This is a genomic window from Allokutzneria sp. NRRL B-24872 (genome assembly GCF_002155965.1).
GTDB lineage: Bacteria > Actinomycetota > Actinomycetes > Mycobacteriales > Pseudonocardiaceae > Allokutzneria.
This window is the reverse complement of the sequence record NZ_MUMH01000045.1, coordinates 1-88,184: the sequence shown is the minus strand read 5'-3', so window position 1 is coordinate 88,184 and position 88,184 is coordinate 1. Positions and strand designations below refer to the sequence as shown.

At 70.6% G+C, this 88,184-nt stretch carries 35 protein-coding genes and 1 pseudogene; 15 read left to right on the top strand and 21 right to left on the bottom strand.

Annotated features, from left to right (window positions below):
* Nucleotides 1–2,342, bottom strand: a 2,342-nt coding sequence (locus tag CCN37_RS13415; RefSeq protein WP_086821082.1) for a DUF5107 domain-containing protein, incomplete at its 3' end; no start/stop codon positions are given.
* 92 nt (nucleotides 2,343–2,434) lie between these two features.
* Here CCN37_RS13415 and CCN37_RS13410 point away from each other — a divergent pair.
* Complete coding sequence (locus CCN37_RS13410; RefSeq protein ID WP_246843011.1) at nucleotides 2,435–3,313, top strand: AraC family transcriptional regulator; 879 nt, start codon at nucleotides 2,435–2,437, stop codon at nucleotides 3,311–3,313.
* Here CCN37_RS13410 and CCN37_RS13405 read toward each other — a convergent pair.
* The 8 genes from CCN37_RS13405 to CCN37_RS13375 all read right to left on the bottom strand — a co-directional run bounded on the left by CCN37_RS13405 (nucleotide 3,295) and on the right by CCN37_RS13375 (nucleotide 54,557).
* Nucleotides 3,295–4,530 (bottom strand): glycosyltransferase 87 family protein, encoded by a 1,236-nt coding sequence (locus CCN37_RS13405; RefSeq protein WP_086821076.1) that lies wholly within the window; start codon nucleotides 4,528–4,530, stop codon nucleotides 3,295–3,297. The genes CCN37_RS13410 and CCN37_RS13405 overlap by 19 nt on opposite strands.
* Nucleotides 4,531–4,656: 126 nt before the next feature.
* Nucleotides 4,657–4,917: a fibronectin type III domain-containing protein gene (locus CCN37_RS42330; RefSeq protein ID WP_371504117.1), complete on the bottom strand. Its 261-nt coding sequence runs from the start codon at nucleotides 4,915–4,917 to the stop codon at nucleotides 4,657–4,659.
* A gap of 497 nt (nucleotides 4,918–5,414) precedes the next feature.
* Nucleotides 5,415–6,581: an FAD-dependent monooxygenase gene (locus CCN37_RS13400; protein ID WP_086821075.1), complete on the bottom strand. Its 1,167-nt coding sequence runs from the start codon at nucleotides 6,579–6,581 to the stop codon at nucleotides 5,415–5,417.
* Nucleotides 6,578–12,256: an SDR family NAD(P)-dependent oxidoreductase gene (locus tag CCN37_RS13395; RefSeq protein WP_371504114.1), complete on the bottom strand. Its 5,679-nt coding sequence runs from the start codon at nucleotides 12,254–12,256 to the stop codon at nucleotides 6,578–6,580. The genes CCN37_RS13400 and CCN37_RS13395 overlap by 4 nt, the downstream gene beginning before the upstream one ends.
* On the bottom strand, nucleotides 12,253–22,923 hold the full coding sequence (locus CCN37_RS13390; RefSeq protein WP_086821074.1) for a type I polyketide synthase: 10,671 nt from the start codon (nucleotides 22,921–22,923) through the stop codon (nucleotides 12,253–12,255). The genes CCN37_RS13395 and CCN37_RS13390 overlap by 4 nt, the downstream gene beginning before the upstream one ends.
* Before the next feature lie 7 nt (nucleotides 22,924–22,930).
* Entirely contained in the window at nucleotides 22,931–31,771 is an 8,841-nt protein-coding gene (locus CCN37_RS41490) for a type I polyketide synthase (protein WP_086821073.1), read from the bottom strand.
* A complete protein-coding gene (locus tag CCN37_RS13380; protein WP_371504113.1) occupies nucleotides 31,768–41,835 on the bottom strand; it encodes an SDR family NAD(P)-dependent oxidoreductase in 10,068 nt (3,355 codons plus the stop codon). The genes CCN37_RS41490 and CCN37_RS13380 overlap by 4 nt, the downstream gene beginning before the upstream one ends.
* Complete coding sequence (locus tag CCN37_RS13375) at nucleotides 41,832–54,557, bottom strand: type I polyketide synthase (RefSeq protein WP_168200655.1); 12,726 nt, start codon at nucleotides 54,555–54,557, stop codon at nucleotides 41,832–41,834. Before CCN37_RS13375 ends, CCN37_RS13380 begins: the two co-directional genes overlap by 4 nt.
* Before the next feature lie 250 nt (nucleotides 54,558–54,807).
* On the opposite strand from CCN37_RS13375, the gene CCN37_RS40825 reads away from it, so the two are divergent.
* The gene (locus CCN37_RS40825; RefSeq protein WP_256388041.1) at nucleotides 54,808–57,510 is read left to right on the top strand and encodes a macrolide family glycosyltransferase; all 2,703 of its coding nucleotides are present in this window, start codon (nucleotides 54,808–54,810) and stop codon (nucleotides 57,508–57,510) included.
* A gap of 61 nt (nucleotides 57,511–57,571) precedes the next feature.
* On the opposite strand, the gene CCN37_RS13365 is transcribed toward CCN37_RS40825, so the two are convergent.
* Entirely contained in the window at nucleotides 57,572–57,952 is a 381-nt protein-coding gene (locus tag CCN37_RS13365; protein ID WP_086821071.1) for a hypothetical protein, read from the bottom strand.
* A 33-nt stretch (nucleotides 57,953–57,985) separates the two neighbouring features.
* Nucleotides 57,986–58,312, bottom strand: a complete 327-nt coding sequence (locus tag CCN37_RS13360; protein ID WP_143261593.1) for a hypothetical protein — start codon at nucleotides 58,310–58,312, stop codon at nucleotides 57,986–57,988.
* 310 nt (nucleotides 58,313–58,622) lie between these two features.
* Between CCN37_RS13360 and CCN37_RS13355 the strand changes: the two genes are divergently transcribed.
* Nucleotides 58,623–59,234, top strand: coding sequence for an isoprenylcysteine carboxylmethyltransferase family protein (locus tag CCN37_RS13355; RefSeq protein ID WP_210407999.1), 612 nt, complete (start codon nucleotides 58,623–58,625; stop codon nucleotides 59,232–59,234).
* A 179-nt stretch (nucleotides 59,235–59,413) separates the two neighbouring features.
* Here the strand turns inward: CCN37_RS13355 and CCN37_RS13350 are convergent, their stop codons facing one another.
* Nucleotides 59,414–60,286 carry an MBL fold metallo-hydrolase gene (locus CCN37_RS13350; RefSeq protein ID WP_086821078.1) on the bottom strand — a complete coding sequence of 291 codons (873 nt, stop codon included), beginning with the start codon at nucleotides 60,284–60,286 and terminating at the stop codon, nucleotides 59,414–59,416.
* Between the two features lie 90 nt (nucleotides 60,287–60,376).
* Between CCN37_RS13350 and CCN37_RS13345 the strand changes: the two genes are divergently transcribed.
* Nucleotides 60,377–60,952 carry an ABATE domain-containing protein gene (locus tag CCN37_RS13345; RefSeq protein WP_246843010.1) on the top strand — a complete coding sequence of 192 codons (576 nt, stop codon included), beginning with the start codon at nucleotides 60,377–60,379 and terminating at the stop codon, nucleotides 60,950–60,952.
* A gap of 134 nt (nucleotides 60,953–61,086) precedes the next feature.
* Here CCN37_RS13345 and CCN37_RS13340 read toward each other — a convergent pair whose 3' ends face one another.
* Both CCN37_RS13340 and CCN37_RS39825 read right to left on the bottom strand, forming a co-directional pair.
* On the bottom strand, nucleotides 61,087–61,947 hold the full coding sequence (locus CCN37_RS13340) for a formyltetrahydrofolate deformylase (RefSeq protein WP_086821067.1): 861 nt from the start codon (nucleotides 61,945–61,947) through the stop codon (nucleotides 61,087–61,089).
* A complete protein-coding gene (locus tag CCN37_RS39825) occupies nucleotides 61,947–62,093 on the bottom strand; it encodes a hypothetical protein (RefSeq protein ID WP_168200654.1) in 147 nt (48 codons plus the stop codon). The genes CCN37_RS13340 and CCN37_RS39825 overlap by 1 nt, the downstream gene beginning before the upstream one ends.
* A gap of 847 nt (nucleotides 62,094–62,940) precedes the next feature.
* On the opposite strand from CCN37_RS39825, the gene CCN37_RS13335 reads away from it, so the two are divergent.
* Together CCN37_RS13335 and CCN37_RS13330 are read left to right on the top strand one after the other, a co-directional pair.
* Nucleotides 62,941–64,113, top strand: a complete 1,173-nt coding sequence (locus CCN37_RS13335) for a DICT sensory domain-containing protein (protein WP_086821066.1) — start codon at nucleotides 62,941–62,943, stop codon at nucleotides 64,111–64,113.
* Nucleotides 64,114–64,219: 106 nt separating this feature from the next.
* A complete protein-coding gene (locus tag CCN37_RS13330) occupies nucleotides 64,220–64,561 on the top strand; it encodes an STAS domain-containing protein (RefSeq protein ID WP_086821065.1) in 342 nt (113 codons plus the stop codon).
* 13 nt (nucleotides 64,562–64,574) lie between these two features.
* Here CCN37_RS13330 and CCN37_RS13325 read toward each other — a convergent pair whose 3' ends face one another.
* Nucleotides 64,575–66,863, bottom strand: coding sequence for an ATP-binding protein (locus tag CCN37_RS13325; RefSeq protein WP_086821064.1), 2,289 nt, complete (start codon nucleotides 66,861–66,863; stop codon nucleotides 64,575–64,577).
* A 113-nt stretch (nucleotides 66,864–66,976) separates the two neighbouring features.
* Between CCN37_RS13325 and CCN37_RS13320 the strand changes: the two genes are divergently transcribed.
* From CCN37_RS13320 to CCN37_RS13310, 3 genes are read left to right on the top strand one after another with little or no spacing between them, the layout of a single operon-like run.
* On the top strand, nucleotides 66,977–68,929 hold the full coding sequence (locus CCN37_RS13320) for a PP2C family protein-serine/threonine phosphatase (protein ID WP_086821063.1): 1,953 nt from the start codon (nucleotides 66,977–66,979) through the stop codon (nucleotides 68,927–68,929).
* Nucleotides 68,926–69,369, top strand: coding sequence for a response regulator (locus CCN37_RS13315; RefSeq protein ID WP_246843009.1), 444 nt, complete (start codon nucleotides 68,926–68,928; stop codon nucleotides 69,367–69,369). The genes CCN37_RS13320 and CCN37_RS13315 overlap by 4 nt, the downstream gene beginning before the upstream one ends.
* 34 nt (nucleotides 69,370–69,403) lie before the next feature.
* Nucleotides 69,404–70,633, top strand: coding sequence for an NAD(P)/FAD-dependent oxidoreductase (locus CCN37_RS13310; protein WP_086821061.1), 1,230 nt, complete (start codon nucleotides 69,404–69,406; stop codon nucleotides 70,631–70,633).
* Between the two features lie 615 nt (nucleotides 70,634–71,248).
* Here the strand turns inward: CCN37_RS13310 and CCN37_RS41485 are convergent.
* Nucleotides 71,249–71,842: a CGNR zinc finger domain-containing protein gene (locus tag CCN37_RS41485; protein ID WP_246843006.1), complete on the bottom strand. Its 594-nt coding sequence runs from the start codon at nucleotides 71,840–71,842 to the stop codon at nucleotides 71,249–71,251.
* A gap of 80 nt (nucleotides 71,843–71,922) precedes the next feature.
* On the opposite strand from CCN37_RS41485, the gene CCN37_RS13295 reads away from it, so the two are divergent.
* Entirely contained in the window at nucleotides 71,923–72,444 is a 522-nt protein-coding gene (locus CCN37_RS13295) for an N-acetyltransferase (protein WP_086821058.1), read from the top strand.
* A gap of 34 nt (nucleotides 72,445–72,478) precedes the next feature.
* Here the strand turns inward: CCN37_RS13295 and CCN37_RS13290 are convergent, their stop codons facing one another.
* On the bottom strand, nucleotides 72,479–72,928 hold the full coding sequence (locus CCN37_RS13290; RefSeq protein WP_086821057.1) for an SRPBCC family protein: 450 nt from the start codon (nucleotides 72,926–72,928) through the stop codon (nucleotides 72,479–72,481).
* Between the two features lie 190 nt (nucleotides 72,929–73,118).
* On the opposite strand from CCN37_RS13290, the gene CCN37_RS13285 reads away from it, so the two are divergent.
* Nucleotides 73,119–73,787: a hypothetical protein gene (locus CCN37_RS13285; protein ID WP_086821056.1), complete on the top strand. Its 669-nt coding sequence runs from the start codon at nucleotides 73,119–73,121 to the stop codon at nucleotides 73,785–73,787.
* A gap of 3 nt (nucleotides 73,788–73,790) precedes the next feature.
* On the opposite strand, the gene CCN37_RS13280 is transcribed toward CCN37_RS13285, so the two are convergent.
* Both CCN37_RS13280 and CCN37_RS13275 read right to left on the bottom strand, forming a co-directional pair.
* Nucleotides 73,791–75,389, bottom strand: a complete 1,599-nt coding sequence (locus CCN37_RS13280) for an aldehyde dehydrogenase (protein ID WP_086821055.1) — start codon at nucleotides 75,387–75,389, stop codon at nucleotides 73,791–73,793.
* On the bottom strand, nucleotides 75,386–82,543 hold the full coding sequence (locus CCN37_RS13275; RefSeq protein ID WP_168200653.1) for a type I polyketide synthase: 7,158 nt from the start codon (nucleotides 82,541–82,543) through the stop codon (nucleotides 75,386–75,388). The genes CCN37_RS13280 and CCN37_RS13275 overlap by 4 nt, the downstream gene beginning before the upstream one ends.
* 260 nt (nucleotides 82,544–82,803) lie before the next feature.
* Here CCN37_RS13275 and CCN37_RS13270 point away from each other — a divergent pair, with 260 nt between their 5' ends.
* On the top strand, nucleotides 82,804–83,424 hold the full coding sequence (locus CCN37_RS13270) for a PadR family transcriptional regulator (protein WP_086821053.1): 621 nt from the start codon (nucleotides 82,804–82,806) through the stop codon (nucleotides 83,422–83,424).
* Nucleotides 83,421–84,896, top strand: a complete 1,476-nt coding sequence (locus tag CCN37_RS13265; protein WP_086821052.1) for an FAD-dependent monooxygenase — start codon at nucleotides 83,421–83,423, stop codon at nucleotides 84,894–84,896. Before CCN37_RS13270 ends, CCN37_RS13265 begins: the two co-directional genes overlap by 4 nt.
* On the opposite strand, the gene CCN37_RS39820 is transcribed toward CCN37_RS13265, so the two are convergent.
* On the bottom strand, nucleotides 84,877–85,047 hold the full coding sequence (locus CCN37_RS39820) for a hypothetical protein (protein ID WP_168200652.1): 171 nt from the start codon (nucleotides 85,045–85,047) through the stop codon (nucleotides 84,877–84,879). The genes CCN37_RS13265 and CCN37_RS39820 overlap by 20 nt on opposite strands.
* Before the next feature lie 325 nt (nucleotides 85,048–85,372).
* Between CCN37_RS39820 and CCN37_RS13260 the strand changes: the two genes are divergently transcribed.
* Nucleotides 85,373–86,932, top strand: a complete 1,560-nt coding sequence (locus CCN37_RS13260; protein WP_246843005.1) for a carboxylesterase/lipase family protein — start codon at nucleotides 85,373–85,375, stop codon at nucleotides 86,930–86,932.
* A 294-nt stretch (nucleotides 86,933–87,226) separates the two neighbouring features.
* Here the strand turns inward: CCN37_RS13260 and CCN37_RS13255 are convergent, their stop codons facing one another.
* On the bottom strand, nucleotides 87,227–87,658 hold the full coding sequence (locus CCN37_RS13255) for a hypothetical protein (RefSeq protein ID WP_086821051.1): 432 nt from the start codon (nucleotides 87,656–87,658) through the stop codon (nucleotides 87,227–87,229).
* A gap of 104 nt (nucleotides 87,659–87,762) precedes the next feature.
* Here CCN37_RS13255 and CCN37_RS13250 point away from each other — a divergent pair.
* Nucleotides 87,763–88,184 (top strand): annotated as a pseudogene (locus CCN37_RS13250) (IS5 family transposase); the annotation flags it as partial.

Below are 88,184 nucleotides of genomic sequence, written 5' to 3'. Positions count from 1 at the left end.
AGCAGCGCGCGAGCTCGCGCGTCCGTCTCGTCGGCGTTCACCGCACGCTGCAACGTCACCGCGTCGTCCAACCGCGAAGGAAAGCACCACGTCGCGTCCAGAACTTGGGCTTTCCCAACGGCTTCGCTCGCCTCACGGTCCCTGCCCAGCTCGCGCAGCACCTCAGCTCGGTAGTACTCCAGCAACGGCCCCGCCGCCGTCTGCCCGATCGCGCGCGCACCCTCTCGCTCGCAGGCGATGTCGAGCACTCGCAGAGCCGCATCGTGCTCGCCGACGCCGATGTACTCCAACGCGATGTCGAGGCAGGTCTGCGCGTCCGTGGTGAGCGGCAGGCCGAGCAGATCGCGTGTCCACCAGTCGAGAGGATCGAGCGCATGGGTGGCTTCGGCGACCGCCTTCGCCGCGCCGGGCTTTCCGTTCCGGCGCAACACGATCACCCGCAACGCCCGGGCCTGCAAGTGCTCCGGCTCGGTGCGGAGCACGTCCTGGAGCCTGCTCAGCGCTTCGGTGTCGCGGCCGTGGGCGGCGTCGATCCGGGCCATGCGGTACCCGGCCGGTGCTCGCCACGCGCGCGCCCACGAGCTGGAACCGTAGGCGTCGTAAGCCTCTTCGGCCCGCCCCTGGCGTTCGAGCACGAGTCCGAGGAGGTACAGCGCGGTCGTGTCGACCGGGTTGGGGTTCAACGTCGTCAGCCGGGAAATCGCTGCCCGCACCAACTTCTCCGCCTCAGCGAAGTCGCCGCGCTGATAGGCCCGCCCAGCCAGCCCGGTGTTCGCCGCGACGTGCGCTGGGTCGCGGCGCAACGCCTCGCGCCAGTACGGCTCGGGCGAACGCGTCGCGTGCCGGTACTGATCGAGGTGCGCGCCGATCACGGCCAGCTCCTCCACCGACGGCACGTCCTCGGGCGCGGCGGGCTCGCGAGCCGGGGCCAACTGATCGTCCTCGGCGGCGTCGGGAGCGGTGGAATCGCATGCCACCAACAGGTCTTCACCGTGGAGGACGCGCAGCACGAGCCGCTCAACGGCTCGCTCCAACGGAATGCTCTCGTGGAAGGGCTTGCCCGGCGCGATGTCCGCGAGCGTTTCGGCGACCACGGCCCCGGTGCCGTCTTCGAGCCGCAGGCGACATCCGGGACGATCCGCCGTCACGACGACTCCGACCCGCGCGCTCGTCCCCCGGAGCTCCACCCGCGCAGCGGCGTCCACCGTCGCCGCGTGCACCGGGCCGATCTCCTGGATCGGATACCAGAACTGGGAGAACACCTTCGTCTCGCCGGGCGCGATGAAGGAGAAGTCCGGTTGGTTGTCGGTGAAGACCCCGGCCATCAGTTCGACGTAGGCCGAACCGTCGTCGGTCAGGTTGCGGCCCCACGCGTCACCGAACTCCGAGGCGCCCCACGTCCACTGCTTCTTCCCGACAGCGATCTGCCGATCGGCGACGTGCACGAACCCGGCCCGCGCGGCGTGGTCGTAGCCGCCGAAGAAGTTCTCCTTGCTGCCGACGCACATGTACGAGGTCGGCACCGGGATGTTGCGGTACCAGTCGAGGCGGTCGCCACGAACACGCTCGCCACCGGCCACTGTGCCGACCTCGTCGTGCCGCGCCGGGTAGTCGACCCCGTAGTAGGCCCGGTCCGCAGCCGGGAAGGCGGTCATCGCGCGCTTGGCGTGATCGGCGACGACCCGCACGTCACGGGGGAAGAAGGACTGGTAGTTCTCATCCGCTCGCGCGGCGATGTTGGTCCACCACAAGAACGTCCGCGTCCGCTCACCACGGTTGTAAAGCCGCACCCGCAGCTCCAGAACCGCGCTGTCGGGCCGCATCCGGACGCCGTGCATCCCCTTCATCCGGTCGAACGGGTCGTGATCGGAGCACCACACGGTGACCGCGCCGTCGGACTCGTGCTCGATCTCGACATCGGTCGGCAGGAAGGTGGCGGGCCGGTGGTGCTGCGGCCAGTTGAACTCGACCCCGCCGGAGACCCACGGGCCGGTCAGACCGACCAGCGCGGGCTTGATGACCGGGTTGCGGTAGAAGAAGTCGTAGTCGCGAGTTCGGTCGTGGGCGAAATGAATCCGGCCCCCGAGCTCGGGCAGGATCAGCAACCGCAGCCACCGGTTCTCCAGGTGCACCGCGTCCCACTCCGCCGGTGCCCGCACCGGGCTGATCCTGTCGTGGAACGGCAACGGGTACACCCGCCCGGAGGAGCCCTGGTAGACGCGTCGGTCCAGGTAGGCGGGGTAGCGGTCGGGGGCTTCCGGGAGCTGGCTGTCGATCGTCACCGGCGCCCGCCACGCCGCGACACCAGCTGCTGCGTACTCCGTCGGTTCACCCTGTGGCATGCGGCAACGCTAGGACCGCGCACCCGGTCGACGGGATGGCCGAATCGACCGAGTCACCTGGACGATTCGACTGCCGCGGGTACGGTGTTCTGATGCTGCTGCCCGATGGCTTCCCAGGTCAGCGGTTGCGCGTGCTCCCACGTCCACTGGTGGCATCGGCACTCGGCCGGGCGCCGACCTCGGGTCTGCTCGTCACCGACGCCGGGTACTACCCCAGCGCCGCCAACCACGGCATGCACCGCCCGCGCAGCACGCCCGAGGCCGTCGTGATCGTCTGCACCGACGGGGTCGGGCACTGCGAGGTCGACGGCAGGGTCAGCGTGATCAGGCCGGGCAACGCGCTCGTGCTCCCCCCGTCCCGCCCGCACTTCTACTGGGCGGACTCGCGCGCTCCCTGGACGATCTGGTGGCTGCACGCTGCGGGCTCCCAGGTCGCGAACATGCTCTCCGTCCTCGCGCCGGACGGCGGCGAAGCCGTGATCGAGGTGCGCGACGCCTACCGCGCCGTCTCCGCGATCGACGACGCGATCGGCTTCCTGGAACGAGAACCGAGCTTCGCGCACCTGATCTCGGCCTCCGGCGCGGGCTGGACGCTGCTGGCCCAGCTCGCCGCCGACGCGCTGAGCGAAGGGCGCCGCCCCACCGAACCGGTGCGCCAGGCGCAGGAGTACCTGCGGCACAACTTCGCCAAGCCGGTGATCGTCAAGGAGCTGGCGCGCACCGCGGGCCTGTCCCCCTCGCACTTCGCGGCCCTGTTCCGGGCGGCGGCCGGTTGCGGAGTGGTCGAGTACGCCAAGCGCCTGCGGCTGGCCCGCGCGCGGGAGCTGCTGGCCACCACCTCCCGCGACGTCTCCGACATCGCCAGGACCGTTGGCTACAACGACGCTTTCTACTTCTCCCGGACCTTTCGCCGCGAGCACGGGTGCAGCCCCAGCGAGTACCGACGCGGCCGCTACCGGGGTCCGTCCTGAAGCACCGCGACTCGGCCAGCCGCCGCACGTGCGCGGCGAGCCAGCACCACCACCACGGCGACGAGCGAGGTGGCGGCGGTCAGGACGAAGGCGTTGCCCAGGAACCACTCCCCGAGCGTCCAGTGCTCCTCGCGCCCCTCGTTGCTCGGGACGTGGATGTGCGGCCCCAGGAAGAACACCGTCAGCACCAGGGCCGGAACCGCCAGGCACCACCTCGGAGTGCGCAGGAGCGACGCCGCGAGCCCGGCAGCGGGGACCGCCACCCACACCCAGTGGTTGCTCCACGAGATCGGTGAGCACAGCAGTGTGGCCGTCGCAATCATCAGCATCGCCTGGACTTCGGCGATCCCGGCGCGCTCAGGGTTCTCGGCACCCTCGGCGAGCAGCCGCCGCACCACGAACCACGTCGCCGAGAGCACCAGCGCGACCCCGGCGAGCCAGAACGGGAAGCTCTCCGCCTTGTCCATGCCGAACCGCGCCAGTACAGCGCGCAGCGACTGGTTGGTCGCGAACCCGGCGCCGACCATCGTGTCGAGCTTGAACACCGTGGAAGTCCAGTACTGCCAGGAGTTCCCGGCGGCGAGCAGGAACCCGAGCAGCACGGTGGCCGTGAACGTCGAGGCGGCGGTGAGCACGACGCGCCAGCGCCCGGAGAAGGCGAAGAACAGCAGGAAGGCCAGCGGCGTGAGCTTGATCCCGGCCGCGATGCCGATCAGCAGCCCGCGCGGCCACGGTGTCCGCGTCAGCAGGCAGTCCAGGACGACCAGCGCCATCAGCAGGACGTTGACCTGCCCGAGGTCGATCGTGCTCCGCACCGGCTCGGCGTCGACCATCACAAGGCCCACCACAGCGCCGACGCCCCACGCCGCCGCCCTGTCCAACCCGCAGCGGCGCGCCGTGACCACGCACGCCGCCACGAGCGCGAGCACCGTCGCGACGGTCATCACCTGGCCCAGCGTCACCAGGGGCAGCATGGTGAAACCGCTGAAGAGCACCGCCGCGATCGGCGGGTAGATGAACGGCAACGGGAAGAGCAACGGTCGCGGCGGGAACTCCGCGTCGAACAGGCCGCGCCCGGCCAGCCACGCCTCACCACCCGCGCGGAAAACGTCCAGGTCGACGATCGGGGCGGTGGAAACCTGCCGCAACGCGAGGAAGAGCGCGCCTGCGATGCCCACCACCGCGACGACCGGGTGCCGGACCAGTCCGAGAAGCATTGTCACGAGTGCTGTGACGCCTTTGGCTGCCTTCTAGTTGCACGAGCGCATGCCAAAATCACTGAAGTCCCCCGGACAAGCCCAATGCGATCATTCCTCGGCTTCATGAGTCATCGTCGCACCGCATCACGTGGAGAACGTCACGCTTTGCGTCGGTTCACAGGCAGTCGCCGAATTTCGGCAGTACTGAATTTGATAGGTGTAGGAGACACCCGGGCTGAGCTTGCTCAACACGACCGACGTCGTCGTCTGGCTCCGCCACTCACTCGGCATCGGCCGAAGCGCGCGGTACCAATAGCGGGCAGTCGACGGCGCATTCGGAACAGCCGTCCACCAGATCGCGGCCGTGGTCGGGCCGGTAGGTCGAGCCTGCACGTTGGGCGGCATCGGCGACGGCGCCGCGAAGCTCGGCGTTGCTGGCAGAAGCGCTGCACAGAAAGCCATGGCGACGACGCGTCTCACGGAGGACTTGGGCATGCTTTACCTCTACCAAGCGCGGAAACGAACGCGGAAGAAAGTTCAGCCATCCGAGGCGATGCACCCGAAGTCGTTTCTGAGCAAGCTTCGCTTACCACGCCGCCCCGGGGGTTTGCCGCGGTTGAAGACCTCCGAGACAGGGGTTGGGGGTACTTGAAGACCAGCAAACCTCTGCGACCTGCAGGACCAACTCGCCGACCGCGGTGTTCGAACCGGTGCGAATCGCGGCACCTGAGGACTCGTGCAACGAGCGGTCACCGCGCGCATGCGCCCGGAAGCGTGCCCCGCGCCGCCCCAAGGGGTTGGGGTGTCTTCAAGACCCCCAAACCCCCCTGTCGATCATCGTTAACCACCCCAAACCCCCGGGGCAGAGACGAGAAGGCGACAGCGGACGGCGCAGGGCCGGGTCACGGCAGGACGGGGGCGGGCCAGTCGACGCGGTGCTGGTAGAGCCAGTCGAGCGAACTCATGCTGGGCACGGCGCGCAGCATGGTGGGCCAGGTGCGGTCGCGCAGCCACATCCCCCAGGGCGTGCGGATCTTCGGCGGGCGGGCGTAGAGGCGGCCCCACTTGATCACGCGGTTGACGCGGGCGCCGCGCAGGCGCTGGTAGACGGGGAAGGCGGCGTGCGGGGACGGGAGGTCGCGCAGGCACTTGGCGATGATCACCGCGTCCTCGAAGGCGAGGCCGGTCCCCGCGCCGATGCGAGGCGTCGCGGTGCGGGCGGCGTCGCCGATCAGGGCGATGCGGCCGCGCTGCCAGGGCGTGGTGTTGGCGACGTTGTGGACCGGGCGGATGTCGATGGGACCGGTGGTCTGCTCCAGGGCTTCGCGCACGGGCGCCATGTCGCGGCCGTAGACGTCGAGCAGCCACGGCTTCCAGTCCTTTGTGGACGCCTTGTCGAGCCCGCCGGGCGCGTAGCCCAGCCAGTGCACGGTGCCGTCGGGCTCCGCGTGGTAGCTGAAGAACGCGTTGTGCCCGAAGACGTTGACGACGACGTCCGGGGTCGGGCTGAGGCGGTCGGACTGGGCGCGGCCAGCGACGCCGAGGATGGAGGTGAAGCGCTCGGCGGGAGCATCGGGGAACAGCGCCTTCCTCGTCGGCGAGTGCACGCCGTCCGCGCCGATGAGCGCGTCAGCGTGGACCTCGGTCCCGTCCCCGAACACGGCCGTCGCGCGATCGGCGGTCGCGGAGCAGGAAACCAGCTCCTTGCCGTACTCGACGGAGATCCCACGCTCGGCGAGCATGTCCTGCAACGTGCGGCGGAGGGTGTCCCGGTCGATCAGCAGGCTGGTCGGAGCGGAACCGTTGACGACGCCGTTGGCCAGCTCCCCCAACAGTTTCCCGCTGCCGCTGTATGCGGGGAGCCTGGGGATGGGGATGCCGTCGAGCTCGATGCCGATGGCCGCCAACGCCTCCAGCCCGTTCGCGCCGACGCTGAGCAGGTGGCCACCGTCCTCGGCGGGCTTGTCGTCGCGTTCGTGGACGGTGCAGTCGATGCCCGCGTGGTGCAGCGCGAGCGCGAGCGCGGCTCCGGCGGGGCCTGCCCCGATGACGATCACCTTGTCAGTCATGCTGTTCCCTCCTGGAGCCACGCGAGCACCGACTCGGCGGTCGCCTCGGCGTGCTGTTCCATCATCGTGAAGTGGTCACCGGGGACCTCGGCGGCGGTGTGCTCCAGCGCCCACACCGGACGCCAGTCCTCGCCGGTGACGCCGGGCATGCTGTCGGTCGCGTGCACGAACAGGGTCGGCGTCGCGATGGCGGCGGGCTGCCAGCCGGAGAACATCCGCAGGTAACCGCCCATTGCGGTGAGCTGGTCACCGGTGAGCAGATCGCGGGTGCCGTCGTTGTCCCGCGCCGAGTACGCCTCGGTCATCAGCGCGGGGATCAGCGTTGCGGCGTTGGGACTGTCGGGCACGTAGGTGTCGAGGAGCACGACGGAGGCAGCCGAGTTCCCGGTGCGCTCCAACTCCCCCGCCACGGCGTGCGCCATCCAGCCGCCGGAGGAGTAGCCGATGAGCGTGAACGGCTCATCACCGGCCACGCGCCGGACCGCCTCGGCCTGCGCGCGGATCGCCGCCTCAGCGTCGGCGGGCAGCAGTTCCTCCGCCCCGAAACCCGAGTGCGGCAGGACGGTGATGTCCAACCGATCACGCAGCGCCGCGGCGAAGCGCGCGTACTGGTGCGCCCCGGAAGGTGCGACCACAGAAGGGAAACAGAAGACCCTCCGCTCCCCCGCCGCGATGCGGACCGGTGCCGGCAACGTCGGGACGTCGGTGAACGAAGGCCGCAGCAGGGACGCGGCGCGCAGCAGGTCGACGGCGTCGTGGGAGTCACCCGAGGCGCTGGCGTGCTTGAAGAGGCTGACGAACGTGTCCGTGCTCTGTCCCTTGTGGACGGTCGAGCCGAGGTCGGTGAGGACCGCCGAGGCCAGGGCTCGCGGGGTGTTGTGCTGGAAGACCGCGCTCGCGGCCAGGCGCAGCCCGGTCGCCGCGTTGAGGCGGTTGCGGAACTCGACCGCGGTGAGCGAGTCGAAGCCGGTCTCCAGGAAGCTCCGGTCCGCCACGACGCTCTCGGCTCCGGTGTAGCCGAGCACGGTGGCGGCGATGCCCTGGATCAGCTCCACGGCGACGCGTTCGGGGTCCTGCGCGGTCGCGATCCGCTCGCGGAACTGGCCGGAATCGGACCGGGTGGCGGTCGTGGTCTTCGGGACGAGCGCGCTGAGCAGCGGCGGCACCGCCTGGGCGCGCAGAGCCGCCATGTCGAACCGGATCGGCATCACGGCCGCGTGCGGTGTGGCGAGCGCGGCGTCGAAGAGGTCGAGTCCGTGCTCCACGGACAGCGGCACGATTCCGGCGCGGGCCATGCGGGTGAGGTCGGCGTCGGTGAGGTCACCGGTCATGTCGCTGGGCGAGGCCCACAGACCCCAAGCAAGCGACTGGGCGGGCAGCCCCAGCGCTCGCCGGTGCTCGGCCAGCTCGTCCAGGACGGCGTTGGCGGCGGCGTAGTTGCCCTGCCCCGGTCCGCCGAGGACCCCGGCGGCTGAGGAGAACATCACGAACGCGGCCAGGTCACGGTCCTTGGTGAGTTCGTGCAAGTGCCACGCCGCGTCGGCCTTCGGCGCCATGACCGCGTCAACCCGTTGCGCTGTCAGCGATTCCACGACCCCGTCGTCCAGCACGCCCGCAGCGTGGATGACGGCGGTCAGCGAGGGGATGTCCGCGAGCACGTCAGCCAGCGCGGCCCGGTCAGCCACGTCGCACGCGACAACGCGGACGTCGGCGTCGATGTCGGCGACGTCCGCGACACCGCGACGGCCGAGCAGCACCACGTGCTGGATTCCATACGTGCTGACGAGATGCCGCGCGATCAGTCCACCTAGGACACCAGTCCCGCCGGTGATCACCACCGTCCCGCCGAAGGTCGGTCGGACCCCGTCGGGCTTCGCGCGCACGAGCCGAGGCACCACGATCCGGCCATCGCGGATCGCGACCTCAGGTTCCCCGGTCGCCACCGCAGCAGCAACGAGCGAGTCGTCCGAGCCGCACTCCACCATCACGAACCGACCCGGGTTCTCCGACTGGGCCGAGCGCAGCAGGCCGCGCGCCGCAGCGCCAGCCAGGCCGGGCTCGGTGATCACGACGGTGTTCCGCGAGTGCTGGACGAACTCCAGAGCTTCCCGGACCGACCCCACCCGCACGGGGTCGACCTCCGGCGCGGAGGACGCCGCGACCGGGGTCCACTCCACGCGGTACAGCCAATCCGGCGTGCGCATGCGCAGCTGCTCGGCAGACACCGGACGCGTCTCCAGAGCTTCCACGGTCGCGATCGGGCTCCCGGACTCGTCACTGACCAAGACGCTGACCGAACCGGAGCCTGCCGGGCTGATCCGCACGCGGGCCGAGGTGCACCCGTCCGCGCTGATCTGAACGCCGCTCCACGCGAACGGCAAGCGGATCTCGTCGGCGGTGAGGGCCAGCACGTGCAGCGCCGCGTCCAGCAACGCAGGCAGATTGTCGGCGGGCAGCCGCACGTCAGCGAACAGGTCTTCGCCGCGCCGCCAGGCCGATCGCAGTCCTTGGAACACGGGCCCGTACACGACTCCGGCGTCGGCCATCCGCTCATAGGCACCGTCGAGGTCCAGCGTCTCGGCGTTCGTCGGCGGCCATTCGTCCTGCCGCGCAACGGGAAGGGCCTCGGTGAGCGTCCCTTCCGCGTGCCGGACCCAGCTCTCCTCGGCGCGCGAGGAGATCGACACCGCTCCGTCGGGCTTGACCCGAACCTGCACGGCGACAGCCCCCGTGGGCGGCAGCACGAGCGGCGCGTGCAACGTCAGCTCGTCGAGCCGGGTGCGCCCCACGTGCTGACCAGCGGTGATCGCCATGTCCACGAGCGCGGTCCCCGGCAGCAGCACGGTGTCCAGGACCATGTGGTCGGCGAGCCAGCCGTGGGCCTGAAGCGAAAGCCGTCCGGTCAGCACGTGCCCGTCGTCGCCGAGGTCCACGGCCGCGCTCAGCAGCGGGTGGTCGCAAGCGAGCAGGCCCGCGCCGGTCACGTCGGTGGTGCGGGTGGCGTTGTCCAGCCAGTAGCGCTGCCGTTGGAAGGGGTAGGTGGGCAGCTCGACGCGCTGCGCGCCGGGGTGGACCTGGGACCAGTCGACCGCGACGCCGTGGGAGTTCGCCTCGGCCAACGCGGTCAGGAACTGGTGGTGGTCGCCGCTGTCCCTGCGGAGCGTGCCGAGGGCCGCACCGTCCACTTCGTACGCATCCAGCGCGTCCTGGATGGCGGTGGTGAGCGTCGGATGCGGGCTCACTTCGATGAACACCCGATGCCCATCTCCGAGCACCGCCGCAACGGTGTCGTACAAGGCGACGGGCTGGCGCACGTTGTCATACCAGTACCGGTTGTTCAGGTCAGCGCCGTCCATGGCCTTCGCGGTGACCGAGGAGTAGAACGGCTCAGTCCCCGTGGTCGGCCGCAGCGATGCCAGCGCGTCCACGATCCGCTCGCGCAGGGGCTCGACCTGGGGGCTGTGGGAGGCGACGGTGGCGGGGACGATCCGCGCCCGCACTCCGTCCGCCACGCAATCGTCCACAAAGGACTCCAGCAGCGCTGTCTCCCCCGCGACAGCGACCGCGTGCGGCCCGTTGTGACCGGAGATCGTCAAGCCCTCGACCAGCCTCCGCTCGACCTGCTCGACGGGCAGCGCAACCGAAGCGACGGCGCCCTTGCCAACCAGTTCCTCGGCGAAAAGCTTGCTGCGCAGCACAATCACTCGCGCACCGTCCTCAAGGGACAGAGCGCCCGCGACACAGGCGGCCGCGATCTCCCCCTGGCTCGCGCCGATCACCGCGGCGGGCCGCACGCCGTGGGAGCGCCACAGCTCGGCCAGGGAGACCACGATCGCCCACAGCACGGGCTGGAGCACGTCGACGCGGTCCCAGTCGCCGGAACGCACGACTTCGAGCAGGTCCCAGTCCACCAGCGACTCGATCGCCTTGGCGCACTCCGCCATGCGCTCGGCGAACACCGGAGAGGTGTCGAGCAGGTCGACCGCCATCCCCGCCCACTGGGAACCCTGCCCGGGAAAGACGAACACCGGCGACACATCACCGAGCGCAGTGGCGGTCGGCACCTCCCCCGCCGCAACCGCCGACAGTTGTGACCGCAGTGCTTCCAGGTCACGGCCGCTGACCGACACGCGCTGCTCGAAAGCTGTCCGACCGGTCGCGAGCGAGAAACCGATGTCACGCGCGTTGTGCTCGTCCACCACGGCGTGGAGGTTGCGGGCCTGTTCCCGCAGCGCGTCTTCGTTGCGCGCGGAGAGCACCCATGGCGCGAAGCCGTCCGGGCCGCGCTCCGGAGTCGCAGGACCGGCTTCGAGAACGACGTGCGCGTTGGTCCCGCTGACACCGAAGGAGGACACACCGGCCCTGCGCGGCCCGTCCCACGGCTGCGCCTCCGTGAGCAGCCGCACCGATCCGGCCGACCAGTCCACATGGGACGATGGCTTGTCGACGTGCAGCGTCGGCGGCAGGAGCCCGTTGCGCATCGCCATGACCATCTTGATCACACCGGCAACCCCAGCCGCGGCCTGGGTGTGCCCGACGTTGGACTTCAAGGAGCCCAACCACAGCGGCTCCGGCCGGTTCTGACCGTAGGTCGCCAGCACGGCCTGCGCCTCGATCGGATCACCGAGCCGTGTACCCGTGCCATGCGCTTCGACAACGTCCACATCGGACGGTTCAAGTCGTGCGACGGCAAGGGCCTCCCGGATCACCCGCTCCTGCGAGGGACCGTTCGGGGCGGTGAGGCCGTTGGACGCGCCATCGGAGTTCACCGAGGAACCCCGGATCACCGCGAGCACCTGGTGGCCGTTGCGCTCGGCGTCGGAAAGGCGCTCCACCAACACCATCGTGGCGCCTTCGGCGAGGCTCGTGCCGTCGGCGGCGTCGGCGAAGGTCTTGCAGCGGCCGTCGACGGCCAGCGCGCGCTGACGGCTGTACTCCACCAACGGACCGGGGCTGGCCATCACCGCGACACCACCCGCGAGAGCGAGATCGCACTCGCCCTGCCGCAGGGCCTGGCACGCTAGGTGCAGCGCGACCAACGAGGACGAGCACGCGGTGTCCACGCTGACCGCGGGTCCTTCGAAGCCGAAGGTGTAGGCGACGCGGCCCGAAGCGACGCTGCCCGCGCTACCGGTGCCGAGGTAGGCCTCGAAACCATCCGGCACTGCGTTCATCCGCGAGGCGTAGTCGTTGTACATCACGCCGGTGAACACACCGGTCCTGCTGCCGCGCAAGGACGACGTCACGATTCCCGCGCGTTCGACGGCCTCCCAGGAGACTTCGAGCAGCAGCCGCTGCTGCGGGTCGACGGCCAGCGCCTCTCGCGGGGAGATCCCGAAGAACACGGGGTCGAACAGGTCGGCGTCGTGCAGGAACCCGCCTTCGCGCATGTAGCAGGTGCCGGGGCGGTCGGGATCGGGGTCGTAGAGCGCTTCCAGGTCCCAGCCGCGGTCGACCGGCAGCCCGGAGATCGCGTCGCCGCCCGTCGCGACGAGCCGCCACAGCTGCTCGGGCGTGCTGACCCCGCCGGGAAGGCGGCAGGCCATGCCGACGATCGCGATGGGCTCGGCGGACTCCAGTTCGGTGATCCGCTCCCGCGCCTCGTGCAGGTCGACGGTGACGCGCTTGAGGTAGTCGAGCAACTTCTGCTGTGTGTCGTCCATCTGCTTGCTCACCCCAGTTCCCGGTCGATGAAGGCGAAGATCTCCTCGGCCGAGGCTCCGCGCACGCGTTCCTCGACCGCGGCCCGTCCTGTCGGTGCCGGTGTGTCGTCGCAGAGCGCCAGCAAGCTCCGCAGGCGCGTCCTGAGCTGGTCGCGGACGGGGTCGGCCGCGTCCAGCCCGGCGAGCGTGGTCGCCACCCGGTCCAGCTCGTCCAGCGCGCCCGGTCGCGGGGCGAGCCGGGTGAGCAGGTGCGCGGCGAGCGTCACGGGCGTGGGGTGGTCGAACAGCAGCGTGGCGGGCAGGGTCAGCCCGGTCGCCGCGTGCAGGGCGTTGCGCAGGTCCACCGCCGCGAGGGAGTCGAACCCCGCGTCGGTGAACGGTCGCTCCGGCTCGACGAGCTCGGGTCCGGGGTGACCGAGTACCGCCGCGGCCTCAGTCCGCACGAGCCGCACGAGCGCGCCTTCCCGCTCCTGTTCCGGCAGCGCGGCGAACCGGTCGGCCCATCCGGATGCAGGCGGCGTCGCTGAGCGGATGACCTCGCGCAGCAGATGCGGCACGCCCTGCGCCCTGATGGCGGCGTTGTCGAAACGCACCGGCGCGAGCACCGGCTCGGCACTGCGCAGTGCGGCGTCGAACAGCTCAAGACCGTCCTTTTCGGACAGTGCGACGATCCCGCCGCGCGCCATGCGGTTGCGGCCGATGTCGCTCAGCTGGGCGGTCATGCCGCTCGGGGGCTCCCACAGGCCCCAGGTCAGCGACTGCGCGGGCAGGCCGCGCGCGCGGCGGTGGAGTGCGAGCGAGTCGAGGTAGGCGTTGGCCGCGCCGTAGTTCGCCTGCCCGGGGCCGCCGAGGCTGCCGGCGACGGAGGAGAACATCACGAACATCTCCAGGTCCATGTCCTCGGTGAGCTCGTGCAGGTACTGTGCCCCGTCCACCTTGGGACTGAGTACCTCGTGAACCTGTTCGGGGGTCAGGGATTCGAGTACCGCCGCGTTCACGACCCCGGCCGCGTGGACCACACCGACCAGTGGCACGGACACCGCCTTGGCGAGCGCGGCGCGGTCGGTGACGTCGCAGGCGAGCACGGTGGCCTTGGCCCCGAGCGCGGCCAGCTCGGCTTCGAGCTCGGCGGTCGCGGCGGGGCCTCGCCTGCCGAGCAGGAGCAGGTCCCGGACGCCGTACCGGACCACGAGGTGCTTGGCCAGCAGCCCACCGAGAACACCGGTGGCGCCCGTGATCAGCACGGTCCCGTTGAGCTGCGGCGCGGCGCCTTCGGCCGGTGCCCGCCGCCACCGCGGAACGCGCAGAGTTCCTTCGTGTACTTCGACCTCTGGTTCGTCGAGTCCTGCCGCGAGCCGGATGAGCGGTTCGTCGGCCGGGTCGTTGAGATGCACGAGCGTGAACCGGCCGGGATGCTCGACCTGGGCCGATCGGACCAGCCCGGACACGGCTCCCATCACGGGGTCCGCGAGGCCGTTGGTCACCACCACGAGGTCGGGGTGCGCGCGCAAGGCGGCCAGGACATCCAACGTGGCGCTGTGGGCGTCGGTCCTCGGAACCGTAAAGATCTCGCGGTCAACAGGACCGGTCGCGCTGACCGGCAGCCACTCCGTGCGCAGCAACTGGCCGGTGCGGGCCTTGAGCCCATCAGTGGCGAGCGGACGCGTGGACAGCGACTCGACGGCCGCCACCGGTCGGCCCTGGTCGTCGGCGATGGTCAGGCTGACCGACTCGGGACCAGCAGGCGCTAGGCGCACGCGCAGCGCGGTGGCTCCGTCACGCCACACTGAAACGCCGGTCCACAGGAACGGAACGCGGAGTTCAGCTGCGTCCAGGGCAAGCACGTGCAGTGCCGAGTCGAGAAGCGCTGGAGACAGCGTGAAACCCTCACCCGGCACGGCGACCTCGGCGTAGACGGTGTCGCCATCCCGCCAAGCCGCTCGCAATCCACGGAAAGCAGGCCCGTACTCCAGTCCCGCGTCGGCGAGTCGTTCGTACGCGTCCTCGACATCGACCGCGTCACCGACGGGCCACTCCTCCAGCGCCTCGGGCACGGCGGTCTCCGCGCCGAGAATCCCCGTGGCGTTCTGGACCCAGGTGTCCTCGGCCCGCGAGGAGATCGTGAGGCTCCGCTTGCCGGACTCGTCGGGCGCCCCGACATGGACCTGGATCGCGGTGTCCCCGTCCAGCACGAGGGGCGCGTGCAGCGTCAGCTCGTCCACGCGGCGCCCGGCGCGCAACGCCATCTCCAGGAGGGCGGTGCCCGGCACGAGCACGGTTCCCGCGACCGCGTGGTCGGCCAGCCACGGGTGGCTCTCCAACGACAACCGTCCACTGAGGACAAAGCTCTCGTCCGGCAGCTCGACGACGGCGCTCAGCAGCGGGTGTTCGGCGTCGACGAGCCCAGCCCCGCGAACGTCGCCGGGCGCGGACGTCGCGTCCAGCCAGTAGCGCTCGTGCTGGAAAGCCGTCGTGGGCAGGTCAACGCGGACCGCCTCCGGGAAAACCGCCTGCCAGTCAAGGGAAACACCCTGCACGTAGAGCTGTCCGAGCGCGTCGACGAGTGCGCGCTGCTCCGCACGATCGCGGCGCTGCGCGGGCACGAAGGCCGCGTCCTCAACGCACTCCGCCCCCATGGTGGTCAGCACCGCGTCCGGGCCGATCTCCAGAAACACATCGGCTTGCGCGGCGCGCACGCTGTCGAGGAACCGCACGGGTTCGCGAACTTGGCGCACCCAGTACTCGGGGTCGGTGACGTCGCCGATCATGTCGATGTCGGGCTTGGCGAAGGTCAAGCCGCGCACGACCGCGCCGAACTCGTCGAGCATCCCGTCCATGTGGTGCGAGTGGAACGCATGACTCACCCGAAGCTTCTTGTGCTTCCACCGCTGCGCGAACTCCTCCACAACGGCATCACCAGACAACACCGTCGACACAGGCGAATTCACCGCCGCAACGCACACCCCCGGCGGCAACTCCCCCAGTTCCTCAACGCTGGCCTGCACCGCAACCATCACGCCGGGCGGCATGCTCTGCATCAACCGCGACCGCGCCTCCACCAGAACACACGCATCGTCCAGCGACAACACACCAGCCACATGCGCAGCCGCGACCTCGCCAATCGAATGCCCAGCAACAAAATCAGGCCGAATACCCCACGACTCGAACAACCGGAACAACGCCACCTCAAACGCAAACAGCGCCCGCTGAGCGTTCACCGTCTGATCGAGATCATCACCAATCTCCAAACGCACCGCGTCGTACGCGGCAGCGAAGACCGGGTAGGCGCGCAGCTCGTTCCCCATCCCAGCCCGCTGCGAACCCTGACCGGTGAACAGGAATCCGAGGCGGCAGCTGGACCGCGAGCGCGCCACGGGAGCACCGTTGGCCAGGGCAGCCAACCGCTCCCGGAACTCCGCCAGGTGCTCCGCGACGACAACGGCACGGTGATCGGTGGCAGCTCGCGTCGTCGCGAGGGAGAAACCGACGTCACGCGGGTCCGCATCGACCGACAGCAGCCGCCGAGCCTGTTCCCGCAACGCTTCCTCGGTTCGCCCAGCCAGCACCCACGGCACGATCCCGGCAGGAGCACGGTCGGCCCGAGCCGACGCGCGCGGCCCCTCCTCCAAGATGACGTGGGCATTGGTTCCGCTCACCCCGAACGACGACACACCAGCGCGGCGCGGACCTTCCCACGCATGCGACTCGGTCAGCAGCCGGACTTCGCCAGCCGACCAGTCCACATGGGACGTCGGCGCGTCGACGTGCAGGGTGCGCGGAAGAACTCCGTGCCGCATCGCCTGCACCACCTTGATCACCCCGGCGACCCCGGCCGCGGCCTGGGTGTGCCCGATGTTGGACTTCAAGGAGCCCAACCACACCGGCTCTTGGCGGCCCTGGCCGTAGGTGGCCAGCACCGCCTGCGCCTCAATGGGGTCGCCGAGACGCGTTCCCGTGCCGTGCGCCTCGACAACGTCCACATCGGACGGTTGCAGCCCTGCGGCGGCCAACGCCTGCCGGATCACTCGCTCCTGGGCGGGACCACTGGGCGCGGTGAGGCCGTTGGACGCGCCATCGGAGTTCATCGCGGAGCCTCGGACGACCGCGAGGACCTGGTGACCGTTGCGCTCGGCATCGGACAGCTTCTCCACCACAAGGACACCGACCCCCTCGGCGAACCCGGTCCCATCTGCGGCGTCGGAGAACGCCTTGCAACGCCCGTCGAAGGCCAAGCCGCCCTGTCGGCCGAACTCGCCGAAGACCGCAGGGGTGGCCATGAGCGTGACACCACCGGCGAGGGCCATCGTGCACTCGCCGTAGCGCAGCGACTGCGCCGCGAGATGCAGTGCCACCAGGGACGACGAACACGCGGTGTCGACGGTGAGCGTGGGACCTTCCAGACCGAGCGCGTAGGCGATGCGCCCGGAGGCGACGCTGACCGCGTGGCCGTTGCCGAGGTAGCCGCGCATCTCCTCCGGCACGGTCCGCAACCGCCCGACGTACTCGTTGGCGAACGCGCCGATGAACACACCGACTGGCTCGCCCCGCAACGAGGACGGGTCGACGCCCGTGCGCTCCACCGCCTCCCACGAGACTTCGAGGAGCAGTCGCTGCTGCGGGTCCATGGCCAGGGCCTCGCGCGGGGAGATCCCGAAGAACGCGGCGTCGAAACCGGCGATGTCGTCGAGGAAACCGCCGACGCGGTCGTCCTGCGGCCAGCCGCGATCGGCCGGGAACCCGGTCAACGCGTCGCGCCCCTCGGCGACCAGCTCCCACAGCTGCTCGGGGCTGCTGACCCCGCCGGGGTAGCGGCAGGCCATGCCGACGATCGCGATCGGCTCATCGCTGGCGGCCACCGCGAGCGCGGCGGGGCGGGTGGCCGAGGCGCCGCTCAGGTGCGCGGCCAGCTCCATCGGGGTCGGGTGGTCGAACACGAGCGTCGCCGGGAGCTTCAGCCCGGTGGCGGCGTTGAGCCGGTTGCGGAGTTCGACCGAGGTCAGCGAGTCGAAGCCCAGGTCGCGGAACGCCCGGCCCGGCGCGATGGCATCGGCGGTGGAGTGCCCCAGCACCGCAGCCGCCTCGTCCCGGACGAGGTCGAGCAGGTTGTCCCCGGTGAACACGCGCGAGCGGCGGCGAACGAGGCCGCTGAGCACCGGCGGTGCCCCGTGCTGGGCGGCGAGGTCGAGGTGCACTGGCACCGCGAGCGCGTCCCCGGTGGCGAGCGCGGCGTCGAACAGCCGCAGACCGTCCTGCGTGGACAGTGGGATGACGCCGCCCCTGGCGATCCGGCCGAGGTCAGCGGAGTCCAGGTGCCCGGTCATCGCGCTGGCCGAATCCCACAGCCCCCAGGCGAGCGACTGCGCGGGCAGACCGGTGGCGCGACGGTGCTGTGCGAGGGCGTCCAGGTAGGCGTTGGCCGCCGCGTAGTTGCCCTGCCCCGGAGCGCCGAGCACGCCCGCCGCCGAAGAGAACAGCACGAAGGCCGCCAGGTCCAGCTCTCGCGTGAGTTCGTGCAGATTGCGGGCGGCGTCGACCTTGGGGGCGAACACCGTGTCCAGCCGCTGTGGCGTGAGCGAGGTGATCACGCCATCGTCGAGGACGCCGGCCGCGTGCACGACGGCGGTCAGCGGGTGCTCCGCCGGAATTCCCGCGATGACCTCGGCCAACGCGTCCCGGTCAGCAGCGTCGCAGGCCACGACCGTCACGCTCGCGCCAAGGTCCTCGCACGGTGCGCCGCTGCGGCTCAGCAACAGGAGGCGTCGCACCCCGTGCTCGGAGACCAAGTGCCGCGCGATCCGGCGGCCCAGGACACCGGTACCGCCGGTGATCAGCACCGTGCCGTTGGCGTCGAGCGCGCGGGGCACGGTCAGCACGAACTTGCCGATGTGCCGGGCCTGCGCGAGGTGCCGGAACGCGGTACGCGCTGAGCGCACGTCCCACGCCTTGCGCGGGAGCAGGGTGAGCGCGCCGTTCGCGAACAGCTCCAGGAGTTCGCCGAGCATGTCCTGGACGCGCTGCGGCCCGGCGTCCATCAGCTCGAACGCCTTGTAGTCCACAGTGGACACGTTGGTGCGGATGTCGGTCTTGCCCATCTCCAGGAAGCGCCCGCCGGAGGCCATGCGCAGCGAGGCGTCCACGAACTCACCGGCGAGGGAGTTGAGCACGACGTCGACCCGGCCGAACTGCTGCTCGAAGTCCAGTGTGCGCGAGGATGCGATGTGCTGAATACCTTGCGCGCGAAGGACTTCCCACTTCGCAGGGCTCGCGGTCGCGAACACCTCGGCGCCGATGTGCTGCGCGATCTGGACCGCCGCCATGCCGACACCGCCCGCTGCCGCGTGCACGAGGACGGACTCCCCGCGCCGCAGCCCTGCCAGGTCGACCAAGCCGTAGTAGGCGGTGAGGAACACGATCGGCACGGACGCCGCGTCCACGAAGGACCACTCGTCCGGCATTCGCCGCACCAGCAGGTGATCGGTGACGACGGTGGGCCCGAAAGCGCCGGAGAACAGCCCGAACACGCGATCGCCCGGGGCGAGCCCGTGCACTCCTGGGCCCGTCTCGACCACGACACCAGCGGCTTCGCTGCCGAGTTCGGCGGCTCCGGGGTAACTGCCGAGCGCGATCAGGACATCGCGGAAGTTCAGCCCGGCTGCGCGCACTGCGACCCGGATCTGTCCTTCTGCCAACGGTTCTTCGGTGATCGGCGAGAGGGTGAGGTTGTCGAGAGTGCCCTTCTCGGTCACGTCCAGCCGCCAAGGCCCCTCTGGCGCGAGCAGGTCATTGGCCGACGTCCTGGCCAGTCTCGGCGCGAGCAGCTCGCCGAAGCGGAACGCGAGCTGTGGTTCTCCCGTGGCGAGTGCTGGCGCGACGAGGTCGGCGATCTCCTCCGCGTCAGCGAGGTCCAGGAGCGTGACGCGGTCGGGGTGCTCGGACTGGGCCGATCGAAGCAGTCCCCAGATCGGGGACGCATCCAGATCGGGGTCGTCCTGGCCGCCGGTCGACACCGCGTTGCGGGTGACGACGAGCAGCCGAGCGTCAGCGAAACGCTCGTCCGCGAGCCACGCCTGCACCAGCTCCAGAACGCGGGCGATGTCTGTGCCTTCGACGACCACGGCGTCTGGCACGTCACCGACCTCAGCCAGATCCGTGACAATGTCCCACTTCAGCGCGGCCGTGGAGGGCCGGTCGATCGGCGTCCAGTTCAGTCGGAACAAGTGCTCCGGGGCGGTCTTCGCGACCGGGCGCGCGACCAACGCGCCGATCGAGGCGATCTGAGTACCGTCGGGGTCGAAGACCTCGACGCTGACGGTGTCCTGCGCGATCGGAGTCAGGTGAACGCGCAGCCGCGAAGCCGATGTCGTGCCGAGCGACACGTCCGTCCACGAGAACGGCAGGCGCAGTTGACCGGAGCCGACCGCAAGGGCGTGCAGCGCGGAGTCCAGCAACGCCGGATGCACGCGGAAGCCCTCGGCCTGGAGGTCCTGCTCCACCTCGGCGAACAGCTCGTCACCGCGCCGCCACACCGCGCGCAACCCTTGGAACGCCGGACCGTACTCGTACCCCGCGTCGGCCAAGCGCTCATAGAACCCGGTCACGTCAACAGGTTCTGCGTCAGCGGCAGGCCATTCCCGCAGCGGCGCCGCGACATCCTGGGGCCCGCACACAACGCCGCTGGCGATCACCGCGTCCTCGGCGAGGATCGTGACCGGCCTGGTACCCGAGCCTTGCGCGGCGCCCACGCGGACCTGAACAGCCACGCTCTCCAGCAGCTCCAAAGGCTTCTGGAGCACGAGTTCGTCCACTGTGGAGCATCCAACGCGCGCTCCGGCGTGCGCGGCCAGCTCGACGAGCGCGGTGCCCGGGACGACGACGGCTCCGGCCACACCGTGATCAGCCAACCAAGGATGCGTGTCCACGCCGATCCGGCCGGTGAGCACGCAGCCGTCCGCGCCGAGGTCGAGCACGGCGCCCAGCAGCGGATGCCCAGTCGCGCCCAAGCCGAACGCCGCGACATCACCCCCGTGACCAGGAGGGAGTTCGATCCAGTAGCGCTCGTGCTGGAACGCGTAGGTGGGCAGGTCGACGCGCCGCGCGTCCGGAAAGTCCCATCGCACCGGCACACCGCGCACGTGCGCCTCAGCGGCCGACAGGAGGAAACGCCGCAAACCGCCGTCGTCACGCCGCAGCGACCCGAGGACTGCGGCCGGGACGCCGTGCGACTCAACGGTTTCCTGGATCGCCGTGGTGAGCACAGGATGCGGGCTGACCTCGATGAACACCCGCTGCTCCGCGTCGAGCAGCGCCCGCGTCGCGCCTTCGAAGTCCACGGTGTGCCTGAGGTTGTCGTACCAGTACTGGGCATCGCAGACCGCAGTGTCGATCCGCCGACCCGTCAGGCTGGAGAAGAACGGGATCTCGCTGGTGCGCGGACTGATCCCGTCGAGCACGGTCAGCAGGTGCTCGCGGATCTCCTCCACGTGCGCGGAGTGCGACGCGTAGTCGACGGGGACGCGGCGTGCCCGCACTCCCTCCGCCTCGTAGGCGGCCAGCAGCGCGTCCAAGGCGTCGACATCGCCGGACACCACGGTCGTCGAAGGACCGTTCACGGCGGCGATGGACAGGCCCTTGGACCGAACCCGGTCAACCGACTCCGAAACGCTGACCATGCCACCACGACCGGACAACGCGGCAAGTGCCTTGCTGCGCAACACCACCACCCGCGCACCATCCTCAATGGACAGTGCGCCCGCGACGCAGGCCGCGGCGATCTCGCCCTGGCTGTGGCCGACGACGGCGGTCGGCTCGACGCCGTGGGAACGCCACAACGCGGCCAACGACACCATCGTCGCCCAGAGTGCGGGCTGGACGACGTCAACCCGCTCCAGGTCACCGGAGAGCAGATCGAGGCCGGGGTCGACGGCACGCACGGCGGCGGAGCACTCGGCCATCTTCTCGGCGAAGACCGGTGACCGCTCCACCAGCTCGGCGGCCATCCCGTTCCACTGCGCACCCTGCCCCGGGAAGACGAACACGACCTGGTCGGCGTCGTCGTGCACGGACCCGAGGACGAGGTTCGGCGCCGAACGACCACTTGCCAACGCGTCAAGCGCTGCCGAGGAGTCGCCGACGACAACAGCGCGGTGCTCCAACGCCGCTCTGGTGGTGGCCAGCGAGAACCCGATGTCCACCGCGTCGCCCTGGACATCGCGCAGGCGCGCGGCTTGGTCCCGCAACGCGGACGGCGTGCTGCCGGAGAGCACCCACGCGGTCTCGCGCTGATCCCGAGGTGTCGAGGGGATCTCCTCGGCAGCGGCGGCTTCGAGGATCACGTGGGCATTGGTACCGCTGACGCCGAAGGAGGACACTGCCGCGCGACGATCACCTTGCCACGGAAGGGTTTCGGTGAGCAGCCTGACGTTCCCGGCGGACCAGTCCACGTGCGGCGTGGGCTCGTTGACGTGCAGCGTGCGGGGAAGCTCGCCGTTCCGCATCGCCATGACCATCTTGATGACACCGGCGACGCCCGCCGCGGCCTGGGTGTGGCCGATGTTGGACTTCACCGAGCCCAGCCACAGCGGGTTCTCCCGGCCCTGACTGTAGGTGGCCAGCAGCGCCTTGGCTTCGATCGGATCGCCGAGCGTGGTCCCGGTCCCGTGCGCCTCGACAACGTCCACATCGGACTGCGCGAGCCCGGCGTTGTCCAGCGCGGCGCGGATGACCCGCTCCTGGGACGGGCCGTTGGGCGCGGTGAGGCCGTTGGAGGCGCCGTCCTGGTTGACCGCGCTCCCCCGGATGACCGCGAGCACCGGGTGGCCGTTGCGGCGCGCGTCGGCGAGGCGTTCGACGACCAGGACGCCGACGCCCTCTCCCCAGCTCGTGCCGTCCGCCGCTGCGGCGAACGCCTTGCAGCGGCCGTCGGGGGCGAGCCCGCGCTGGCGGCTGAACTCCACGAAGCCGCCGGGCGTGGACATCACCGTCACACCGGAGGCCAGCGCGAGCGAACATTCCCCGTGCCGCAGCGACTGAACCGCGAGATGCAGTGCCACCAAGGACGACGAGCACGCGGTGTCAACGGTGACGGCAGGCCCTTCAAGGCCGAGCGTGTAGGAGATCCGTCCAGAAAGGACACTCGCGGACGCGCCCGTCCCCACGTACCCGTCGAGGCCGCCGAGCGAGCTGACCAGCCAGCCGTAGTCCTGTCCGTTGGTGCCCGCGAAGACGCCGACCCGCTCGCCGCGCAACGACAGCGGGTTGATCCCGGCGCGCTCGAAGGCCTCCCACGAGGTCTCCAGCAGCAGGCGCTGCTGCGGGTCCATGGCCAGGGCCTCGCGCGGGGAGATCCCGAACAGCTCCGCGTCGAAGTCGGCCACGCCGTCGAGGAAGCCGCCTTCGCGGACGTAGCTCGTGCCGTGGGTGTCCGGGTCCTCGTCGTAGAGGCCCGCGAGGTCCCAGCCCCGGTCTGCGGGGAAGCCGGTGATCGCGTCGCGGCCGTCGCGCACGAGCTCCCACAGCTGCTCCGGCGAGCCGACCCCGCCGGGGAACCGGCAGCCCATGCCGACGATCGCGACGGGTTCCCGCCACGCGGCGGCGAGCCGGCGGTTCTGCTCCCGCAGCCGCTCGTTGTCCTTCACCGACAGGCGGAGGGCTTCGACGAACTTCTCGGTCGAGGAATCCATGCTCGGCTCAGTCCTCCGTGCCGTCGAAGACCCTGCGCAGCAGGTCCTCCGGGGTCAGCGAGTCGATCTCCGTGGTGGCGGGCTCCGGTTCCGCCTCAGTGGTCTCGGCCAGCGCCCTGAGCGTGTCCAGCAGGCCCGTCGCGCGCAGCCGGGCGATCGGGACGCTCGCCAGCACGCGGCGGATCTCGGCGTCCTCGTCGGGCTCGGCTGTCCCGTCGAACAGCAGCTCGTGCAGGTGCTCCGCCAGCGCGGCCGGGGTCGGGTGGTCGAACACCAGCGTCGGCGGCAGCTCCAGCTCGGTGGCCGCGCCCAGTCCGGTGCGCAGCTGGAGGGCGGCGAGCGAGTCGAAGCCCAGCTCGCGGAACGCCGTTCCACTCGGTACCGCGTCCGCTCCTCGGTGCCCGAGCACGGTCGCGGCCTGGGTCCGCACGAGCCGCAGCACCGCGCGCCGCTGCTCCGCCGCAGGCAGATCCGCTGTCCGCCGCAACCACTCCGAGGGCTCCGCGCGGACGTGCACCAAGTCGGTGAGCAGAGGACTCGGCCGGGCCGATGTGAACCCCGTGCCAAAGCGGTCCCAGTCGACGTCGGCGACCACGAGGCACGGGCTGCCGTCACCGACCGCCTCGGCCAGCGCCTCGACCGCCGCAGCGGGGTCCATCGGCGCGAGACCGCCCCGGGCCAGCCGGTCGCCGATCTCCCCCTCCGCCATGCCGGCCTCCGCCCAGGGACCCCAGGCGATGGAGGTCGCGGGCATCCCGGCGGCACGCCGCTGGACGGCGATCGCGTCGAGGTGGGCGTTGGCCGCCGCGTAGTTCCCCTGCCCCGCGCTGCCGAGCGTTCCCGCGAGCGAGGAGAACAGGACGAACGCGGAGACGTCCGGACACAGCTCGTGCAGGTTCTGTACAGCGTTCACTTTGGGACGCAGTACCTCGTCGAGCCGCTGCGGGGTCAGCTCGGTGAGCAGGCCGTCGTCGACGACACCCGCCGCGTGCACGACGGCGTCGACCGGGTGCTCGTCGAGCAGTTGCTTCAAGGCGTCCCGGTCGGCGGCGTCGCAGGCCACGATGGTCACCTCGCAGTCGAGCGCCTTCAGTTCGGCGGCGCCGGGAGCGTCCGGGCCACGGCGGCTGATCAGGATCAGGTGATCGGCGCCGTTGCGGGCGAGCCAGCGCGCGGTGTGCGCACCAACAGCCCCAGTACCACCGGTGACCAGCACCGTTCCGCTCGGCTTCCACCGCCCTCCGCCCGGCGTGCTTCGGCGGAGCCTGCGCGCGGAGATCCCTTCCGGCCGCACCGCGACCTGGTCCTCGTTGCCAGCCAGCGCAGCCGCGAACCTGCGTGCTGCGGTGTCGTCGAGGACGTCGGGCAGGTCGATCAGCCCGCCCCACGTACGCGGGTGCTCCAGCGCGGCGACTCGGCCGAGCCCCCACAGCTGCGCCTGCTTCGCGTCCGCGATGGACTCGGTTTCCCGCGCCGCGACCGCACCCCGCGTCACGCACCACACAGGCACACCCGCGCGGAGCAGGTCGACAGTGGCGGTGACGTCGTCGCTCAGGGAGACGATTCCGGCCGCGCCGCTCAGTTCGTCGGATCGCCGAACCGTCGCGCCGTGTGCTTCCAAGGCGCGCTCGATCGCGGTGTCTTCGCCAAGGACCACCCACTCCCCGCTCAGCACGGGTGCTTCCGGCTCCGGCAGGACCTGCCATTCGGCGCGGTACCACCAACCATCCACAGTGGACAATGAGTTGTCGAGCCAGTAGCGCTGGCGTTGGAACGGATAGGTGGGCAGCTCGATCCGCCGCGCACCGGGGAAAACGGCCTCCCAGTCCACTTCGGACAGATGGCCGAGCGCGGTGATCACCGACTCAAGCTCGGGATGTCCGGCGCGCAGCGTCGGCAGGAAGACCGCGTCCGGCACGCACTCGGCGCCCATCGGCGTGAGCACCGCGTCCGGGCCGATCTCCACGAACACCTCAGCCCGGGCCGCGCGCACCATGTCCAGGAACCGCACTGGTTCGCGAACCTGGCGCACCCAGTACTCCGGATCGGTGACATCCCCGGGCATCGCGATCTCGGGCTTGGCGAACGTCAGCCCCCGCACGACCTCGCGGAAGTCGTCGAGCATCCCGTCCATGTGATGCGAGTGGAACGCGTGGCTCACGCGGAGCTTCTTGTGCTTCCAGCGTTGCGCGAACTCCTCCACCACCGCATCTCCGGACAGAACGATTGCGTTGGGCCCATTGACAGCAGCGAGGCAGACGCCCTCCGGCAGCTCTCCGATCTCCTCGACGCTGGCCTGCACCGCGACCATCACGCCGGGCGGCATCGCCTGCATCAGCCGCGACCGCGCCTCCACCAGGACACACGCGTCATCCAGCGACAACACACCAGCCACATGCGCAGCGGCGACCTCACCAATCGAGTGCCCAGCAACAAAATCCGGCCGGACACCCCACGACTCGAACAACCGGAACAACGCCACCTCAAACGCGAACAAAGCACGCTGAGCATTCACGGTTTGATCGAGGTCGTCACCGATATCCAGGCCCACCGCGTCGTACGCAGCAGCGAAAACCGGATAGACACGCAGGTCGCGGCCCATCCCCGCCCGCTGCGAACCCTGACCGGTGAACAAGAAACCCAGACGCCCGGCGGGAATCTCCACGACCGGCGCTTCACCACGCGCGAGCGCTCGCAAGCCGTCACGTCCGCTGGCGACCGCACGGTGGCTCAGCCTGGCACGCGTGGTGGCGAGGGAGAAGCCGACATCGCGCGGGTCGGCGTCGACGGTCAGCAAGCGTCGGGCCTGCTCGCGCACAGCCGCTTCGCTGCGCCCCGACAGAACCCAGGGCACGACGCCGGTCGCCGGAGCGCGCTCGGTTTCGACATCGCGCGGCCCCTCTTCAAGGATCACGTGCGCGTTGGTCCCGCTGATGCCGAAGGAGGACACAGCAGCCCGACGTGGACGCCCCACCTCCGGCCACTCAGCGGTCTCGGTCGCCAGCCGTACCGTTCCGGCCGACCAGTCCACATGGGACGTCGGCACATCGACGTGCAGGGTCTTCGGCACCGTGCCGTGCCGCATGGCCTGGACGAGCTTGATGACACCGGCGACCCCGGCCGCCGCCTGAGTGTGGCCGAGGTTGGACTTCACCGATCCCAGCAGCAGCGGCAGTTCCCGCTCCGCACCGTAGGTCGCCAGCACCGCCTGCGCCTCAATGGGATCGCCCAACGTCGTGCCGGTTCCGTGCGCTTCCACAACGTCCACTTCAGACGGTTGGACGCCCGCGGCGGCGAGCGCGCGGCGGATGACTCGTTGCTGCGCGGGACCGTTCGGTGCGGTGAGGCCGTTGGAGGCGCCGTCCTGGTTCACCGCGCTCCCCCTGATCACCGCCATGACGGGGTGCCCGTTGCGGCGCGCGTCGGACAGGCGCTCCAGCAGCAGCATCCCGGCACCTTCTGACCAGCCGGTTCCGTCCGCCGCGTCCGCGAAGGGCTTGCAGCGGCCGTCCGGGGCCAGTCCTCGTTGGCGGCTGAACTCGACGAACGCGCCGGGCGTGGCCATGACGGTGACGCCTCCGGCCAGGGCCATCGAGCATTCGCCCTGGCGCAGCGACTGCGCTGCCCAGTGCAACGACACCAGCGACGACGAACACGCGGTGTCCACCGTGACCGCCGGTCCTTCGAGGCCGAAGGTGTAGGACACGCGGCCCGAAGCGACACTGCCCGCGCTGCCGCTGCCGAGGTAGCCCTCGAACCCTTCCGGCGCGACGGGGAACCGAGCCGCGTAGTCGTGGTACATCGCGCCGACGAACACGCCGGTCTGGCTGCCCCGCACGGAGATCGGGTCAATGCCCGCGTTCTCGAAGGCCTCCCACGTGGTTTCCAGGAGCAGTCGGTGCTGCGGGTCCATCGCGGTGGCTTCGTGCGGTGAGATCCCGAAGAACGCGGCGTCGAAGTCGGCGGCGTCGTGCAGGAACCCGCCCTCACGGACGTAGCTCGACCCGGGACGGTCACCGTCGGGGTCGTAGGGGACGTTCCACCCGCGCCCGGAAGGAAATCCGGTCACCGCGTCGCGCTCCGCCAAGAGCAGGTCCCACAGCTCTTCCGGCGTCGTGACACCACCGGGGAAGCGGCAAGCCATCCCCACGATCGCAATCGGCTCGTCGACCGCGCGAACAACTTCGTCGGACGTTTTCTGTTGTGTGCCAGCCAGTTCAGCACGCAGATGATCGGCGAGCGCGATCGGCGTCGGGTGGTCGAAGAGCACCGTGGCGGGCAGGCGCAGCCCGAGTTCCGCGTGCAGCCGGTTGCGCAGCTCGACGGCCGCGAGGGAGTCGAAACCGCTGTCCAGGAACGCGCGGTCGGCGTGGACACGCTCCGGTCCCGGATGCCCGAGCACCGCGGCGGCCAGGCCGCGCACCAGCTCCAGCAGGTCGTTCTCCTCGCGCACTTCTTCCCGCGCGGTCGCGATTTCTGTCCACAATGGAGGGACGTAGTCCTTGGGCTCCACGCGCATGGGCACCAGCACCGGATCGCCGAGGGCCATCGCCGCGTCCAGCAGCGCCATGCCCTGCTCGGCCGTCATCGCCGCGACACCGGCGCTCTCCAGCCAGCCGCGGATCGTGTCGTCAAGCTCGGCGGTCATCTTGCTCTCGGGCCCCCACAGGCCCCAGGCGAGCGACTGCGCGGGCAGGCCCTGATCCCGACGGTGCTCGGCGAGCGCGTCCAAGTAGGCGTTGGCCGCCGCGTAGTTGGCTTGTCCCCCACCGCCCAGGTGGCCTGATGCCGAAGAGAACATCACGAAGGCCGACAGCTCGCGGTCGCGCGTCAGCTCGTGCAGGTGCCACGCCGCGTCGGCCTTCGGCGCCATGACCGCGTCGATCCGGTCCGCGTTGAGATCTTCGACCAGCGCGTCGTCGAGCAGGCCGGCCGCGTGCATGACGGCCGTGATGTCGTGCTCGGCGAACACCGCCGCCAGCGCGTCACGGTCGGAGACGTCACACGCGAGCACGGTGACGTTCGCATCGATGTCGTCGACATCGGCCTTTCCGCTGCGCCCCAGAATGACCAGGTTCCGCACCCCGTGCTCGGCGACGAGGTGCCGCGCGACGATGCCGCCGATGACACCCGTGCCACCGGTGATCAGCACGGTGTCGTCGGGCGTGATCACCGAGACGGGCTCGGGTTTCGGCGCGTGCACCCAACGCGGCACGTACAGCTCACCGTCCCGGACAGCCACCTCGGGCTCCCCGGTCCCCGCAGCGGCTGAGACCAGGTCGTCGTCCTCGCACTCCACCAGGACGAACTGGCCAGGGCGCTCGGTTTGGGCCGACCGGACCAGCCCACGGATCGCGGCCCCATTGAGACCGGGTTCCACCAGGATCGCAGTGCGCTCCTCGGCGGACTGCACGGCGCTGAGGGCGTCGTAGACCGAGGCGGGGCGGACGCTGCGGACCTCGACGTCCTCGCCGCGTTCGATCCGCAGCCACGCGACGCGGAACAACCAGTTCCCCAGGCGCGGTCGAAGCTTCCCGATCGGCCTGGTGGCCAACGAGTCCACCGAGATGACCGGTGTGCCGTCCACGTCGGTAGCGACGAGAGACACCGCACCGCCACCGAGCGGTGAGAGCCGGACGCGGAGCTTCCGCACGGACGTAGTCCCAATTGAGACTCCGTTCCAGGAGAACGGGACGCGAACCTGGCTGTCCTGCTCAGCGAGGGCGAAGCCGTGCAGGGCCGCGTCGAACAGCGCCGGGTGCACGCCGAAGCCCGCGATGTCGACGGCTTCGGGGAGTTCGACCTCGCACAGGACGTCGTCCCCGTCGCGCCACGCGGTCTTCACGCCTTGGAAGGTCGGTCCGTAGGCGACACCGATGCGCTCGTAGAAGCTCGTGATGTCCAGGGGTTCCTGCGGCGTCCACGGCTTCGCACTCAGCGGCGCGGCGGCCACGAGGATTCCCTCGGCGTGCCGCACCCCCTGCGAGGACACGGTCACTTCTCCGCCGGGGGCCACCTGAACCTGGACCGTGACGTCGGTTTCGGTCAGCACCAGAGGTTCGAGAATGGTCAGCTCGGCGAGCCGCCCGAACCCGGCACGGCGTCCGGCCGCGATGGCCAGTTCGACGAGCGCGGTCCCCGGCACCGTGGCCGCCCCGGCCAGGACGTGTTCGCTGAGCCAGCCCTGCGCGCGCAGCCCGCCGACCAGCACGTGGCCGCCGTCGTCGAGGTCGAGCACGCCCGTCATCAGCGGGTGTTCAGCAGACGGCAGGCCGACGCCGACCGTGGTCTGGTCCAGCCAGAGGCGCTCGTGGTGGAACACCGTCGTCGGCAGGTCCACGCGCCGCGCTCCTGGGAACAACACGGGCCAGTCGACGTGGATGCCGCGCACGTGCAGGTGCGCCAAGGCGGTGATCACGGCATCGGGTTCCGGCCGCTCGGGACGGAGTGTCGGCACGAACGCGGCGTCCTCCACGCATTCCGCGCCCATCGCGGTCAACACGGCATCGGGTCCCAGTTCGAGCAGCGTCCGGACCCCTTCGGTACGCAGTCCCTTTACCGCGTCGAGGAACAGCACGGGTTCGCGGACCTGGCGCACCCAGTGCTCCGGGTCAGTGACGTCACCGAGCATGCCGAGCTGCGGCCGGTTGAACGTCAGCCCGCGCACCACCTCGCGGAACTCAGCCAGCATCCCGTCCATGTGATGCGAGTGGAACGCGTGACTCACGCGGAGCTTCTTGTGCTTCCACCGAGCCGCGAACTCCTCCACGACGGGGTCACCAGACAGCACCACCGACGACGGCGAGTTCACCGCCGCGATGCACACCCCCGAAGGCAGCTCGCCCAGTTCCTCCACGCTGGCCTGCACCGCAACCATCACGCCGGGCGGCATGCTCTGCATCAGGCGCGACCGGGCCTCCACCAGGACACACGCGTCATCCAGCGACAACACACCAGCGACGTGCGCAGCCGCGACCTCACCGATCGAGTGCCCGGCGACGAAGTCCGGGCGCACGCCCCACGACTCGAACAACCGGAACAACGCCACCTCGAACGCGAACAACGCCCGCTGAGCATTCACGGTCTGGTCGAGGTCGTCGCCGATCTCCAGGCCCACCGCGTCGTACGCAGCAGCGAAAACCGGATAAACACGCAGGTCGCGGCCCATCCCAGCCCGCTGCGAACCCTGACCGGTGAACAGGAAACCCAGTCCGCCCTGGGTCACGGTCCCAAAAACGACCTGCGGAACGGAGGCACCCTCAGCGACCGCCCGGAGCCCGGCGAGGTGGTCGGACAGGACGACCGCGCGGTGCTCCCAGGCGGACCGGTTCGTGGCCAGCGAGAAGCCGACGTCACCGACTGCCTGTCCGTCCACAGAGGACACAAGTGCCGAGGCCTGAGCGCGCAGGCGCTGCGGACTCCGGCCCGACAGCAACCACGGCCCAGCCTCGCACCCGACTGCAGGCGCCAACGACGGCGTCGCCTCCAGGACGACGTGGGCGTTGGTCCCGCTTACGCCAAAGGACGACACACCGGCGCGGCGCGGACCGGTCCACGGCTGCTCCTCGGTGAGCAGCCGGACCGAACCGACCGACCAGTCCACCTGCGACGAAGGCTGGTCGACGTGCAGGGTGCGCGGCAGCACTCCCCGCCCCATCGACACGACCATCTTGATCACACCGGCGACACCGGCCGCGGCCTGCGTGTGGCCGAGGTTCGACTTCAACGACCCCAACCACAACGGAACCTCGCGATCCTGACCATAGGTCGCCAGAATCACCTGCGCCTCAATGGGATCACCCAACATCGTGCCGGTACCGTGCGCCTCCACAACGTCCACATCGGACGGTGCGAGCCCGGCGTTGTCCAGCGCGGCGCGGATCACGCGCTCCTGGGAAGGGCCGTTGGGCGCGGTCAGCCCGCTGCTCGCGCCATCGGAGTTGATCGCCGAGCCGCGCACGACGGCCAGCACCGGATGCCCGTTGCGCTGCGCGTCGGACAGGCGCTCCACGACCACGATCGCCGCGCCCTCCGCGAGCCCGGTGCCGTCAGCGGAGTCGGCGAAGGCCTTGCAGCGCCCATCCGGCGACAAGCCGCGTTGGCGGCTGAACTCCACCAGTCCGCCGGGTGTGGCCATGACCGACACGCCCCCTGCGACGGCGAGCGTGCAGTCCCCGGCCCGCAACGCCTGGCACGCCAGGTGAAGCGCCACCAACGACGACGAGCACGCGGTGTCCACAGTGATCGCTGGGCCCTCCAAGCCGAGGGTGTAGGCGACCCGGCCGGAAGCGATGCTGCCCGCGCTGCCGTTGCCGAGGTAGCCCTCCAGCTCACGCGGAACCCGGTGCAGGCGCGCGGCGTACTCGTGGTGCATGAGCCCGGTGAACACGCCGGTTCTGCTTCCCCGCAACGACAACGGGTCGATCCCGGCGCGTTCGAAAGCCTCCCACGAGGTCTCCAGCAGCAGGCGTTGCTGCGGGTCCATCGCGAGGGCTTCGCGGGGTGAGATCCCGAAGAACTCCGGGTCGAAGTCCGCCGCGCCGGCCAGGAACCCGCCGCCGCTGGCGTAACAGGTCCCCGGCAGTTCCGGGTCCGCGGCCAGGGCCGCGAGGTCCCAGCCGCGGTCGGTGGGCAGCGGCGAGATCGCGTCGGCGCCGCGGGCGAGCAGCTCGCCCAGCTGCTCGGGCGTGCTCACTCCGCCGGGCAGGCGGCAGGCCATGCCGATGATCGCGATCGGCTCGCTGCGCCGGGACTCGGCGGCGCGCAGCCGCTCGCGGGTCTGCCGCAGATCGGTGGTCAGCCGCTTGAGGTAGGCGAGAACCTTCTCGTCCGAGGCACCCGCGGTCATGGCTGCTCCAGCTCGTCGTCGATGATCGCGAACATGTCGTCGAGGCCCGCCGTCGCCAGCTCGGGCGAGGGCTCCCGCGTGGGGAGGCACGCCGCCGCCAGCGCCAGCAGCCGGGCCCGCGCCCGTTCCCGGCCGGGGTCCTCCGGTGGCAGCGCCATGACCAGCTTCTCCATCCGGTCCAGCTCGCCGAGCACGTCCACGCCCCGCCGCCCAGCGAGCAGGCCGCCGAGGTGTTGTGCCAGGGCGGCCGGGCTCGGGTGGTCGAACACGGTGGTCGCGGGCAGCCGCAGCCCGGTCGCTTCGCCGAGGCGGTTGCGCAGCTCGACCGCGGTGAGCGAATCGAGGCCCAGCTCCAAGAAGCCCCGCTCGGCGCCGACCGCGTCCACGTCGGTGTGCCCGAGCACGGCAGCGGCCTGCTTGCGCACCAGATCGACCAGCAGGCGCGGACGCAGGTTCTCCGGCGCGTCGGCGAACCGCTCCGCGAAGCCACCTTCGACCTGAGCCCGCACCGGCGCCCGCAGAATTCCGCGCAGCAACGGCACATCCCTGCCGCGCAGAGCGCCGAGGTCGAGCCGGATCGGCGCGAGCACGGGCTCCTCCGAGGCGAGCGCCGCGTCGAACAACGCCAGCCCCTCTTCCACCGACAGCGGCAGAACTCCCGCTCTGCCAAGACGATCCTCGTCGACACCGGTGGTCATCCCGCTCGGCGGCGCCCACCACCCCCAAGCCAGCGACTGCGCGGGCAGGCCCTCGGCGCGGCGGTGTTCGGCCAGCGCGTCAAGGAATGAGTTGGCCGCCGCGTAGTTGCCCTGCCCCGCGCCACCCATCAGACCCGCCGACGAGGAGAACAGCACGAACGCGGACAGCTCGCGCTCGCGGGTCAGCTCGTGCAGGTTCCACGCACCGTCGACCTTGGGCGCCAGGACCGAGGAAACCCGTTGCGGCGTAAGCGATCCGATCGCGCCATCGTCGAGCACTCCGGCGGCGTGGACCACCGCCGTGATCTCGTGCGCGTCGAACACTGCGGCCAACGCGTCGCGATCGGTCACGTCACAGGCGACGACGGTGACCTCCGCGTCCAGATCTCCTTCGACCACTCCGCTGCGCCCCAACAGAACCAGACGCCGCACGCCATGTTCGGCGACGAGGTGCCGCGCGATCAAGCCACCGAGCAGGCCCGTCGCTCCGGTGATCAACACGGTTCCCTCGAAGGTGGGCGGCGTCCCCCGTTCCGAGGACCGGGCGAGGCGCGGCGCGAACACCGCTCCCGACCGGATCACCACGTGCGGCTCGTCCGTGGCGACCGCCGCAGGCAGGAGGCTGAGGTCGTCGAAGTCGCACTCCACCAACGTGATCCGCCCTGGCGCCTCGGCCTGAGCCGACTTCACCAGCCCAGCGGCAGCGGCTGCGGCGAGGTCTCCGGTCCTGCTCACGACCACCAAGCGACAGTCGTCAGGGCGCGCCTGCACAAGCTCCAGCACGCGAGCGACCGCGTCGTGCGTGGCGCGCACGGGATCGTCGTCGTTGCTCTCCAGCAGGAAAGCCACGGCGTCGGGCAGCGCGGAGCTCTCCTCGACCAGCGAGTCCAGGTCGGGGAAGGTGCGCGCCGACTCCAGGGCCTTGGCCAGCCCGGCGTGCTCGCCGCCGAGGATCGCCCAGCTCCACGCGTGCGGTCGTCGCGGCGGCAGTTCGGTCCACACGACCCGGAACAGCGAGTCGGGGCCGACCTGGGTCACCGGCCGCGTCACCAGCGAGCCGATCGAGGCGACGGGCGCCCCGGTCGCGTCGGTGATCAGCGCGGACAGCCCTTCGCCGGCCGGGCGCAGTCGCACTCGCGCCGGTGTCCCGCGCCCGATCGACACCTCCGACCACGTGAACGGCAGCCTGACCTCGTCGTCCCCGCGCACCGCCATGGCTTGCAGGGCAGCGTCGAGCAGCGCCGGGTGCACGGCGAAGTCGCCGGTGACCTCAGCGGCGACCTCCGCGAAGACCTCTTCGCCGCGCCGCCACGCCGCCCGCAGCCCCTGGAAGGCCGGGCCGTAGTCCAATCCTGCCAGGGAGAACCGTTCGTACAGATCAGCGATGTCCACCGGCTCCGCGCCAACGGGCGGCCATTCCGCAAGGTGCTCCGTGAGCACCGCGTCGGCGGCGAGCACACCCGAGGCGTGCTGCACCCAGTCCTGCCGCCCGTTCTGCCGCGAAGAGATCGTCACCGAGCCGGTCGCATCGACCCTGACACGCAGCAGCACCGCGCCGTTCTCCGGCAGTACCAACGGAACCTGAAGCGCCAGCTCCGCCAGATGCGAGAGACCGCGCTCCCGTCCGGCCGTGATCGCGAGGTCCACCAACGCGGTCCCGGGCACCAGCACCGAGCCCAGCACAGCGTGATCGGCCAGCCAGCCGTGCGACTCCAGCGAGATCCGGCCGGTGAGCACGCACCCGTCCTCGCCGAGGTCGACCACCGCGCCCAGCAACGGGTGATCGGGCGAGGAGAGCCCGGCCCCTTCGACGTCGGCGACCGCCTGGTCGTCCAGCCAATAGCGCTTGCGGTCGAAGGCATAGGTCGGCAGGTCGACCCGACGGCCCGACCACTCCGGCCACCGCACGGCAACACCTCGCACGTGCGCTTCGGCCAGCGACATCGTCAGCCGCCTGAGGCCGCCGTCCCCCCGCCGCAGCGTTCCGAGCACGGACGCGTCGCCGACCGTGTCCTGAATGGCCATCGACAGCACAGCATGCGGGCTGACCTCGATGAACACCGTGCCAGGCCGGAGCAGCGAGCGCGTGGCCGCTTCGAACTCCACGGTCTGGCGCAGGCTGCGGTACCAGTACTCCGCGTCCAGCTCGACGGTGTCGAGCAGATCACCGGTGACCGACGAGCAGAACGGCACGGTGCAAGCGCGGGGCACGATCGGCGCGAGCGCGGTGAGAACGTCGTCGCGGATCGCCTCGACCTGCACGGAGTGCGAGGCGTAGTCCACCGGGATGCGCTTGGCCCGAGCGTCCTCGGCAAGGAGTTCGGCCAGCGCATCGGCGTCGCCCGACACCACCGTGGCACCGGGGCCGTTGACCGCCGCAACGGAGATCTTGCCGTCCCACCGCGCGATGAGGTCGCGGGTCTGCTCGACCGGGAGCGGAACGGACACCATGCCGCCCTTCCCGGACAGCACGCTGAGCGCCTTGCTGCGCAACGCCACCACCCGAGCACCGTCCACAAGGGACAGAGCACCCGCGACGCAGGCAGCCGCGATCTCGCCCTGGCTGTGCCCGAGCACCGCGCTTGGCTCGACGCCATGCGAACGCCACACCTCGGCGAGCGACACCATCACGGCCCACAGCACCGGCTGCACGACGTCAACCCGGTCGAAGTCACCGCGCCGCACTGCGTCGAGCAAGTTCCACTCCACGAACGGTTCCAGGGCCGCCGCGCACTCCGCCATGCGCTCGGCGAACACCGGGGAGGAGTCCAGCAGCTCCACCGCCATGCCCGACCACTGCGCCCCTTGGCCGGGGAAGACGAACACCACGTCGGGCTGCTCAGCCGCCGTGCCGACGATCAGGTTGTCAGCGGGTTCTCCCGCCGCGAGCGCGGTCAGGCCACGGCGGAACTCCGCGCGGTCCTCCCCGATCACCACGGCCCGCTCAGGCAGCGCGGCACGCCCGGTGATCAACGAGTACCCGACATCGGCCGGATGCTCAGCGTCCACAATGGACAAAAGCTCGGCAGCCTGCCCGCGCAGCGCGGACCCACCACGAGCGGAGACGACCCACGCGAGCACGCCGTCCTGCGGCTCGGCCGGAACCTCCTCCGGCCCCGCTTCGACGATGACATGCGCGTTGGTACCGCTCACGCCGAAGGACGACACACCGGCTCGACGCGGCCCGTCCCACGGCTGCGCCTCGGTCAGCAGCCGCACCGAGCCCGCCGACCAGTCCACGTGCGGCGTCGGCTCGTCCACCCGCAACGTCTTCGGCAGCACTCGGTGCCGCATCGCCAGCACCGTCTTGATCACACCAGCCACACCGGCCGCGGCCTGCGTGTGGCCGAGGTTCGACTTCAACGACCCCAACCACAACGGCGTCTCGCGGTCCTGGCCGTAGGTCGCCAGAATTGCTTGGGCCTCAATGGGATCGCCCAGTGTCGTGCCGGTGCCGTGCGCCTCCACAACGTCCACATCGGACGGTGTCAGGCGCGCGTTGGCCAGCGCCTGCGTGATCACGCGCTGCTGGGCGGGCCCGTTCGGCGCGGTCAGGCCATTGGAGGCGCCGTCCTGGTTCACCGCGCTCCCCCGGACGACCGCGAGGACGGGGTGCCCGTTGCGCTCGGCGTCGGACAAGCGCTCCAGGAGCACCATCGCGGCCCCCTCGCTGAAGGCGGCTCCGTCTGCGGCGGCGGCGAACGGCTTGCACCGGCCGTCCGGCGCGAGGCCGCGCTGGCGGCTGTACTGCACGAAGAGGTTCGGGGTGGACAGCACCGACACACCACCGGCGAGCGCGAGCGTGCTGTCCCCCTGACGCAGCGACTGGCACGCCAAGTGCAGCGCCACCAGCGACGACGAGCACGCGGTGTCCACCGTGACCGCAGGCCCTTCCAGCCCCAGCGTGTAGGCGACTCGACCCGACGCAACGCTTCCCGCGCTGCCGTTGCCGACGTAGCCCTCCAGCTCGCTGGGAATGGTGCGCAGCCGTCCGCCGTACTCGGCGTACATCACGCCCGCGAAAACCCCGGTCCTCGTGCCGCGCACCGATGTGGGATCGATGCCCGCTCGCTCCAAGACCTCCCACGAGGTCTCCAGCAGCAGCCGTTGCTGCGGGTCCATCGACAGCGCTTCGCGGGGTGAGATCCCGAAGAAATCGGCGTCGAACTCGGCGGCGTCGTAGAGGAAACCGGCCTCGCGGACGTAGCTCTTGCCGATCGCCTCCGGGTCGGAGTCGAACAGCCTCGCCAGGTCCCAACCCCGGTCTGCGGGGAAGGGGCCGGCCGCGTCGCCGCCGTCCTGGATGAAATCCCACAGCTGCTCGGGGGAGGCCAGACCACCGGGGAACCGGCAGGCCATGCCCACGATCGCGATGGGCTCCGACACGGGTGAGACCCTTGCGGGAGCTTGGGTTCGTCGAGGTGAACCCAGCGCCTCGGTGCGGAGGTGGGCGGCGAGCGCGGCCGGTGTCGGGTGGTCGAAGACCAGGGTCGCCGGAAGCCGGAGCCCGGTCGCGGTGGCGAGGCGGTTGCGCAGCTCGACCGAGGTCAACGAGTCGAAGCCGACGTCGCGGAACGCCCGCGTGGCCTCGATCTCCGCCCGCCCGAGCACAGCAGCCGCCTGAGCACGCACCAGCTCCAGCAGCACGCGGTCGCGTTCGGACTCCGACAACGCGGCAAGATCCCCCGCCCACGTCGTCGGCCGCGCACGAACGACGGAGCGCAACAGCGGCGGAACCGCGCCGCTCAGCCCGGTGGTGTCCAAGCGCACCGGAGCAAGCACGGCCTTGTCGGTGGCGCACGCCGCGTCGAAGAGCGCGAGGCCCTGCTCGACGGACAGCGGCAGAACTCCACCACGGGCCATCCGCGCGAGGTCGGCCGCGCTCAGCTCTCCGGCCATGTCGCCGGTCGACTCCCACAGCCCCCACGCGAGCGACTGCGCCGGAAGCCCTTGCGCACGGCGGAACTCGGCGAGCGCGTCCAGGAATCCGTTGGCGGCAGCGTAGTTCCCCTGGCCCGGCGAACCGAGGACACCAGCGGCAGAGGAGAACAGCACGAACGCGGAGACGTCCGCGCTCAGCTCGTGCAGGTTCCACGCACCATCTACTTTGGACGCAAGGACGGAGTCGACCTGCTCGTCGGTCAACGTCTCGATCACGCCGTCATCAAGCACGCCGGCCGCGTGGATCACCGCCGTGATGTCGTGTTCGGCGAACACCGTAGCCAACGCTTCGCGATCGGTCACATCACAGGCGACGACGGTGACCTCCGCATCCAGCTCCGCGTCGACCACACCCCTGCGCCCCAACAGAACCAGACGCCGCACGCCATGCTCAGCGACGAGGTGCCGCGCGATCAAACCACCGAGCAAGCCCGTCGCACCGGTGATCAGCACCGTCCCGCCGAAGCTTGGCGCACCGGCGGGCTTGGGCACGCGCGCGAACCGGGGCACGAAGAACTCGCCGTCGCGCACGGCGATCTGCGGTTCCCCGGTCGCGAGCGCCGCTGGCACCAGCTCGGGGGAATCGCACTCCACCAGCACGAACTGCCCCGGGTGCTCACTCTGTGCGGCACGCACGAGACCCCACACCGCGCTGGCCACCAAGCCCAGGTCGGGTGTGACCACGGCCAGTCGGGAGGACGTGGTCAGCGACTCCTGGAGCAGCGCCAAGACGTGCTTCACCGCAGCGTGGGTGCCTTCGACCGGGTCACCGCTGGTGTCGACGTGCACGACAGCGATGTCGTCAGGCACGCTCGCCGTGGGCGCCGGGATCGGCGTCCAGTCCACCGCGTACAGCCAGTCTGCCGCGCCGCGAGCCGTGCTGAGCTGCTTCGCCGCGACCGGCCTGCTCGTGAGGCGGTCGACCGAAGCCACCACATCGCCCTGCTCGTCGGCGATGAGCACCGAACCACCGGGCGTCAGGCGCACGCGCAACGCGGTCGCCTTCGTCGGGGTGATCGAAACGCCCTCCCACGAGAACGGCAACCGCACCTCATCGAGGTCCCCGAGCAGCGCGCTGGGGTGCAGCGCGGCATCGAAGAGCGCGGGGTGCAACGAGAATCCGCGCGGGTCGATGCCCTCAGGCAGGACGACCTCGGCGTAGACCTCGGTACCAAGCCGCCAGGCAGCCCGTACGCATTGGAACTGCGGCCCGTAGCCGTAACCGACGTCGGCGAAGCGTTGGTAGAGCGCCGCGACGTCGACCGGCTCCGCTCGCTCCGGCGGCCAGTCCACCGTGGCCATCCGAAGTGGACGATCGGCGGTGAGCGCCCCCTCGGCGTGGCGGACCCACTCGTCCTCGCCGTCGAGGTTGGAGGAGATCAGCACCCCGCCGTCCTCGCCGACGCGGACCTGGACGCGCACGCCACCCGTCTCCGGCAGCACGAGCGGTGTGTGCAGGGTCAGCTCCGCCAGATGTCCGCGCCCGACGTGCCGCCCCGCCGTGACAGCGAGTTCCACCAACGCGGTTCCGGGAACGAGCACCGTGCCCAGCGCGCTGTGGTCGGCGAGCCAGCTCTGCGACTCCAAGGCGATCCGCCCGGTGAGCACGCATCCGTCACCGGCGAGGTCGAGCGCCGCACCGAGCAGCGGGTGATCCACCGCGCCGAGCCCGACAGCAGTAACGTCACCGGCCGCAGTAGCGCCGTCGAGCCAGAAGCGCTTGTGCTGGAACGGATAGGTCGGCAGGTCGACCCGCGTGCCACCGTCGAACACGTCGTTCCAGACCACCGGGACGCCGTGGGTGAACGCCTCGGCCAGCGAGAGGAGCATGCGGACCTGGCCGCCCTCGCCGCGCCGCAACGTGCCGACGACCGCGACGTCGTGCCCCTGCTCCTCGGCAGTGGCTTGGAGCGCCGTGCTGAGCACAGGATGCGGGCTGATCTCGACGAAGGTGCGATGCCCCTCGGCGAGCAGCGTGCTGATGGCACCATGGAAGTCAACCGGGCGGCGCGCGTTGGCGAACCAGTACTCGGCGTCCAACTCGGCGCCGTCGATGATCGACGCCGATCCGGTCGAGCAGAACGGCACGCCCCCGGACGTCGGCCGCACCTCAGCGAGCGAGCGCACCAGGCGGTCGTGCAACGGATCGACCTGAGGCCCGTGCGAGGCGACGGTAGTGTCGAGAACCCGCGCGCGCAGCCCGTCCGCCTCGCACGCCGCGACAAAGCCCGCCAAGGGCGCCAACGGCCCCGCCACCGTGACCGCCGTGGGGCCGTTGATCCCGGCGAGCGCCAGGTCCGGCCAGCTCGCCAAGCGCGCCAAGACGTCCTCCTGCGAGGTCGCCACGGAGGCCACGGCGCCGTTGCCCACCAACTCGTCGGCGAACAACTGGCTTCGCAGAACGACAATGCGCGCACCGTCCACAAGGGACAGAGCACCGGCGACGCAGGCCGCGGCGACCTCACCCTGGCTACTGCCGACCACGGCGGCAGGCTGCACGCCGTGCGAACGCCACACCTCGGCGAGCGACACCATCACGGCCCACAACACCGGCTGCAAAACCTCAATGCGGGTGTACGAGCCCTCGCGGAGCACGGCGATCAGATCAATGTCCACAAAGGACTTGATCGCGTCCGCGCACTCGCCCATGCGCGCGGCGAAGACCGGCGAGGACTCCAGAAGCTCGACCGCCATCCCCGCCCACTGCGAACCTTGGCCGGGAAAGACGAACACCACGCGGTCGCTGGCCTCCCGCGCGACGCCCTTCACCACACCCGCAGCGGCAACGCCGTCAGCGAGTGCCGCCAACGACGACCGGAAGCCGTCGCGGTCCTCGGCGACGACCGCCGCGCGGTGCTCCATCGCGTCCCGGGCCGAAGTCAAGGAGAAGGCGACGTCCACAATGTTGTGATCGACTTCGATGAGCTGGCGTGCTTTCGCCTTGAGCGCAGCGTCATCGCGCGCCGAGAGCAGCCACGGAACGAGCCGGTTGCCCACGGGCGTGCGGGGTTCGGCGGCGACCGGGCTCTCTTCCAGGACGACGTGGGCGTTGGTGCCGCTCACGCCGAACGACGACACGGCGGCACGGCGTGGGGCTTCGGTGCGGGGCCACGGGCGGTGCTCGGTGAGCAGCGCGACCTCGCCCGAGGACCAGTCGACGTGAGTCGTCGGCGTGTCGATGTGCAGGCTCTTCGGCAGCAGGTCGTGCCGCATCGCCTCGACCATCTTGATCACGCCCGCGATGCCCGCGGCGGCCTGCGTGTGCCCGATGTTGGATTTCACAGAGCCCAGCCACAACGGCCCGCGTTTGATGCTCGACCCCGCAAGCGGGTCTTCGGCGCGCCCCTGGCCGTAGGTGGCGAGCAGGGCTTCGGCCTCGATCGGGTCGCCGAGGCGCGTTCCTGTGCCGTGCGCTTCGACAACGTCCACTTCGGACGGTCGAAGGCCCGCGCTCGCCAGCGCCTGCCGGATCACGCGCTCCTGGGACGGCCCGTTCGGCGCGGTCAGCCCGTTGGACGCGCCGTCCTGGTTCACCGCGCTCCCCCGGACGACCGCGAGGACGGGGTAGCCGTTGCGCTCGGCCTCCGACAGCGTCGCGGTCACCAGCACCGCCACGCCCTCGGCCCACCCGGCGCCGTCGGCCGACTCGGCGAAGGCCTTGGAGCGGCCGTCCGGGGACAGCGCGCCCTGACGGCTCAGCTCGATGAACACGTCCGGGACCGACATGACGGTGACTCCACCGACCACCGCCAGCGAGCACTCCCGCGCGCGAAGTGCTTGCGCGGCAAGGTGGAGCGCGACCAGCGACGACGAGCACGCGGTGTCCACGGTGAGCGTCGGGCCTTCGAGCCCGAGCAGGTAGGAGACCCGCCCGGACAACACGCTGGCCGCGCTGCCGAGCCCGAGGTAGCCCTCCAGCTCGGCAGGCCCGGACAGGCGGCTGTAGTCCTGTCCGTTGGAGCCGACGAACACGCCGACCCGCTCGCCGCGCAGGCTGCCAGGGGCGATCCCGGCGCGCTCGATCGCCTCCCACGTGGTCTCCAGCAGCAGTCGCTGCTGCGGGTCCATCGCGACGGCTTCGCGGGGCGAGATGCCGAAGAAGTCCGCGTCGAACCCGGCCAGGTCCTCGAAGAACCCGCCGTGGCGGACGTAGGTCCGGCCCAGCGCCTCCGGATCGGGGTCGTAGTGGGAGTCCAGGCTCCAGCCGCGACCGGCCGGGGTCTCCGACAGCACCTCGCCCCCGGCGGTGACCAGGCGCCACAGCCCGTCCGGGTCGTCGATCCCGCCGGGGAAGCGGCACGCCATGCCGACGATCGCGATCGGCTCGCGCCACTCGTCCAGCCGCTGCCGCGCCTCGCGCAGGTCGGCGGTGACGCGCTTGAGGTAGTCGAAGAGCTTGTCCTCGTTGGACATCGGCCGCGTCACGCCCTTCCGAACTCGTCGTCGATGAGTGCGAACAGCTCCTCGTGGCTGACCTCGCCGATCGCGCCGGTCTCGCCGGAGGGGGCGGGCTCCACGCGTCGCAGCAGTTCGCGCAGCCGGTTCGCGATCCGCTCGCGCTCCTCGGGCTCGCCGGGTGGTTCGGCCAGCGCCGCTTCGAGCCGGTCCAGCTCCACGCCCGGGTCGGGTGCCGCGCCGCGCAGCCGCGAGCGCAGGAACGCGGCGAGCGCCTCGGCGGTGGGGTGGTTGTAGACCAACGTCGCGGGCAGCTTGACCCCGGTTTCGGCGCCGAGCCGGTTGCGCAGCTCCAACGCCGTCATCGAGTCGACCCCGAGGTCGCTGAACGCCCGCCCCGGCCCGACGTCCTCGGCCTTCGCGTAGCCCAGCACCGCGGCCACCACCGTGCGCACGGCTTGCAGCACGGCAGCGGCCTGATCGGCTTCGCTCAGCCCGGCGATGCGCTCCGCCAACCGCACGTCGGCCTGCTTCTCGGTCCGTGTGACGAGGCCGCCGATCAACGGGCAGTGCGCCTCGGCCGGGAGGCCGTCCCAGTCGACCGCGGCGACCAGCATGTAAGGATCGCCCACAGTGGACAGTGCGCGGACCGCGAGCTCCGGGTCCATCGCCGCCATGCCGTGTCGACCGACCGCGTCCACCACCGCGTCCCGGTCCGCGAGGCCGCCCCCGGCCCACGCTCCCCAGGCGATCGACGTCGCGGGCAGGCCGAGCGCCGCGCGGTGCTGGGCGAGCGCGTCGAGGAAGGCGTTGCCGGGGGCGTAGTTGCCCTGCCCGGCGAGGCCGAGGGTGCCCGCCATGGAGGAGAACAGCACGAACGCGTCGAGGTCGAGGTCGAGGTCCACCGTCAGCTCGTGCAGGTGCACGGCCGCGAGCGCCTTGACCGCCAGCACCTGCTGAATCCGTTGCGGTGTCAGGGAGTCCAGGGTTCCGTCGTCGAGCGCGGCGGCCGTGTGCACGACGGCGTTCGGCCGGTGCTCGTCGATGATCCGCTTCAGCTCCGCGCGGTCGGTCACGTCACAGGCGAGGACGGTGACCGGGATGTCCAGCTGCCGCACCAGTTCCGCCGCGCCCGGTGCCGCAGGACCACTTCGGCTGAGCAGAACCAGGTGCTCGGCGCCGTTGTCCGCCAGCCAGCGCGCGGTGTGCGCGCCGAGTGCTCCGGTGCCGCCGGTGATCAGCACGGTGCCGCGCGGGCTCCACGTCTGGCCGCTCTGCGCCCCCGCGACGAGGCGCCGCGCGTGCACGCCGGTCTCCCGGATCGCCAGCTGGTCCTCGTCGTGGCCGAGGACATCCGCGAGCGCGTCCACCGCGCCGGGGCCGAGGTCGACGATGCCGCCCCACCGCTCCGGTCGTTCCTGGGCCACGACTCGGGCCAGCCCCCACAGCAGTCCCTGCTCGTAGCCGTGCACGCGGTCGCCTTCGGCCACGGCAACGGCATCGCGGGTCACGAACCACACCGGCGCGTCGACACCCAGCTCATCCAGCCGCTGGAGCAACGACACCGTCTCGGTGAACCCGACGCACGAGACCACGCCGGTGACGGCCGGTCCAGCGTGCTCCAGGTCGACGACGTCCGCGCCGCGCGAGGTCAGCGCCGCTGCGAGTTCCCCCGTATCCGCCACCACGAGCCAGGTTCCGCTCAGCTCCGCAGGTTCCACGGTCACCGGCGTCCAGGCAATGTGGTGCCGCCAGCTGTCCACAGTGGACTCGGCCTGGCCGCGCTCGTGCCAGCTCGCCAGGGCGGGCAGCAACTCCTCCAGCGTCGCGCCGGGCTGGACGTCCAAGGCTCCCGCGAAAGCACCGGGGTCCTGGCGGCTGACGATGTCCCAGAACGCGGTGTCCCCGGCGGCGGGCGCCGCGAGTTCCTGCCAGTAACGCTGGTGCTGGAAGGCGTAGGTCGGCAGGTCCACAGCCTTCGCTCCGGGGAACACGCCCCGCCAGTCGATCTGGACACCACGCACGTGCACCTGCCCGAGGGCGGTGAGCAACGTGCGCTGTTCGTCGCGGTCGCGGCGTTGTGCGGCGATGAACTCCGCGTCCTCAACGCATTCCGCGCCCGTCGCGGTCAGCACCGCGTCGGGTCCCAACTCCAGGAACGTCCGCACGCCGTCCACGCGCGCCATCCGCACCGCGTCGAGGAACTGCACGGGTTCGCGAACCTGGCGCACCCAGTACTCCGGGTCAGTGACATCTCCGGGCATCGCGATCTCGGGCTTGTTCATCGTCAGCCCGCGCACCACCTCGCGGAACTCGTCCAACATCCCGTCCATGTGGTGCGAGTGGAACGCATGACTCACCCGAAGCTTCTTGTGCTTCCACCGCTGCGCGAACTCCTCCACAACCGCATCACCAGACAACACCGTCGACGTCGGCGAATTCACCGCCGCAACGCACACGCCTTCCGGCAAGTCCCCTAGCTCCTCCACGCTGGCCTGCACCGCGACCATCACGCCACCAGCGGGCATCGCCTGCATCAACCGCGACCGCGCCTCCACCAAGACGCACGCATCGTCCAGCGACAACACACCCGCAACATGCGCCGCCGCAACCTCACCAATCGAATGCCCAGCAACAAACTCAGGCCGAACACCCCACGACTCAAACAACCGGAACAACGCCACCTCAAACGCAAACAAAGCACGCTGAGCATTCACCGTCTGGTCGACGTCGTCACCGATCTCCAAGCCCACGGCGCCATACGCAGCAGCGAAAGCCGGATAGACACGCAGGTCGCGCCCCATGCCAACCCGCTGCGAACCCTGACCGGTGAACAAGAACCCGAGCCGCCCGGACACCGGCGACGCCACGTCGAGGCTTCCGCGCAGAGAGCGCACCAGCTCCTCACGATCGCCGACGACAACGGCGCGGTGCTCGAAGGCCGAACGCGTCGTGGCGAGCGAGAACCCAACATCCACCGCGCCGACGCCATGACCGTCCACAAAGGATGCAAGCCGCTCGGCCTGTGCGCGAACCGCCTCGGGCGACCGCCCCGACAGAGCCCACAACGCAACGCCGTCAGCAGGTCGCGAGTCCTCTTCCGGTTGCTCCACCTCGATGATCACGTGGGCGTTGGTCCCGCTCACCCCGAACGCGGACACCCCGGCGCGTCGCGGCCCTTCCCACGGCTGCGCCTCGGTGAGCAAGCGGACGGAGCCCGCCGACCAGTCCACATGAGACGTCGGGAGATCGGCGTGCAAACTGCGGGGAAGAACGCCGTGGTGCATCGCCTGCACCATCTTGATCACACCGGCGACACCCGCGGCGGCCTGCGTGTGGCCGATGTTGGACTTCAGCGAGCCCAGCCACAACGGCGTCTGCCGGTCTTGGCCGTAGGTGGCCAGCAGCGCCTGCGCCTCGATCGGATCGCCGAGGCGCGTACCGGTCCCGTGCGCCTCCACAACGGTCACATCGCGGTGGGACAGCCCCGCGTCCGCGAGCGCTTGGCGGATCACCCGCTGCTGGGCGGGCCCGCTCGGCGCGGTGAGCCCGTTGGAGGCGCCATCGGAGTTGATCGCCGTCCCGCGCACCACCGCGAGCACCCGGTGCCCGTTGCGCTGAGCGTCGGAAAGCCGTTCCACCACGAGCATTCCGATGCCCTCGGCCCAGCCGGTCCCGTCCGCGCCGTCGGAGAACGGCTTGCACCTGCCGTCCGGTGCGAGCCCGCGCTGGCGGCTGAACTCCACGAACCCGCCGGGCGTGGCCATGACCGTGACGCCGCCCGCGAGCGCGAGCGAGCACTCGCCCCGGCGCAGCGACTGCGCGGCGAGGTGCAGTGCGACCAGCGACGACGAGCACGCGACGTCCAGCGACAGCGCGGGGCCTTCGAGCCCGAGGACGTAGGCGACGCGCCCGGACGCCACGCTGGCCGTCGTCCCGGTCAGCAGGAAGCCCTCCGCGCCCTCGGCGGGGTCGTGCAACGAGCTGCCGTAGAACTCGTGGATCACCCCGGCGAACACGCCGGTCCTGCTGCCGCGCAAGGAAAGCGGGTCGATTCCCGCGCGCTCCACGGCCTCCCAGGAGACTTCGAGCAGCAGTCGGTGTTGCGGGTCCATCGCGGTCGCTTCGCGCGGGGAGATCCCGAAGAACCCGGCGTCGAAGTTCGCCGCGTCGTGCAGGAATCCGCCCTCGCGCGTGTAGCTCGTTCCCGGCCGTTGCGAGTCCGGGTCGTAGAGGCGAGCGAGGTCCCAGCCGCGGTCTGCGGGGAAGCGGCTGATCACGTCGCGTTCGGCGGCGACGAGATCCCACAGCTGCTCCGGCGAAGCCACCCCGCCGGGGAAACGACAGGCCATGCCGACGATCACGATCGGGTCGTCCGCGCTCGCGCTCACCACGGGCGCGAATCCGGGCGCGTCGGTCTCCCCGAGCGCGGTGTCGTGCAGGTGCCGCGCCAGCGCGAGCGGGCTCGGGTGGTCGAAGAGCACGGTGGTCGGCAGGCGCAGCCCGCACCGGTCGCTCAACCGATTGCGCAGCTCGACCGCGGTCAGCGAGTCGAAACCCTGGTCGCGGAACGCCTTGCCCGGCGCGAGCTCGTCGGCTCCGTCGTGGCCGAGCACGGCGGAGGCTTCGCGCAGCACCAGCTCCACGACGCTGCCGAGCCGGTCCGCTTCCGCGACGTCGGCCAGCTGAGCCGCCAGCGCGGTGGGCTCTGCCTCTGCCCGCTGCTCCGACCGGAACGTCGTCGACGAAGCGCCGTCGAGCCAGTACCTGCGCCTCTGGAACGCGTAGGTGGGCAGGTCGATCAGCCGCGTCCGGAGGATGTGCCAGTACACCGGCACTCCGCTGACGTGCGCTTCGGCGAGCGCGACGGGGAAACGGTCCGTCGTGTCACGGCGCAGCGTTCCTAGCGCCACCGCGTCCACCTGCGCTGCCTCCGCGCACTCCTGAACGCCGATGGTGAGCACCGGATGCGGGCTGACCTCGATGAAGACGCCGTGTCCCTGGCCGAGCAGATCCCGCACCGCGTGCTCGAAGCGCACGGGTGTGCGGAGGTTGCGGTACCAGTACTCCGCGTCCAGCGTCGTCGGACCATCCACTGTAGACACGAACGGAACAGTTGCAACAAGAGGCGCAACTGGTGCGAGCACCTCAAGCAGGTGGGACCGGATCTCCTCGACGCGCGCGGTGTGCGACGCGTAGTCCACCGGGATGCGCCGTGCTCGAACATCCTCGGCGGCGCACTCTGCGAGCAGGTCCTCCAGGGCCGCAGGCTCACCGGCGACCACGGTCGATCGCGGGCCGTTCACCGCAGCGATCGACAGCCCTGCCCGCAACCGCTCTTCCACCTCGGCAGCGGGAAGCGCGACGGACACCATGCCGCCGCGCCCGGCGAGCGCGATCAACGCCTTGCTGCGCAGAGCAACTACCCTCGCACCGTCCACAAGGGACAGAGCGCCCGCGACGCAGGCCGCCGCGATCTCGCCCTGACTGTGGCCGACGACCGCAGCGGGCTCAACGCCGTGCGAGCGCCAGAGCGCGGCGAGTGACACCATGACCGCCCACAGCACCGGCTGCACCACGTCAACGCGCTCGTAGTCGCCCCGGCGGACGACGTCGAGCAGCTTCCAGTCGACGAAGGACTCCAACGCCGCCGCGCACTGCGCCATGCGCTCGGCGAAGACCGGCGAAGACTCCAGCAGGTCAACGGCCATGCCCACCCACTGCGAGCCCTGGCCGGGGAAGACGAAGACCGGGCGGTCCGCCCCCTCCACCACCGCGCCGCGAACCGCGCTCTCCAGTCCCGCGCGGTGATCGAGCACCACCGCGCGATGGCTCAGCGCGGCGCGGTGGTTGGCCAAGGTCCACGCGACCTCGCCGACCCGCACGCCCGGGTTCGAGTCCACAAAGGACAGAAGCCGCGCTGCGACGTCCTCCAGCGCCCTCGCGGACGTCGCCGACAGCAGCCACGGCGCGCCGTCATCGCCGGTGCCCGGTTCCAGAGCAGGATCGCCGGGACTGAGGACCACGTGGGCGTTCGTACCGCTCATACCGAACGCGGACACACCGGCCGCACGAGGCTCCGGCCACGGCTGCGCCTCGGTGAGCAGGCGCACCGACCCCGCGGACCAGTCCACATCCGGGGTCGGCTCGTCCACGTGCAGGGTCCTGGGCAGCACACCGTGCCGCATCGCCAGCACCATCTTGATCACACCGCCGACGCCCGCTGCCGCCTGGGTGTGCCCGAGGTTGGATTTCAACGACCCCAACCACAACGGAGCCTCGCGGTCCTGGCCATAGGTCGCCAGAATCGCCTGCGCCTCAATGGGATCACCCAACGTCGTGCCGGTACCGTGCGCCTCCACAACGTCCACATCGGACGGTCGCATCCGCGCGTTGGCCAGCGCCTGGGCGATCACGCGCCGCTGCGCGGGCCCGCTCGGCGCGGTCAGCCCGTTCGACGCGCCATCGGAGTTGATCGCCGATCCGCGCAGCACCGCCAGCACCTGGTGGCCGTTGCGCCGAGCGTCGGACAGCTTCTCCAGCAGCACGACGCCGACGCCCTCGGCCCAGCCGGTCCCGTCAGCGGCGGCGGCGAAGGCCTTGCAGCGGCCGTCGAGCGCGAGCCCTCGCTGGCGGCTGAACTCCTGGAACGTGCTCGGGGTCGCCATGATCGTCGCGCCACCCGCCAGCGCGAGCGAGCTTTCGCCCTGCCGCAGCGACTGCGCCGCGAGGTGCACGGCGACCAAGGACGACGAGCACGCGGTGTCCACGGTGACGGCGGGCCCGGCAAGGCCGAGCGCGTACGCGACGCGGCCGGAGGCGATGCTGCTGGCTCCCCCGGACATCAGGTAGCCCTCGATCTCTTCCGGTACCACGTCCAGCCGCGAGAGGTAGTCGTTGCCGTACATGCCGGTGAACACGCCGACTCGGTCGCCGTGCACAAGCCCCGGGTCGATGCCCGCGCGCTCGAACGCCTCCCACGAGCTCTCCAGCAGCAAGCGCTGCTGCGGGTCCATGGCCAGGGCTTCTCGCGGTGAGATGCCGAAGAACGCGGCGTCGAAGTCCGCCGCACCGCCGAGGAAACCGCCGAGCCCGGTCATGCTGGTGCCCGGCCTCCTCCCGTCCGGGTCGATCAGCGACTCCAGGTCCCAGCCGCGGTCGGTGGGGAACTCGCCCAGCACTTCGCCGCCGTTGACGAGCAGGTCCCACAGCTGTTCCGGCGAGTCGATCCCCCCGGGGAACCGGCAGGCCATGCCGATGATCGCGATCGGCTCGGCGTCGGCGACCTCGGCCGCCACGTGCTCGGGCGCCGTCCGCGCCCCGGACAGCTCGGCGAACAGCAGCTCCGCGACCCGCGCGCAGTTCGGGTGGTCAAAGGCGAGCGTCCTCGGCAGTGCGAGGCCGGTCGCGGCGACGAGCCGGGACCGCAGCTCCCCAGCTGTCAGCGAGTCGAACCCGAGGTCCCGGAACGCCGTCGTCGCGTCGACCCGGTGCGCGCCGGTGTGGCCCAGCACGTGGGCGGCCTCCGCGCGCACGAACGCCACCAGGGCCGGAAGACTCGTCGCAGCAGCGATCTTCCGCGTGCCCGCCCCCTCGTCGACGAACGCTGACACCAGAGGGCGCGACCGCGCCGACGTGTACCCCGCGGTAAAGCGCGGCCAGTCCAGATCGGCCAACACGATCGACGCCTCGTCAGCGCCGAGGGCCCGGCTGAGCGCCGTGATCGCGACCTCGGGGTCCATCGCCCGGAAACCGGAACGGTCGAGCAGGCGCCGGGTTTCCTCGTTGGCGGAGGCCATTCCGCCGCCACCCCACGCACCCCAGGCCACCGCGGTCGCGGTCCTGCCCTGAGCGCGCCGTCGAGCCGCCAATGCCTCCAGCGCCGCGTTGGCCGCCGCGTAGGCGCCCTGACCACCGCCGCCCCAGATCCCGGCCACCGAGGAGAACAGCACGAAGGCGTCGAGTTCCTGGTCGCCGAGCAGGTCGTCGAGGTGGAGCGCGCCCGCGACCTTGCCCGCGATAACCTGCTCGAACTCCTCGTCGGTGGTCTGCGCGAGCGGACGCAACACACTGGTGCCCGCAGCGTGGAACACCGCTCGCACAGGCTCGTCGAGGCCCGCGAGCAGGCGCTCGACATCCGCGCGCACGGACACGTCACAGGCCGCGATCGTCACGCGCGCACCGAGTTCCGCGCGGAACTCCATCGCACCCGGAGCGTCCTCGCCACGTCGACTGGTCAGCACCACGTGATCGGCGCCGTTGCGGACGAGCCACCGAGCGAGGTGCTTGCCGATCGCGCCGGTGCCGCCCGTGACGAGCACGGTTCCCCGGGGCCGCCATCCCCTGCCCTGAGGAGCCGGGGCGCGCACGATCCGCCGCACCAAGGCTTGACCGTCGCGCACGGCGAACTGGTCCTCATCTCCCGCAGCCGCCAGGACTCGGGCCAGGGTGGCGCTGTCCGGCTCCTCGACGTCGATCAGGCCGCCGAACCACTCCGGGTGCTCCAGTCCGGTGACCAGGCCGAGGCCCCAGACCTGGGCCTGGTCGACGTCGGCCGCCGCGCCCTTGGTGGCGAACCACAAACGGCCCTTGAAGTCCACTTCGGACAGTGCTCGTACGAGCCTGAGCGACGCCTTCGCGGGCAGCATCGAGATCACGCCGGTCGCGTTCTCCGGCAGCTGGAAGGACTCGTTGTCGATGATGACCCAGCCGTCGCCCAGCGCGGCGTTCTCCGGCAGTGCCAACGGCTGCCACTCGACCCGGTACCGCCAGGCGTCCCCCGTCGCGGTCGCGCCCAGCCAGTACCTCTGGTGCTGGAACGCATAGGTGGGCAGATCGACGACCTCAGCTCCCGGGCAGAGCGCGGCCCAGTCCAGCTCGACACCGGCCAGGGCGAGCCGTGCCACGGCCGTTTCGAGGTCGGCGGCGTGCTCACGGCGCAGTGTCGGCACGAACACCACGTCATCCGCGCACTCGCGACCCATCGCGGTGAGCACGGCATCGGGTCCCAGTTCGACCAGCGTCCGGACGCCTTCGGAACGCAGTTCCAATACGGTGTCGAGGAACAGCACGGGCTCGCGAACCTGGCGCACCCAGTACTCCGGATCGGTGACCTCGCCCAACACGCCGATCTCCGGCTGGTGGAAGCTCAGCCCGCGCACCACCTCGCGGAACTCCTCCAACATCCCGTCCATGTGATGGGAGTGGAAGGCATGACTCACGCGAAGCTTCTTGTGCTTCCAGCGCGCCGCGAACTCCTCCACCACCGCGTTACCGGACAGCACCACCGACGTCGGCGAGTTCACCGCCGCAACGCACACCCCCGAAGGCAGCTCGCCCAGTTCCTCAACGCTGGCCTGCACCGCGACCATCACGCCGTCGGTGGGCATCGCCTGCATCAACCGCGACCGCGCCTCCACCAACGCGCACGCGTCTTCCAACGACAGCACACCAGCGACGTGCGCGGCGGCGACCTCACCAATCGAATGTCCAGCAACGAAATCCGGGCGCACACCCCACGACTCGAACAGCCGGAACAACGCCACCTCGAACGCGAAGAGCGCCCGCTGCGCGTTCACGGTCTGATCGAGGTCGTCACCGATGTCCAGGCGCACCGCGTCGTAGGCCGAGGCGAACACCGGATACGTCTCGTACAGCTCGTGGTGCATGCCGCGCCACTGGGCCCCCTGCCCGGTGAACACGATCGCCAGCCGCCCCGGCGAAGCTTCGGCCCGGATGACGCGGGGATCGTCACGCCCTTCGGCCAGCGCGACCAAGGCGTCCCTGCCGATGACCGCCGCGCGGTGCGGCAGCAGAGCCCGGGAGACCGCGAGCGAGTAGCCAACGGACACCGTATTGTCCACAAAGGACAGCAGCTGGCGAGCTTGGGCGCGCAGAGCCACCTCACCGCGAGCGGAGATCAGCCAGGGAACGACCCGCTCGGCGGGCTCGGCGGGCTCGTGCGGCGGCCCGGCTTCCAGGATGACGTGCGCGTTGGTGCCGCTGATCCCGAACGACGAGACAGCGGCGCGGCGCGGCCCTTCCCACGGGACGGCTTCGGTGAGCAGCCGCACCGATCCGGCCGACCAGTCCACATGGGACGACGGGCGCTCCGCGTGCAGCGTCCGGGGCAACACCCCGTGCCGCATGGCCATCACCATCTTGATCACACCTGCCGCACCGGCGGCGGCCTGCGTGTGACCGATGTTGGACTTGAGCGACCCCAGGTGCAGCGGCGCCGTCCGGTCCTGGCCGTACGTGGCCAGAATCGATTGCGCCTCAATGGGATCACCCAACGCGGTCCCGGTGCCGTGCGCTTCGACAACGTCCACATCGGACGGTTCGAGGCCTGCGGCGGCGAGGCACGTGCGGATCAGTCGCCGCTGGGCGGGACCGCTCGGCGCGGTGAACCCGTTGGACGCGCCGTCCTGGTTGACCGCGCTGCTCCGGATGACCGCGAGCACACGCCGTCCGTCACGCACGGCGTCGGAGAGCCGCTGCACCGCGAGGACCGCGACGCCCTCCGCCCACGCGGTCCCGTCGGCGGAGTCGGAGAACGCCTTGCAGCGGCCGTCCGGCGCCAAACCCCCTTGCCGCGCGAACTCGGTGAACAGGCCGGGGCCTGCCATCACGCTCACGCCCCCGGCGAGCGCGAGCGAGCACTCGCCCTGACGCAGTGATTGCGCGGCCATGTGCAATGCGGTCAGCGACGACGAGCACGCGGTGTCGACGGTGAGCGCGGGCCCGGTCACGCCGAGGTGGTGGGCGACGCGGCCGGAGGCGACCGAGGGCAAGGCCCCGGTGAGGGCAAGGCCGCTCAGTTCCTCGGGCACCTCGTGCAGCTTCGGCAGGTAGTCCTGGCCGAAGGTCCCCACGAACACGCCGACGTCCGTGCCCCGGACGGCGGTCGGGGCGATCCCCGCGCGCTCAAGGGCTTCCCACGAGGTCTCCAGCAGCAGGCGCTGCTGCGGGTCCATCGCGACGGCTTCGCGAGGTGAGATCCCGAAGAACTCGGCGTCGAAATCCCCTGCGCCGTCGAGGAAACCGCCCTCGGCGGTGGGGCAGGCCGCGCGCAGGGCGTCCAGGTCCCACCCCCGGTCGACCGGGAACCCGGTGATCGCGTCGCGACCGTCGCGCACCAGCTCCCACAGCTGCTCGGGGCTGGTGACGCCGCCGGGCAGGCGGCAGGCCATGCCCACGATTGCGATCGGCTCGTCAACGGCCCCGGCACGAGGCGCGTCGACAGGCTCGTCAACGCCGCGCAGGTGGTCGGCGAGCGCCGCCGGGGTCGGGTGGTCGAACACCACCGTCGCGGGCAGGTGCCGTCCGGTCGCCGAGCTGAGCAGCGCGGCGAGCTCCACGCCCAGCGCCGAGCCGACGCCCAGCTCGGCGAAGGTCAGCTCCGGGCGCACGCTCTCCCCGGTCAGCGCCGCGACCTGCTCGCACACCAGCTCCAGCGGGTCCACGCCCGCGTTCACCGCCAGCTCCTGCGGCGCATCGGCGGGCAGCTCCACCCGCTGCGCGCCAGTGCCCTCGAAAGCCTTCTCCCAGTCCACGCGGGCTCCACGCACGTACAGCTCGCCGAGCACGGCAAGGACTTTGGCCAGTCCGGCATCGTCACGGCGGACGGTGGCGGTGACGGTGGCGTCCGGGACCGTGAGGCCGAGCGGCATGGTCAGCACCGGGTGCGGGCCGACCTCGACGAAGTACCGGTGCCCGGACGCCTCCGCCGCGCGGACCGCCGGCACCAGTGACAGCGGCGAGGTCATCACCCGCCAGCAATGAAGATCGTCCACAGTGGACGGATTGACGAGCCCGCCGGTGCTCGCCGAGAAGTACGGCAACGACGGCGGCGCGGTGGGCACCGAGGAGAACCGGCCTTCGGCGCGCTCGGCGAGCGGGCTGTGCACCGGCATGTCGATCGGCAGCAGCCGCGCGCGCACGCCCGGCTCGGCCAGCAGCTCCTCCAGCGCGGCGCGCTCGCCGGAGACCAGCGCGGAGCCGGGGTCGTTGGCCCCGGCCAGCCACAACCGCCCGTGCCACCGGCGCATCCGCTCGGCGAGCCGATCCGGCTCCTCCCACACCACGGCGAGGCCACCGCGCCCAACGAGGGTCGCCGCCTGGCTACGGCTCCAGAGCACGGAAAGCTTCGCCGCGTCCGCGAGGCTGTAGGCACCGGCGACGTGCGCGGCGACCACGTCACCGAGGCTGTGCCCCAGTACGGCGTCGGGCCGCACGCCGAAGGACTCCCAGAGCCGGGTCAGCGCGACCGCGATCGCGAAGAGCACCGGCTCGACCACGTCGATCCGGTCGATCCACTCGGTGTTCTCAGCGCGCAGGACCTCCAGCAGCGACCATCCGGTCTCGGGGTCCAGCACGGCGGCGCACTCCCGCATGTGCTCGGCGAAGACCGGGGAGGAGTCCAGCAGCTCCAGCGCCATGCCCGCCCACTGCGCCCCCAGGCCGGGGTAGACGAACACGACTCCGCCGGGCGCACCGGCCCGCCCTCGGATCACCCTCGGAGCGGGGCGGCCCTCGGCGAGCGCGCTCAGCCCGTGCAGTGCGGCGTCCCGGTCCTCAGCGATGACCGCGGCCCGGTACGGCTCCGGAGCCGCGCCGGTGGCCAACGAGTGGGCGAGGTCGGCCAGCCGCGTCCCCGGCCGGTCGAGCAGGTGGTCCCGCAGCCGGGCGGCGCGGGAGCGCAGGTGGTGCTCGGTGGTGCCGGAGAGCACCAGCGGTACAGGCTCGGCCACGTCCTCGCTCCCCATTTTTGCGCAGACTCCTCCCACAAATCACGGAGGCGATCAGAAATGCCCACAACAATGCGCGGCGACATTTCGACCACCTCGCCAGTGTCGATGGCAATGCGACTGCATTGCTACCTTTTCGACAAAACTTAGGGGGTACCCCTAAGTTCCCCCCACGACCGCCCTAGATGCTGTAAGCAGCGTTGATGCGACCACTCGGCCCCCGGCGACCGGACAGAGAGAGGCCTTATCAGTCATGAAAAGAAGCCATATCGCATTTCTCGGAGTTCCCGCTTACGGCCACATGTACCCCACCCTCTCGGTCGCCCAGGAATTAACGAGAAGGGGCCACAGAACCACCTACGCGACCAATGAATCCTTCGCCGAGGACGTGCGCCGCTCCGGGGCGGCGCTGCTGGCCTACCCACCGGAGATGGCGAAGACGATCACCTTCGAGCTGGCCGACAACTCCAGCACCGAGGCCGTCCTGCTGGCCTGCATGCGATTCTTCGAGCAGAGCGTGCTGCATATCGACGAGCTGGCGGCGCGCTTTTCCGCCGACCCGCCGGATCTCATTGCCTACGATCCGCTCCTGCTCGGCGTGGCGACCGTGCTCGGCCGCCGCTGGGGCGTGCCGATCGTCGGGACGCACCCGAACCTCGCGTTCAACGAGACCTACAACTGGCCGGCGCGGAGCCAGCAGGAGGTGTTCGGCGGCCCCGCCCCGACGCGGGCGGCGCTGGACACCGTCGAGCTCATCACCCGGATGGCCCCGCTGCTCGCGGAGCACCAGATCGACATGAACGCGCTCACCACCACCCGCGAGCTGACGCTGACCTTCGTGCCGCGCGAGTTCCAGCCGTGCGGGGACAGCTTCGCCGACAACCACGTGTTCGTCGGCCCGGCCCTCGACGGCGCGGTCTACCAGGGCGAATGGGCTCCGCCGTCGGACGGCCGCCCGGTGCTGCTGGTATCGCTCGGCACGCAGTTCAACGAGCGCCCCGCGTTCTTCCGCCAATGCGCCGCCGCGTTCGGCGACCTCGACTGGCACGTCGTGCTGACGCTGGGCGGGCGCGAGCCCGATGCCTCGTTCGGCGAGATCCCGGCCAACTTCGAGGTCCGCTCGTGGGTCCCGCAGGCCGCGGTGCTCAAGCACGCTTCGGCCCTGGTGTGCAACGGCGGCATCGGCACCGTGCTCACCGCGCTGCACGAGCACACCCCGGTGGTCGTCGTGCCCGAGCTGACCGAGCAGACCACCATCGCCGACCGCGTCGCCGAACTCGGCCTCGGCCGCGTCCTCCCCCCGGCCGAACTCAGCGCGGAGGCGTTGCGGCAGGCCGTGATCGACGTCGCGGCCGACCCGCGGCTGTTGGCTCGCATCGACGAGATGGCCGGGCACATCGACGCCGCCGGTGGCACCGCGCGCGCCGCCGACGTGATCGAGACCCGGCTCGCCGACGCGGCGGACCAGCCGACGACCATCACCCGCGAGGACTTCCGCTACCCGAACATGCTGGTGGCCAACAACCAGCGCTTCATCGGCACCCCCGACCGCGTGCACGTCGTGCGCTCCACCAACCAGGTCGTCAACGCCGTCGCCGCGGCGGTGCGCGAGGGCGTCCGGGTCGCGGTGCGCAGCGGCGGGCACTGCTTCGAGGACTTCACCACCTCCGGCGTGCGGGCCCTCATCGACATGTCGCAGATGAACCGGGTGGAGTTCGACGCCTCGCGCAACGCCTTCATGATCGAGGCCGGCGCGACGCTGCGGCAGGTCTACGAGTCCCTGTTCAAGGGCTGGGGTGTCTCGATCCCCGGCGGCAACTGCACCGGGATCGGCCTGGGCGGGCACATCATCGGCGGCGGCAACGGGTCGCTGTCGCGCTCCTTCGGCACCGTCGTCGACCACCTGCACGCCGTCGAGGTCGTCGTGGTCGACGCCGACGGTCACGCGCGGGCCGTCGTCGCCACCCGCGAGCCCGACGACCCGCACCACGACCTCTGGTGGGCGCACACCGGCGGTGGCGGCGGGAACTTCGGTGTGGCGACCAGGTTCTGGATGCGCTCCCCCGGAGCTTCGGGCACCGACCCCGGCTCGCTGCTGCCGCGCCCGCCCGGCCGGATGCTGAGCGCGCAGCTGATCTGGCCGTGGGCGGCGCTGGACGAGAAGAGCTTCGTCACCCTCGTCGGCAACTACGGCCGGTGGCACGAGGAGAACAGCGACCCCGACTCACCGAACACTCCACTGTGGAGCGTCCTGCTGGCCTCGCGCCGGACCCCCGACCCCACCGCGCTCGGCGTCATGGTCAACATCCAGATCGACGCGGCCCACCCCGACGCCCAGTCCATGATCGACGGGCACGTCGCCGAGCTCACCGCGGGCGTCGACGCGCCACCCTTCGCACCGGGCTCCGCCGCTGCGCCGTGGCTGGACGGCTTAACGTGGCAGGGAATGGGCGGCCCCGACAACCCCGCCACCCGACGCATCAAGTACAAGGGCGGCTACCTGCGGCGGTCCTACACCGACGCGCAGCTGACCGCCACCCACCGCTACCTCAGCGAGCCCACCGACGCCGTCGGCTACCTCTTGCTGGTCGGCTACGGCGGCCAGGTCAACGCGGTCGCCCCCGCCGAAACCGCGCTGCCGCAACGAGATTCGGTGATCAAGGCGGTGTTCTGCTCGATGTGGGGCAGCGAGACCGACGACGAGGCGAGCCTGACGTGGATTCGGCAGTGGTACGCCTCGGTGTACGCCGAAACCGGTGGTGTGCCCGGCATCGACGAGATCAGCGACGGCTGCTACATCAACTACCCGGACGTCGACCTGGCCGACGCGACGCTGAACAAGTCCGGGCTGTCGTGGCAGGAGCTGTACTACAAGGACAACTACGCCCGCCTGTCGCAGGTGAAGTCGAAGTGGGACCCTCGCGGGATCTTCCACCACGCCATGTCCATCAGCTGACCACGCCGTTCAGCGCAGGACACCCCAGCGCAGGCCGATCGCGCTGGGGTGTTGTCGCCGTTCAGCACTGACGAACGGCGTCGGCGCGGTCGTTGGCCCATGACGGCACGTTCTTGGCGCCCACGGGCGGCCCCAGCGCGAGCACGATCCGATCGAGCACGATCTCGCGACCAGCGGACGTGTCGATCAAGCAAGCGGCATCGCCCACCTTGCCCACGAAATGCCAACTCGACACCTGGTCGCGCACCGTTTTCCCCAGGTTGACATATTTTGCGTCGCAGAATCCGACGCCCTCCGCGGGGCCGCCGAGGTCGGCATCGACGAACACGGACACGTACGGCCAGCACCCCGCAGGCGCTGCCTGGGCGGTGGTCGGCGCGACCAGCCCTCCGGCCAGGGTCAGTCCGAACGCGATGGCTGGGAGAACACGTCGAGCGCGCATGAACGATCTCCTCCGATCTCTACTGGTGGTCGATCAGGTTTCGTTGACGATCCGCAGTGCGCCGAACAGCAACGCCAGCACGACGTAGCCCGGCAGCGCCACCACGCACCTCAGCACGAACGTCGAGCTTCGCCTGCGCAGGAAGAGCCAGGCGACGAGACCGGCCAGCAAGCCGGGCAGCAGCAGCCTGGCGGTCACCCCGCCCGCGACCTCCGGCGACGGAAACCCCAGCGCGATCCCCACGATGACCAGCGCCGCCCCGAACCACACGAGTCCCGCGAGCAGACACTTCACAAGGGAGGTCCTGCCCATCACCGGCGGGCCGGGCGGCACAGTGGGCGGCTGCGACGAGGAATACACAGTTCTCTCCTGCTCAGTGCGAAACGCGATAACCCGCCAAACAATGGCAGGCACGCGAACGCTAACACCGCCAACTGACCGACTCCGACCATCCCAATGGACGTGTAGCCAAAAACAGGGACGGCAAGCCCTCCAACAGAAACGACATGAGGAAACCTCATGCCCGCCCGCAAATAGTGAACCCTGTCGGACTTTCACCAAGAATTCAAGAAACAGAAAGGGCGCCCAACACTTCAGCGCCATCCGCAACAGTACAGTGTCCGATGTACTGTTGCCGGTGGACTGCCGTGACCGAGGAAGGGGCGCTGCCGTGGCCGCCGTCGCGCTTGTGCTGTGCGTGCTCTACCTGACGCTCGCGTTCGGCGTGCGGACCGTCCTGCACCGCCGCCGCACCGGCTCTTCCGGCTTCCACGGCATCAGCGGCCGGGCGGGCTCCGCGCAGTGGTGGGGCGGGGTGCTCTTCGCCGCCGCCGTCACGGCGGGCCTGGCCGGACCGGCGGCACAGGTCGCGGGCCTGATCGGCGCGGTCCTCGATCACCCCGTGCTCGACGTGGTCGGAATCGTGCTCGCCGTTGCGGGGATCGTGGGCACGTTGCTCGCCCAGCAGGCGATGGGGGCCGCCTGGCGGATCGGAGTGGACCCGGACGAGTCCACCGACCTGGTCCGCCTCGGCCCCTACGCGCACGTGCGCAACCCGGTGTTCACCGCGATGATCATCACCGCCGCCGGGCTGACGCTCATCGCGGGAGATGTGCTGTCACTGCTGGCTTTCCTCGCCCTGGTGGTCGCCATCCACCTCCAGGTGCGCACCGTCGAAGAGCCCTACCTGCTCGCGCACCACGGCCAGGACTACGAGCGCTACCTGGCCACCACCGGCCGCTACCTGCCCAGGCTCCCCCGACGATCGGACCGCACCGGCTAGCGGCCTCCGGGCGCGTCCCCTGTTCCTGGGGCAAACGGACATTCGCGTCGTCAGTTCCAGGCAGGCGAAGAAACGCGCGAACACCATCCGACGACTGGTTTCCGGACTTGCGCTTCGAACCCCAACACAAGGGCTGTTTCTGCTTCTAGCCGCTTCTCAAGAACACTTTCACGAGGGCGTCATGCAGATCCGACGGAAGCCGAACCTGGGACGGCCCGTTGGTGATGGCCCAGGGCTGGTCCAAGCAGCTCAACCGCGGCAACCACACCTGTCCCGTCCAAGTCCAAGCGGTCCTCGAGACCGGCCGCGGTGAAGGCGGCCACCAGGTCGTTCCTGCCTTCGGTGAAGTGCGCCCAGCCTTCGTGGTGCACGGGCACCACCCGGCGGGCGCCCAGAATCCTGGCTGCCTCGGCCGCTTGGGCGCTGTCGAGAACGATCGGCGTTCCGTCGAAGAGCACGGAGAAGCGCGGTGCCCCGGCGAACAGGATCGCGGTGTCGACGGGGCCGAAACGCTCCGCGATCTCCTCGACCGCGGCGAGCGAGGCGTTGTCCCCGCTGACGTAGACGGTGGGCAGCGCGGTCCCGGTCAGCACGAAACCAACGACCTCGCCGGTGATCTTCTCGACCTCCTCGCGCGGTCCGGGCCCGTGCACGGCCGGCACCCCGGTCACCGTGAGGGTGCCGCCCCCGGGACGGTCGAGGACGGCTCGTTCCCAGTCGGCCAGCCCTCGGGCCGTGCCTCGAAGGCGCTGGGCACCGCCGGGCGTGGTGAGGGTGAGCGCGACGTCGGCGAGCAGTGCCCGTCCGGCGGTGTCGAGGTTGTCGGGATGCTCGTCGTGGGAGAGCAGCACGACGTCGATGCGGCCGAGTTCGGCCGCCGTGGTGCGGGCGGGCGCGGTCTTGGTCAGCGAGCCGCCGGGCACCTCGTAGTCGCCGGGACCGTCCAGGGTCGGATCGGTGAGCACTCGCAGACCGCCGTACTCGACCAGGGCGGTCGGGCCGCCGAGCACGTGGACGGGGACCTGCTGGAACGCGGGTGGATACGGGGCCACCACGACTCCTCACGCTTGAAGGTGTTTCCATCCGTGAGGAAGGACGGTAACCGTGTCTCACGGATGAACACAAGCGCTACCATGAGACTCATGGCAGAACACGCGCTCCCGCCCGCCCCAGGGGCCGAGCGCTACGTCGCGCTCGACTTCGCCAACAGCGCACTCGCCCTGCCGAACGGGCAGTTCGTCGACCACCTCGGCACTCCGACGGCGACGGCCGCGTGGCTGCGGGAGCACGGCCTCGCGCCCCCCGGCGTCGAGGTCAGCGAGATGTGCGCGGCGCAACTGCGCTCACTGCGCGAGCACCTCAGGTCCCTGTGCGCCGCCCGCGTCGACGGGGTACCCGCCCTGCCCACGGCGCTGTCCGCCGTCAACGACGCGCTGAGCCGGGCTGCCACGGCCGAACTGCTGCACTGGGACGACACGACCGGCCCCTACCGCGCGATCCCGTGTCCCACCAACGAGATCCTCGCGCACGCCCTCGCCACCCTCGCGGCCAACGGGGCGGACCTGCTCACCGGCCCCGACGCCGAACGTCTCGCCCGCTGCGGCTCAGCCCCCTGCAACCGGTTCCTGCTGCGCCACGGTCGCCGCCACTGGTGCTGCACGCGGTGCGGCGACCGCGCCCGCGCCGCCCGCGCCTACTCCCGCCGCACCCCCAGCTGACAAGTCGGGAAGCGCACCCGTGCGCGCGATCACGATGCAACCCGTGCTCACCGCCGAACCGCCCCTGGCCGTTGGAGGTGTGCGGGTGACCGACAGCTCCACCGGCACCGTGCTGGCTCTCAGGCTCGGTCGTGCTAGCCCAACACGACCGTGGTCCCGTCATCGGCTCGCAGCACCCGGTGTTGGCAGTGCAGCTGGACGGCCTCGGCGAGCACCGTGACCTCCGCGTCGCGGCCCAACCGGGCGAGATCGGCTTCGCCCGGGCGTGCCAGGTGGCTGGCCGAGCGCCACTGCTGCGCGATGATCGGGCCCTGGTCCAGCTCGGCGGTCACGTAGTGGGCGGTGGCCCCGACCCCCTTGACGCCCCGCGTGGCGGCCTGCCGGTACGGCCGCGCCCCGACGAAGCTGGGCAGCAGGCTGTGGTGCACGTTGATCGCCGGGACGTCGTGCTCGTCCAACCACGCGCACAACTGCGGCGACAGAATCCGCATGTAGCGGGCGAGCACGACCAGCTCCGCGCTGTGCTCTTTGACCAGTCGACGCAGCTCCTCCTCCGCCTCCGCCGGGCCCGTGTCATCGATCCGTAAGCGCGTGAAGGGAATCCCGTGCGCGGCGGCGACGGGCTCCAGCGTGCTGTGGTTGGACACGACGGCGGCGATCTCCACGTCCAGCCGGCCGTTGGCCCACCGGTCGAGCAGGTCCGCCGCGCAGTGCGTCTGCTGGGAACCGAGCACGAGCACGCGAGGGCGGCGCGTCAGTGAGTGGATCTCACATCGCGCCACCCACTGCGTCCCGATCGCGGCGAAGCCGTCCCGCAACTCACGCTCCGGCCGGTCTGAGCGGAAGACAAGGCGCACGAACAGGTTCCCCGCGGCATCAGGTGCCACACGGGTTTCCCCGACCAGCCCGTGCCGGCCCACCCACTCGAGCACCATCTCAATCGCGCCGCCCCCGCCCGGGACGGCGCCGACGAGCACGTACTCCCCGGTCCCCATCACGCCTCCGCCCGGCGCCGGCGCAACCCGTCCACAAGCACGCACACGACGTACAACACCAGCAGCGCGCCCACCATCACCGCGTTCCACACGCCGCTCAGCACCAGCCACCACGACCGGCCTCGCTTACCCCGTCTGTATGACATCTGCAATTCCCTTCCAGTCGTGGCGAACGACTCGGTCTTGCTGGCGGGATAGGTGGGCGGTGGCGCACCCCGCGCGGGGAAGCGGCCATTCACGGCGAAACTGGACAAACCTCGGCCCGGCTATTTCACCGCGCCGAGATCGAACTTCTCCGCTGATCACGTCAACGGCGCAGCCTTCCTCGCCGTCATACCCGAATGCTCTCACGCCGGATTTCAAGAATCTCCAACCAAATGTTCCCAGCGACGCGGTTTCATGCACACGTGAATCGTCGTGCGCGCCCGGGCCACCTGGAATGACGATCCGATGAACACAGGACGTCTCCGACCACCAGGACCTCGCAGTACCGCTCCAGAGCCAGCACCTCGGAAATCTCCTTGCGCCGACGGGAAGGTTTGCGCGCGGGAGGATTCCGCGCGCGGGGGCAACCTTTTCGCGAACTCCCCGCCGATCCCGGGATGCCGCGAGAGTGATGGGTGGAACGGCGACAAGGACGCGGAGAGCCACGAATCAGGGATCTTGGTCCAGGTTCTCTGAAATGCACGCACAACGAGTTGTCCACCATGGACCGCCACTGATGCGACCAAGCGCTCCACAGCACGGTGCCCGCGTCCAAGGCGATGAGGCTCCCGCCCGGCGCCAGCGGCACGGCTTTCCGGCGCGGGCCCCAACCGTTCAGGTGAATCTGAGATTCCTCGGATACCAGGCATCTACCGAATGCCCCTGGCAGACAGCCCGCAAAGCCGGTTGCTGACCGTAGTCACCGCCGCCGTGGCACGAGCGCGCCCAACTCGGGGTTAGCCTCCGTGGCGCCCTGTCCGACCATCCAGCGTCGCGAAGTGGGAACTCATGGCACACAACGATTCGCCGCCGCGCAGCGGCGTGCTGACCAAGCGCGCCTTGGTGTTGGCCTCGCACGCGGTCGAGCGGGCGGCCCTCGCCTCAGGCGGGCAGGACATGCTCGTGATGGCGATGTTCCAGCGGCTGCCGTACTTCGAGCGCGAGCGCCGCGTCTACACCGAGCTGGCCGCGCTGGCCAGCTGCACGGTGGTCGGCCTGGTGGACCGCGTGCGGCCGGACCTGCCGCACGGCGTGACGCCGGTGCTGCTGCGGGAGAGCGAGGAGCTGGCCAGGGAGTGGTCGGTGGTCGTGCTCTCCCCCACCTTCGGCGCCGCGGTCGTCGCCCACGACCTGGAGCGCGTCGAAGCGCGGGCGAGCTCGTTGGAGTCGGCTCGGTTGTTCGAGGGGCGCTGGGGGATGCGGCGCGACGAGGCCTACGCGGAGGCGGTGCGCCTGCGCGACGCCCTGGGCGACCGCCTGCCGCCCTCCGCGCGCGCCGGGCTGGACCGGGTGCTGCGCGGCGTGGTCGAGCAACCCGCCTCCGAGGTCGAACTGCGGGTGGAAGCGGTCGTGCGGCACCTGCTCGGCCGGTTGGAGCGCACCAGGACCAACTACCTCGACCTCCGCGAGAAGGTCGACGCCGATCGCGGGTTCGGCCGCGACCCGTGGACCGGGCTGCACTCCGCGGGCACGCTCGCGCCGTGGCTCGGGCTCAGCGCCCCCGACACCCTGCCCCTCGGTCTGGCGCTGGTGCGCGTGCCCGACCTGGTGGGCATGGAAGCGCAGCGCGGCGCGCGCACGGCCATGCACACCGAGAACAACATCGCCGACGTGCTGCGCAGGGAGCAGCGTCGGCAGGACCGTGCATTCCGCTTGTCCAAGACCGAGTTCCTGCTCGTGCAGCCCGGGGTGAGCGAACCCGCGCTGACCGCGTCCGGGCGCAGGCTGGCCGACCGCATCGGCAGCGCGCTGGCCGACTCCTACCCCTTCGTCGGGGTCACCGCCGAGGTCGCGACCGTCATCAGCACCAGCCGCCCACTCCCGCTGGACCAGCTGCGCGCGAGCCTCGCGGAGAACGTGCCGCCCGGCCACCAGTCCGCCGCGGACGTCCTGGGCCAGACCGCGCCCATCCCGGTCGTTCGCACACCGAGCACACTGGTGGACGCCGAACCCGGCGCCTGAGTGGGGCTGCTCTCCTCGGCTGACATCCGCACCCAGACCAATCCTTCGGTGCCACGGCGACGAACCACCCTGCTCGAGGTCTGTCTAGAGCAGGGGCGGAGAATTCATGGGCAGCACGGACAACCCATCGCGAGCAGGCGGCACGGTGGCCTCCGTGCGCATCACCGAGCAGGACGTGGTCACCGTCGACGTTCGAGGCGAGATCACCAGCGAGACAGCGGGCGATCTCGCGCGTGCCCTCGAAGCCGCGGCGGTTCGGCCCGCGCGGACGATCGAGCTCGACCTCACCGAGGTGAGTCACCTCAGTCTGGAAGGCGCAGCTCTGCTGGCCGAGTTCGCCCAGCGGTGCCGCGCCGAAGCCCGGAACCTGCGCGTGCACGGCTCCCCCGTCGTGCGCCACAAGCTCGGCCTCACCGGTCTCTCCGGCCTCGTCCCGACCTCGGACTGAACGTCGAGCGCGATCACGCGCTGTCGGGTTGGAGGGTGAACAGCACCCTGGTGCCACCCTCGGCGGGCGTCTGAATCCACAGCTCACCGCCGTGGCGCTGCACGATGCGGTGGACGATCGCCAGTCCGGCGCCGTGGCCGCCGCCGAAGGCCTCGCGCTCGTGCAGCCTGCGGAAGAGCCGGAGCACGTCCTCGCGGTGCGCTTCGGGGATGCCGATCCCGTTGTCCTGCACGTAGATCGCCGGCGTGCGCTCGGGTGTCGTCGTGGTGCCGACGGTGACCGTGCGCGGGTGCTGCGAGCGGGCGTACTTCGCGGCGTTGACCAGGAGGTTGATCAGGATCTCCTGGAGCCGCTGCGGATCGGCCAGCACGAGGGTCCCCGGCTCGGGAGCGGTGAGCTGGACGTCGTGCTCGTGCAGGCGCAGACCCGCCACCTCCAGCGCCGTGCGCACGGCCTGGGCCAGGTCGACCTCCTGCGGGCGCAGCTGGCCGTGCCCGAGCTGGGCGAAGTGCAGCAGCGAGTTGACCAGCTCGTCGGTGCGCTGCGCCAGCTGCTGGATCGTGTGCAGCCGCCGCGCGGTGACCTCGTCCAGCGCGCCCTCGGCGTCCTCGGCGATGAAGGTGGTGATGTTGGAGATGCCGCGCAGGGGTTCCTTGAGCTCGTGCGCGGCGATGTGGGCGAAGGTGTCCAGGTCGTTGTTGGCCCGGCGCAGCTCGTCGTTGAGCGCGGCGAGCCGGCGGCTGTGGCGCAGGGCGAGCGTGGTCAGCGCGCGGCCGAGTTCCGCCGCGCCCGCCAGGTCGGAGGAGGACCAGGGCACGCACCGTCCTCGGACGAGCGCCTTGTAGACCGCGGAGGAGCCGCGCGGGGTCAACCGTTCTCCGTGCGTGCCGAGCCGCACGGGGTGACCGGGATCGGCGGCCCACGTGCGGGAGGCGCTGCGCTCCCCCCGCGTCCAGGCGAGCAGATCGCCTGTCTCCGGCAGCGCCAGGACCAGCACGCCGCTGAGGTCGTTGGCGTGCGCGGCGAGGTCGGGGTGGTGCTCGGTCAGGCTGTCGCTGCTCCAGACCTCCCCTGGGGCGAGCTCGGGCAGTCGCGGCCACAGCGCGGCGAGGCCCTCCCAGCAGGAGTCGGTGTCGTGGTGCAGCACCGTCGCGTGGCCGTCGCGCTGCAGAACGATGCCGTCGGCCGGGACCAGCTCCTTCAGCAGGTCGACGCTGGCGGCGATCGAGTCGGTGGTGTGGGTGTCCAGTGCCGGGACGAGACGGGAGAGCGCCGTTCGCGCGCGCTGCCGTGCGAGGGAGGTCTCGGCCTCTTCGAGCGCGGCGAGCTGGAGGGAGAGGCTGACGCCGAAGAGCTCGCACGCCGCGCGCACTTCGGCGTCCAGATGGCGGGGAGCGAGCCCGTGGCAGGCGATCAGCCCCCAGAGCCGTCCGTCGTGCAGCACCGAGACCGACATCGAGGAGGCCACGCCGATGTTGCGCAGGTACTCCAGGTGGAAGGAGGAGACGGTGCGCAGCGCGGAGTCCGACAGGTCCAGCGGCGCCTCCGCGTCGGCACCGGGCCGGGACAGCAGCAGCGCGGTGCGGTCGTCGACGTCGTGGATGACGCGAATCCAGTTGCGCTCGTAGAGGCGACGGGCCTGCGGCGGGATGTCGCTTGCCGGGAACCACAGGCCCAGCCAGGGTTCCACGCCGTCCGCGAGCGACTCGGCGAGCACCTCCCCCGGCCCGTCCGCGCCCTCGAAGCGGTAGGCCACCACCCGGTCGTACCCGGTGAGCTGACGGATCTCCGCCACCGCGGTCGAGCACACCTCCGCGACCGTGCGCCCGTGCTGGAGCCGGGTCAGCGCGGAGCGCACCTTGGGGTAGAACTGGGAGAAGTGGAAGGAGTCCTGCGCTGAACGCGGTTCGAACTCCAGCACCAGCAGGCCGTCCGCGCGGTAGACGGTGACGTCGAAGTCGGCTCCTGGCGGAACGCTCAGGTGCAACAGCCCCCGGTCACCCGTTGGCGCCGCCGCCGTGGCCTTCACCGCGCCCAGCCCATCGGGCCCGATCACCCGCGCCACGGGAGCACCGAGGAGTTCCTCCGCGGCCACCCCCAGGATCTCGGCACAGTTCTGGCTCGCCACCGCGACGCGGTCGTCGGCGTCCATGGCCAGCAACGCGCCGTAGGACTGGACACCACCGAGGCGGTGGATGGGTTCTCGTTGGCACAGCGCGAGATCGAAGGGCGTTCCGACTTCGGCTTCCGCCGCGCGTTCCCTTGGCCCGAGCGGGAGGGGGTCGTCCGGGCTGAGGTTCATGCCACTCCTGGTGTTCTCCCGCGCGAGTTGCCCGCCAGCGGTTCGTGGCGAACTGTACAGTCAGCCGTCGCCATCACAATGGCGCACAACACCAACGGAGTGGAGCGAAGAGCATGACCGCTCGCGTGCGGCCGTCATGGCAGTCACAACTGCACGCGCTGTGGAAATCCGCTTTCGACGCCGCCAACACCAAGGACTTCGCCCAGGAGCTCTACCTCGGCCTGCTCTCGATGCCGACCGCCGTTGGCGTCCTGGGCGCGCGGCTGGCGCCGAACGCGGGCGTGAAGGTCGTTCGGTGGGCCGACTCCGGCGGTATCCGCACCGCACCGGAAGGTCTGGCCGCCGAGGTGACCGAGTGGACGCGCGCCGCGCACGGGCAGGGCGTGCACCTCTCCGGCCCCTGCGAGATCACCGAGCTCACGCTCGCGGACCTGCGGCGCTCCACACCGTCACTGGCTTCGCGCGTGGCCGGGGCGGGTGCCACCGGGCTGCTGGTGGCGACCTTCGCCGTGGCCGGGCGGGAACACGGGCTGCTGGCCGTCGCGCTCACCCGGCTGCCCGCGCCGCGCGAGCTGGTGGTGGCGGTGGAGCAGGCGATCGACGTCATCGTCGCCGCCGACCACCGGATCAAGGACCAGATCGAGCTCGACGACCGCGCGGCCACCGACGCGATCCTGGCCGAGGCGTCGTTGCGGTTGGCGACGTCCCTGGACATCCACGAGACCCTGCGCTCGGTGGTGCGGATGGCCGTCCCCGGCCTCGCCGACGGGGCTGTGGTGCACCTCAACCAGGGAGACCACATGGCGCCCATCGCGTTCGCGCACGTCGACGCGCGCCGCGAACACCTGCTGGCGGAGCACGTCCGGGCCGGTCGGTGGGCGGGCACCGTGGTCGTTGACGGCACCGACCGCTCCTCGTGGGACGACATGCCCCGCCCCTCGCAGCTACCCGCCGAGGTGGACCTGGAGCTGATGACCACGACCGTCCTGCGCGCTCGCGGGCACGACGTCGGCCTGCTCACCTTCCTGCACCGCGACAGCACGCGGCGCTGGCCCGCCAGCGAGTTCCTGCACAACCTCGCCGGACGCGCCGCGCTGGCCATCGACAACGCCGGCCTCTACGAGCAACGCCGCGAGGACGTCGTGTCGTTGCAACGGCACCTGCTGCCCAGCACGCTCCCGCACGTCGACTCCCTGGAGTTCGCCACCGGCTACCACGTCGGCGACAACCGCCTGGACGTCGGCGGGGACTTCTACGGCGTCGTCGAGCAGCCCGACGGCACGGTCACCGCGCTCATCGGCGACGTCTGCGGCCGGGGTGCCGCGGCGGCGGCGTTGACCGGACTCGCCCGGCACACGCTGGAAACGATGCTGGAAACCGGAGCCCAGCCCGCGGGCGCGATCCAGTCGCTGAACACGAAGTTGTTGCGCGCCAAGGTCGAGCGGTTCCTGACGCTGGCCACGGCGACCTTCGGCCCCGTCACCGCGGAGGGGACGCCCGTCACGCTGCTGAGCGCGGGCCACCCGCCGCCGTTCCTCGTCCGCCGCGACGGCACCGTCGAGGAAGCCGCCTGCCGCGGCCAACTGGTCGGCCTGCTGGCCGACCCGCACCTGCGGCCCGCGCACGAATTCCTCCGCCCGGGCGACTACCTCATCCTGTTCACCGACGGGCTCGTCGAAGCGCGCAACGCCGACCGGGCGTTCTTCGGTGAGACCGACATCGAGGAAACCTTGTCCCGTCTGCGGGATCTGCCGCTCTCGGAGATCGCGCGCACGATGGTCACCGGAGCTGGGCGCTACACCGTCGACGACGACGCCGCAGTCCTGGTGATCCGCCACCGCGGCAACCGCGCCCTGCACCTCAGGCTGCCCGCGCGGGAAGCTGCCGGTGCCGCGCTGACCGCGCTGCGGCGGCTCCGCGGTGACGAGTCCGCCGCGCTCCCGGCCAGCATCACCGCGTTCCTGGAGGGCGCTCCGGAGGGCGAGGTCCTGGTCACCGTCGACGGCGACCAGGTCTGGACCCGCGTGGAGGTCTCCTCCACGGATTCGGCGTGGGGGCTGGTGTGACGACGATCCTCGTGATCGAGGACAGCGAACAGGACCGCGAGGCCATCCACCGCGCGCTCTCCCGCTCGCACCCCGAACTCGTGCTGGAGTTCCTGGCCGCCGCCGAGCTTGCCCACGATCGCCTGCGCGATGACAGCCGAGCACGGCCGTCGCTGGTCCTGCTCGACCTGAACATGCCCGGCGTGGACGGCTACCGGGTGCTGAGCCAGGTGCGTGAAGATCCCGCGCTGGCCGACCTGGTGGTCGTCGTCTTCACCTCCTCGACGACCTCCGCCGACATCGACCGCTGCTACGCGGCTGGCGCTGACAGCCACATCTACAAGCCGGTCAACTTCGCGCTGTTCCGCACCGTCCTGCAAGGCGCTCTGGACTACTGGCAGGCCAACGAGTTCAGACGAGCACCGAACCCGCCGCACCGGACCGACCCAGCGCCACTGTGATGCGGGCGCTTGCCAGCGCGCCTACGGTCGTCGTGTGACGAGAGTGGTGATCGTGGGTGCGGGGCTCGCCGGTCTGAGCGCGGCCGAGGTGCTGAACTCCGCCGGTGTCGAGGTGGCGGTGCTGGAGTCCTCCGACGAGGTCGGCGGGCGCGTGCGCACCGACGTCGTGGACGGCTACCGGCTGGACCGGGGTTTTCAGATCCTGTGCCCCGCCTACCCGGAGGTCCGGGCCCGCGTCGACCTGGACGCGTTGCGGCCCAAGGCTTTCGACTCGGGGGTGTTGGTCAGCAAAGACGGTCGTCTGCACGCTTTCACCGACCCTCGCACGGGTCCGGCAGCATGGCGGGAGGTGTTCGCGCAGCGGGTGCTCGGGCCAGGGGACCTCGCCGCGTTGGCCGCGCTCGCCGGACGCGACGTCTTCGCCGACGAGCGCGCGCTGGTGACCGCGTCCGACCGCGCCACCCGGGCCGAACTCGCGCGCTGGACGATCTCCGGCGCGGCGGTCGACTCCGTGCTGCGCCCCTTCCTGTCCGGGGTGTTCCTGGAGCCCGCGTTGGAGACCTCGTCACGGTTCTTCCACTTGGTGCTGCGCAGTTTTGGCCGCACAGCCCCGGTTCTGCCCGCGGAGGGCATGGCAGCGCTGCCACGACAGCTCGCCGCGCGCCTGCCCGACGGCACCGTGCGCGTGCAAGCCCCGGTCGCGGAAGTGACCAGCGGCGGGGTCAGGCTCATGGACGGTGAACGCGTCGAGGCCGACGCCGTCGTGGTCGCCACTGACGGCAGCGTGGCCTCGGCACTGCTGCCGGAACTGAAGTCACCGCGGTGGAACGCGGTGACCACGTGGTACTTCAGCGCGCCGGAGCCGCCGCTGGCGCGGCCAGTCCTGGTGCTCGACGGCGCCGGTGGTCCGGTGGTCAACACCGTCGTGCTCAGCCAGGTCGCTGAGACCTACGCCCCGAAGGACCGCGCACTCATCGCCGCCTCCGTGCTCGGCGCCGGAGACACCGTCGACGAGGCCACCGTTCGCGCGCACCTCGCCCGGCTCTACAACGTCGACACCGCATCGTGGGAGACGGTGGCGCGCTACGCGATCCCACGGGCACTACCGGCGATGCCCGCGCCGCACCGCCTGCGCAAGCCCGTGCGCGTCGGCGATCGTCGCTACGTCGCCGGTGATCACCGCGACACCAGCTCCATCCAGGGCGCACTGGTGTCCGGGCGACGCGCCGCCCGAGCTGTGCTGGCTGACACGGCTCAGGGCTGACTCAGCCGCTCCCGGTAGCGCTTGGCCTCGCTGAGCTCACGTGGACTCCCGGGGAACCAGCCTGCTGCTGGAGCAGATGTGGCGCGCTCCGTGAAGAGCGCGCCGCGGTCAATGGTGGCGCTGCCCATGAGCCACAGAAGCGGTACCGGCGAAACCCACATCCCAGTCACCCACGGAACATGGGGCGCGCCGGGCTTGTTCGTCCGGTCCCAGTACACCGCCACCGACACCTTCTTGCCGTTATTGAGCAGAATCACCTGGACTTCGACCGGCCGCCCGCCAGACTTCCAGAAGGTCGTCGCGATCAGCTTGCCCTAGCGTGGCAAGAATTGATGCGCTCACTGGGCGGGCAGGGCCCTCCGCCGCAGGTGGACAAGGCGGAGGCAGGCGTTACCATCAGACCGGCCAGCGCTGGAGCGACGGCTTCATGATCATCTCGGAATTCACGATTCACCGAGACCACATGAGGTGAACGCTGTTTATCAGCACCACGGGACTACAATGGTTCCCGTTCACGTCGCCCCCAAAGGGATAAAGCCCAGAAACGCTCGTTGTGTCGGCGACCACGGTGTCGCACTGGCCGCGACCCGACCGGGCACCGCGACCGCGATTCGGTCATGCGCGGCGGGCAAGGCCTGTCGCATCCGAGGCGTTCTTGCGCTTGCGCAGCTCGGCCGTCTTGAGGCGGTTCTGACACCTGGTGGAGCAGAACCTTCGCGTGGCGTTGCGACTGGTGTCGACGTACGCACGAGCGCACCGCGGGTCGGCGCACGTCGAAGCCCGCGCGGCATGGCCAGCGGCCAGCAGGCGGGCCAGCGCCTCAGCACAGATCGCGGCCCACATCGTCACGAGTCCCACCTCGGCCGGGTGGTGGTGCAGGCGCCACACGCCCCCCTCCTTGGCCAGGTGCGGATGAGCGGAGTGCGCGGCCAGCAGCGCGTTGAGGCGGGCGGCGGCGCTGTCGTCCTCGCGGGCGGCGAGATCGACGAACACCTGACGCAGGCTCCGCGCCAGACCGATGAACGCCGGGACGTGACTGGCGTTGACCTGCTCCACCGACAGTGGATCACCTGCCAGCACCTCGGTCAGCACCGCGACGACCGCTCCTGGGCGCGCGACCTCGGCTTCGGCATCCGGATCGAGCGCGAGCCGGTTCGCCAGGTCCACGGCCACGAGCACGCCAGCATCGATGTAGCTGTCCAACTTCACTTGACCAGTGACACCCCTCCCCATAATGTGCCTACCGTCCGATAGTACGACAGTGACATCATCCCGCCCCAGGAGGCCCCGTGCCGACCGGAACGACCGTGCACATCCGTCCCGCCGCAAGCGGCGACACCGCCGAGACGGCCCGGGTCTGGCAGGCCGGGTGGCTCGACGGGCACCTCGGTCACGTACCGGAGGAACTGCTCGCCGTACGCGGGCCGGAGTACTTCACGGAGCAGGCCGCCGCGTGGGTCGACTCCACCCTGCTGGCCGTCACGCCGGACGGGACGGTCGTGGGCATGGTCGTCGTCGCTGGCAACGAGCTCGTCCAGCTCGCCGTCGACCCCCGAGCCCGCCGTCGCGGAGCGGGCACCGCGCTGCTGCGCGCCGCGCAGGACCGCATCTCCGAACACCACGACACCGCCTGGCTGGCGGTGGTGCCCGGCAACTCCCGCGCTCGGGACTTCTACCAGCGACACGGCTGGACCGACAGCGGCCCGGTGATCCACGCGGCCCCCGCCGGAGCGGGCGCGGTGGCCGAGACCATCCCCGTCCCCGTTCACCGCTACACCATTGGACTCACCAACGGCCGAAACCCGCGATGACCACCACGGCCCGCGCCGCCGGGACACTCGACCCCTACTCCTCCGTTCGCCGGGCAAGCCCGTTGAGCACCGCGGTCATCTGTTCCTCGGTGTCGTTGCCGAGCTTCTCGAACACCACCTTCCCCAGCGGCGCCGCGAGCTTGGCAACGCCCTTGAACTCGAGCTCGTTGGTGTAGGTGATCGTCGAGCCCGCTCCACTGGGCGCGATCTCGATGATCTCGGTGGACGTGGCGGTGTCGTTGCGGCCGACCAGCACGATCCGTTCTCCGGTGAGCTCTTCGAGCGTGTAGGTCAGCTCCGTGGTGATACCCGCGATCTTCGAGGTGTTGTGCCAGTTCGCCCCGACCTCGATCGGGCCGCTGCCGTTGCGGGCGCAGCGCTGCGTGCCGGGGTCCCACTGCTCGGCGTTGCCGAAGTCCGCCAGGTACGGCACGACGACTTCGGGCGCGGCATCGACGGTGAACGTGCGGGAGACGGTTGTCATCCAGGAGTCCTTTCGGCGGTCGTCGATGCGGGGTACCGCCCCAGGAGCACCGCTACACAAATCAGGTCGCGATCGGCGTGCGTCGAGCCACAGGGTCCGCGTTGCGCACCACCGACCAGCCATCGCCGTGCCATCCCACTTTGGGGTCATGTAGCGCCGAGTTCGCGATGGGGTGCGCGAAACTGGCCTCATGGCGGTCACTCGACGGATCTTCTTCAGCGGCGCGATGGCGGCGCCCTTTCTCGCGCAGCTGGGCAGCGGCGCCCCGGCGAACGCCTCTACGACGCTGGACGTGCGCTTCACCGTGCTCAACGGGCTCGGTGAGATCCGGCTGACCGAGCTGGCCCGCACCCGGCTCGCCGGGGAGAACATCGTGGTCGAGGCCGTCGCCCCGGCGGCCCCGGTCCTGGGCGCGGACGGCAAGACCGTCGAGGGCATCACGCTTCCGCCCGAGTACGCCACCGGCTCGATCACCGCGCTCGGTCAGCCCAGCGCAGGCTCCGGCCGCGCGCTCGGCGGCGTGGTGCTGCGCAACGCCAGGGCCCGGATGGAGATCACCGGCATCCGGACCTCGGTGCCTGACGGGCGGATCTTCGCCTTTCTGAAGGTCGACGACCAGTGGGTCGGCGAGCTGCCGCTGTACGTCAGCGATCCCAGCGCCGTGCGCTTGTCCGTGGAGCCGGGGCTGCCGGGCAAGCCGACCGCGCTCAAGGGCAGCGGCATCCCGATCACCCCGTCCAAGGACGGTGTCGATGCCTTCACCAAGGCCTTCGGCGTCCCGCTCTTCACCGAGACGGACAAGGTGTTCACGGCCTCCGGTAGCGGCCTCGGACTGCCGCTTCCGGTGCTGCCGGGCTGACCGTCAGGCCCGGCGCAGCAGCGCCTGCTCGGGATGCGTCCTGGTCGTGGCGATGGCGACGGCCTGAAGGCGGCTGGCCCGCAGGAACGGGTAGGCGGCCTCCCCGTGCGTGCCACCGCTGAGTCCCGTCCCGCCGAGCCCGGGAAGGTACGGGGCGTGCGCCAGGTGCGAGTCGTTGACCTTGAGCACTCCCCCGTTGGTCACGCCCGTGGTGAACCGCTCGACGACCTCCGGGCTCTCGGTCCACAGGGAGTTCCGCAGGCCGTACCGGTTGCCGTTGAGGAACTCGACACAGCGCTCCAGCAGCTCCGGCTCGTCCTCGGGCACGACGACCGACAGCAACGGGAAGAAGGTCTCCTCGCGCACCGCGCGGACGTTCTCGGCCTGGTCGAAACCGTTGACGCGCAACACGGTCGGCTCGATGAACAGACCTCGGGGATCGGGTGCTCCGCGCAGGTCGATCTGCGCGCCGCCACAGATCTTCGTGGCACCCGCGCTCATCGCCTGGTCGAGGCTGCGTGCGAAGGCGGTGGTGCGGAGCACGGGGCTGAGCACCGTGTCGGAGTCCTCCGGGTCACCGGGAGCGAGCGCCGAGGCCGCCTCGTCCAGCCGTGCCAGCAGGTCATCGGCGACGGCGGGGTGCACCACGGCGTACTTGGGGCTGAAGCACGTCTGGCCGGATGCGTAGAACGCCTCAAGCAGCGCGGCGGCGGCGTGGTCGAGGTCGGCGTCGTGCCAGACCAGGACCCCGTCGTTGCCGGAGAGCTCCAGGATCGCCCGCTTGCCGCGCTCGACGCACTTCCGTTCCAGGGCGAGCCCGTTCTCGCTGGAGCCGAAGTAGTAAACGGTGTTGACCAGCGGACTCTCCAGCCACTGCCGCATGGTGACCTCGTAGTCGGCACACAGCACGGTGAACGCACCGGCGGGCGCTCCACGCGCTTCCAGCACCGGGATGATGATGTTGTGCAGGGCGTAGCTCAGCGAACTGGCGCAGCTGCGCGGAACGCGGATCACCACGCTGTTGCCCGCCAGCAGCACCAGCGACGCGATCAACCCGAACAGCGGTGCGTTGGCCGGTGGATCGACGCACACCACGCCGTCGGGTTGGCGTTGCAGCACGATCCTGTGGTGCTCGGTGGTGATCTCCTGCCGCAGCAGCACTTCCGCCTGCTCGATGCTCTCCGGCCGGACGAGGTCGAGCACCACGTTGAGCTGGGCCTCGGCGAGCAGCCGCGGGCAGCCTTCCAGGCGCAGGACGCGGGACAGCTCCTCGCGGTGCGCCAGAAAGGCCGCGTACAGGTCGCCGATGTAGGCCAACCGATCCGCCAAGGGCAAGGCGCGCAATCGCGGTACCGCCGCCGCGGCGGCCCGCAACGCGTCCTGCCCCTGCTCGGGAGTGGACAGCGCGACCGAGCAGAGCACGTGCGGATGGGCGTGCAGTTCCTCCTCGGAGCCCTCGCGCAGCAGGCGGAACAGGGTCGCCGCCTCGGTCCCACTCGGATCGAGCACGGTGCGCACGCTCAGCCCGTACGCGCGTTCGTCGGAGTCGACCCGCTCGCCGCCGATGTAGAGCGGGAAGTGGCGAACAGCTGTCCTGGTCACGTCGTCTCCTCGGCGTTGAAGTAGCTGACCAGCGAGCGTGCGAGGTCGTCGATCCCACTGCTCGCGACGACTCGCATGACCGGTATCTCGCGGCCGAACCTGCGCCGCATCTTGGTGACGAGTTCCGCGCCCATCAGCGAGTCCACGCCGAGCTGGTCGAGCGGACGGTCTCGGTCGATGCGCTCCGGCGCCACGCCCAGGACCTCGGCGAGCGTGCTGACGATGCTGTCCGCGACCAGCTCGGCCGCCTCCTCCGGTGTCGCCGAGCGCAGCCGCTCCAGCAGGTCGTCGTCCTCCTCGACGGCGGCCTGCCCGCCGCCGAGCGAGCCGAGTCGCGGCGTGCTGAGGTGCGAGTACAACCTGCGCAGGAACTCCCCGTCGTGGCTCCACACCACGGAGACGTCGGGTCCGCCGACGAGATCGTCCAGCGCCTCGCGCACGTGGCGCCGTGACAGCAGGTTCAGTCCCGCCCGGGTGACGGTCCGAGCGGTCTTCTGGTTGCGCGCCACGTAGCCGACTTCGCCGAGCGCGCCCCAGGCGATCGTCTGCCCGACCTGCCCGCGTTCCCTGCGTGAACGCGCGAGCGCTTCCAGGTACAAGTTTCCCGCGCAGTAGGCGGCCTGCCCGGCGTTGCCGAACACCGCCGCCGCGGAGGAGAACATCAGGAACAGGTCCAGTTCGTGCCCGGCGGTGACGCGATCGAGCACCATCGCCCCGGCCATCTTCGGTGCGAGCACGGCGCGGAAGCGCTCGGCCGTCAGATCAGCGGTCATGACGTCGTCGAGCACCATCGCCGCGTGCACGACTCCGCGCAGCGGTGCGCTGAGCGAGGCGACGATCACGCGCATCGCCGTCTCGTCGGTGACATCGGCCGCATGCACGCTCACGTCGGCACCGCGCGCAGTGAGGTCCGCGACGAGGTCCCGCGCTTCGGGAACCGCCGTTCCACGCCGGTTGACGAGCACGAGGTGCTCGGCGCCACGATCGACCAGCCAGCGCGCCACCTCGGCACCGAACCCGCCGGCACCGCCGGTGATCAGGTAAGCGCCCGCCGGGTCAGCCGCGAAACCCTTGTGCTGCGGGGCCTTCTCCACGAAAGGGCGCTCGTCGAAGGTGATCACCAGCTTGCCGATGTGCCGGGAGTGCTGAAGGGAGCGGAATGCCTCCGCCGCACGGCTGGCGGGGAACGCCCGGTACGGCACCGGTCGCACAGTCCCGCCTTCGACGCGGTCGGCGATCGAGCGGTGGTAGGTGGTGACCGCCGAAGCGCGTCGCTTGCTCAGCTGGTCGACGTCGACGACGAAGTAGCTGATGTTCTCGCGCAAGGGGAACAGGGAGATGTTGCGGTCGCCGTAGAGATCCCGCTTGCCGAGTTCGACGAACCTGCCGCCGAAGCGCAGCAGTTCCGCGCTGCGGCCGATGAACTCCCCGCCGAGTGAGTTGAGCACGACGTCGACACCACGGCCACCGGTGGCCGCGAGCACATCGGTGACGAAGCTGAGGCCGCGTGAGTCGAAGACGTGCTCGACCCCGAGCAGCCGCAGGAAGTCCCGTTTCTCCTCGGTGCCCGCTGTGGCGATCACCGTGGCACCGGCGAACTCGGCGATCTGGAGAGCGGCCAGGCCGACTCCGCCCGCCGCGCCGTGCACCAGCACCGTCTCCCCTTCGGTGATCTTGGCCAGGTGCAGCAGGCCGTAGCCCGCGCTCAGCAGCGTCACCGGCATCGTCGCCGCCGCGGCCATGTCGATGCCCGGTGGCACTCCGACGACCAGGTCCTCGACCGTCAGCACGTGCGAGGCGAACGAGCCGGGCGCGGAGCCGAAAACCTTGTCCCCGGGCCGGAAACGCGTCACGCCGGGACCGACGGCGACGACCTCCCCCGCGCACTCCCCGCCCAGGCGTGAACCGGTCATCCCGGCTTCCACCACCCAGCCCGGCAGCATACCGACCGCGAGCAGCGCGTCCCGGTAGTTGATGCCCGCGGCGTGGACCTCGATGAGCAGTTCGCCCTCGGCCGGCACCGGCAGGGCCATCTCCACCCACGCCAGTTCGTAGGAGGTTCCCGCGTCGCGGGCGATGAGCTGGTAGGGCGTCGAAGGATCAGCAGGCGCCGGAGGGAGCTCGCGCAGTCTCGGCACGAACCGGCCGGCGACGGTGAGCACGATCTCGTCCTCGTCGGTGGGGTCGAGGACTTCACCGGCGATCCGCTCGACCGGCACGCCCTGCCCGACCGAAACACGTCGCAGACCCAGCAGGCTGTTCTCGGCGGCGACGGTGCGCGTGGCTCCCCACAGGGCCGCGTCGATCGGGTCGTTCGCTCGTTCAGGCGCCGGGTTGACGCCCGTCCCGCCGCCGATCAGCCACAGGCGGATCTTCACTTCGGCGGCGGCGATCGCGAGAGCGCGGACGAACTCGAACCGCCGAGTGGTGGTGTCGACGGCGTCGTGCGGATCTGCTTCGGACAGCACGAACACCACGTCGGTCTCCGGTGTGGTGAACCACCCGTTCACGTCGGCTTCGGAGGCCAGCACCGTTGGCGCGCCCAGCCTCTCGGCGAGTTGTGCGGCCAGTTCCGACTCTTCTTCCGCGACGACGACCGCACGGCCGATCACCTGGGGCGCCGGGGTTTCCGGAAGCGGCGTGGAACGTGGCTCCCTGCTCGCCACCACGACCGAACACAGGTCACCGGTCGTCACGGCGTGACAATCGCGGAAACCGTTGGCACGCAGCAGCTCTGACCACTCGTGCACATCGCGTTCGGTCTTCGCCCAGAATCCTGGCTCCAGGCCGAACGGCAGGGCCAGCACGTGTGGGTCGTGCGTCTCCACCAGCACGAGGCGGCCGTGGTCGGCCAGCAGTTCCGCCACGACGAGCACGTGCTCGGCCGCGTGCAAGGCGTTCCTGGCGACCACGACGTCGAAGCTTCTCGGCTCGACATCAGGGGAGTCGAGGTCGAGGGTTCGGTACCCGACGAAGTCGTAGCGCGCGAACCGCGCCTCGGCCAGCGCCAGGAAGCTCTGGGACGCATCGGTGAACAGGTAGCGAGCGCGGTCCGCAGGAAGGACGGGCAGCAGCGCCGCCGCCAGCGCGCCCGTGCCTCCCCCGATCTCGAGGATTCTCAACGGACGATCGGCTGGCCACGCCTCGACGAGGTCTCGCAGCACGCCGGCAGCGGCTCGGCTGCTGGGGACCAGCGCTGGCGACAGGTCGTGGTAGTGGGTGAGGGTGTCGCTGCCGTGCGCGGGCAGGAGGATGTCGACGACGTCCCGCTCGCCGCGCAGCAGCTCGGCCAGGTGCATGCCACAGCGGCCCACCAGGGTGAGTTCCGGTGTGTGCTCGGGAAAGTCGCCGATCAGTTCGGCGAAACCGGGGTCGGTGGCGGTGGATCGGACGCGCCAGCGCGTGCGGCCCCGGAACTCGCCGAGCCATTCGAGGTGACCGTGTTCCACGGCCAACCCGGTCAGCAGGTCGAGCAGCCGGGAGTGCTCCGGTCGCACTCCGAGGTCGTCGGTGAAGAACACTTCGGCGCCGTCGGTCAGCTCGGTGAACGCGCGCACCGCGAAGGCTGCGGTCGAGGCGAGCCGTCTGCGCCGGAACTCCGCGTGGCCCGTCACTTGGCGCGTATCGGCGCGCGGCGATTCCACCTCCGCGCTGGGCGGTAGTTCCCTCGGCGCAGCCCGGAGTTCTGTGTGCTGCCGCAGAACCTGGCGTCGGCTGGGCAGCTTCACCCGGAGGAACCGGCAGTCGAGCAGTTCCAGTTGAACGCCGCCGTCCTGGTCGGTGAGCACGATGTCCGCGGCGGCCCAGCTCTCCGAGACCGCGCGGCAGCGGAAGTACACCGCTCCCGTCTCCGTCGGCGTGTCCCACAACCGCGCCGAGCCGACGGCGACGGGCATGTAGGAGTCTTCGTCCGCGACGAATCCGCGGTGCAGACGGCCGAGTTCGATCGCCGCCTGCGGGGCGATGTCGGTCCAGGCCGGGTGTGCGTGGAAGCCGGTGAAATCCAGATGACGGCAGTCGTAGTCGCCCAGGATCTCCATCCCGTCCACCCACAGCCCCGTCATGACGAGGAAGTCCGGACCGTAACCGAGGCCGATCCGTTCGGCGTCGCCGTAAAGCGTCTCGCGGTCGACGTGCTCACCGCGCTCGGCGAACCGGGCGCGCAGCGCCGCGAGGTCCAGTGGCGGCGGGGTCGCGGCCACCCTGCGCCGTACTCGGCCGCGTGCGTGGGTCTGCCACGGTTGCCCGTCTGCCGAGCGCGTCGCCACCCGGAACACACCGTCCTCTTCGGACAGTGAGACCTGGGTGCGCGGCAGGACGACCTCGTCGTCGGGGGCGACCATCGGCTTGCTGATGTGCAGCTCGTGCACCTCCGCCGGTCCGTCGAAGACGAGCTGGCCCGCGGCCCACCCCATTTCCAGGTAACCGGCGGCGGGCATGATCGGCGTCCCCGCCGCGCGGTGACCGGACAGCCACGGCAGCCTGGCCGGGTCCACTGTGGACTGCCACGTCGGATCTGCGACGGCGGCGCGTTCACCGAGCAGCACGTGCTCCGGCGGTGTTCCGGTGTCGCTCCAGGTGTACTGGCTGCCCAGCCAGAACCGTTCGCGCTGCCACGGGTAGGCGGGCAGTGGCACGACCCGGCCCGGCTGCGGGAAGTGGCCGTCGATGCGCACTCCGGCGGCGAGCGCGGACTCCACCGTTCTCCGCAGGGCGCGGGCCCCGGGTTCAGACCTGGTCAGCGTGGGCAGCACCGCGAGCACGCCGTCCTTCGCGGCGCGCTTCACGTAGGTCTGCAGCACGGGCTTCGGGCCGATCTCGATGATCGTGTCAAACCCTTGGGCGACAAGGTGGTCCGTGGCAGCGGCGAACAGGACGGGTTCGCGGACGTTGCGCCACCAGTAGTCGGCGTCCAGCTTCTCGCCGGCCACCGGCTCACCGTTGACCGTCGAGACGAACTCGACGGCGGCCGGTCCGGGCGCTATGTCCGCCAACGCCGTGAGCAAGGACGGGCGCAGCGGCTCCATCGCCGCGCTGTGGAACGGGTAGTCGAGATCCAGCACGCGGCAGAAGACCTCGCGTTCCGCCAGGCGATCTGCGAGGTCGTGCAGATCTGCCTCGGGACCGGCGACCGTGACGTCGTCGGCGCTGTTGATCCCGGCGATCTCCACCCGCCCGCCGTAGCGCTCGAGGACCGTCTCCGCTTCCGCTGGCGCGAGGTTGACCGCCGCCATCGTGCCGGTGCCCGCCGTGGTGGCCTGGGCCGCGCTGCGCGCCACGACCAGTTCCACGGCCTGCTCGACGTCGTAGATCCCGGAGACGAACGCCGCGGCGATCTCTCCGACACTGTGCCCGTACACCGCTTCCGGGCGCAGACCGGCTTCGGCCAGCACCGCCACGACACCGGCCTGGACCGCGAACAGAAGCGGCTGGATCACACTGGTGTCGTGCAGCCTCGGGCCCTCGGCACGCAGCTCTTCAGTGACCGTCCAGCCGACGCGCGGAGCCAGTGCGGCGTCGATCTCGGCCACGACCCGCGCGAACACCGGCTCGGAGTCGAGGAGGTCCACGGCCATGCCGGGCCACTGCGCACCGTGCCCCGAGAAGGCGAAGGCCACCCTCCCCCGCTCTGTGACGCGCTGCGGCCCGACCTGTTCCGCCAAGCGTTGACGCGCCTCTTCCGCGTCCCCCGCGAGCACCACGCGGCAGAGCGCGTGCTTGCCGCGGCGCTGAGAGGAGGTGTATGCGACATCGACGAAGTCTGCGCAGTCGGCGAGGCGCCCGTCCATGCTCGCCAACGCTTCCACCAACGCCGCTTCCGTGTGCGCGGAGACGGTGACCGGCACCTTCGACCCCGCGTTCGCCGCTGGCTCTCGCGGTGCTGGCGGCTTCTCCAAGACCACGTGCACGTTCGCGCCACCGAAACCGAAGGAGTTGACACCGACCAACCGCCCCCGCGCGGGAATCCTTCGCTCCACAGTGGACAGTGCGAGGCCGTCGAAGTCGATGCTCGTGCTGCGCGGCGCGGCATTGGCCGTCACCGGGATCTCACCGTGCCGCAGCACCAGGATCGCCTTGCACAGCCCCGCCATGCCCGATGCCGGCTCCAGGTGCCCCAGGTTGCCCTTGACCGAGCCCACCGGCAACGGCCCGCCCGAACGGCGCAGCCCGAGCGCCCCTCCGATCGCCCGGCACTCCACCGGATCGCCGATCGGCGTTCCGGTGCCGTGCGCCTCCAGGTACGCGAGGTCGTCCGGATCGAGGCCGAAACCGTCGTAGACCTGGCGCAGCAACGCCTCCTGCGCCTCACCGCTGGGCAGCACCAGCCCGCTCGTGCGCCCGTCGCTGTTCGTCCCCGACCCCGCGATCACGGCGTGCACGTGGTCGCCATCGGCCATCGCGTCCGCCAAGCGCTTGAGCACCAGCACGCCGCCGCCCTCCGCGCGCACGTAGCCGTCGGCCTCGGCCGAGAAGGGACGGCAGTGCCCGGTCGGGGAAAGAAAACCCGCCTTGGCGAACCCGACGTAGGTCATGGGGTTGAGCAGCACGTTCAGCCCTGCGGCGAAGGCGACCCGCCCGCCACCGTGGCGCAGGTGCTCGCAGGCCAGGTGCACCGCGTTCAGGGAGGAGGCGCAGGCCGTGTCCACCTTCAGGCTCGGCCCGTGCACGTCCAGGTGGTAGGACAGCCGGTTCGCCGTGTTGGACAGCGCCGACCCCGAGTTGGTGTACGGACCGATCGAGGTCCGCAGCACCATCTGCTGACCGCCGTAGTCCAGCGAGGAGACCCCGACGAACACCGCGCTGTCGGTGCCCGACAACGTCCGCGGGTCGATGCCCGCGTCATCGAGCGCCTCGATCCCCAGCTCCAGCAACAACCGCTGCTGCGGGTCGACGCACACCGCCTCGCGAGGGCTGATCCCGAAGAAGTCCGCGTCGAACCCGGCGACGTCCTCCAGGTAGCCGCCCGCGAACGTGTAGGACTTGCCCGGCCGCAGCTGGTTGGAGTCCCAGTGCCGCTGGACGTCGAAGCGCTCCGGCGGCGGCGCCCCGACCGCCTCCCGCCCCTCGGACAACAGCGACCACAGCCCCGCCAGGTCACCGACCCCACCGGGGAACCGGCACGCCACACCCACGATCGCGATCTTGTCCCGCACATCGGGATCGTTCCGAACCCACCGCACCCGGAGCCACGGCGAAGCGGTCACGCCACCCGGATGACCAACCCATCAGGTGATGCCGCGCGGGCGGCCCGCCCCCGTCACCGGCCCACCCGTCGAGGCGAGCTGGCACACCCACGTCGCAAAGCACAGGTCGAATGACTGTCCACTGTGGACCTCCCGTGCCGCCCGCGCCGACGTTGACAAAGCATCAGTCGGAAGCAAATACTCGGGGCCGACTGATTGGAGGCGAACACATGGGTTCGAGTAGCCGACGCGCGGTGTCCAACTCGTTGGGCCTGGCGGTGCTGGGGTTGCTGCTGGAGGCGCCGACGCACCCCCATGCCATGGCCGCCACCCTGCGGGACCGCGGCATGGACCGGGTGTTCAAGGTGACCACCGGTTCCCTGTACGACGTCGTTAGAACGCTGGAACGGGCCGGGTGGATCGAGGCCCGGGAGACCGTTCGGGTCGGAGCGCGGCCGGAACGGACCATCTACCAGCACACCGCGCTGGGCCGGGAGGAGTTCGTGCGCTGGGTGGAGGAGCTGATCCGCGTCCCGGCGGAGGAGTACCCGAAGTTCTTGTCAGCGGTCAGCTACCTCGGCGCGCTCGGGCCGGATGGCGCGGTGGCGGCGTTGCGGGAACGGGCGGAGCGCATCCGCACGTCGCTGGCGAAGATCCGACAGGGGCACCGCGAAGTGCTGGAGGCAGGGGAGGTGCCACGCCTGTTCGTGGTGGAGACCGAGTACGCGGTCCGGATGCTGGAGGCGGAGTTGGGCTGGGTCGAGGAGATCATCGGCGAGATCACGACCGGCCGGTTGAGCTGGCCGGAGCCGGTGATCGGCTGGGTCTGCGCGCAGAGCGAGGCCCCATGAGGACTGGAGAGCTGACGAAGGTCGTGGTGGCCGGGGCGGGTCCCGCCGGGTTGATGCTGGCGGCCGAGCTCGCACTGGCCGGGGTCGAGGTGGAAGTGCTGGACCGGCTCCCGCGGCGATCGCCGTTCTGCCGGGGGTTCACCCTCAACGCCCGCAGCCTGGAGCTGCTGGACCGGCGTGGCATCGCCGACCGCTTCCTCGCCGAAGGCCCCACGGTGCCGTACGGCATGTTCGCCGACCCGAGCCGGCCGCTGGACCTGAGCGCGATGGACACCGACCACCCCTACGTGCTCGGCATCGCGCAGACCCGGGTCGAGGAACTCCTGGAGCAGTGGCTCGGCGAGCTCGGCGTGTCGGTGTCCTGGGGGCACGAGGTGGTCGACCTCGACCAGGACGAGGACGGTGTCGCAGTGACCGTCCGGGCCGGCGGCACGACCGAGCGCAGGCGGGTCGACTACCTCGCCGGCTGCGACGGCAGCCGCAGTCTCGTGCGGAAACGCGCCGGGATCGGCTTCCCCGGCACTGCCGCCACCACCTTCGGCCTGCTCGCGGACGTGGAACTCGCCGCTCCCGACAGCTTGCCGTTCGGGATGACCGAAGGCGAGCACGGCACTGTGTTCGTGATCCCGCGCCCCGGCTACGTGCGGATCGTGCTCGACGAGCCGAACCCACCCACCGATCGCGACGAACCCGTTCGCCTGGCTCACTTCCAACAGATCCTCAACGAGGCGCTCGGCCACGCCGTGGAACTTCGCAACCCGCGCTGGCTCACCCGGTTCTCCGACGCGGCCAGACAGGCGGACCGCTACGTCGCCGACCGAGTCGTGCTCGTCGGCGACGCCGCGCACATCCACCCGCCAGCAGGAGCGGTAGGTGTCAACGTGGCGTTGGCCGACGCGGTCAACCTCGGCTGGAAGCTCGCCGCCACCGCACTCGGCCACGCCCCAGACGGACTGCTGGACAGCTACCACCACGAACGGCATCCAGTCGGTGCGCGCGTGCTGCGGACCACCCGCGCCCAAGCGATCCTCGGACGACGGCATCCTGACCTCGACCCGGTCCGGGACCTGTTCAACGAACTCACCGAGCTGCCACCGGTCAGCACCTACCTCGCCGAACTCACCACCGGCGTGAGCACCCGGTACGACCCGAAGATCCCCGGCGACCACCCGTGGCTGGGCAGACTCGCCCCGAACCTGAAACTGACCGCGGGCGACACGCACACCAGCATCGCCGCGCTGCTGCGACCCGCACGCCCGGTGCTGCTCGACCTCGGCAACCGCGTCCTGCCGCTCGACACCGACGCCGGAGTCGACATCCACCACGCCCGCTGTCCCGAACACCCCGAGCTCGACGGCCTGCTGCTGCGCCCCGACGGACACGTCGCCTGGATCTCCACCACGACCGACCCGCACCCCCTCGACACCCTCACCACCGCTTGGTCCACCTGGTTCAGCGCCCGAGGTCGCTGACGTGGGCTGCGCGGGTGATGTTCGGCTCCTCGACGGAGGCGGTGGCGATCGGTTCGAGGGCGACGATTCGCCCCGCTTCCGCCAACCCCAGCAACACCACGGTCGACGGTCGGCTGGTGATCGCCCGATCGATGAAGTCGCGGAGCAGCACTTGGGACTGCTCGAGAGCGGGGGTGGGCGACGGTGTCCAGGTTCGCCACCAGGACCCTGACCGGCGCCTCACCGCGCTCAGGCCGAGCGGCTCGCTCGCGCCGGACCGCAAACCGTCCACTGTGGACCTGGAGGGCTCGCGGCGCGGCAGTTCCGGAGATCGGATCGGTCACTTGCGGGCCGTGCGGACGAACAACAGCGCGGTGAGGACCGCCGCGGCCAAGCCGAGGACGACCAACGTGCTCTCCTGCCCCGAGGCCGTTCCCATACAGTTCATATGCGCACCTGACCCGTGATCCTGGGGTCAGCTCAGGGAGGGAGTCGCCATGTCCGAACGGCCGAGGGTACGGACCGCGGAAGGCGTGGTGCAGGGGCTCTGGCGGCAGGGGCACGCGGTCTTCCGCGGCATCCCCTACGCCCAGCCCCCGGTCGGAGCGCTCCGCTTCGCCGCGCCCGCTCCGCCGCACCGCTGGGAGGGGACGAAGCAGGCGGTCGAGTTCGGCCCCGTGGTGCCGCTGTCCCTGCCGATCGAGGTGCCCCCGCAGGGCACCGACTGGCTGACGCTCAACGTCGGCACTCCGGACCCCGGCGCGGCGGGCCTGCCGGTGCTGGTGTGGATCACCGTCGGCGGCTACCTCTCGGCGGTCTCGAGCGACCCGATGTACGACCCGGCGGCGCTGGCCGAGGCGGGAGTCGTCGTGGTGACCATCAACTGCCGCGTGGGCGCGGAGGGGTTCGCCTTCCTCGACGACGCGCCGCCCAACCGCGGACTGCTCGACCAGATCGCGGCGCTGGAGTGGGTGCAGCGCAACATCGCCGCCTTCGGGGGCGACCCCGGCCAGGTCACCGTGGGCGGAATGTCCGCAGGGGCGGGGTCGGTCGCCGCGCTCCTGACGATGACCTCCGCGCGCGGACTGTTCCGGCGGGCCATGGCCCACTCGGTGCCGGGGCTGTTCAGCACCCCCGCGCTGGCACGGCAGGCCACCGCCGCGTTCGCGGACCGGCTCGGCGCGGCGGCACCCACCGCCGAGGCCCTGCGCGACATCGACCCGTGGTACCTCGCCGCCGAGCTCACCGCCTTCAACGCCGGCCTCCACGCGCACCGGGAGAGCTGGGGACGCCTCACGGAGACCGGCACCGCGCTGTGCCCCGTCATCGACGGCGAGATGCTCCCCGAAACGCCCTGGCTCGCGTTGACCGGCGGACGGGCGAGCGGGATCGACCTGCTCGTCGGCCACGCCCGGGACGAGTTCCGGTACTTCAGCGTGATGAGCGGAAAGCACGGCACCTTCACCGAGCAGGACGCCCAAGCGGCCCTGGAACTGCTCGCTCCGCAGCCGGACGGCGCGCGGGCCTACCGTGCCGCGTTCCCGCAGGCAGGCCCGGAGGAGCTGGTGGAGACGGTGTACTCCGACGCCCTCTTCCGCATGCCGTCGCAGAAGCTGGCCGAAGCCAACGCCGCGGCCGGCGGAACCTCCTACCTCTTCGAACTGTGCTGGGTCGCCCCGGTCCTCGGCGGCATCCTGGGCGCCTGCCACAGCCTCGACCTGCCCCTGGCGTTCGGCACCCTGGACTGCCCCGTCGGCACCCAGCTCATCGGCGAGCAGGCCCCTCCCGAGGCCGTCGCGCTCTCCCGCGAACTCCAGCAGGCATGGGTCCGCTTCATCACCACCGGCGACCCGGGCTGGTCCGCCCACCGGCCCGGCGAGCACCTCACCCGCGTCCTGGACACCGAGTCGAAGACCGTGCCCTACCCCGAACAGGCATCCCGCCAGATCTGGGCAGGCCACTCCCCCGACCCCTTCGATCTCCAGCCACTCGCCCGCCCATCGATGAGCTCGATTCCGATCGCGAGCACGCCGAGAGCTTCGCGCTCGGGCGGGTAGATCTGGCGTACACCACCTAGGACCTGTCCTGTAAGTCATCGGAGCCAGAGCACAATGGCGGCGATGATGAGTCCGGTTTGCTAGGGCCTGTCCCTGTAAGTGGTTGAGCTGCGTGTTCAGGTCGGGGTGTCGCCGTGTGTCGGGATGTCTTCAAGGCCACCAACCCCCTGTTGATCATCGATTACCGTCTCCAACTCCTGCGGCCCGTGGGGTTTGCTGTCGTTGAAGACGGTGAAGGTGGGTGTATGTGGGTCTTGAAGGACCAATGAACCCCGGCGACGTACAGGACAGGCTCTAACTATGGGCGGCTTGAGCGAGCTTGTGCTTGAGCCACTCCGGTATGTGTTCCTCGGAGCGCGGGAAGTACTCGTGGTCCAGCGCGAAGGTCTCGGGAGTGAGCGGTGGGACGAACAGCGGCTCGCTGTCGTAGTCGTACTCGACCTCGTAGCGGCCGGGCGGCTGGATCGTCACGCGGGCGGTGAACCACGCGCCGGTGCCCGGGGCGTACATGCCTTCGCGCAGCGCCTTGAGCCGACGCCGCGCCTTGATCGGCGGGGCCAACCGGGTGCGTTCACCGCTGGCGTCGGCACACGTGAAGGTGGCCGTGTCGACCGCGACGGTGGAGCGGAAGGACAGCTCCAGCTCGCGCCAGCCCTCCGGCGCGGCCGCGACCAGCAGGCCGCCGACCTCCTGGAGCAGTTCTTGCTGTTCGGCCGCGCTCACCATGCCCTTACCTCTCTTAACATCGCTGGTGTGGGGATTGTGGCAGAGGGATGCGATGAGTTCGTCCAGGCCGTGTCCTGTAAGTGGTTGATCAGGGCATCTGGTAGTTGTGGCGTGTGGTGGGCCGGGGTGAGTTGACGGATCGGGCGTGGACGGTGATCGAGCCGTTGCTGCCGCCGGTCTCTGGTGGTGGCCGCAGGTGGCGTGATCACCGGCAGGTGATCAACGCGATTCTGTGGAAGCTGCGCACGGGTGCGCCGTGGCGTGATCTGCCGGAACGCTATGGGCCGTGGAAGACCGCGCATGAGCGGTTGCGGTTGTGGACCAAGGACGGCACCTGGCAGAAGATCCTGGATGAGGTGATCGTCAAGGACGACTCCGTCGGTGCCGTGGAGTGGGTGATCAGCGTGGACTCCAGTGTTGTGCGGGCTCATCAGCACGCCGCGGGGGCCCGGAAAAAGGGGGCTGTAGCGAAGAAACCGAGGCCCTCGCCCTCGACGGGGAAGGACTGGGGCGCTCCCGTGGCGGA

What these genes read in the sequence shown, in the direction of transcription:
- CCN37_RS13410 (WP_246843011.1), top strand. Translation starts at nt 2,435, where the DNA reads ATGCTGCTGCCCGATGGCTTCCCAGGTCAGCGGTTGCGCGTGCTCCCA.
- CCN37_RS13405 (WP_086821076.1), bottom strand. Translation starts at nt 4,530, where the DNA reads ATGCTTCTCGGACTGGTCCGGCACCCGGTCGTCGCGGTGGTGGGCATC.
- CCN37_RS42330 (WP_371504117.1), bottom strand. Translation starts at nt 4,917, where the DNA reads ATGCCGCCCAACGTGCAGGCTCGACCTACCGGCCCGACCACGGCCGCG.
- CCN37_RS13400 (WP_086821075.1), bottom strand. Translation starts at nt 6,581, where the DNA reads ATGACTGACAAGGTGATCGTCATCGGGGCAGGCCCCGCCGGAGCCGCG.
- CCN37_RS13390 (WP_086821074.1), bottom strand. Translation starts at nt 22,923, where the DNA reads ATGGATTCCTCGACCGAGAAGTTCGTCGAAGCCCTCCGCCTGTCGGTG.
- CCN37_RS41490 (WP_086821073.1), bottom strand. Translation starts at nt 31,771, where the DNA reads ATGACCGCGGGTGCCTCGGACGAGAAGGTTCTCGCCTACCTCAAGCGG.
- CCN37_RS40825 (WP_256388041.1), top strand. Translation starts at nt 54,808, where the DNA reads ATGAAAAGAAGCCATATCGCATTTCTCGGAGTTCCCGCTTACGGCCAC.
- CCN37_RS13365 (WP_086821071.1), bottom strand. Translation starts at nt 57,952, where the DNA reads ATGCGCGCTCGACGTGTTCTCCCAGCCATCGCGTTCGGACTGACCCTG.
- CCN37_RS13345 (WP_246843010.1), top strand. Translation starts at nt 60,377, where the DNA reads ATGGCAGAACACGCGCTCCCGCCCGCCCCAGGGGCCGAGCGCTACGTC.
- CCN37_RS13340 (WP_086821067.1), bottom strand. Translation starts at nt 61,947, where the DNA reads ATGGGGACCGGGGAGTACGTGCTCGTCGGCGCCGTCCCGGGCGGGGGC.
- CCN37_RS39825 (WP_168200654.1), bottom strand. Translation starts at nt 62,093, where the DNA reads ATGTCATACAGACGGGGTAAGCGAGGCCGGTCGTGGTGGCTGGTGCTG.
- CCN37_RS13335 (WP_086821066.1), top strand. Translation starts at nt 62,941, where the DNA reads ATGGCACACAACGATTCGCCGCCGCGCAGCGGCGTGCTGACCAAGCGC.
- CCN37_RS13330 (WP_086821065.1), top strand. Translation starts at nt 64,220, where the DNA reads ATGGGCAGCACGGACAACCCATCGCGAGCAGGCGGCACGGTGGCCTCC.
- CCN37_RS13325 (WP_086821064.1), bottom strand. Translation starts at nt 66,863, where the DNA reads ATGAACCTCAGCCCGGACGACCCCCTCCCGCTCGGGCCAAGGGAACGC.
- CCN37_RS13320 (WP_086821063.1), top strand. Translation starts at nt 66,977, where the DNA reads ATGACCGCTCGCGTGCGGCCGTCATGGCAGTCACAACTGCACGCGCTG.
- CCN37_RS13290 (WP_086821057.1), bottom strand. Translation starts at nt 72,928, where the DNA reads ATGACAACCGTCTCCCGCACGTTCACCGTCGATGCCGCGCCCGAAGTC.
- CCN37_RS13285 (WP_086821056.1), top strand. Translation starts at nt 73,119, where the DNA reads ATGGCGGTCACTCGACGGATCTTCTTCAGCGGCGCGATGGCGGCGCCC.
- CCN37_RS13270 (WP_086821053.1), top strand. Translation starts at nt 82,804, where the DNA reads ATGGGTTCGAGTAGCCGACGCGCGGTGTCCAACTCGTTGGGCCTGGCG.
- CCN37_RS13265 (WP_086821052.1), top strand. Translation starts at nt 83,421, where the DNA reads ATGAGGACTGGAGAGCTGACGAAGGTCGTGGTGGCCGGGGCGGGTCCC.
- CCN37_RS13260 (WP_246843005.1), top strand. Translation starts at nt 85,373, where the DNA reads ATGTCCGAACGGCCGAGGGTACGGACCGCGGAAGGCGTGGTGCAGGGG.
- CCN37_RS13255 (WP_086821051.1), bottom strand. Translation starts at nt 87,658, where the DNA reads ATGGTGAGCGCGGCCGAACAGCAAGAACTGCTCCAGGAGGTCGGCGGC.